The sequence below is a fragment of the Micrococcus sp. iso_229 genome (assembly GCF_058072725.1).
Window position 1 is genome coordinate 1,250,083 of record NZ_CM176514.1, and the last position, 114,043, is coordinate 1,364,125.

Here is a 114,043-nt window from a genome sequence, read left to right on the forward strand (position 1 = left end):
CCGCCGCACCCGGCGCCGCCGGAAGCGGCGGGACAACCCCACCGGCGAGATGCCGCTGCGCGAGCACCTCACGGAGCTGCGCAACCGACTGCTGAAGTCGGCGCTCGCCGTCGCCGTCGGCATGGTGATCGGGTTCCTCGTCTACCAGCCGGTCATGGCCGAGCTGTACCGGCCGATCAAGGAGCTGTCCGAGCAGGGCTACACCGCGGCGATCGCGTACGACACCGTCGCCTCGCCGTTCGACATCATGCTGAAGATCAGCATGTTCGTCGGCCTCATCCTGTCCAGCCCGGTGTGGCTCTACCAGATCTGGGCGTTCATCGTGCCCGGACTGAAGAAGTCCGAGAAGAAGTACGCCCTCGGCTTCATCGCGGCGGCCGTGCCGCTGTTCGTGTTCGGCCTCGCGCTCGGCTGGCTCGTGATGCCGCAGGCCGTCCAGTTCTTCGGCGGATTCACCCCCGAGGGCGGCGGCATCCTCCCGACGGCGTCGGTGTACATCAGCTTCGTCACGCGTCTCTACCTCGCGTTCGGCGTGGCCATGGTCCTGCCGGTGCTGCTGGTGGGACTGAACATGCTCGGCATCCTGCCGGGCCGCACGATCGTCCACCACTGGCGCATCACCGTCTTCGTGATCATGCTGATCGCCGCGATCGCCGCCCCCGGTGCGGACGCCATCTCCATGTTCTACATGGCCATCCCGCTCGTCGTCCTCTTCGGCGTGGCCATCGCCCTGTGCCTGTGGGGGGACCGTCGTCGCGCCCGCCGCTCGGGGCAGCGCGAGGTGGACGTCGAGGCGGAGCTCGCCGCAGGCCCGAAGCCGCTCGATCAGATCTGAGCGGCGTCCGCCGCGGCCCGCCCGCCCGGATGCACGACCACGACGGTGTCCGGACCCGCCAGTAGGGTGGGGCCATGGCCCACCACCCCGCGTCCGCGACCCCGCACGACGAGCCCGAGCTGAGCCCGGCGGAGCGCTACGCCCGTGCCCGGGCGGCCCGGCACCATGCCGGCTCCGAGCTCGGCCGGTTCGCCGCCCGCGTGGGCTTCCCCCTCGACGACTTCCAACGCCGCGCGTGCGCCGAGGTCGAGGACGGCCACGGCGTCCTCGTCGCGGCGCCCACCGGCGCCGGCAAGACGGTGGTCGGCGAGTTCGCCGTCCACCTGGCCCTGGCCCGCGGCACGAAGGCGTTCTACACCACCCCCATCAAGGCCCTCAGCAACCAGAAGCACGCGGACCTCGCCCGCGTGCACGGCGCGGAGAACGTCGGCCTGCTCACGGGGGACACCTCGGTCAATCCGGACGCGCCCGTCGTCGTGATGACCACCGAGGTGCTGCGCAACATGCTGTACGCGCAGTCGGACACCCTCATCGACCTCGGCTTCGTCGTCATGGACGAGGTCCACTACCTCGCCGACCGGTTCCGGGGCCCGGTGTGGGAGGAGGTCATCATCCACCTGCCCGAGCACGTGCAGCTGATCTCCCTGTCCGCCACGGTGTCCAACGCCGAGGAGTTCGGCGCCTGGCTCGACACGGTCCGGGGCGCCACCACCGTGATCGTCTCCGAACACCGGCCGGTGCCGCTGTGGCAGCACGTCATGGCCGGGGGCCGGCTCTACGACCTGTTCGCCGAGGACATCGCCTTCGAGGACACTGCGGACCGGGACGGGGAGGCCCTGCTCAACCCCGAGCTCAAGCGCCTGGGGGAGGAGGCCGAGCGCCGGTTCCAGCGCGCCGACTGGGGGCGCCCCGGGCGGCAGCAGCACCGCGACGGGCGCGGGGGCGGCACGAAGGGGCGGGCCAGGGGCGGCCGGCACACGGGTCGCGACGGCGGTCGGGGCCGGACCGGCTCGTCCGCACTGGACCGGGAGCGGCCGGTCTCCGGTCGGCCGGGCGGTCACGACGGCGGCCCACGGCGCGGACCGCGGCTGTCCACGTCGCGTCCGGAGATGATCCGGGCCCTGGACCGCGACGGGCTGCTGCCGTGCATCACCTTCATCTTCTCGCGGACCGGCTGCGACGCCGCCGTGGAGCAGTGCCTGCGGGCCGGGCTCGACCTCACCACGGCGCGGGAGAAGGCGCTCGTGGCCGAGCGGGTCGAGGAGGCGGCGCGCCTGCTGCCCGTCGAGGACCTGGAGATCCTCGGGTTCTGGGCGTGGCGGGACGGTCTGTCCCGGGGCTTCGCGGCCCACCACGCCGGCATGCTGCCCCCGTTCAAGGAGGCCGTCGAGGATCTGTTCGCCGCCGGCGCGCTCAAGGCCGTGTTCGCCACGGAGACCCTCGCCCTCGGCATCAACATGCCGGCCCGCTCCGTGGTGATCGAGAAGCTGGTCAAGTTCAACGGCGAGAACCACGTCGACATCACGCCGGGGGAGTACACCCAGCTGACGGGCCGGGCGGGCCGCCGCGGCATCGACGTCGAGGGCCACGCCGTGGTGATGTGGCGTCCCGGACTGGACCCGGCCGCCGTCGCGGGCCTGGCCTCGCGCCGCACGTACCCGCTGCGCTCCTCGTTCCGACCCACCTACAACATGTCCGCGAATCTGCTGGCGCAGGTCGGCGCGGAGCGGGCGCGGGGCATCCTCGAGTCCTCGTTCGCCCAGTTCCAGGCGGACCGCTCCGTGGTGGGCCTGGCCCGCGAGGTCCGTTCGAAGCAGGCGAGCCTCGAGAAGTACGAGGAGGCCATGCAGTGTCACCTCGGCGACTTCGCCGAGTACCTCACCCTGCGCAAGGAGCTCGCGGCCGCGGAGAAGTCCGGCTCGCAGGGACGCCGTCGAGCCCACCTGGCCGCCGTGAAGGACTCGCTCGCGAACCTCGCGGTCGGGGACGTCGTCGAGCTCGACGCCGGCCGCTCGCTCGGCCGGGCCGTCGTCGTGTTCCCCGCCGGCAACCCCCAGAATCCGCGCGTCGGCGTCGTCACGGACAAGGCGCAGCTGCGCCGCATCACGGTGGACGACGTCGCCGGGCCGGTCGAGCCGGTGGCGGGCGCCGCCCTGCCCCAGGTGGTGCAGGTGAAGACGCCCGCGCAGCGCAAGGACGTCGCCGCGCTCATGCGCGAGGCCGTGCGCACGGGCCGCCCGCCCGCCGGTGGCCGCCGCACGGCGGGCTTCCGTCTGCGGGAGGACCCGGCCGCGCCCCGGGTCGAGGAGCTGCGCCGGGCACTGCGCCGCCACCCGTGCCACGGCTGCCAGGACCGCGAGGACCACGCCCGTTGGGGCGACCGCTGGTGGGCCATGCGGCGGGAGGTCTCCGTCCTGCGGGAGCGCATCGCGGGCCGCACCAACACCATCGCCCGCACGTTCGACCGCGTGGTCGGTCTGCTGCGCGCCTACGGCTACGTCCAGGAGGATGCGTCCTCGCCCCGTGCGGCGCTGACGGAGCGCGGCCAGGCCCTGCGCCGGATCTACGGCGAGCGGGACCTGTTCACCTCGCTGGTGCTGCAGGATCCGGCCACGGACGGCCTGACACCGGAGGAGTGGGCCGCCGTCGCCGCGCTGCTCGTGTACCAGGGCAAGGGGGAGACCGAGCCCGGACTGGTCCCGATGCCGACCCCCCGGCTCGCGCGCGTCGCGGAGGCCGCCGAGCGCATCGAGGAGCGCCTGCGCACGGACGAGGCCCAGGCACGGCTCGAGCCCACGCCTCGGACGGACCCCGGGCTGGTGGCGCCCATGCACCGCTGGGTGCGGGGGGCCACCCTGCGCCGCACCCTCGAGGGCGCGGACCTCGCCGCGGGGGACTTCGTCCGCTGGGCGCGACAGGTCATCGACGTGCTGGACCAGCTGGCCAACGTCCCCGGGGACACCCGTCGCAGCCGTGCCTGCCGCCGGGCCGCGGACCTCGTCTCCCGCGGCGTCGTGGCCACCTCGCTGCCGGCGGCCTCGGCGCCGCGCGCGGACGAGGACTGACACGGGCTAGGGTGGGCGGGTGAGCGCACACCTGTTGACCCGCGGCATCATCCACTCGACGACGGACCCGTACGCACAGGCGCTGCTGGTCCGGGACGGGATGATCGCCTGGCTCGGCGCGGACGACTCCGCGGACCGCGTGGCCGACCCGGGTGACGAACGGCGGGACCTCGACGACGCCGTCGTCGTGCCCGTGTTCGTCGAGCCCCTGGCCCGGCCCGCGGACGCGCGTGACGCGCTGAGTCGCGGCACCGCCGTCGTGACGGTCCTGGCCGGGCCCGAGGACACGGGCGCCGCGCCCGCCGACGAGGACGTCCAGACGGTCGTCTACCGGCACGCCGACCGCGTGGACGCCGAGGCGGCCGGGGTGTGGCTGCCCGTCGGGACCGACACCGACCCCGCCACGCTCACCGGCCTCCTGACGGCCTCGACCCAGGCGGGGGAGCAGGCCTACCTCGTCCCCGACGGCGGTGCGGACGCCGGACCCGCCGCCCAGGACGTGGCCCTGGCCGCCCTGCGCTCGGTCGCGGAGGAAGTCGGCACCGCCGCCCTGGGCCGCGTGCGCCATCGGCTCGTGGTCACCCACCCGGTCACCGCCGAGGACCGCGCCTTCCTGGCCGCCGCCGGGGTCAGCGCCACCGTCGTCCCCGACGCGGACGGCGTGCTGCACGCGCCCGTGGCGAGCCTGCTGGCCGACGCCGTCTCCGTGTGCCTGGGCGCCGGCCCGGCCGGGGACCCGTGGGCCGCCGTCCGGTCGGCGCTGTCCCACCCCGACCCGGACGAGCGCATCTCCGCCCGCTCCGCCTTCGCCGCCGCGACCCGCACCCCGCTGCGCGCGCTGCCCGACGCTCCGGCGGCAGGCCTGTCCGTCGCCCCGCGCCTGACCGTGTCGGCCCCGGCCGTGTTCGGCGTCTGGGACGCGGACGCGGTGGCCGTGCAGTCGCCGGACGGCCGGGTGGCGGCGTGGAGCACGGACACCCGGGCCGGCACGCCGCTGCTGCCGGCCCTCGACGCCGAGACCGCCCTGCCCCGCTGGCGGGCCACCTGGGTGGACGGCCGGATCGCCGCGGAGGACGTGGCCCGCGACGCGCGCGACGCCGCGACGCCGGCCTGAGGCCTCTGCTTCCTATACTCGAACGGATGCGATGGCCCGTCCGACCGGCGGGCCGCCCCCACGACCCCGGCCGGAAGGCGAGAACCGCACATGCGCGTGCTGACCATCATCCCCACGTACAACGAGATCGAGTCGCTGCCGCTGACCCTCGGCCGACTCCGTGACGCCGTCCCGGAGTCCGACGTTCTCGTGGTGGACGACGCCTCCCCGGACGGCACCGGCGACTGGGCCGACGCCCGCGCCGCCGAGGACCCCTCGGTGCACGTGCTGCACCGCACCACCAAGGACGGCCTGGGCGGCGCCTACATCGCCGGGTTCCGCTGGGGCCTGGAGCGCGGCTACGACGTCCTGGTCGAGATGGACGCGGACGGCTCGCACCAGCCGGAGCAGCTGCCGCGCCTGCTGGAGGCCGTCCGCACCGCGGACCTGGTGATCGGCTCGCGCCGCGTGCCGGGCGGCAAGATGGTGAACTGGCCGACCTCCCGCAAGATGATCTCGTGGGCCGGCTCCCTGTACCCGCGGATCATGCTCGGCCTCAACCTGACGGACATCACGGCGGGCTACCGCGCCTACCGGGCCGACACGCTCCGTGCGATCGACCTCGACGCGATCGAGTCCAAGGGCTACGGGTTCCAGGTGGACATGACCTTCCGCACGGCGCGCCTCGGCAAGCGGATCGTCGAGGTCCCGATCACGTTCGTGGAGCGTGAGCTCGGCGAGTCCAAGATGAGCGGCGGCATCATCGGCGAGGCCGTGGTCAACGTGACCCGGTGGGGCCTGGCCGCGCGCTGGGAGGGCCTGCGCGCCCGCCTCGGCCTCTGAGGCGCACAGCCCCCGAACGACGACGGGGCCGGATCCATGGCGGATCCGGCCCCGTCGTGCATGGGGGAGCGGCGGTTCAGGCGTCGACCTCCTCGCCGCGGCTGGCGCGCAGCTTGTTGAGCTGGATCTTGTAGGTCTCCTCCAGCTCCTCGAGGCTGCGGCGCTCGCGCAGCATGTCCCAGTGGGTGCGCACGGGCTTGCCCTCGGTCTCAGCCGGCTTCTCGCCGCTGACGAGGAACGCCTCCTTGCCGGTCTTCGAGGTCCAGGTGGCCGGCACGTCCGCCTCCACGGAGAAGGTCACGAACACCTGCTCGCCGTCCTCCGTGCGGTACTCCACCCGCTGCCGGGCGGCGGGCTCGACGCCGGCCTCGGACTCCAGGGACTGCGCGCCCAGGCGCATGCCCCGCAGGCTGCGATCGCTCACGTTTCCTCCTCGTCAGGCCGCGCCGAGGCCCGCGCGGGGGCGCGGGCCGATCGAGGCGCGGCGGGTCGTCCTCACTGATGGAACCATTCAGTGTCCCACAGCATTCCCGTCGGCCTCGCCCGCCGGGCGGGTGCCGGGGGTGCGGCCGGCCGACGGGTCGGGCTCGATCTCCTGCGGCGTGGCCAGGGCCTCGTCGAGCGAGGTCTGCGGCATGTCCTCCGCCGTCACCGCGCCGGCGGTCATCGCGTCCATGACGCCGCTGGCGCGCAGGGCGTCCGCGGTGGTGGGACGGGACCCACGCGGCCGACGCGCGCGCTCCGGGGTGACGCCGACGTGCTCGGCTCCCGGCTCGCCCGCGCGGTCCCCGGAGTCCCGACGCCGGGGTGCGTGCTCCGGGGTGGGGCGGCCGCCGTCGCCGGGGGCGAACGCCTCACCGAGGCCCTGCAGGGCGCGGGTGAGCTCGGCGGGGACCACGAACATGGTGTTGGCCTGGCCGTCGGCGATCTTGGGCAGGGACTGCAGGTACTGGTAGGCCAGGACCTCGGAGTCGGCACCGCCGGAGTGGATGGCGTCGAAGACCACCTCGATCGCCTCGGCCTCGGCGTTGGCGCGCAGCACGCGGGCCTGAGCCTCGCCCTCGGCGGAGAGGATCTGGGACTGACGCTCGCCCTCGGCCGTGAGGATGGCGGCCTGCTTCGTGCCCTCGGCGGTGAGGATGGCGGCGCGGCGGTCGCGCTCGGCGCGCATCTGCTTCTCCATCGAGTCCTGGATGGACATGGGCGGGTCGATGGCCTTGAGCTCCACCCGCGAGACCCGCAGGCCCCAGCGCGTGGTGGCGTCGTCCAGCACGCCGCGCAGCTGGGAGTTGATGGAGTCGCGGGAGGTCAGCGCCTCCTCGAGGTTCATGCCGCCCACGACGTTGCGCAGGGTGGTGGTGGTGAGCTGCTCCACCGCGTGGATGTAGTTGGCGATCTCATAGGTCGCGGCCTTGGCGTCCGTGACCTGGAAGTAGACGACCGTGTCGATGGAGACGACGAGGTTGTCCTCGGTGATCACCGGCTGGGGCGGGAAGGAGACGACCTGCTCGCGCATGTCCACCATCGGGAGCATGCGGTCCACGAACGGGATGATCAGGGTCAGCCCGGCGCCGGCCGTGCGGTTGTACTTGCCGAGGCGTTCGATGTTGGCCGTCCGCGCCTGCGGGATGATCTTGACCGAGGAGGCCACGATCACCGCCGCGAGGACGGCGAGGACGACGAGGACGATGAGGGTTTCCATCGGGGTCCCTTCTTCTGGGGTCGGTGCGGTCGGTGCGGTTGGAACGAGGACGTGGGGCGGCTCAGGCGCCGTCCGCCTCCCAGTCGATGCGGGGGAGCGGGCGGACCACCAGGGTGGCCCCATCGATGCGCAGGACGGTCACCTCGTCGCCGGGGGCGACCTCGGGCGCCCCAGGCTCGACGCGGGCGGACCAGGTGTCGCCGTCGACGGCGAGCGTGCCGGCGTCGCCGGTGATCGCTCCCTGGGCCGCGACGCGGCGCCCCGGGAGCGTGTCCAGGTAGGAGGCGCCGGCGCCGGTGTCCTTGCGCAGGTGGCGCAGCGCGACGGGGCGCACGGCGGCGAGCATCAGCAGGGCGACGGCGGCGAACGCCGCGAGCTGGAGCGCGGGCGGGCCGCCCACGAGCGCGACCACCCCCGCCGCGCCGGCCCCGGCGGCGATCATCAGGAAGACGAGGTCGAGGGTCAGCAGCTCGACGCCGGCCAGGCCGGCGGCCAGCACCAGCCACAGCCAACCCGCGTTCGCCTCGATCCACTCCATGCGTGCGCTCCCCTCCGTGTCGGGTGCGCGGACGGGTCTGCCGCGCGTCGACGTGTGATCCCCATCCTGCCCTACACAGTGGCGCCGGACACAGCGTGTCCCCAGGCGGTCCTGGAAGGAGGGGGCTACCGCCCGGTAATGTGAGCTGCATGACACCTGCACCCGTCGCGGTCTCGCCCCTGCTCCAGCCGATCACTCTGGGCCCCCTCACGCTGCCCAACCGGGTGGTCATGGCCTCGATGCACGTGGGACTGGAGGATCGCCACGACGACCTGCCGCAGCTGGCGGCGTTCTACGCGGAGCGGGCACGCGGCGGCGTCGGACTCATCGTCACCGGCGGCCTGGGCGTCGTCCCGGAGGGCGCGGTGACGCTGGGCGGGGGGATGCTCGCCAGCGCGGAGGACGCGCGCGCCCATCGTGTCGTCACGGACGCCGTCCACGCAGCCGGGGGCAGGATCCTCGCCCAGCTGCTGCACGCCGGACGCTACGCCCCGAGCCCCGACCTGGTCTCGGCCTCCGCGGTGCGAGCCCCGATCTCGCGGCACACGCCCCGGAAGATGACGACCGCGGACATCGAGCGGACCGTGAGCGCGTTCGCACGCGCGGCCACGTTGGCCCTGGAGGCCGGATACGACGGCGTGGAGATCATGGCCTCGGAGGGCTACCTCCTCAACCAGTTCCTCGCCCCGGCGACGAACCGACGCGCGGACGAGTACGGGGGCGACGCCGAGCGCCGACGCCGGTTCCCGGCGGCGGTGGTCGCGGCCGTGCGCGAGGCGCTGGGGGAGCGCGGCGTGCTCTCGGTGCGCACCTCGGCGGCGGACCTCGTCCCCGACGGGCAGACGCGCGCGGAGATCGCGGACACCGCCCGAGCCTTCGAGGCCGCCGGAGCGGACGTCCTGATGACCGGCATCGGGTGGCACGAGTCGCGTGTGCCGACCATCGTGACCTCCGTGCCGCGCGCCGCGTTCCTCGCCGCGTCGGCTGACCTGACCGCCGCCGTCGACATCCCCGTGATCGCCTCCAACCGGCTGACCACCCCCGCCGAGGCGGAGGAGGCGCTGACGTCCGGGAACGCCGCTCTCGTCGGGCTGGCCCGGCCCCTGCTGGCGGACCCCGACTGGATGGCCGCGATCAGCGACCCGCGCGCTCGGACCCTCACCCCGTGCATCGCCTGCAACCAGGCGTGCCTCGACCACGTGTTCACCGGGGCCAAGGTCTCGTGCCTGATGAACCCCCGCGCCGGGCGGGAGACGGAGCCGGAGTACGCCGCGCCCGTCCCGGTGGCCCTCGGCCGCCGGCGCCGGATCGCCGTGGTCGGTGCCGGGCCGGCGGGCCTGACGGCCGCGGAGCGTGCGGCCCGGTTCGGGCACGAGGTCACCCTGTTCGACCGGCACGCCGAGCCCGGTGGGCAGTTCCGGCTCGCCCGCCGCATTCCCGGCAAGGAGGAGTTCGGTCCCGCGCTGGAGCACCTGGCGGCCCGCGCGGCGGCAGCCGGGGTGACGCTCGTGACCGGGGAGGAGGTCTCTGCACAGGCACTCCTGACGGACGACGGGCAGCCGGGTTACGACGAGGTGCTCCTCACCACCGGTGTGCGGCCCCGGCCGGTCGCTCTGCCCGGGACGGGGGAGCCGGGTGCGCCCGCCGTCCACGCGTACGACGACGTGGTCCTGGGGCACGTCGACGTCGGCCCGCGCGTCGCGGTGATCGGCGCCGGCGGCGTGGGCGTGGATGTCGCCGAGGCCCTGGCGGCCGGCACGGAACGGCCGGACGGGACACCCGAGACGCAGGAGCACTGGCGGGCCCGCTGGGGCGTGGCCCTGACCTCGGAGACACCGGGCCAGCTGGCGAAGCCGGCCGCGGAACGCCCCGGACGAGAGGTCCACCTGCTCCAGCGCAGCCCCGGACCGATCGGCGCCCGACTGCGCCCCACCACCGGCTGGGTGCACCGCGCCGAGCTGCGGCAGCACGGGGTCCACCTGCACTCCGGTGTGACCTACGAGGGCGTCGGCCCCGACGGCCTGCGCGTGACCGCGCCGTCGCCGGAGGACCCCGAGGCCCGCGTGGCGGTGACCCTGGACGTGACGGACGTCGTCGTGTGCGCCGGACAGGTGTCCGAGACGGATCTCGTCGAGGACCTCGTGGCCGCGGGCTACGCGCCGGAGGCGGTGCGCCTGATCGGCGGCGCGGCCGAAGCCCGCGAGCTCGACGCCTACCGGGCCATGGACCACGCCGTGCGGGCCGTGCAGGGCTGAGCCGCCCCGCCGGCCGGCGGGCCCTCGCGGGCGGGCGACGTCGGGGCTACGGTCGAGGCATGGCTCTCATCTACACCGCACGCCTGGACCCGGACAAGCCCGAATGGATCCGCCGCCGCCTCGTGGCGCACGGACTGCCGGCGGACGTGACCGCGGAGAAGGTCGGCTCGTACCGGTTCGACGATCCCGCCGGTGAGATCGGCGTCGAGTCGATGGTCGTGCGCGTGGGGGACCGGCTCTATCAGACCGCGTTCGCCTACCGAGGCGAGGCACCCGCCGAGGGGGACGTCGTGGCCGAGGCGGAGCACTCCGTCCTGGGACACCGCTGGATCGTGGACGCCGCCACCGACCCGGACGCGCGCCGCATCGTCGCGGCCGCCGTGCGCGGCGAGATCCCGCAGGCCCGACTCGAGATGCACGACGAGTCCGGGACCTACCTCGAGACGCGCGCCCCGGATCTCACCCTCCGCGTGATCGGCGCAGATGCGACGGGGGAGCTCGAGGTGCCGGTCGAGCTGCTGGAGACGGGCGAGACGGACGTCGACGGTCCACGGTGCCTGGTCGCCGAGGGAGACGGTGTGCGGGCCGTCGTCGCGCGCCTTTCCTGAGGGGCGGTCCGCGCGGTCAGAGGCCGCGCGGACCCCAGGGCCGCAGCCGGCGATGGCTGGTGAGTGACATGTACAGCGCGATGCACCAGCCGAGGACGGTCCACCCGGTGAGCAGGTTCACCCAGAACACCGCCCACACGTTGGAACGGCCACGGACCGCGGCGACGGCCCACGGGGCCAGGTAGCCCGCCGTGGCGATGGCCAGGACGACGGCGATCGTCGCGTGCAGGGGGCGGTCGCGCTGGTCAGTCATGATCGTCATGGGTCCAGGCTACGCGCGACACCCGCCGTGCAGGGCGCCCCTGTCCGTCGTTCTGCGGTGCACCGATAATGTACATTATGTCAACTAGCCTGTTCTTCACCTCCCCTTCGAGCGCCGCCCTGCCTGGCTCGCGCTGCGTCGTGCGCGGGGCAAGGTGGCCGCGCCGGGCGGCACCGACACCGCATGCCGGGGTTCACTCCCCCGGGTCTGCGGACAGCCGCTCCAGCAACGGCAGGACAGCCGCCACCGCCGTCCGGCTCTCGTGCCAGAGCCCGTGCCGCAACCGGGAATGGACGGCCTGCTGACTGATCCCGAGCTCCGCCGCCGCCTCTCGCTGACTGGCGCCGGCTTCGACCAGCCGCCCCGCCGTATGCTGGTCACCGGACCGGCGCCGTTCCACCGTGGCGACCAGCTGCAGGGTGGCCTCTGCACAACGCAGATCAGCCTCTCGGCCGGTCTCTGAGGCGCCGCCAGGGCGACGCCCGTGGGGCAGCACCAGCCGTCCCGGTGCCCGCCGGGCGCGCCGCCGCTCGGCTGGAGTCACGTACGACAACGGTGAGCTTTTGTCTGAGATGCCATCGGGGTCCAACAGCACCGCCCAGGACCCGGTCCGCACGGCCCACAGCGCCAGGCCCACGGCCGCCGCCATGCCGTCGACGACGACGGCCAGGTCGCCGTCGTGTGGCGCCGCATCGGCGCCTGGGGTGGATTCGTCGACACGCCACGCCGCCGAGATCACAGCCGCGTCGGGGCGGGGATCGTCGAGCAGCGCCGCTGCCACACGTCGGGCGTCGTCGGCCGTGGCGGCGGTCGGCCGGATGGGCACCAAATGCACGGACACCATACAGAGAGTCTACCTCTGACAACGGTGGTGGCTTGTCGTAGGACGTGTCCGCCGTGCCGCGCCTGGCCGGGCGCTCCGTCCGGTCGTCTCGGTGGGCCAGACTGGATGCATGACGTCCTCCCCCACCGCCCGTCGTGCCGTGCCCGCCGAGCACCGTGACCCGCGCGGCGCCCTGCCGGCGCTTGCCGTCGACCTCCTGCTCACCCTCCTCTTCGTGGCTCTGGGCCAGGGGCAGCACGCGACGGAGCGCGGGCCGCTGGGGCTGCTGGTCACGGCGGCGCCGTTCCTCGCGGGCCTCCTGCTCATGACCGGGCTGACCTCCGGACGCCGGACCTGGGCCCGCGTGTGGCCCCACGGCGTGATCGTGTGGCTGGGGACCGTCGCCGTCGGCATGATGCTGCGCGTGGCCTTCGGCCTCGGTGGCGCCCCCGTGTCCTTCGTGCTCGTGGCGCTCGGGGTGCTGGGCGTCCTGCTCCTGGGTCGCCGGGCCGTGACCGCCTGGCTGGTGCGCCGCACCCGGAGGTGAGGGGTCGGCGCGCGGCTAGGATCATCGCGGACACCGGACCCGCAGCATCGAGGAAATGAGGACCGCCCGTGGTCACCGCCATCGTCTTGATCAAGACCGACAAATCCAGCATCCCGGAGACCGCCGAGACCCTCGCCGCGCTCGAGGGGGTCGGGTCGGTCTACTCCGTGACCGGCGCGTGGGACCTGGTGGCGATGGTCAAGGTGCGCCGCTACGAGGACCTCGCCGACGTGATCGCCGACCATCTCTCCAAGGTCGACGGGATCCAGGACACCGAGACCATGCTGGCCTTCCGGACCTACTCGTCCGAGGACCTCGGCGAGGGATGGGCGCTCGGCTTTGACTCCTGAGCGTCCTCTCGACGACGGGCCCCACCTCGCCGGTGAGGGCCCGTCGTCGCACCATCAGGACCGGGAGAAGGCGACCCAGCGGTCCAGGACGTCACGCGCGGCGCCGGAGTCGATCGACTCGGCGGCCCGCGTCATGTTGGCCGCCAGTCGCTCCATCAGCGGAGCGTCCGCGTCGCGGTCCCAGGCCGTCAGGCCCGCGGCCGCGTTGAGGAGGACGGCGTCGCGGATCGGGCCCTTCTCCCCCGCCAGCAGAGCGCGGACGAGGGTCGCGTTGTAGGCGCCGTCCCGCCCGGCCAGAGCCTGGACGGGGGCCAGGTCGATGCCCAGCTCCCGGGGATCGAGCTCGTGGGTGCGCACACCGTCCCGGACCTCCATGACGGTCGACGGCCCCGACGTCGTGATCTTGTCCCGGCCGTCCGCCCCGCGGAAGACGAAGCCGCGCACCCCCCGGTCCGCGAGCACCTGGGCGAGCAACGGGACCATGGCCTCGCTCGAGCAGCCCAGGGCCTGGGCGGTGACCTGGGCCGGATTGCTCAGGGGGCCGAGGAAGTTGAACACGGTGGGCACGCCGAGCTGCTTGCGCACCGGTGCCACGTACTTCATGGACGGGTGGTAGTTCTGGGCGAAGAGGAACGTGATGCCCACGGCCTCGGCGCACTCCTCGGCCTTCCGGGCCGGCATGGACAGGTCCACGCCGAGGGCCTCGATCACGTCGGCCGCGCCGGCGGTGGACGAGGCGCCTCGGTTCCCGTGCTTGACGATCCGCGCGCCCGCACCGGCGGCCACGAGCGAGGACATCGTGGAGAGGTTCACGGTGCCCAGGCGGTCGCCGCCCGTGCCCACGATGTCCAGGGTCTCCCCCGGCACGTGCACCGGGTTCGCCGCCTGCACCATCGCCTCGGTCAGGCCACGCAGCTCCGGCACCGTCACCCCCTTGGCGGCCAGGGCGAGGAGGAATCCGCCCACCTGCCCCTCGGTGGCATCGCCGGCCATCATCTCCCCCATGGCCCACGCGGCGACGTGGTCGCGGAGGTCCTCGCCGACGGTGAGGGCGCGGAAGACCTCCGGCCAGGAGGTCCCCAGGACTGCTGCGGTGTTCTCGGGGGTGCTCACGCACTGAGCCTAGCGGCCCGGCCGCACCCGGGACCGCGCCATGTCATGCACCGATCGCTTGGAACCTGGACATCACCTGGACGCCAGCCACCGACTGTCACTGAAACCCCCCGACGGTGCTGACGACCTGTCCTGCGACACGGTAGGTTCGATTTACCGCCCGGGCGGTGTTTGGGGCCATAATGGCTGGGTGACCACAGCTAACCCCACTCTCCATCAGCCCACCACGGGGCTCCCGAGCCGGCCGAACATGGTGCAGGTCGGGACCATGGTGTGGCTCGCCAGCGAGCTCATGTTCTTCGGTGGGCTCTTCGCCATGTACTTCACCCTGCGCTCCACGTCTCCGGAGCTCTGGGCCGAGCACACCGCGATCCTCAACGTCCCGCTCGCCGCGGTGAACACGACGATCCTGGTCCTCTCCTCCGTCACCGCCCAGTTCGGCGTCCTCGCCGCCGAGCGCCTTCAGCCCCGCCGCACCGGCGGCCTCCTGCAGTTCGGCAAGTGGGGCATGGTCGAGTGGTTCATCCTGACCTTCATCATGGGCTCGATCTTCGTGGCGGTGCAGTCCTATGAGTACGCGGTCCTCGTCTCCGAGGGTGTGACCGTCGCGGCGAACGCGTACGGCTCGGCGTTCTACATCACCACCGGCTTCCACGCCCTCCACGTGACCGGCGGCCTGATCGCGTTCCTCTTCATCATCGGCCGCGCCTACATGGCCCGCCGCTTCGGCCACCACGAGGCCACGTCGGCGATCGTCGTGTCCTATTACTGGCACTTCGTGGACGTCGTCTGGATCGCCCTGTTCTTCATCGTCTACTTCCTGAAGTAAGACGACCCCCACTCACCGCACCGACTTCAGGCCCGGGCCGGCAGCATGAGCGGCCCGCCCCGGAAGAGAACGATAGGAAACCCCCGTGAAGGCACTTTCGCAGAACCGACGCCATCCCCTGATGGGGCTGGCGCTCCTCCTGCTGGGACTCCTGGTGACCGGCGGACTGTACTCCGTCGCGAGCACCGTGAACCAGGCGCAGGCGGCCACGCAGGTCACCGCGGCCGCCTCGGCTGATGACATCTCCGAGGGCGAGAAGCTCTTCAACGCGAACTGCGCCTCGTGCCACGGCACGGGTGCCGCGGGGGGTCCCTCCGGCCCGTCTCTGATCGGTGTCGGCGCCGCCTCCGTCGACTTCCAGGTGGGCACCGGCCGCATGCCGATGCAGATGAACGGCCCGCAGGCCCAGGTCAAGCCGAACCAGTTCAACGACGAGCAGACGGCGCAGCTCGCCGCGTACGTCGCCTCGCTGGGTGCCGGCCCCGCCGTCCCCGAGGACGAGTACCTGGATGTGAACCACGAGGACGTGGACATCACCCGCGGCGGCGACCTGTTCCGCATCAACTGCGCCATGTGCCACAACGCGGCTGCGGCCGGCGGTGCGCTGACCCGCGGCAAGTACGCCCCGTCTCTGCAGGGCGTGGAGGAGAAGCACATCTACGAGGCCATGGAGACCGGCCCGCAGAACATGCCGGTGTTCTCCGACTCGAACATCAAGCCCGAGGACAAGCGCGACATCATCGCGTACCTCAAGACCATCGAGAACCAGGGCTCCCCCGGCGGCCTCGCCCTCGGCTCGCTCGGCCCCGTCTCCGAGGGCCTGTTCATCTGGACCGCGGGCCTGGCGCTGATCATCGGCTTCATGGTCTGGCTCACCAGCCGGTCCTCCTGATCTCGTCGGCGCAGGCGCGCCGACCACCCGTCATCGACATTCATCACTCGAGTAAAGGAAACAGGACATATGGGCGAGAAAGGCCTTGAAGGGACCGAGCACCGCTCGGGTTCCCTCGAGCACGCCGGCGAGGACGCGCCCCGGTACGCGATCGACAACCCGGGCCTGCCTCCGCACCGTCCGCGTCTGGCCGATGAGGATCCGAAGGCTGCGAAGCGCGCCGAGCGTCAGGTCTCGGTCATGTTCCTCATCTCCATCGTGGGCACGGTGCTCTTCTTCATCGGCTACTTCGGCGTGGGGCAGATCGGCAACGGTGAGGCGTTCAGCAAGATCTACCTGCAGAACCTGCTGCTCGGCCTGGGCACCGCCCTGGCCATGTTCGGCATCGGCATCGGCGTGGTGCACTGGGCCAAGACCCTGATGCCGGACCACGAGACCGTCGAGGACCGTCATGAGATCCGCTCGGAGGCCGACCGCGTGGCCGCCACCGGGATGATCTCCGAGATCCTGGACGAGTCGCAGATCAAGCGCCGCCCCCTGCTGCGCAACACCCTGATCGGCGCCGCCCTGCTGGCCCCCCTGCCGTTCATCGCCGTGTTCCGCGACCTGGACGACTCGGACAATTTCTCGGACCAGGAAGCCCAGAACTTCGGTCCGGAGCGTCTGCGCCACTCCATGTGGGCCGAGGGCGTGCGCCTCGTGCGCGACCCCACCGGCTCCCCCATCAAGGCCTCGGACGTCACGCTCGGCTCCGCCGTGCACGTCATCCCCGACGGCCTGAACGACCTGGGCCACGACAAGCTCAACCAGAAGGCCAAGGCCGTCGTCCTGCTCATGCGTCTCGATCCCGCCAAGGTGAAGATCACCCCGGGCCGCGAGGACTGGAACGTGGACGGGATCTTCGCCTACTCCAAGGTCTGCACGCACGTGGGTTGCCCGATCGCCCTGTACGAGCAGCACACCCACCACCTGCTCTGCCCCTGCCACCAGTCGACCTTCGACCTGACGCAGGAGTGCAAGGTCATCTTCGGCCCGGCCAGCCACGCGCTGCCGCAGCTGCCGATCACCGTGGACGACGAGGGCTTCCTCGTGGCCCAGAGCGATTTCCATGAGCCCGTCGGGCCTGTCTACTGGGAGCGTGGCTGACACCTATGAGCACCACCGTGAATGAGTTCCAGCCGGCGACCACGACCGGCCGCATCGCCAACTTCGTCGACACCCGGATGGGCATGTCGCCGATCGTGAAGTTCTTCGGCCGCAAGATCTTCCCGGACCACTGGACGTTCATGTTCGGCGAGGTCGCCCTGTACAGCTTCGTCATCCTGCTGCTGTCCGGCGCATTCCTCACCCTCTTCTTCGATCCCTCCATGTCAGAGGTCGTCTACGACGGGGCCTACGCCCCGCTGCGCGGCATCGAGATGTCCGCGGCCTACGCATCGACCCTCGACATCTCGTTCGACGTGCGCGGCGGTCTGTTCATGCGCCAGCTGCACCACTGGGCCGCGCTGCTGTTCGTGGCGGCCATGTCCGTGCACATGCTGCGCGTGTTCTTCACCGGCGCGTTCCGTCGCCCGCGTGAGCTGAACTGGCTGGTCGGCTGCTTCCTGCTGATGGCCGGCTGGGCTGCCGGCTTCACCGGCTACTCCCTGCCCGACGAGGTGCTCTCCGGCAACGGCCTGCGCATCATCGACGGCATCCTGAAGTCGCTGCCGCTGGTCGGCTCGTACCTCTCCGCCTTCTTCTTCGGCGGCGAGTTCCCCGGCCACTCGGTCATCGGTCGCCTGTATGCCCTGCACATCATGATCGTGCCGGCCGCCATCCTGCTGCTGATCGGCATCCACCTGTTCATGGTCGTCGTGCACAAGCACACCCAGTACCCGGGCCCGGGCCGCACCGAGGACAACGTGGTCGGCTATCCGGTGGGCCCCGTGTACGCGGCCAAGGCCGGCGGCTTCTTCTTCATCGTGTTCGGTGTGCTCGCGCTCATCGCCTCCACGGTGACGATCAACGCCAACTGGAACTACGGCCCGTATGATCCGTCCCCGGTGCAGGCCGGCACCCAGCCCGACTGGTACATCGGCGTGTTCGACGGTGCCCTGCGCCTCATGCCGGGCATGATCGGCGACTACTCCTTCCTCTGGAACATCCCGATGCCGTGGGGCTCCTCGGTGTCCCTGCCCATGGGCGTGCTCGTGCCGCTGATCCCGGTCGGCGCCCTGATCGTCGGCATGTGCGCCTGGCCCTGGATCGAGCGGTGGATCACCAAGGACGACACCGAGCACCACCTGCTCGACCGTCCCCGCAACGCCCCGGCCCGCACGGGCATCGGCGTGGCCGCCGTCGTCTGGTACTGCGTCATGTGGGCGGCCGCGTCCTCGGACCTCATCGCCACCCACTTCCACCTCTCCCTGAACGACGTGCTGTACGTGCTGCGCGCGCTGTTCTTCCTCGGCCCGGTGATCGCCTTCATCGTGACCCGCCGCATCTGCCTGTCCCTGCAGCGCAAGGACCGTGAGCTGGTGCTCCACGGCCACGAGGCCGGCGTCATCGAGATGTCCCCCGAGGGCGGCTTCCATGAGCGCCACCGCCAGCTCACCGACTACGAGCTGTACCGCCTGGTGTCCTTCGAGGACCGTCGCCCGGTGCCGGCCATCCCCGGCCGCAACGGCAAGGTGGGCACGCTGGAGAAGGCCCGTGCCGCCCTGAACCGCATGTTCTACCAGAACCGCGTCGCCCCGGTCTCCCGGGAGGAGCTGGTGGAGGCCCGCACCCACGGCCAGCACGGCCACGAGGAGCACCCCGTCGAGCTCGGACACGGCTCGGACGCTCCTCACCTGGAGCGCTGACCCCGGTCGGCTGATCCCCTGACGAAGGGCCCCGCGCACCACGGTGCGCGGGGCCCTTCGGCGTCCCTGGGCGGGCCGCCGCGGCCGCCGCGGGAGGGCCCGCCCAAGGCCGTAGCGGGCGCCATGAGGTGGTCCAGCGCCCCGCCCCCGGCCGCCCGGATCGGCGACCTACGCTGCGGGGGGCACCTTCGGCGGCCGCCCCGGGTGGGCATGAGTTGTGACGCTCCTCGCCCGTCGCGGCACACCGACTCGGGCATGGTCAGGCGTGCGTCCGGTCCGTGACAACGGATGCTGGGCGGACGCAGGTGGCCTCCCTCGGGGGTGTCCCAGGAGACGGCAGGAGACGGACACCGTCGATGCTCGGGGTCCTCAAGTGGCTGTCCTCCCACGCGCGCTCAGAGGGGATGAGCCGGCGCCCCGCCACGAATGGGCGCTGCGACATCCGCTCATCCTCGGAGAGGAGTCCGCGCATGGGCCTCGCCCCCGCACACCACCGCCCCCTGTGCTGTCCGCCGCGCCCGACCACCACCGGCTGCGCCCGGGCATGGTCGGACGTGGCGACACCGGGCCGGAATCCTCCGTCTGCGAACTCAGAACGGCGGGAGAAGACCGCCGCCAGACGCCTCTGTGATTCACCGCCGCAGGCCGAGACGCACGGTGCACCCGTAGCTGGAGGACACAGGCCGCCGTGCCCCTGACGGTGGCACGGGGAGCTCTGACGGCCTCACGGTGACGCCGGACCGGTCGTCGCGTGTGACAGCGGTGCAGGGTGGGGTGGGCGGACCTGCAACTCAGCGACCGGCCGGCACACCCCCCTGTCCCGGACCGAGTCGTGGGAGGACGAACCGGCCTGTCCCCGCGAGGGTGGTGGTCTCGCTCGGGCGTGCACCTGCGAGGCCCAGCGACGCGAGGTGTCGGCGATGGGGGCGGGACACGACGATCACCGTCGGCCCCTACCCCGGTGGTGACGCCCCCTGGCCGTGCAGGGGTGAGGACGTCGCCGCCCGACCCCTTCAGGAGGGTGGCTGCCGACGTCGGGCGCCCTGCCCGGCGCCGCAGCGTGGCGCGTGCGCAGATCGTGCACGGCTCCCACCTCCCCCGACGCGGCGAGGCGAGGCAGGTCGCGGGGATCTGCCGCTGCAATCGCACCTCGTGCGTGAGGGGCCGCCCGTACTCAGCGCACAGGGAAACGCCGCAGGCCGGACCCCGAGGGGATCCGGCCTGCGGTGGTGGAACGACGGACGGGTCAGTGGGCGTACTTGCCCCGAGAGAACTCGTAGACCCACCCGAAGGTGAAGTAGGCGGCGGCGACGATGCCGATGATGAAGACCCACCAGCCGACGGCCAGGCCGGTCACGATGATCGCGCAGCCCAGGCCGAGGCCCAGGGGCCACCAGCTCCAGGGAGCGAAGGTGCCGTAGGTGCCGGCGTACTCGACGATCTGACCGTCCTCGTCATCTGCAGGGCCGACGCCGTATTTGTGCTCGGCGGCCCGCAGGTACCAGGCGATCATCCAGGACATCCCGCCCACGGCGTAGATGGCCGGGATGCCTGCCCACTCGGTCCACTCGACCCAGAACCCGTAGAGGGTGGCGGCTGCGATGAAGAACAGGCCGATGATCCAGAAGATGTTGGCTGCGACCTTCACTGGGCGACCTTCTCTCCGAAGGCCTCAGACGTGTTCTGAGGCGAGTGCGGGAAGAGCTCCGGGTGGTGCAGATCCAGCGCCGGACGCTCGGAGCGGATGCGCGGCAGGGAGTGGAAGTTGTGCCGCGGCGGCGGGCACGAGGTGGCCCACTCGAGCGAGCCGCCGAAGCCCCACGGGTCGTCCACGGTGACCTTCTTGCCGTAGCGCGAGGTGATGTAGACGTTCCAGAAGAACGGGATCAGCGACGCGCCGAGAACGAAGGAGAACACCGAGGAGAACGCGTTCATCGCCTGGAAGCCGTCCTCCACCATGTAGTCCGCGTAGCGACGGGGCATGCCGATGACACCGAGCCAGTGCTGGATCAGGAACGTGCCGTGGAAGCCCACGAACAGCATCCAGAACTGGATCTTGCCGAGACGCTCGTTCAGCATCTTGCCGGTGAACTTCGGCCACCAGAAGAAGAAGCCGGCGAACATCGCGAACACCACGGTGCCGAAGACGACGTAGTGGAAGTGCGCCACGACGAAGTACGTGTCGGACACCTGGAAGTCCAGGGGCGGCGACGCCAGGATGACGCCGGTCAGGCCACCGAACAGGAAGGTGACCATGAAGCCGAGCGTCCACAGCATCGGGGTCTCGAAGGTGATCGAACCGCGCCACATGGTGCCGATCCAGTTCACGAACTTCACGCCGGTCGGGACCGCGATGAGCATGGTCATCACGGAGAAGAACGGCAGGAGCACGGCGCCGGTCACGTACATGTGGTGCGCCCACACCGTCACGGAGAGCGCGGCGATCGCCGTCGTCGCGAACACGATGGACTTGTAGCCGAAGATCGGCTTGCGGGAGAACACCGGGATGATCTCCGACACGACGCCGAAGAACGGCAGGGCGATGATGTACACCTCGGGGTGGCCGAAGAACCAGAAGAGGTGCTGCCACAGGATGGCGCCGCCGTTCTCCGGGTTGAAGATGTGGCCGCCGAAGCGACGGTCCAGGCCCAGCGCGAAGAGCGCGGAGGCGAACGGCGGGAACGCCACCATGATCAGGATGCCGGTGATGAGCGTGTTCCAGGTGAAGATCGGCATGCGCCACATCGTCATGCCCGGGGCACGCATCGTCAGGATCGTGGTGATGAAGTTGACGCCGCCCATGATCGTGCCGAAGCCCTGGAGGACCAGACCGAACACCCAGAGGTCACCGCCGACGCCCGGCGAGTACGTGGTGTTGGAGAGCGGGGCGTAGGCGAACCAGCCGAACGAGGCCGCACCCTGCGGGGTGAGGAAGCCGGCGGTCGCGATGAGCGAGCCGAACAGGAAGAACCAGAACGCCAGGGCGTTCAGACGCGGGAAGGACACGTCCGGAGCACCGATCTGCAGCGGCACCAGCACGTTGGCGAAGCCCGTGAAGAGCGGGGTCGCGAACATGAGCAGCATGAGCGTGCCGTGCATGGTGAACAGCTGGTTGTACTGCTCCTTCGTCTGCAGGATCTGCATGCCGGGCTCGAAGAGCTCCGCGCGGATCATGAGGGCCATGACGCCGCCGATGCAGAAGAAGACGAAGGACGTGATCAGGTACATGTACCCGAGCACCTTGTGGTCGGTCGTCGTCAGCCAGCTGACGACGATCTTGCCCAGCGAACGGGGCACCACACGAGGCTGCGCCTGTGAGCGCACCTCATCCGTTGCGTACTCGTAAGTGGTCATCAGTGGCTACCTCCACCGCGGGGGGTCTGGAGGTCGCGCTCCATCGTCCCGGCGCCGTCAGGGTTGTTGTTGGGATTGCGGCTGTACTCTTCGCCCACCTGACCCGGCTCCATCTCCTCGAGGCGCTGGACGAACTCCGTCTCGTCGACGACCTCCACGTTGAAGAGCATCTCGGAGTGGAACTCGCCGCACAGCTCGGCGCACTTGCCGTCGTAGCTGCCCAGCTCCTGGGGGGTCAGGTACAGGTGGTTGGTCTTGCCGGGCACCATGTCACGCTTCTGGAGGAACTGCGGGATCCAGAAGGAGTGGGCCACGTCACGGGACTTCAGCTCGAAGTGCACCGGCACGTCATTCGGCAGGTACAGGACCGGAAGGGTGTCACGCACGCCCTCGGTGCCGTCCAGCTGGGCCTGGATGCCGGAGTAGTGGGCCTCGATGACCTCGCCGTTCTCCTGCTCGTAGGAGTAGTTGAAGTCCCAGGACCACTGCTTGCCGTACACGGTGACGGTCAGCGGCGAGTCGTCCACGGGGCGGTCGACCTCGGTCTGGACGCGGTCGGTGAAGCCCCAGAGGGTGAAGACCATCAGGATCGGGATGGCCGTGAACATGGTCTCGAGCGGCACGTTGTAGGCCGTCTGCTTCGGGAAGCCCTGGTCGTTCTTGCGGCGGCGGTACGCCACCATGCACCAGATCATGGCGCCCCAGGCCAGCAGGCCGACGACCATGGCCGCGATCCAGGAGTTCACCCACAGGTCGGTGAGCTGGGCGTTGTGGTTGGTGGTGTCCCGGGTGCCGGGGTACCAGCCGCGCTGGACCTCTGCCGAACACCCGGTCAGCACCAGGAGCGCCGTGGTGCCCACGGCACCGGCGGTCCAGCGGCGGCGAGTCCGACGTCCGGCGTCATTCTGTGCTCTCACAGACGGCCTTCCTCTTCATCTCGTGTGCGAGGGGCGTGCCCGCTCCCCCGGCGATTCGGCGACTTCTCGCAGCGTCCTCGCAGGGAGCACGGGTATGCCCTGATGATTCAGAGCCAGTCTAAGCCGAAACGAGCGGATTCTCCGCACCGTGACACGGGCGGATCGTGTCTGGGAGCCGGGTCCGAGCATCCTGGGCGCGGTGCCCGAGCACGACGACGGCGGGCCGGCCGAGGCCGACCCGCCGGTTCGCGGTCCGAGGCGCTCCGGGCGCCCGCAGATCAGTGGAAGGAGTCGCCGCAGGCGCACGAGCCGCCTGCGTTGGGGTTGTCGATCGTGAAGCCCTGCTTCGAGATGGTGTCCTCGAAGTCGATGGTCGCGCCCATGAGGTAGGGCACGCTCATCTTGTCGACGATCACCTCGACCCCGTCGTAGTCACGGACGGTGTCGCCGTCGAGGACGCGCTCGTCGAAGTAGAGCTGGTAGATCAGGCCCGAGCAGCCGCCCGGCTGCACGGCGACGCGCAGCCGCAGGTCCGTGCGGCCCTCCTGCTCGAGCAGCGAGCGCACCTTGCCGGCCGCCACGTCGGTCAGCTCGACCTCGTGCGGGGGCAGGCCCTCGGCGTCCTGGGTCGCGCCGATCTCGACACCGGTCTCCTCTGCGGACAGAGCCATCGTGACCTCCTCAGATCATGGGGCGCGGACGGGGCCGTCACGCGCGTGTGGTCTTCAGGGCAACACTAGCCGCCCACGGGGCATTCCCGGCCCGCCGCATCGGCGGCGGGCCGGGCGGCACTCACTTGGAGAGCCGCGCGAGCCAGAGCGCCTCGGCCACGACGGCCCGCTTGAAGTCGTCGATGTGCAGCGACTCGTTGGCCGAGTGCGCCCGCGTGTCCGGGTCCTCCACGCCCGTGATGAGGAGGGTGGCCTCCGGGAAGACCTCGGCGAGGTCCGCGGTGAACGGGATGGAGCCGCCCATGCCGATCGCCCGGGGCTCGACGCCCCAGGCGTCCTCCAGGGCGGCCATCATCGCGGCCGCGGCGGGGGCCGCGGTGTCCGTCGTGAACGGCTGACCGAACTCCCCCGCGGTGACCGTGATCTCCGCGCCGAGCACCGCCGCAGACTGCGCCTCCAGGTGGGTGCGCAGCGCCTCGAAGGCCTCCGCGGGGTCCATGCCGGGGCCCAGGCGCAGCGAGAACTTGGCGCGCGCCGCGGGCTGGATCGTGTTCGAGGACTCCGCGACGGAGGGCGCGTCGATCCCGATGATGCTCAGCGCGGGCGCGTTCCACAGCCGGTCTGCGACCGAACCGCGGCCGGCCAGGGTCACCCCGTCCAGCACGCCCGCGTCCGCACGGAAGACGTCCTTGGGGTAGTCCAGCCCCGCGGTCTGACGCGGCTCGAGGCCGGGCACGGCGACCGCACCGTCCGCGTCGTGGAGCGTGGCGATCAGCCGCGAGAGCAGGACGACGGCGTCCAGGACCGGCCCGCCGAACATGCCGGAGTGCACGGCGTGGTCGAGCACCCGGACGGTCACCGTGCCGTCCACCAGCCCGCGCAGGGACGTGGTCAGCGCGGGCTCCCCCACGGCCCAGTTGGACGAGTCCGCGACGACGATCGCGTCGGCGTCGAGGCGCGCCCGGTGCTTCTCCAGGAAGGTGCGGAAGGTGGGCGAGCCGGCCTCCTCCTCGCCCTCGATGAAGACGCGGACGCCGACGCCGGCGTCGGGCAGGACGTCCCGCAGGGCGGCGAGGGCGGCGAGGTGGACCATGATGCCGGCCTTGTCGTCGGCGGCGCCGCGGCCATACAGCCGCCCGCCGCGCTCGGTGGCCACGAGCGGCGGGGTGTCCCAGAGGTCCTCGTCCCCGATCGGCTGCACGTCATGATGGGCATACAACAAGACAGTGGGCTTGTCTGAGGCGCCGGGCTTCTCGCCGATCACCGCCGGCCCGCCGGGCCGGCCGTCGTCGCGGGTCTCGGTCACGATCTCCACATGCTGCAGGCCCGCCTCGCGCAGCAGGCCCGCGACGGCCTCGGCGGACCGCTCGAGCTGGGTGCGGTCCGCGGAGTCCCAGGCGGTGCCCGGGATCGCCACGAGGTCGGTGAGGGTCTGGAGGGTCGTCGGGAAGCGGGCCTCGACGGCCTCACGGACGACCGAGACGAGGGCCGCGTCCTGCGGCGCACGGGAGGTGATGTCAGTCATGACGGCCAGCGTAGACGGCCGCCGGGCCGAAAGCCGCGCCTCCGGGCGGGCCGGATGCGCCCCACCACTAGACTGGACGGGTGTTCAAGCGAGACAAGACCCCCGAGACCGCGCCCACCCCTTCGACTCACGGCTCCTCCGCCGCGCCCGCCGAGGACGCCGCCGTGGCCGAGGCCGGGCCGCGCGACCGCTCGCAGGGCAAGAAGGGCCCGACTCCGCGGCGCCGCGACCAGGAGGCCGCGCGCCGGCGCACCCTGGTCCCCGAAGATCGCAAGGCGGCCCGCAAGGCCGAGCGTCAGGCGATGGCCCAGGAGCGGATGCGCCAGCGCGCCGCGCTGGAGACCGGGGACGAGCGCGGTCTCCCGGCGCGCGACAAGGGACCGCAGAAGCGCTGGGTCCGTGACTACGTGGACGCACGCACCGGCATCGGCGAGTGGCTCATGCCCGTCGTCTTCGCCTACGTCCTGCTCATGTTCATCCCCGGCCGCGAGGCGCAGCTGATCCTGATGATCAGCCTGTACGTGCTCGTGGCCCTCGTGCTCATCGAGAGCTTCCTGGTCAGCCGGCACATCAAGAAGGGCCTCACGGAGCGCTTCGGCACGCCGGAGCCCGGGACCGGCTTCTACGGCATCATGCGCGCGCTGCAGTTCCGCCGCCTGCGTCTGCCCAAGCCCCAGGTCAAGCGGGGCGAGTACCCCGCCTGACACGACACCGCGCGACGGCCCGGACCCCGGTGGGTCCGGGCCGTCGCGTCACCGGCGAGCGGACCGTCAGCCCCGCAGGGGTCGGGCCAGTCCGGCGGTGATCCGGCCTGCCCAGAACGGCCCCTCGTAGAGGAACGCGGTGTAGCCCTGGACGAGGTCCGCGCCCGCGTCGAGCCGGGCCTGGACGTCGTCGGCGTCCGTCACCCCGCCCACGCTGACGACGGCGGCGCCCGCGGGCAGCGCCGCCCGCAGGACGTCCAGCACCCGCCTCGACCGCTCCTGCAGCGGGGCGCCGGACAGGCCGCCCGCGCCCAGGGCGTCCACGTCGGCACGCGGGGTGCGCAGACCCTCGCGGGAGACGGTCGTGTTGGTCGCGATGACGCCGTCGAGCCCGAGGCGCTCGGCGAGCGCCCCGACGGCGCGCACGTCGTCGTCCGACAGGTCCGGGGCGATCTTCACGGTCAGTGGCACCCGCCGGCCCGGGACTGCACGGTCGGCCTCCTCGCGCACGGCCGTGAGGATCGGCTCCAGCGCGTCGATCTCCTGCAGCTGGCGCAGCCCCGGGGTGTTCGGGGAGGACACGTTGACCGTCAGGTAGTCGGCGTGGGGCGCGAGCAGGCGGGTCGAGGCCCGGTAGTCGTCCGCCGCGTCCTCGAGCGGGACCACCTTGGTCTTGCCGATGTTGACGCCCAAAACCGGCCGGGCCGGACCGAATCGGCGCTCCAGGGTCTGCCGGGTCCGCGCCAGGCGGGGGGCGACGGCCGCCGCGCCGTCGTTGTTGAAGCCCATGCGGTTGACCAGCGCCCGGTCGTCCACGAGACGGAACAGTCGGGGCTGCGGGTTGCCGGGCTGCGGCTGCGCCGTGATCGTGCCGACCTCGATGTGGCCGAACCCGAGGTCGGCCAGGGCGGCGGTCCCCCGGCCGTCCTTGTCGAACCCCGCGGCCAGGCCGAAGGGCGTCGGGAACCGCAGGCCCATGACCGTGCGCGCGAGCATCGGGTCCGGACGGAAGGCGGCGCGCAGGGCGGCGGACGCCCCGGTCCGCTCGGCCAGCCGAATCGCGTCGAAGCCCCGATGGTGCGCCTGCTCCGCGTCCATGCCACCGAACACGGCACGGAAGAAGGGCGGGTACAGGCGAGGCGCACGGGAGGTCAGGAGGCCGTCGACGGCGGACTTGGGATCAGGCAGCTGCATGCCCCCATCCTCGCACGGGCCTCCCGCCCGCCCGGGGTCCTCCTAGAGTGGTCGGATGGCCCGTGACCCGATCCAGCCGCCACCCCCGGACCGACCCGCCCCGCACGGCGCACCCGCCGGCGGACCGACGGAGGAGGGCACCCGCCCGTTCCTCGACGATCCGCCGGGCCTGGGCTGGGTCCCGGACGGGCTGCCGGGCTTCGAACGATGCACGCTCGGCCTCGACACCGATGAACAAGGACAGAACCTTGTCACAGTGGTGCGTCCGCGCACCGACGCCGCCCGTGACCCGGCCCGGCGGCCCATCCTCTCAGTGCACGGCTGGAGCGACTACTTCTACAACGCCCCGCTGGCCCACGCGTTCGAGACCGCCGGCTACGCGTTCCACGCCGTCGACCTGCGCCACTACGGCCGCTCGCTGCGCGCGGGGCAGACGCCCGGCTGGACGGACGACCTGGCCCGCTACGACGCGGACCTCGAGGCCGCGTTCGAGACCATCGCCCGGGACCACCCGCTGCCGCCCATCCTCATGGGGCACTCCACCGGCGGGCTGATCGCCGCGCTGTGGGCGGACCGGAATCCCGGCCGCCTCGCCGCGCTCGTGCTCAACAGCCCGTGGCTGGAGATGCAGGGCAGCGCGGGGGTGCGCCTGCTGGCGAAGTCCATCGTGGGGCCCGTCTCCGCCATGAAGCCCTACGCCATGCTCACGCTGCCGCGCATCGACCACTACTGGCGCACCCTCTCGGACCAGGCCGAGGGCGAATGGGACCTGCACCCGCTCTGGCGCCCCCCGCACGCGTTCGAGGTGCCGGCCGCCTGGCTGAGCGCGGTCCTCTCGGGGCACCGGGCCGTGGCCGGGCGGCTCGACGTCTCCGTGCCGATCCTCGTGCTCGTCTCCGCGCGTGGGCATCGGGGCACGTCCTACGGCGAGGCGATGCTGACCTCGGACATCGTCCTGGACCCCGACGCCATGGCCCGCCGCTCCCTGCGGCTCGGCGACCGGGTGACCGTCCACCGGCTCCCCGACGCGCTGCACGACGTGTTCGCCTCCCCCGCGTCGGTGCGCGAGGCGGCCGGTGCCGCGACGCTCACGTGGCTGGGAGCCTACGCGCCGCCGTCGGCGTCCGAGGCCGAGTCCGGCGCGCCGGACGACGGCGCCGGCTGAGGGGTGTCCACGGCGCCGCCGTAGCGGCGGTCCCGTCGGGCGTAGGTCTCGACGGCGGCCCACAGGGTCCGCCGGTCGACGTCCGGCCACAGCACGTCCAGGAACAGCAGCTCCGCGTAGGCGGACTGCCACAGCAGATAGTTGGACAGGCGCTGCTCCCCCGAGGTCCGCAGGAACAGGTCCACGTCCGGGACGACGTCGACGTCCTGACCCGTGCGGAAACCGCGGTCGAGGTAGCGGGTGATGACGTCCTCGCTGATCTCGCCCGGCCGCATCCGGCCGGCCCGGACCTCTTCGGCGATCGCCTGGACGCCGTCCAGGATCTCGGCCCGGCTGCCGTAGTTCACGCACATGTGCAGCGTGGTCCCGGTGTTGTGGCGCGTGAGCTCCTCGGCCTCCTGCAGCTCCCGGATCACGGGGGTCCAGAGGCGCGGGGCCCGCCCGTTCCACCGGATCCGCACGTTCCACGAGTGCAGGGTGTCCCGCTGCCGGCGCAGCACGTCCCGGGAGAAGCCCATGAGGAAGCGCACCTCCTCCGCCGAGCGCCGCCAGTTCTCCGTGGAGAACGCATACGCGGACACGTGGCCGATCCCCAGCTCCACCGCCCCGGCGACGACGTCCAGCAGGGCCGCCTCGCCGGCCCGGTGGCCCTCGGTGCGGGGCAGGCCGCGCTGGTTGGCCCACCGACCGTTGCCGTCCATCACGATCGCCACGTGCCGGGGCACGAAACGCGGATCGATCCGCGGGGCGACCGCACCCGAGGGGTGCGGCGGCGGGGGCTGCGGGGCACGGTCGGCGCTCATGGTCTCCTCTCGACGCGCGGGGCGGGGAGGCCGAGGTCCTGGTCCAGGACGGACAGGGACACCAGGCGCCGCTCGGCGTGGAACTGCAGGTACGCCGCCACGATACCGGCCGCCTCTCGGCGGGCGGGGCCCCCGGAGGCGTCCGCGGTGGCCCAGTCCCCCGCTGCAAGGGCCGAGAGCAGATCGAAGGTCTCCGGGGCCGGGTGCGCGGCACCGGGTGGCCTGCACTCCGGGCAGACGGCCCCGCCGAGGCCCACGTGCAGCGCCGTGTGCGGGCCGGGGGCGCCGCAGCGGGCGCACCGGTCGAAGGTGGGGGCCCAGCCGGCCTGGGCGAGCGCGCGCAGCAGGAACGAGTGCAGGATCAGCCGCGGGTCGTGCGCGCCACGGGCCAGCGCGGCCAGCGCGCCGTGGAACAGGCGGTACTGGGCGCGCCGGCCGTCGTCGTCGACCGCGGGGACCCGCTCGACGGCCTCGGCGAGGGCGCCGGCGACGGTGTAGGCGTCGTAGTCGGCGGCCAGCATCGTCGCGTACGGGTGCAGCAGCTGCGCCTGGCTCACGGTGTGCAGCTCGCCCCGGCCGCGTGCGAGCTGGAGCGTGGAGTGCATGAACGGCTCCACCACCGAGCCCAGCCGGGAGGATGTCTTGCGCACCCCCTTGGCCACGGCCCGGACCAGGCCGTGCTCGGGGGTGAGCGCCTCGACGATGCGATCGGCCTCCCCCAGACGGTGGGTGCGCAGCACGATGGCCTCGGTGCGGAATGAGTTCGCCGCGTAGCCGCCGTGCCGCGCACCCCGCCGGGAGGAGCCGGAGCCGCTCACGCGCGCAGGGCGCGGTTCACCGCGGACACCACGGCCTTCAGCGAGGCGGTGGTGGTGTTGTGGTCCAGGCCGACGCCCCAGAGGACGCGGTCGCCCACGGCCGCCTCCACGTAGGCGGCGGCCATGGCCGCGCCGCCCTCGGACAGTGCGTGCTCCGAGTAGTCGAGCACGCGGACGTCCATGCCCTCCTCACCGAGGATGCGCAGGAACGCGTCGATCGGGCCGTTGCCCTGCGCCGTGCGGGTCTGCGTGACGCCGTCGACCTCGAGCTCGGCCTCCATCCGGAACGCGCCGTCCTCGCCGGAGGCCGAGGAGACCGAGCGGAGCCGGTAGTGGCCCCACTGCGCCTCCGCCGCGTCGGCGGGCAGGTACTCGTCCTGGAACACGCGCCACAGGTCGGCGCCGGAGACCTCGCCGCCCTGGGCGTCGGCCAGATCCTGGATGACGTGGGAGAACTCGATCTGCGCGCGGCGCGGCAGGTCCAGGTTGTGCTCGGACTTGAGCAGGTAGGCGACGCCGCCCTTGCCGGACTGCGAGTTCACGCGGATGACGGCTTCGTACGAGCGGCCGATGTCCTTCGGGTCGATGGGCAGGTACGGCACGGCCCACGGGATGCCGTCCACGTCCGTGCCGGCCGCCTTCGCGTCGACCTCCATGGCCTCGAAGCCCTTCTTGATGGCGTCCTGGTGGGAGCCGGAGAAGGCCGTGAAGACGAGGTCGCCGCCCCACGGCGAGCGCTCGGGCACGGCCAGCTGGTTGCAGTACTCGACCGTGCGCTTGATGTGGTCCATGTCGGAGAAGTCGATCATGGGGTCGACGCCCTGCGAGTACAGGTTCATGCCCAGCGTCACCAGGTCGACGTTGCCGGTGCGCTCGCCGTTGCCGAACAGGCATCCCTCGATGCGGTCCGCCCCGGCCAGGTAGCCCAGCTCGGCGGCGGCCACGCCCGTGCCGCGGTCGTTGTGCGGGTGCAGGGAGAGGATGAGCGAGTCGCGGTGCTCCAGGTTGCGGTGCATCCACTCGATCGAGTCGGCGTACACGTTCGGGGTGGACATCTCCACCGTCGCCGGCAGGTTCAGGATCATCTTGCGGTCGGTGGAGGCCTCCAGGACCGTGGCCACCTCGTCCGAGATGCGCCGGGCGAACTCGAGCTCGGTGCCCGTGTAGGACTCGGGCGAGTACTCGTAGGTGATCTGCGTGCCCTTGAGCTGCTCCTCGAACTTCTTCACCAGGCGCGCGCCGGAGGTCGCGATGTCCACGATCCCGTCCTCGTCCTGCCGGAACACCACGCGGCGCTGCAGCACCGACGTCGAGTTGTACAGGTGCACGATGGCCCGGTCGGCGCCCTCGAGCGCCTCGAAGGTGCGCTCGATCAGGTGCTCACGGGACTGGGTGAGGACCTGGATGGTGACGTCGTCCGGGATGTGGTCGCCCTCGATGAGCTGGCGGACGAAGTCGTAGTCGGTCTGCGAGGCGGACGGGAAGCCGACCTCGATCTCCTTGAAGCCCATGCCGACGAGCAGCTGGAACATGCGCAGCTTGCGCTCGGGGCCCATGGGGTCGATCAGGGCCTGGTTGCCGTCGCGCAGGTCCACGGCGCACCACAGCGGCGCCTTCTCGATGACCTTGTCCGGCCAGGTGCGGTCCGGCAGGGCGACCTCGATCTGGTCCTGGAACGGGACGTACTTGTGGAACTTCATCCCCGACGACTTCTGCAGGTGGGCGCTCATGCGTGTTCTCCCTCGACGTGCGCGCGGCGGGCGCGCGAAAGGTGGATGGTCGGTGGCCGGGCCGGGAGGTCAGAGGCTCCGCACGGGGTGTCCGGTCCGGTGGGAGGCGTCCTGCCTCCGCATGCGCTCAGGCGGCGTGGATCGCGGCCTGGCACGGGGACCCCGTGCGGCCGGGAAGTAGCAGGCGGGCCGTGGCCGGCGCTGTCGTCGCGAGGCGGGGGGACATGCCCCCGACCCTAGCACCGAGGTGGGCCGGGCCACAGGAGGCCGTCCCCGTGTGACGCACGACGACGGCGGCCCGCTCCGGCGCGCGCGCCGGGCCGGGGCCTCGGGCTCAGAAGCCGAGTCGGCCGAGCTGCTTGGGGTCGCGCTGCCACTCCTTGGCGACCTTGACCCGCAGGTCCAGGTGCACCTTGGTGCCGAGCATGCGCTCGATGCCCGCCCGCGCCTGCGCGCCGATCTCGCGCAGCCGGGAGCCGCCCTTGCCGATGATGATGCCCTTCTGGCTGTCCCGCTCGACGAAGACGTTCGCCCACACGTCCATCAGGGGCCGGTCCGCGGGGCGGTCCTCGCGCAGGGACATCTCCTCGACCACCACGGCCACCGAGTGCGGCAGCTCGTCGCGCACGCCCTCCAGGGCCGCCTCCCGGATGAGCTCGGCGACCATGATCGCCTCCGGCTCGTCCGTGAGCTCGCCGTCGGGGTACAGGGGCGGCCCGGCCGGCAGCAGGCCCGCGAAGACGCCCAGGACGTCGTCGACCTGGCGGCCGGCCACCGCCGAGACCGGCACGACGGCCGCGAAGCCCTCCCCGCCGTTCTCCGGCCCGAGGACCTCGTCGCCCAGCGCGGTCACGGCCACGAGCTGCGCCATGAGCTGCTCCGGACCCACCTTGTCCGTCTTGGTGACCACGGCGACCACCGGGGTGCGGTGCAGGTACGAGAGCTGCTGGGCGATGAACCGGTCGCCGGGGCCGATCGCCTCGTCGGCCGGCAGGCACATGCCCACGGCGTCGACCTCGTTGAGCGTCTCCGCCACGAGGTCGTTGAGGCGCTCGCCGAGCAGGGTGCGGGGCCGGTGCAGGCCCGGGGTGTCCACGAGCACGAGCTGGAAGTCCTCGCGGTGGACGATCCCGCGGATGGTGTGGCGCGTGGTCTGGGGTTTGGAGGAGGTGATCGCCACCTTCTCCCCCACCAGCGCGTTGGTGAGCGTGGACTTGCCGGCGTTCGGCCGGCCCACGAGCGAGACGAAGCCGGAACGGAAGCCGTCCGCGGCGCGGGCCGGATCGACGAGATCGGTCATGGGGTCATCCTTGTCAGGCGGGGCGTGGGGTGGGGCGGCCGGCTCAGGCCACGGGGTCGGCGGGCTCGGCGCCGTAGGCCTGCTCCTCACGCCGGCGCAGCCGCACCGGGCGGTCGGGGGTCTCGGAGACGCGCAGGCGCGCGACCCGGTTGCGGCGGGGCTCGAGGGTGTCCGCGACGAGCTCGATCCCCTGGACCACGACGCGCGAACCCTGGATCGGGACGCGGCCGAGCTCCTTGGCGAGGAGGCCGCCGACCGTGTCAACGTCGTCGTCCTCGTCCTCCTCCGGCAGCTCGAACTCCTCCCGGAAGTCGTGGATGCCCATGCGCGCGTCGACGGAGTAGACGCCGGGCGCGACGAACTCCACCTCGGGGCGGTCCGGGTGGTCGTCCTCGTCGTAGATCTCGCCGACGATCTCCTCGATGAGGTCCTCGAGCGTCACGAGCCCCGCCGTGCCGCCGTACTCGTCCACCACCACGGCCACGTGGGTGGACTCGCGCTGCAGCTCCTGCAGGAGGGTCGCCACGGACTTCGACTCGGGGACGAAGCGGACGTCGCGCATGACCTCGGTGACGGGGGTGTCGGTCGCGGCGCCGTCGTGGTGCAGGGCGCGGGTGACGTCCTTGAGGTGCAGCATGCCCCGGATGTCGTCGGCGTCCTCGCCGATCACCGGGATGCGGGAGTTGCCGGAGCGCAGGAACAGGGCCATGGCCTGGCCGAGCGTGTGGTCGGCGTCGATCGTGACGACGTCGGTGCGCGGCACCATGACGGAGCGGACGATGGTGTCGTTCATGGAGAACACCGACTGGATCAGCTCCGCCTCGGAGTCGGCGAGCACGTCCGCGTCGTGGGCGCGGGCGACGAACTCGCGCAGGTGGCGCTCCTGGAAGTCGTCCTCGTCCTCCGGCTCGACCTCGCGACGGCGCCGGTCCCGGTCCAGGCGGGCGGCGAGCGGGCCCAGGGCTCGGCGGAGCACCCACACCAGACCGCCGAGGCGGCGGGCGACGGCGGCCTCGTTGCGGGAGCCGATCGGCCGCGGGCTCCAGACGCCCAGCAGGGCGGCCACGCCCACGAGCACGACCGCGGCGATCGCCACGGCGAGCCACGTGTCGTCCACCACCGCGTCGGCGGCCGCGGTCAGGCAGACGGCCGACAGGGCCTCGGCCACGAACCGCCAGACCCGCAGGGCCCCGAGGTGGCTCTCCCGCTCGCGGGCGATCTCCAGTGCCTTGGAGCCGGGCTGCTCGCGGACGATGTCCTCCGCGTCCCGCCGGGAGAGGTAGGAGAACGCGGACTCGGCCAGGGACAGCGTCCAGGTCAGGCCGAGGAAGACCAGGAAGAGGGCGAAGAGGAGGGCGGGCGTCAGCATGGGCGGTGCCCTCAGTCCTCGACGGTGGGGGCCGGGGCGGGCCGGCCGAGGACCTCGGACACGAGCCGATCCTGGAGGCCGAACATCTCCTCGCGGTCGGCGTCCTCGAGATGGTCGTACCCCAGCAGGTGGAGCATGCCGTGGGTGAGCAGCAGAAGCAGCTCGTCGTCTCGGGAGTGCCCGCCGCGCGCGGCCTGCTCGGCGGCGACCTCGGGGCAGAGCACGACGTCCCCGAGCACGCCCTCGGCCGGCGCCTCGGGCGAGCCGGGGGTCAGCTCGTCCATGGGCAGGCTCATCACGTCGGTGGGCCCGGGCAGGTCCATCCACTCCTCGTGCAGCTCGGCCATGCGTGCGGCGTCCACGACGGTCACGGCCGTCTCGGCGCGCTCGTGGACGTGCAGGCGCGTGTAGACGTGCCGGGCCATGCGCAGCAGCGCGTCCTCGGGGACCTCGATCCCCGACTCGTTCAGGATCTCAACGGCCACGGCGGGCCCCTCCTCGCTTCTGGGACCGCTCCGCGGGTCCGCGGGCGGCGTCGTAGGCGTCCACGATGGCGCTCACCAGCGAGTGCCGGACCACGTCCGAGGAGTCGAAGCGGACCACCTCCAGGCCCTCGATCCCCTCGAGCACCTCGACGGCCTGGGCCAGGCCGGACTGGGTGCCGCGCGGCAGGTCCACCTGCGAGGTGTCACCCGTGACGACCATGCGCGCACCGAAGCCGAGTCGGGTCAGGAACATCTTCATCTGCTCGCCGGTGGTGTTCTGGGCCTCGTCGAGGATCACGAACGCGTCGTTCAGGGTGCGGCCGCGCATGTACGCCAGCGGGGCGACCTCGATGGTCCCGGCCTCCATGAGCCGCGGGATCGACTCGGGCTCGATCATGTCGTGCAGCGCGTCGTACAGGGGACGCAGGTACGGGTCGATCTTCTCGGAGAGCCCACCGGGCAGGAAGCCGAGCCGCTCGCCGGCCTCGACGGCCGGGCGGGTGAGGATGATCCGGTTGACCTCCTTGGCCTGCAGCGCCTGCACGGCCTTGGCCATGGCCAGGTAGGTCTTGCCGGTGCCGGCCGGGCCGACGCCGAAGACGACGGTGGAGCGGTCGATCGCCTCCACGTAGTCCTGCTGGTGCAGGGTCTTCGCGCGGATGCGGCGACCCCGGCCCGAGAGGATCGAGTCCAGGTGCAGCTGACCCGCGCCGCGCCCGGTGGCGGCTCCGCGGACGTGGTGGACGACCTGGCCCATCACCTCGGGGGTGACCGCCTGGTCGCGGCGGGCGATCGAGCGCAGGTCCTCGACGACGCGCCGCACCGTGGCCACGTCGGCCACCGGCCCGGCCAGGTCCAGCCGCTGGTCGCGGACCGTGACGTCCACGGTGGGGAACACGCCGCCGAGGATCCGCAGCAGGGCGTCCTGCGGTCCGAGGGTGCGGACCATGAGGTCGGCGGATTCGAACGCGACGCCCTCGTGCGCAGTGGCGGGCGGGGTCGGGGTCGTGGGGGGCACGGTCACGATGGGGCGGATCACCTCGGGGTCGCGGGGGCGGGACATCGAATCCAGTCTAGGCGTCGGTGCGCGGTCCTGCCGGGGCTCACCAGCGGCCGAGCCGGTGCTGGAGCACGGCGAGGGCGGCGGGGCCGGCCGTGGAGGCGCGCAGCACGTGCGGGCCGAGCCGCACCGGCACGGCCCCCGCGGCCACGCAGGCCTCGAGCTCGGCCGGGCCGATCCCGCCCTCGGGGCCCACGACGACGGCGATCTCGGCGGCCGCGGAGAGTCGTTCCGTCGGCACCGCGGACACCCCGTGCTCCGCGTCCTCGTGCAGCACGAGGACGAGCCGGCCGCCGTCGTCGTCCCGGACCAGCCCGGCGACCGCCGTCCCGGAGACGTGGTCCCGGACCGCGGGCACCCGGGCGCGACGCGCCTGCTTGGCGGCCGCGCGGGCCGTGTCCGCCCACTTCTGGCGGGCCTTGGCGGCCTTGGGGCCCTTCCAGCGGACGATCGAGCGTTCGGCCTCCCAGGGCACCACGGCGTCCACGCCGAGCTCGACGGCGGCCTGGACCGCCATGAGGTCCCGATCGCCCTTGGCGAGGGCCTGGACGAGCACGAGCGCCGGGGTGGGTGCCGGCTCCTCCGCCACCGCGTCCAGCCGCACGGACACCCCGTCCGGGGCGGCCGCGAGCACGGTGCCGTGGCCGAGCGTGCCCGACCCGTCGGCCAGGATCACGGCCTCCCCGGGGGCCAGGCGCATGGCCGCGGCGGCGTGGCGGGCCTCGGGGCCACCGAAGACGACCTCCACGCCGGCGCTCGCGCCGGCCAGGGCGCCCGGCTCGAGGTGGAACAGGGGGGCGGTCACAGGTTCCTCAGGTTCTCCCGCAGCCGGGCGAACATGCCCCTGGCCTGGGGTGCGCCGTGCACGACCTCCTCGCCGCGCACCTCGGCCAGGCGCTCCAGGAGCTGGCGCTGCTCGTCGTCCAGGTCGGTGGGCGTGGTGACCACCACGTCCACCTTGAGGTCACCACGGCCCTGCCCGCGCAGGCGGCCGACGCCCAGGCCCTGGAGGACCTCGACGTGGCCGGACTGCACGCCCGGGTCCAGGCTGACGGACTGCTTGCCGTCCAGGGTGTCCAGCGTGACGGTGGTCCCCAGGGCCGCGGCGGCCATGGGGACGGTCACGGTGGTGGCCAGGTGGTCGCCCTCGCGGCGGAAGGTCTCGTCCGGGCGGACCGCGATCTCCACGTAGAGGTCGCCGTTCGGGCCGCCGCCCGGGCCGGCCTCGCCGCGGCCGGCGAGGTGGATGCGGGTGCCGTCGTCCACGCCCGCGGGGATGCGCAGGGTCAGCGGCGTCCGGGTGCGGACGCGGCCCTGCCCGTCGCACTCGTGGCAGGGCGTCGGGATGACGGTGCCGAACCCCTGGCAGGCGGGGCAGGCCTCGGTGGCCATGACGGTGCCCAGCAGCGATCGCACGGGGCGCTGGATCATGCCGTGGCCGTGGCAGGTCTGGCAGGTCTCCGGCTGGGTGCCGGGCTCGCAGCATGAGCCCTCGCACCGCTCGCAGCGCACGGCCGTGTCCAGCTCAATGGTCTGCTCGCCGCCGAAGACGGCGTCGCGCAGGTCGATCCGCGCGGTCACCAGGGCGTCCTGGCCGCGGCGGGCGCGGCTGGCGGGGCCGCCGCGGCCGCCCTGGCCGGCGGCGTTCATGAAGGTCTCGAAGATGTCGGCGAAGCCCCCGAAGCCGCCCGCCCCGCCGAAGCCGCCCGGGAAGCCGGCCTGGCCGTTCTCATTGCCCGTCGTGTCGTAGGCCCGACGCCGGCCCTCGTCCGAGAGCACCTCGTAGGCGTGGGAGATGCGCTTGAACTGCTCGGCCGCCTCCGGGTCGGGGTTGACGTCCGGGTGGTGGGTGCGCGCGAGCTTGCGGTAGGCGCGGCGGATCTCCTCGGTGCTGGCGTCACGGCTGACGCCGAGCGTCTCGTAGTGGTCGGTCACGGTGGGGATTCCTCTCGGGGCGAGCGGGACGTGGGGCGGTGCGGGACGGGGCCCGCCAGGACGCGCGGAGGCGCGTCAGGTGGTCAGGATGCGGGAGAGATAGCGGGCGATCGCCCGGACGGCGGCCATGGTGCCCGGATAGTCCATCCGGGTCGGGCCGATGACGCCGAGCTTCGCCACGGCGCCGGGGCCGTAGGCGGCCGCGACCACCGAGGTGTCCGCGAGCGATCCGGCGTTCTCGGACCCGATCCGCACGGACACCCCGTGGGCGTCCTGCTCCATCTCCGTGAGCAGGCGCAGCAGCACCACCTGCTCCTCGAGCGCCTCCAGGATCGGCCCGATGGACGCGCCGAAGTCCCCCGGGGAGCGGGCCAGGTTGGCGGTGCCGGCCAGGACGATGCGGTCCTGCCGGCCGGCCTCGAGCAGGTCGTGGACGGCCGCGGCCACGAGGGCGGCGGACTGCCGGTGCTCCGGGCGGACCCGGGTGACGACGTCGTCCACCACGGTGGCCGCCGACACCGGACCGAGCCCCAGCAGGGCGTCCAGCAGGAGGCCGCGGAGCACGGACAGCTCCGCCTCGTCGACCGGCCGGTCCAGCACGGCGTGCCGCTGGTCCACCCGTCCCGTGGACAGGATGAGGACCACGAGCACCCGCGTGGGCGTGAGGGAGACCAGTTCGAGGTGGCGGATCGTGGAGCCGTCCTCGTGGGGGAACTGCGCGACGGCGACCTGCTGGGTCAGCTGGGCCAGGAGGCGCACCGTGGACTCCATCATGTGCTCGGTGTCCGTCTCCGGGTCCAGCAGGGTCCGCACGGCCCGGCGCTCCGCCGGGGACAGCGGCTTCACCTCGGAGAGGCGGTCGACGAACACGCGGTAGCCCTTGTCCGTGGGGACGCGCCCGGCGGAGGTGTGCGGGGCCACGATGAGGCCCTCCTCCTCGAGCGCAGCCATGTCGTTGCGCACGGTCGCGGAGGACACGCCCAGGGCGTGCCGTTCCACGAGCGCCTTGGAGCCCACGGGCTCGCGCAGCGCCACGTAGTCCTCCACGATCGCCTGGAGCACCTGCAGGCGGCGGGGCTGCTCCGACATCTCGGTCCTCCTCTGGTCCGTCGGGATCCGGGGCGACCCCGGAGGTGCCCCTGACTGGCACTCCGGCGGGTCAAGTGCCAATGCTACCGTCCGACCCGGGGGACGGCCCGACCGGTCCGCACGGCTTCGCTCACGGTGATCGCCCGCCCCGTTGCTACCGTGATCTCCCATGGACTGGAGCAGCTGGGGCCCCGCGGGCCACGACGACCTGACGCGCCGCCCCACCCGGACCGTCCCCGATGTGCCCGCCGCCCCCGGCACGGTGGTCGAGGACGTGGCCTCCGGGTTCACCGGGGCCGTGATCGGCATCGAGCGCTCCGGCGGCGTGCACGTGGTGGTCCTGGAGGACCGCCGCGGCGTGCGCCGCGGCTTCCCCCTCGGCGGCGGCTTCTGGATCGACGGCGAGCCCGTGACCCTGGTCCCCCCGGCCGCCGCGGCCCCGGCGGCGCCGGCCCGCACCGCCTCCGGCTCGCGACGGGTCGAGGGGGCGCGCGCCCGCACCGCCCGCGCCTCACGCATCTGGGTGGAGGGCGTGCACGACGCCGAGCTGGTGGAGAAGGTGTGGGGCGAGGATCTGCGTCTCGAGGGCATCGTCGTGGAGCCCCTGCACGGGGTGGACGACCTCGCCGGGGCGATCCGCACGTTCGCCCCCGGCCCGCGGCGCCGGCTCGGGATCCTCATGGACCACCTCGTCACCGGGTCCAAGGAGGAGCGCCTCGCGGCCGAGGCCATGCGCGTGCCAGGGGCCGCGGGCAACGTGCTCATCCTCGGCCACCCCTACGTGGACGTCTGGCAGGTCATCAAGCCCTCCGTCCTCGGCATCCCCGCGTGGCCCGTCGTGCCGAAGGGGCAGGACTGGAAGACGGGGATCCTGCGGGGACTGGGCTGGCCGCACGGGAGCAAGGAGGCCACGGGGCTGGGGTGGAAGCGGCTGCTCTCCCACGTCACCACGTACGCGGACCTCGAGCCGTCCCTGCTGGGCCGCGTGGAGGAGCTCATCGACTTCCTCACCGCCGCACCCGAGCACTGATCTCGGCGCGGCCACCGCCCGCCCGCGCTATGCTGGCCCATGCCCTGCGCCCGGTCCCCGGCGCGCGGGTCCCGCGATCCAGGAGGAGCCCCTCGTGAACACCCGCGCGCAGCCCGACGCCGGCCGCACCGGCCACGACCCGCCCGCCTGGCTCGTCTCGGCCGGCGGCCGCGGCGCCCCGCTCACGGCGAAGCAGGACCGTGACCGCGCGGCGCTGGCCCACCTCAGTCTGGCGTTCGGCGTGCTCGGCCCCCTGGTCGTGTGGCTGCTCTACCGCGACCGCGGCCCGTTCACCTCGCAGGAGTCGCGGGAGGCCCTGAACTTCTCCGGGCCGCCCACGCTCATCACGCTCCTGTTCTTCTTCCTGTCCCTGCTGCCGGTGGTCGGCCCGATCTTCGCGATCCTCGGCGCGCTCACGTGGGCCGCCATGGCGGTCTACGGCGTGATGGGCGCCTCGCACGTGTCCAAGGGCCGTCCGTTCCGGTACCCGTTCAACCTGCGCATCCTGCGCTGACCCGGGGCCGGCCGGTCAGAAGCCGGCCAGAGCCCGGACGATCGCGTCGTTGCGCAGCCGCCCCTCGAGCGTCGGGACGATGCTGCCGTTGACGGCGGCACGCCCGTCCAGCAGGCCCGCGGCGATGAGTTCGGCGATCGCCCCGCGGATCCGTGCGGCCTCCCCCGGCGTCTCCGAGACGAGCTCCGCGGTCGGGAGCCCGTCCACCGTGCGCACCGCGAGCATGATGCGCTCGAGTCGCCGCGCGTCGGCGTCGGGCCGCTCGCGGCCCACGGCGGGGGTGACCCCCGTGGCCAGCCGCTGCGCGTAGGCGGCGGGGTGCTTGGCGTTCCAGAACCGGACGCCGGCGAGGTGCGAGTGCGCGCCCGGGCCGATCCCCCACCAGTCCTGGTCCTCCCAGTACGCCACGTTGTGCCGCGCGCGGTGGACCCCGGACCCCTGCGGGTCCCGCGCCCAGTTGGACACCTCGTACCAGCGGTAGCCGGCGGCGCTGAGCAGCTCCTCGGCGAGCAGGTACTTGTCCGCCTGGTCGTCGGGATCCACGTCCGCCACCTCGCCGCGGGCCACCTGGGCCCCGAGCTTGGTGCCCTCCTCCACGATCAGCGAGTACGCGCTCACGTGGTCCGGGGCCAGGGCGACGGCGGCCTCGAGCGTGGCCCGCCAGTCGGCGAGGGACTCTCCCGCGGTCCCGTAGATCAGGTCCAGGGACACCTCCAGGCCGGCCTCCCGGGCCGCGGCGACGGCGGCGGGGACGGACTCGGGCCGATGGGTGCGCTCGAGCGTGGCGAGCACGTGCGGCACCGCCGACTGCATGCCCAGGGAGAGGCGGGTGAAGCCGCCGGCCGCGAGCTCACGGGCGTACTCCGGGGTGATGGTGTCCGGGTTGGCCTCGGTGGTGACCTCCGCGCCGGGCGCGATCCCGAACCGGTCCACCGCCGCCTGGAGGATGCGCACGAGGTCCGCGGCCGGCAGGAGCGTGGGCGTGCCGCCGCCGAAGAACACCGTGTGCAGCGGGCGGGCTGGCACGTCCGAGGACGCGAGCACGTCCGCGGCGAAGTCCAGCTCCGTGACCGCCGACTCCCAGTAGTCGCCACGACCCGCGCCGGGGCCGAGGTCGACGGCCGTGTACGTGTTGAAGTCGCAGTAGCCGCAGCGCACGGTGCAGAACGGCACGTGGACGTACAGGCTGAAGGTGCGCGCCGCGCCGTCGCCGGCGGCCGCGCGCACCCGCTGCCCGACGTCGGCCGGCAGCCGGCCGTCGTCGGGGACGGGCTCGCCGAGGGGCAGGGCGGGCACTTACTTCTTCGCCGCCTGGTCGGCGCCGGCGCCGTCCGAGGACAGGGCGGCGATGAAGGCCTCCTGCGGGACCTCGACCCGGCCGACCATCTTCATGCGCTTCTTGCCCTCCTTCTGCTTCTCGAGCAGCTTGCGCTTGCGGGAGATGTCGCCGCCGTAGCACTTGGAGAGCACGTCCTTGCGGATCGCGCGGATGTTCTCGCGGGCGATGATGCGCGAGCCGATGGCGGCCTGGATCGGCACCTCGTACTGCTGGCGCGGGATCAGCTCCTTGAGCTTGCCCGTCATCATCACGCCGTACGCATAGGCGTTGTCCTTGTGGGTGATGGAGGAGAACGCGTCCACCTGTTCGCCCTGGAGCAGGATGTCCACCTTGACGAGGTCGGCCGCCTGGTCGCCGTCGGCCTTCCAGTCCAGCGAGGCGTACCCCTTGGTGCGGGACTTGAGCTGGTCGAAGAAGTCGAACACGATCTCGGCCAGCGGGATCCAGTAGCGGATCTCCACCCGTTCCTCGGAGAGGTAGTCCATGCCCTTGAGGTTGCCGCGCTTGGCCTGGCACAGCTCCATGACGGCGCCGATGAACTCGGCCGGCACGATGATCGTGGCCGAGGCCATGGGCTCGCGCACCTCGAGGATCTTGCCCTCGGGGAACTCGGAGGGGTTGGTCACGGTGACGACCTCACGGTCCTCCCGGGTGACCTCGTAGACCACGTTGGGCGCGGTGGAGATGAGGTCGAGGTCGAACTCGCGCTCGAGGCGCTCGCGCACGATCTCCAGATGCAGCAGACCGAGGAAGCCGACGCGGAAGCCGAAGCCCAGCGCGACCGAGGTCTCGGGCTCGTAGACGAGCGCGGCGTCGTTGAGCTTGAGCTTGTCCAGGGCGTCACGCAGCACGGGATAGTCCGAGCCGTCGATGGGGTAGAGGCCTGAGAACACCATGGGCTTGGGGTCCTCGTAGCCACCCAGGGACTGCTCGGCCGGGTGGGCGTGGTTGGTGACCGTGTCGCCCACCTTGGACTGCCGCACGTCCTTCACGCCGGTGATGAGGTAGCCCACCTCGCCCGCGGCCAGGCCCTTCGTGGGCACGGGCTCCGGGGAGGAGACGCCGATCTCGAGGAGCTCGTAGGTGGTGCCCGTGGACATCATGCGGACCTTCTCCCGCGGGGAGAGCCGGCCGTCCACGACGCGCACGTACGTGACGACGCCCCGGTAGGTGTCGTACACGGAGTCGAAGATCATCGCGCGGGCCGGGGCGTCCGCGTCCCCCTCCGGGCCGGGGATGGCGCGGACCACGCGGTCCAGCAGCTCCTCGACGCCGACGCCCGTCTTGCCGGAGACGCGCAGCACGTCCTCGGGCTCGCAGCCGATCAGGGAGGCCAGCTCGGCCGCGTAGCGGTCCGGATCCGCGGCGGGCAGGTCGATCTTGTTGAGCACGGGGATGATCTCCAGCTCGTGCTCCATGGCGAGGTAGAGGTTCGCCAGGGTCTGGGCCTCGATGCCCTGGGCGGCGTCCACCAGCAGGATCGCGCCCTCGCACGCGGCCAGCGAGCGGGAGACCTCATAGGTGAAGTCCACGTGCCCGGGGGTGTCGATCATGTTCAGGGCGTAGTCCACCCCGTCCACGGACCAGGGCATGCGCACGGCCTGGGACTTGATGGTGATGCCGCGCTCACGCTCGATGTCCATGCGGTCCAGGTACTGGGCCTTCATGTCGCGGGGCTGCACGACGCCGGTGGCCTGCAGCATGCGGTCCGCCAGCGTGGACTTGCCGTGGTCGATGTGGGCGATGATGCAGAAGTTGCGGATCACCGAGGGGTCGGTGGCAGCGGGCACCGGGGGGTTCGACGCCAGGGGCGACACGGGCACTTCCTCTACGGGTGACGGGGACGGGACTCTGACCGCCTAGTCTCTCATGTCCCGCCGCCGACCCGACCCGGACGCCGGGCCCGCGCGTCCACTAGATTCACGCCCATGGCCTTCGACCTGCATCGCGCCCTGTCCCTCGGCCGCCGGACGGCACGCCTGATCGGCGCCCTCCGCGACGACGCCCGGCCGCGTCGAGCCGCCTCCGAGGCCGGTCGACGGGCCGGCGACCGGAGCGGCCCGTCACCCTTCCCGGGCCCGCCCGGGCCTCCCGGGCCCGCGTGGGACCCCACGGAGCCCACCGACTCGTGGCCGATGCCCGGGCCCGGGCAGGAGCGCCGGCCCCGGCGACAGGACACCGGCCGCCACGCGTCCCTGCCGGACTTCACCGGGACCGTCCGCGTCGAGTACGCGCCCGTGCCCGGGCCGACGGCCGGGCCGGGAGAGGTCGTGTGGACCTGGGTGCCGTACGAGGAGATGGACGGCCGGGGCAAGGACCGCCCCGTGCTCCTGATCGGCCGGGACGGGGCGCACCTGCTCGGGCTCATGCTGACCAGCCGGGACCGGAACAACGCCCTGGCCCGGGACGAGGACTACGTGGACGTGGGCGCGGGCGCCTGGGACCGGTCCGGCCGCGCCTCGGAGGCGAAGCTGGACCGGGTGGTCCGCGTGGATCCGGCCGCGGTGCGCCGGGAGGGCGGCGTCCTGGACCGGGCGGCCTTCGACCGGGTCACGGCCGCGCTGGCCCGCGCCCGGCGGCGGGGGCGCTGAGTCCGCCGCGCGGATCGCAGGGTCTGGGTGGTAGGATCGTCCGCATTGTGTCCGCCGGTCGACGGGCACCCCCGGAACGGGTCATCATCGGTGTTCCCCACGCCGCTCAGTCCACGGATCCGGGCACCCTCCACGACCCCCTGTTCATGCGGCGCCCGGACCCTCGTCCGCGCCGCCGACGACGAAGGACCCGATTTGGCTAACATCAAGTCCCAGAAGAAGCGCATCCTCACCAACGAGAAGGCGCGCCAGCGCAACGTCGCGGTGAAGTCCGAGCTGAAGACCGCCATCCGCGCCGTGGACAAGGCCGTCGCCGCCGGCGAGGCCGAGGCCGCCGCCGCCGCGCTGCGCACCGCCTCCCGCAAGCTGGACAAGGCCGCTTCGAAGGGCGTCATCCACAAGAACCAGGCCGCGAACCGCAAGTCCGGCATCGCCGCCCGCGTGAAGGCCCTCCTCGGCTGATCCACGCCCCCCGGCTGTGACCGCGGCCCCCGCCCCGAGCGATCGGTGCGGGGGCCGCGTCGTGTCCGGGCTGCCCCCGTGGGATGCCGTCCGGCGGCGCCGTCAGCGGCTGACGGCGGTGGCCACGCGGATGACCGCGCGCTCGACGGCGAACTCCGGGTTGCGAGAGGCGCCCTTGGCCTCGGCGTCGGCCTGGGCGATCCACTCCACGGCCTGCGCGATGCCGGCCGCCGTCCAGTGCCGCGCCGCCTGCTGGATGTAGCGCACCTGGAACGGGGCCACCCCGAGCAGGGACGGCAGCTCGGCGGCGGGCCGGCGGGCGTCGATCATCCGCGCCACCTGCCGCGCCTTGAGGGCGAGCGCCGCGGTGATCATCACCGGGTGGACGCCGGTGGCCATCGCGTGCCGCACGAGGGAGACGGCCCTCGCCGCCTGCCCCTCGAGCGCCGCGTCGGCCACCGCGAAGCTCGTGGCCTCCACGCGGCCGCTGTAGTACGTGTCCACGGTCTCGACGGTGACGACGCCCTCGGTGTCGTCGACGAGCTGGGCGCACGCGGCCGCGAGCTCCGTGAGCGAGGCGCCGGTGGCGCGGATGAGCGCGCGGGCCGCCTCCTCGTCGATGCGCCGACGCCGGTCGCGGAACTCGGCCTGCACGAAGGCCAGCCGCTCCTCGTCCTTCTTCAGCGGCACGCACTCGACCACCGTGCCGGCCTGGGCGACGGCGTCCAGCAGCTTCTTGCCGCGGGTGCCGCCGGTGTGGCGCAGCACGAGCGTGACGTCCTCCGCGCCCGGGCCCTGCTGGACGAGACGCAGGGCGTCCTCGAGGAACGCGTCGTTCATGGCCTCGAGGCCCTCGACCGTGATGAGGGTGGGCTCGGCGAAGAGGGACGGGCTGGCCGCGGTGGCCAGCTGGCCGGGCTGGTACTCCCCCGCGCGGAGCCGGTGGATCTCCAGCTGGCCGTGTCGCTCGCGCAGAGCCTGGGTCACGCGGTCCGTCACCCAGCGGGCGGCATGGTCCTCGGGTCCCTTGAGGAGCATGAGCGGGGCGGGCTCGGCTCGCCGCCAGGCCAGCGGGTCGGTGCGGCCGGCTCGGCCGGAACGGGGGCTGCGGGCGGCGGACATGCGTCCCATCCTAGGGTCCGGTGCGGACGCTCGAGGGCGGGCGGACGGTGTGGGCCGTGATCTCGGGCGCGCCGTCGGGGTCGGGGCCGTCCGCGGCCGTGAGGGCCAGCGTGCCGTGCAGGTCCGTGCGGGCCACCGGCCCGAGGCGGCCGAGCGCGTCCACCGTGGCCCGGTGGGGGTGGCCGTACGGGTTGTCGGCGCCCACGGAGACCACGTGCAGGCGGGCGCCGACGGCGCGCGGCACGGCCGTTCCACCGTTGCGCGCGCCGTGGTGGGCGACCTTGAGCACGTCCACGCGCGGCGGTGCGGCGGCATCGGACCGGCGCCCCGCGATCCATGCCGCGGAGGCGTCCTCCTCCATGTCGCCGGTGATCAGCGTCGTGACCGGACCGGCCTCGCTCTCGACGGTGACCAGCACCTGGGCGGAGGCGTCGTTCTCCTCGGGGGCCCGCGCGTCGGCGAGCAGCACGTGCCACCGCACCGGACCGGCCGTGCCCATCGCGCCGGTGCGGAGCCGTGCCGCGTCGGCGGGCGGGTCGACGCCCTCCGCCTCCCCGCCGCGGTCTCCCCTGCCCTGGGCCGGTGCATCCCGGGTCGCGTAGTGCACCGCCCCGGGGGCGGCGCGGTCCACCACGCCGGCCAGCCCCCCGGCGTGGTCGGCGTGCAGGTGGGTGAGCAGCACGGCGTCCACCCGGTCGACCTCGAGGTCGTCGAGGCAGCGACGAGCGAGCCCCGGCTCGGGCCCGACGTCGACGACGACCCCCGCGCGCGGGCCGGACCGGAACACGGCCATGTCCCCCTGGCCGACGTCGCAGAACGCCACGGCCCAGTCCGGCGGGGCCGCGCCCGAGGACCGCGGCACGAGGACCGCCCCGACCGCCCCCGTGGTGGCCGCGGCCAGGGCGGCGGCGAGCACGACCAAGGCGGGGAGGCGCTCGCGGGTCCGCGGCGCGCTGCGGCCGACACGCCGGACAGGGGCGGTCCGGCGTCGTTCGAGCAGGAGCACGGCGGCGAATCCGAGGAGCGTCGCGGCCACCAGCAGGACGCCCAGCCCGGCGCCGAGGGCCCCGGCCGGCCACGGACGCAGCGCTCCGGGCAGGGAGGCGCTGGTGTGGGCGACCCACCCGATCCAGGCCGCGGGCCACTGGATCACGGCCACGAGGGCGGCGGCGATCCCGGGCGCGGGCAGTGCGAGGGCCGCGGCGAGGGTGCCCAGGACGGTCACGGGCGGCACGGCCGGGGCGGCCAGCAGATTGGCCGGCACCGCGTAGGCCGACACCTCGCCGGTCATGGCCAGGATGATCGGCTGGCAGGCCAGGTGGGCGGCCACGGTCACCGCGAGCGACGCCGAGAGCCACCGCACCACGACGTCGGGCAGCACCCGGCCGAGCCCGGCGTACAGCGCACGGTCGAGGGGCGCGCCGCCCAGGACGATGCCCGCGGTCGCGGCCAGGGAGAGGTGGAAGGCCGGTTCCACGGCGAGGGCCGGCACCGCGACGAGCAGGACCGTGCCGCCCACCGCCAGGAGCCCGAACGCCTGCCGCGCCCGGCCGAAGAACACCGCGAGGGCTCCGAGGGCGCCCATCACGGCCGCCCGGAGCACGGACGGCTCCGGCCCCACGACGACCACGAACACCCCGAGGACCGCCAACCCGGCGCTGAGGACCACCGCCCGGTGCACCCGCGCGCAGCGGAGGGTGATCGCGACCGCGCCGAGGATCATGGCCACGTTGGCCCCGGACACGGCGGACAGGTGCGACAGGCCCGAGGCCTTCATGGCGTCGTCGAGGGCGGCCCCCTGGGCGGAGCGGTCGCCCAGCACCAGCCCCGGGACGAGTTCCGGCGCCGCGCCGACCGTGCCCTCCGCGGACTGACGGAACGCGGCGCGCAACGCCTCCCGCCGCGGCGGGCGCGGGTCGCCGTCGGCGACTCCGCCTGCCATCTGCACCCCGCCGGGGCAGGGTCCCGGCTGCGGGACGGCCGCGGCGGCCAGGAACACGGTGGAACCGGACCTCGACGGCCGGGCCACCACGCAGACCCGCGATCCCGGCCCGCCGCCGGGGGACCCCGTCCCGTCCGACGGCGCGGCGATCGTCTCGGGCGGTGGGCCCCCGCCCGTGAGCCGGGCGGTCACGGCCGCCTCGGGGGTCCGCGGCGGGTGACCGAACGTCTCGACCCGCACGGGAACGCTCCAGCGGGGGCCGAAGGCCGCCTCGCTCCGGGTGGCGGGCCCGTCCAGGGCCAGCTCGAGCCGCAGCGGTGAGCCGGACTGGACCGCACCGGTCCAGCCGCTGCCGGTGGCCGCGGCGGCGGGCCCGGCCGAGTGCTGCAGCATCAGGGCCGCGGCCACGCCGGCCAGCGCCGTCGCGGTCGCCACGCCCCGCCTCCGACCGGTCCAGCGGGCCGCGCCCAGGACGGCGGCCGCGGCGACGGCCAGCCCCGTGAGGGCCGCCGCCGACCGGGCCGGGGCGTCCCAGCCGACGCCGAGGATCCCCAGGGTCAGGCACCCGAGCAGGGCGGGCACCCACCGGGCCTCGAGCGGGCCGGGCACCTCGTGGTGCCGGGCGCGGCGGTCCACGGGATCGCTGGGCGGGCCCGGGGCCGGGTTCACCACGAGACGAGGTCACGCAGCCGGTCGAGCGTGGCCGGGCCGATGCCGGGCACCGCGTCCAGGTCCTGCAGGCCGGTGAACGGGCCGACCGTCTCGCGGTGGGCGATGATCTTCTCCGCCGTGGCGGGGCCGACGCCGGGCAGGGTCTGCAGGTCCGCGGCGTCGGCGGTGTTCAGGTCCACGGTGCCGCCGGGCTCGGGACCGCCCGTTCCGCCTCCGGCATCGGCCCCGCCCGTGGTCGGCGTGGGCTGCGCCTGCGCGGCCCCGGCCACCCGGTCCAGGGCGTCCTGCGGCGTGTGAGCGGAGGGGACGAGGACCTGTTGGCCGTCGTCCAGCGGGGCCGCGAGGTTGATGCGCTCCGCCCGGGCGTGCCGGGTCGGGCCGCCGGCCGCGCGCATGGCGTCGGCCACCCGGGAGCCCGGCGCGAGGCTGACCACACCCGGCCGGGCGACCTCGCCCACCACGTGCACCCGCAGCGGGGTGGACCCGGCGGGCCCGGACGCCTCCCCCGACGGCCCCGCCTCGAGCGTCCGCGCGTCGGTGCCTGCCGCAGTCGGGGCGGCGGAGGTCGCACCGGTCTGCGGGACGCCTGCACCGGCCGCGGCCGCCGGGACCGCCGCGGGTGGCGCCGGGGTGGTCAGCCAGGCCACCGCCCACCAGGCCGCGGCGGCGACGAGCAGCACGGTGACGGCCAGCAGGGCCGGCCGCCACCGGAGCACCGGGCCCCGGGGCGGGGTGCGCTCCCACGCGGACGCGGCGTGCGGGCCGGCCGTGTCGACGTCGGGGACGGCCGCGGGCGCGGGGTCCGGGGCGAAGGCGGGCGGATCGTCGCGGAGGCGGTGGCTGGGGCTCATGCGGGCAGTCTGCGTGCCCGCGTCCGAGCCGGGCGCGTCCCGCACCCGGCCTGGGGATGACCACCGCGGTCCGGGGCGGTGTGCAGGAACGGACGCGCCCGTCTCCTCGGCACGCCTGTACGGGCGGCCTCAGTCCCCCGAGCCCCCCGTGGGCGATTCCAGCGGGCAGATCACCACGCCCAGCGCACCCAGGCCCAGGTGCGCGGCGAGCACGGCGGGCAGCTCGACGACGGGCACGGGGGTGGTGGAGATCGGCTGCAGACGCTCGGCGAGCTGCACGGCCGTCTCGGGGTCGCCGTACTCGTGCACGGCGATCCGCACCGGGTCCCCGCCGGCCCGCTCGACCGCGAGCTCCACGAGCCGGTCGACGGCGCGGGCCGCGGACCGCGGGCGGTCGACCAGGCCGATCGCGCCGTCGTCGACGGCCATGACGGGGCGCACCTGCAGCAGGGTGCCCAGCAGCGAGGCCAGCCCGCTGATCCGTCCGCCCCGGCGCAGCTGCTCGAGGCTGGGCACCGTGAACAGCACGTGGCTGGAGTCCACGGTGGCCTCGAGCCGCTCGCGGATGCGGGCCACGGGCATGCCCACCCCCGCGTCCACGGCGGCGTCCACCACGGCCGTGCCCAGCGCGAAGCCCACGGTGCGCGAGTCCACCACGGTCACCGGACGCTCGGCGTCCGCGGCGGCCAGGCGCGCGGCCTCCACGGTGCCGGAGAGCTCGCCGGACAGGTGGACGGAGAGGATGCGTGCGTAGCCGGCGCGGGCCAGCTCGGCGTAGACCGTCCGGAACGCGCCCGGCGAGGGCCGCGAGGTGCGCACCGGGGTGCCGGCGGCCAGGGCCAGCGGCAGCTCCAGCGCGAGCTCGTCCGTGCCCTCCGTGTGGATCTGCTCGCCCACCATGACGGGCAGCGCCACCTGGCGGATCCCGGCGGCCAGGCCGTGTCCGAGGACGGCGCCGGGCAGGGCGGCGGCCGAGTCCGTGACGACGGCCGTGCGGTCCCGGCGGGGTGGGCGCAGGCCGTAGCGCGCCCGCCCGGCCAGCTGGGAGCGGCGGGAGCGCAGGCGGACGAGCGCGTCGTCGCGCCACTGCTCGATGCTCGCCACGGCCTGCCTCCTCTCCCCCGGCCCGGTCGGGGCCGGTCTCACGCGGTCAGCGGATCACCAGGTTCACGAGTTTGGGCTCGCGCACGATCACCTTGACGATCTCGGCGTCCCCGATGAAGTTCCGCACCTTCTGCGACGCGCGGGCGCGCGCCTCGAGGTCCTCGGCGGTGATGTCCGCGGGCACCTCGAGGGTGTCGCGGACCTTGCCCTTGACCTGGACGACGGCCGTGACGGTGTCCTCGACCAGCAGCGCCTCGTCCACCGGGGGCCAGCCGGCGCGGATCACTGAGGGCTCGTGGCCCAGCAGGACCCACATGTCCTCGGCCGTGTACGGCGCCACGAGGGAGAGCAGCACGGCCACGGCCTCGGCGGCCTCGCGGACGGCGGGGTCGGCCGCGCCGGCGCCGGCGTCGATCTCCTTGCGGGCCGCGTTGACCAGCTCCATCGTCTTGGCGACGACCACGTTGAACTTGCCGTCGTCCAGCAGCTGCTGGGCCTCGTGCACGGTCCGGTGGGTCACCCGGCGCAGGGCCGCGGCCCCGTCCGCCGGGTCCGTGCCGGCCGGGGCGCCTGTCGCGCGGACGTCGCGGGCCAGGCGCCACGCGCGGGCCAGGAACTTGCCGGCGGCGCCCGGGGCGACGTCGGCCCAGTCCACGTCGTCCTCGGGCGGCGAGGCGAACACCATGGTCAGGCGCACGGCGTCGACGCCGAACTCGTCCAGCTGGTCGCCCAGGTTCACGCCGTTGCCCAGCGACTTGGACATGGCCTTGCCGCCGTTGAGGACCTGGCCCTGGTTGAGCAGGGCGCGGAACGGCTCGGTGAAGGGCACCAGGCCGAGGTCGTGCAGGGCCTTGGTGAAGAAGCGGGCGTACAGCAGGTGCAGGATCGCGTGCTCCACGCCGCCCACGTACTGGTCCACGGGCAGCCAGCGACGCAGGGCATCGGGGTCGAAGACACGGGCGTCGTCGTTCGGGGAAGCGTAGCGGAGCATGTACCAGGACGAGTCCACGAACGTGTCCATGGTGTCGGTGTCCCGTCGCGCGGGGCCGCCGCACCGCGGGCAGTCCACCTCGACCCACGAGGTCGCCGCGGCCAGGGGCGACTGGCCCTTCGGGGCGAGCTGCTCGCCCTTGAGGTCGGTCGGCAGGGTGACCGGCAGCTGGTCCTCCGGCACGAGGACCTCGCCGCAGTCCGGGCAGTGTACCACGGGGATCGGGGTGCCCCAGAAGCGCTGACGGGAGAGCAGCCAGTCGCGCAGGCGGTAGGTGGTGGTGCCTCGGCCGGTGCCACGCTCCTCCACGATCTCGATGGCCCGCGCGATGGCGGCGGTCTTGTCCAGGCCGTCGAGCTCGCCGGAGTTCACCAGGGTGCCCTCGCCGGTCGTCGCGACGCCGGAGACGGCCGGGTCCTCCTCGCCGGTGTCCAGCACGGTGCGCACGGGCAGGCCCATGGCGCGGGCGAAGTCGAGGTCGCGCTGGTCGTGGGCCGGCACGGCCATGATGGCGCCCGTGCCGTAGTCGGCCAGCACGTAGTCCGAGGCCCAGATCGGCAGGCGTTCACCGGTCAGCGGGTTCACGGCGTGGCGGCCCAGGAACACGCCGCTCTTCGGGCGGTCCGTGGCCTGGCGGTCGATGTCCGAGACCTTCTTCAGGTCCTCGCGGTACGCCTCGAGTTCGGCCCGCACGTCGCCGCCGGCGAGCTCGGCGGCCAGCGGGGCGTCGGCGGCGACCACCATGAAGGTCGCGCCGTGCAGCGTGTCCGGCCGGGTGGTGAAGACCGTGACGACGGGGCCGTCCTCGACCTGGAAGTCGACGTGGGCGCCCTCGGAGCGGCCGATCCAGTTGCGCTGCATGGCGAGCACGCGCTCGGGCCAGTGGCCGGTGAGCTGGTCCATGTCGTCCAGCAGCGCGTCCGCGTAGTCGGTGATGCGGAAGTACCACTGGTTCAGGGTCCGCTTGGTGACCTCGGTGCCGCAGCGCTCGCAGCGGCCGTCCACGACCTGCTCGTTGGCGAGCACCGTCTGGTCCTGCGGGCACCAGTTGACCGGGGAGTCCTTCCGGTACGCCAGGCCCTTGCGGTACAGCTGCTGGAACAGCCACTGGGTCCACCGGTAGTACTCGGGGTCCGAGGTGTGCAGCTCACGGGACCAGTCCACGGCGATGCCGTACCGCTGGAAGGAGCGCTTCTGCGTCTCGATGTTCGCGTAGGTCCACTCGGCCGGGTGGGCGTCGCGCTTGATGGCGGCGTTCTCGGCCGGCAGGCCGAAGGAGTCCCAGCCGATGGGGTGCAGCACGTCGAAGCCGCGCTGCATCCAGTGACGCGCGACGACGTCGCCCATCGCGAACGCCTCCGCGTGCCCCATGTGCAGGTCGCCCGAGGGGTAGGGGAACATGTCGACCACGGTGCGGGTCTCGGAGCCGTCCTCGCGCGGGGCGAACGTCCCGGCCTGCTCCCAGTACCCGGCCCAGCGGGCCTCCACGTCGCGGAACGAGTACTCCGCGTCGGCGGGGATGCTGGGGGTGGCCGGCACGGCGCTGTCGGGGGTCTGGCTCACGGCGGTTCGAGTCCTCACGCAGTCGGGATGGGGCGCCGGCCCTCGGGCGGCGCGGACGGGGCCGGCGGCACGGCCGGCCACCCCATCCTACGGCGACGGCGCCCCGGCCCGGCCGCAGGGCCGCTCCGAGACGCCGTGCCCGGCCGGGCAGGCGCGTTCAGGCGGAGTGGCTGCCGCCTGCCGGCCGCTCGGGCCCGGCGTCGGGACCGGGACGCACCTCGTCGGAGGTGACCGTGTCGTCCTCCTCCAGCACCTGGGCGACCTCGTCCTCGAGGGCCTCCGTCACCGCGCCCGGGGCCGCCACGGAGTCCCCGACCGCCTCCTGCAGCTGCACGGCGTGCTGGGCCGTGAAGGTCTTCTCCGGATGCTCACGCAGGCGGAGCAGCGCGAGCAGGCGCAGACGCAGCCCCGACTCGGCGGAGATCTGCCGGCGGTGGGTGAGCCACCAGACGAGGAGCACGAGCGCGAGCACGATGCCCAGGTGGCCCAGCGCCGGGTAGACGACGTTCATCAGGTCGCCGAAGCCGACGAAGCTCACCGCGAAGGCCAGCAGCGTGACGCCGGTGAACACGGGGCGGTAGCGGCCCGGGTGCTCGGCCGTGAGGCGGCGTCCCAGCGCGTAGAACATGCCGATCGCGGTGTTGTAGATCATCAGGTAGATCACCACGACCATCGCCCAGCCCAGCCAGGGCGCGATCGAGGCGAACAGCCGCAGCATGGGGACGTCGGCCCGGCCGATCTCGGCGTAGCCGAGGTAGAGCAGCATGGAGGCCATCAGGAGCAGGGCGGTGTACATCAGGCCGCCGGTGAGGCCGCCGAGGAACGCCTCGCGGGGGTGGGTGATGGACCCGCCGATCACGAGGCACATGGACACGGCCATCACGACGACGAGGCCGAAGTAGTTGACCGAGGACAGCCACCACGGGTCCACCGGCGTGGTGGCCTGGACGGCGAGGGACTCGTGGGCGGTGAAGCCGCCGTCGCGGGTGACCAGGACGTGGACGAACCCGGCCACGACCGCGACGATCACCAGGGGCGTGATCAGGGAGATGATCGCGGAGACCTTCTCCACGTCCAGCATGCCCGTCACGACCACGAGCAGGGTCATCAGGGTGGAGCCCGCCCACGTCGGCCAGCCGAACTGCTGGGCGAGCGTGGAGCCCGCCCCGGCGAGCATGACGACGCCGATCGCGAAGAGCGTCACCGTCACCACGACGTCCAGGATGCGGGCCATCACCGGGTGCGAGACGCTGCGGAAGACGATCTTGTGGTCGGCCGCGAGGAACACGCTGCCCAGCTGGAGGATGACGGCGCCGCCGGCGGTGACGAGCAGGCCGGCCAGTCCCGCGCCCACGATGCCGATCCAGCCGAAGCCCACGAAGTACTGGATGACTTCGGCGCCGGTGGCGAAGCCGGCGCCGACGAGCAGGCCGACGAAGGCGAGGGCGATCTTCAGGGATCTGAGGGCGACGGGGTGCTGCACGCAGGGGCCTTTCGTGGGGGACGGGGCGCGCCCGTGCGGGCCCCGGGACCGAGGACGGGCCGCAACACCGTAGGCATCCGCGCGCCATCGTGGCCAGGACCAGGCGTCGCCGGGTTCCGGGCGGCGTGGCCTCAGGTCCAGCAGCAGCGTGCGGGAGGCGTGGGTGACGTCGGTGAGGTTCCCCACCGGCCTGGCTAGGGTGGGGACGTGCCTGCCCCGACGCCGCCCGCCGCCCCGGGCCCGCCCGTCCGCCTGCGCGATCTGCTGCGCCCGCCCGCGGCGCCCGCCGATCCCCGCGTGCTGACGGGCCACGCGGCCCGGACGCCCCGCCGGCGCACCCTGGCCGTTCCGGATCCCGTCAGCGGGACCCCGTCGTCCGTGGCCGTGTGGGAGTACGCCCCCGTTCCGGAGGCCGCGCCGGGATCGCGAGGCGCACCCGAGGGAGACGCGGCCGCTGCCCCGCTGGTGTTCGTCCACGGCTTCCGCGGGGATCACCACGGACTCGCCCTGCTGGCCGACGCGCTCCCGGAGCATCCGATCCGCTCGATCGAGCTGCCCGGCTTCGGGGCCTCGAGGCCCTTCCCCCACGCCGAGCACACCGTGGCCCATCACGCGGACGCGGTGGCCGCCGTCGTCGCCGCCCTGGGTCTGCCGGCCGCTCCCGTGCTGGTCGCGCACTCCTACGGGACGACGGTGGCGGCCGAGCTGGTCGCCCGGGACCCGTCCCGGTGGGGACGGCTGGTCCTGCTCAACCCCATCGCCGAACCCGCGCTGCAGGCGTCCGCGTCCGTGACGAGTCGGGTGCTGGCGGCCGTCGCCGAGGGGTACTACGAGGTCGCCGCTCGCCTGCCCGAGCGCCCGGCGCGGCTGCTGCTGGGCGCGCCGCCGGTGGTGTGGGTGACCACGCTCGCCATGACCCGCACCAGGGACAGGGATGTCCTTGCGTACACCCATGACCAGCACCGGCGCCACTTCTCGGGCTTCGCCTCCGCGCGCATGCTCTCCGAGGCGTACCGCGCCTCGAGCACGGGCTCCGTGGCCGACGTCGCGGCCCGCCTCACCCTGCCGGTGCTGCTGGTCGCGGGGCGAGAGGATCCGCTGGGCTCGGTGCCGGCACAGGAGGCGCTCGCCGCGGCGATCGACGCCGGGGGCGGCACGGCGGAGCTGCACGTCCTCGACGGCGTCGGGCATCTGCTGCACTACGAGCGCCCGGCCGCCTGCGCGGCGCTGATCCGCGACTGGCTCCGCCGCGCCGGCCGCTGACGCCGTCATCGCCGCGCTCCTGTCCGTCGGGCTGCGGGTCGGTCCGGCCGCCCCCCTCAGAGCACCCCGGCCGGGTCGAGCCGCACCCGCACCGGGGTGGTCTCGCGCCGGGCGCTCGCCGCGGACCGGGCGGCGCGCAGGGCGCCGACGGTGGCCTCGGCCGCCGCGTACGGGAAGATCAGCAGGGCGCGGAAGCGGGTCTCGTCGGTGGGGTCCGGCACCGGCCCGATCCAGGGCAGCCGCGCCGGGCCGCCGTCGAGCGGGGCCGAGTGCGGATCCTCGTGGACGTCCTCGTCCGGCCGCTCCCGGCGGGCGGCCTCCACGAGCTCGAGGTACTCCGCGACGGCGGGGGCCTCCCCCGTGACCTCTGCGAGGCGGCCGGCGGGAGGCAGGTGCAGCTCGCGCCGCTCGGCGACCTGGCGCGCGGCGAAGCCGTCGGGGTCCCGGCGGACGAGCGCGTTCACCGCCTCCGACGCGTCCGCGGTGACCACCACGACGCCCCCGTCGGAGGCGGGGCGGACCAGGCAGGCGGCCGCGAGCCAGCGGGCGAGCACTCGGCCCGGCACGTCGAGGCCCTCCCGCTGGAGCTGGCTGTCCCCGTCGAGCAGCAGGGCGGCCGCGTAGCCGTCGGGCGTCACCGGCTCGGCCCCCACGGTCGCCACCACCAGGGAGGGCCCGGGCGGCACCGAGCCGAGCATGTGCTGCGCCGAGGAGGCGTGGACGGGCACGCGCGGAAACGCCCGGCCCAGCTCCTCGGCCGTGCGGTCCACGCCGCGGGCGCCGGCCCGCAGCGTCGTGCCGCCACACTCGGTGCACCGGAAGCCGCGCTCCCGGGTGCCGCACCACCGGCACGCCACCTCCCCGTGCCGGGCGGCCCGCGCGTCGCGGAAGCCCAGCGGCCCCGCGCAGACGCGGCAGCGGGCGGGCGTGCGGCACCGCTCGCACACAAGGGCGGGGATGAAGCCGGCCCGGGCCACCTGCACGAGCACCGGGCCCGGCCGTGGTCCGAGCAGCGCGGCGCGGGCGGCGGCCCAGGCGGCCTGCGGCAGCCGCGCCCGCTGAGCGAACGGGTCGCGCGCCGTCTCCCAGGCGTCGGCGGTGGAGACGACCCGTGGCCCGAGCTCGCGCTGGGCCGCACGGGAGGGGCCCAGGTGCAGCAGCCAGCCCGACTCCACGAGCCGTTGTACCGGGACGGACCGGGACGGCCCGGCGAAGAGCAGCGCCGCGCCGGTCGCGCGGGCCCGCTCCAGCACGGCCTCTCGGGCATGGAAGTAGGGCGCGCGGGGTTCGGCCCACGCGTCGTCGCCGTCGTCCCAGAGCACCACCAGCCGCAGGTCGCGCACGGGCGACCACACGGCGGCCCGGGTGCCGGCCACGATGCGTCGGGTGCCGCGCAGCGCGGCCAGGTGGGCGCGGTACCGGGGCGTGTTGCCGTCCTCGGAGCCGATCCGCGCGTAGGCGTCCTCGCCCACGTGCTCGTCGAGGGCGGCGCAGAGCCGGTCGAGGTCGCGGTGGCCGGGCACCAGCAGCAGGACGCCGCCGCCCGAGGCGGCCACCGTGCGCGCCAGGGCGGCCAGCGCGCCCGCCTCATCCCATTCGAACAGGCGCGAGGGCACGAGGGCGGCCGCCCGCGCGGCGTCCCCGGCCAGCACGGCGGACACGAACGCGGTGCCCCCCTCGAGGGACTCCCACACCGTGGGCACGAGGCCCTCCTCCGCCGCGGGAGGCTCCGGGCGCTCGGCGTCCGTGCCGGTCAGCGTCACCGGGTGGTCCGCCGCGGCCTCCGCGTCCTCCGCCAGGGCGGCCTTCTCGACCTGCGCCACGCGCGGGGGCACCGCGGCCCGCAGCACGTCCGTGACGACGCCTGCCTGGCGGCGGGCCACCGCACGAGCGGTCGCCAGGACCTCCTGGGTCAGCGGCGGGATGGCGGTGAGCACGCCGGTGAGCTCGGTGAGCTGGGCGCCGGTGGCCGGCTCCTGCTCCCGCGAGACGAGCCACCCCGTCATGGCCCGTCCGCCGAAGCGGACGGACACGCGGGAGCCGGGGACCGCCCGGGCGTCCAGGGCCACGGGCACGAGATAGTCGAACTCGCGGTCCAGGTGCGGCACGGGCGAGTCCAGCAGGACGCGTGCGATCGGCCGCTCCGGCCACCCCTCGGCACGCTCCGGCAACCGAGGTGCGTCCTCCGGCTCCGGGAGGGCGAACAGCGCGTCCGTGATGCCCGCCTCCGGGTCAGAGGCCGGCCGCGGCGCGCAGCTGCTCGACGCGGTCCGTGCGCTCCCACGTGAAGTCGGCGTCGTCCCGGCCGAAGTGGCCGTTCGCTGCGGTCCGTCGGTAGATGGGCCGCAGGAGGTTCAGCTCCTTCACGATGGCGGCCGGACGCAGGTCGAACACCGCGTTCACGGCCTCGATGATCTTCTCCTCCGGCACCGTGGCCGTCCCGAAGGTGTCCACGTACAGGCCCACGGGCCGGGCCGAGCCGATCGCGTAGGCCACCTGGAACTCGGCGCGCGAGGCGAGGCCGGCGGCCACCACGTTCTTCGCGACCCAGCGGAGCATGTAGGCGGCGGAGCGGTCCACCTTGGACGGGTCCTTGCCGGAGAAGGCGCCGCCGCCGTGCCGGGCCATGCCGCCGTAGGTGTCCACGATGATCTTGCGACCGGTGAGGCCGGCGTCGCCCACGGGCCCGCCGATGACGAACTTGCCGCCCGGGTTGATGATGATCCGCATGCCGGAGGTGTCGAGGCCGGAGCGCTCAATGACGGGCCGGATCACGTGCTTCTCCACATCCGCCCGCAGCTGCTCCTGCGTGACCCACTCGTGGTGCTGCGTGGAGACCACCACGGCCTCGACCGTGGTGGGCACGTGGCCGGGCGCATAGCCGATGGTGACCTGCGTCTTGCCGTCCGGCAGCAGGTACGGCATGGGCGTGTTCTCCGCCCGGCGCACCGCGGTGAGCCGCTCGGAGAGCCGGTGCGCGAGGTAGATGGGCATGGGCATGTACGCCGGGGTCTCGTCCGTGGCGTAGCCGAACATGATGCCCTGGTCCCCCGCGCCCTGCTCGTCCACCTCGTCCGCCGAGCCGTACTCGCGGGCCTCGAGGGACCGGGAGACGCCGGCGAAGATGTCCGAGGACTGCTGGCCGATGGAGATGTTCACGCCGCACTGGGCGCCGTCGAAGCCGTTGGCCGAGGAGTCGTAGCCGATGTCCAGGATGGTCTCGCGCACGATCTTGGGGATCTCCACGTACGCCGAGGTGTTCACCTCGCCGGCCACCTGCACCAGGCCCGTGGTGGTCAGGGTCTCCACGGCCACCTTCGCCGACGGGTCGGCGGCGAGGATCGCGTCCAGGATGGCGTCGGAGATCTGGTCGCAGATCTTGTCGGGGTGGCCCGCCGTGACGGACTCGGAGGTGAAGAGACGGAGCTCTCCGCCGCCCACCCCCGAATACGGGTCGGCGTGGCGGGCGGGGCTCAGCGAGGCGGCATCGGTCATGCCGCACAGTCTAGGTCAGCGGCCCGACGCGCCGGCGGGGTCGCGACCGACGAGGTCATCCACGATCGCCCGCACGACGGCGGCCGCCGCCTGGTCCTTGGAGCCCGCCGCCTCCACGGCGGGGCGGCCGTCGGCGAACAGGATGGTCACGGCGGTCTCGTCCCGGCCGAACACCTTGTCCGTGCCGACCTCGTTGACCACGAGCATCTCGCAGCCCTTGCGCGCCAGTTTGGCCCGGCCGTACTCGAGCACGGAGGACGTCGCGTCGCCGGTCTCCGCGGCGAAGCCGACGATGAGCGGGGCCATGGGCCCGCCCTCGGAGCGGGTCCGCACGGCCGTGGCGAGCACGTCCGGGGTGCGTTCGAGCACGATGACGGGCGCGCCGTCGTCGTCGCCCTTCTTCATCTTGGCGTCGGAGACCTCGGCCGGCCGGAAGTCCGCGACGGCCGCCGCCATCACGAGGACGTCGGCGTCGGCGGCCTCCGCCAGCACGGCCTCGAGCAGGTCCTGCGTGGACTCCACCTGCACGACGCGCTCGACGCCCTCGGGCGCCGGGACGGACATGGACCCGGCGACGAACCGCACGGTGGCGCCGGCTTCGAGGGCGGCGCGCGCCAGGGCGGCCCCCTGCTTGCCGGAGGAGCGGTTGCCCAGGTAGCGGACCGGGTCCAGGGCCTCGCGGGTGCCCCCGGCCGTGACCACCACGGTGCGACCGGCCAGGGGGCCGGGCGTCGGCTCGGCGTCGGGCCGGGTACAGGAGGCCCGGGGACGGCGCGGGGCGCCCGCGGCCGCGGCGGCCTGCGCACGCTCCCAGATCTCGGCGGGCTCGGGCAGACGTCCGGCGCCGGAGTCGGTCCCGGTGAGGCGGCCCACGGCGGGATCCACGACCGTAACCCCGCGCTCGCGCAGGAGTGCGACGTTGGCGACCGTGGCGGGGTGGTGCCACATCTCGGTGTGCATGGCGGGGGCCAGGACGACGGGGCACGTGGCGGTGAGCAGCACGTTGCCCAGCAGATCGGGCGCCATCCCCGCGGCGGTGCGCGCGAGCAGGTCGGCTGTGGCCGGCGCGACCACCACGAGGTCCGCACGCCGGCCGAGCCGGACGTGGTTCACCTCGTCGACCGCCTCGAACGTGTCCGTGCGGACGGGGCGACCCGAGAGGGCCTCCCACGTCGCCGCGCCCACGAACTCGAGGGCGTTGGCGGTGGGCACCACGGTCACGCCGTGGCCGGCCTCGGTCATCAGGCGCAGCAGCAGCGCCGCCTTGTAGGCCGCGATGCCGCCGCCGACCCCGAGGACGATCTCCATGACGGGCTCAGGCCTCCGGGGCGTCCTCGGAGGTGCCCTCCTCGGCGCGCACCGTCTCGGCGGCCTCCTCGATGGCGGCGGGATCGCCCATCGGCTGGTGGGCGTCGGACGACTCGAGGGTGGCGAACGGGTCGTCCTCGCCCGGCAGGGAGAAGTCGCCGAAGTCCTCGGCGGCCAGCTCGGCCTCCGGGGTGGCCTCGACGGCCTCGTGGGACTCGAGCAGGTCGGTCTCGATCTCGCGCAGGGCGATGGACAGCGGCTTCTCGTTCAGCTGGGTGTCCACGAGCGGGCCGACGTACTCGAACAGCCCCTCGTGCAGCTGCGAGTAGTAGGCGTTGATCTGCCGGGCCCGCTTGGCGGCGAAGAGCACCAGGGCGTACTTCGAGTCGACCCGCTCCAGCAGGGAGTCGATGGGCGGGTTGACGATGCCTTCGTACTGTTCGGTCACGGGGTCTCCAAAGTCTTCATCTCACTGTCACGTCGGCGCCGGGTGCGGCGTCGGTGCGGCCGGTCCTCAGGCCTCGGTCGAACGGCGCTCGGGGTCCAGCCCCATGAGTCTCACCAGTTCCTCGGCGGCCCGCTCCACGCGGTCGTTCACGACGACGGCGTCGAACTCGGGTTCCGCGGCGAGTTCCAGTCTAGCCGTTTCGAGCCGGCGGCGCTGTTCCTCCGGGCTCTCGGTGCCGCGGCCGAGCAGTCGGGACACGAGTTCCTCCCAGCTCGGGGGCGCCAGGAACACGAAGGTGGCCTCCGGCAGGGCACGGCGGACCTGGCGCGCGCCCTGCAGGTCGATCTCCAGCAGGACGTGGCGCCCCTGCGCCACGGCCTCCATCACACGGTCGCGCCGCGTGCCGTAGCGGTGGACGCCGTGGACGACGGCCCATTCCAGCATCTCGTCCGCCTCGACGAGGGAGTCGAACTCCTCAGGCGCGGTGAAGTAGTAGTGCACTCCGTCCTCCTCGCCCGGGCGCGCCGGGCGGGTGGTGGCGGAGACGGACAGCCAGGCCTCGGGGTAGTGCTCGCGGACATAGGCCGAGACGGTGCCCTTGCCGACGGCGGTGGGGCCGGCCAGGACGGTGACGCCCGGGCCCGGGGGGCGTTCCTGGACGGCGGTGCGGGCCACCGGGACGGCGGGGGCGGGTCCGGGGTCGAACGTGTCGGTCACGCATCCTCCTGGTGGGACGGGTCTCGCAGGCCCTTCACCCGGGCCGGCGCCGACCCGCCGGGGTGTGGGGGTCACCGGCCAATATAGGCGATCAACGCCTCGCGCTGACGACGCCCCAGGCCGCCCAGCCGACGCCGCGGCGAGATGCCGCACCCCGCCATCGTCTCCCGGGCCCGGACCTCGCCCACGCCCGGCAGGGCCAACAGCAGGTCCACGGCCCGCAGGCGGGCGACGGCGTCCTCGGCGTCCGCGCGCGCGAACACGTCGGCCAGGCCGACCTCACCGGCGGCGAAGGCCGCCTTGAGCTCCGCCCTCGCCTGGCGGGCCTGGAGGGCCTTCCTCCGGGCCTCCGCCCGCTCCTGCTCACTGAGCTGCCGCAACGCCATGGTCTGACCTCGATGCCTCGTGTTCCTCACCGGCTCCGTCGAGACCCGTCCACGGTCAAGGACAACGAGCACAGCCGATCGACAGGGAAGATACCATCCCGTGCAGAAGGCACGCAGCGCGTCGGGAGGACGCGGGCGTCACCGCAGGGCGGCGCGATTCTCCTCGATCGTGTCCACCAGCGAGGTCACCGAGGGACCCGCGCTCAGGATGCCGCGGGACGAGGTCGCCAAGACCTGCGCCCAGGCCGTGCCGAAGTCGGCCCGCATGCCCGGGGCCGTGGCGCCCTGGGCACCGAACCCGGGGGCCAGCAGGGGCCCGCCGAGGGCCGGCAGGTCCAGGCCGAGGCGGTCCGCCTCCGCGGCCACCGTGGCGCCCAGGACGAGTCCCACCGGCCCCCACGCGTCGTCGCCGCGCAGGGCCGCGTTCTCGGCGGCCGCGGCCGCGGCGATGCGCCGGGCCACCGATCCCTCGGCCGACCCCTCGCCCACGTGCTGGACCTCGCGGCCCTCCGGATTGGAGGTCAGCGCGAGGACGAACACGCCGCGGCCGGCCTCGTGGGCGGCGCGGATGGTCGGCACGAGGGTGCCGAAACCCAGGTACGGGCTGAGCGTCACTGCATCCGCGGCCAGGGGCGAGGCGTCGGAGGTCCACGCGGCGGCGTAGCCGTCCATGGTGGAGCCGATGTCACCGCGCTTGGCGTCCGCGATCGTGAGCACCCCGGCGTCCCGGGCGGCCGCGAGCAGCCGCTCCAGGGCCGCCAGGCCGGCCGAGCCGTGGCGCTCGTACAGCGCCACCTGGGGCTTGATCGCCGCCACGCGGGGCCCCTCGGGACCCACCGCCGCCTCGAGGGCGGTCAGCGAGAACGCCTCGAGGCCCGCCGGGGTGTCGCTCAGGCCCCACTGCCGCAGCAGGGCCGGATGGGGGTCCACGCCGAGGCACAGCGGACCGGCCGTCTCCATGGCGTGGGCCAGCCGCCGCCCGAAGGGGGCGCGGGGCCCCGCGCCGCCCGTCGCCGTCGTGGTCACGCCGCGGCCTCCGGCCCGGCGACGGCCTGCTGCAGGCGCGCGTCGTGCTCCTGCAGTGAGGTCACGGACCACTCGTAGGACCGCATGGCCTCGATGGCCTGCAGGCATGCCCCGAACTCGGCCGTGGTCGTGATCACCGGCACGCCGAGCGAGGTCGCGGCCGCGCGGATCTCGTAGCCGTCCGTGCGTGCGTCGCCGCCGGAGGGCGTGTTCAGCACGAGATCGACGGTGCCGGCGTGCAGCTGCTCCAGCACGGTGCCCGCGCCGTCCTCGTGCCCGGCGTCGGCGATCTTCGCCACGACCTCCGCGGGGATGCCGTTGCGCCGCAGCACCTCGGCGGTGCCGCCGGTGGAGACCACCTGGAAGCCGAGGTCGACGAGGCGCTTGGCCTGGCCCACGAGGGTGCGCTTGTCCCGGTTCGCGACCGACACGAACACGCGCCCCGAGGTGGGCAGCGGGCCGCCGGCGGCGGACTGGGACTTGGCGAACGCGGTGTCGAAGTGCTTGTCGATGCCCATGACCTCGCCCGTCGAGCGCATCTCCGGGCCCAGCAGCGAGTCCACGACGCGGCCCTCCGCGGTGCGGAAGCGGGTGAACGGCAGCACCGCCTCCTTGACCGCCACGGGCGCGCCGATCGGCAGGGTGCCGCCGTCGTACGCCGTGGGCAGCATGCCCGCCGCGCGCAGGTCGGCGATGCTCTCGCCGACGCCGATCCGCGCGGCCGCCTTGGCCAGCTGGACGCCCGTGGCCTTCGAGACAAACGGCACGGTCCGCGAGGCGCGCGGGTTCGCCTCGATCACGTACAGCACGTCCGAGGCGAGCGCGAACTGGATGTTGATCAGGCCGCGCACCCCGACGCCGGCCGCGATGCGCTCGGTGGCGCGGTGCACGCGCTCGAGCACGTCCGGGCCCAGGGTGACGGGGGGCAGCACGCACGCGGAGTCACCTGAGTGGATGCCCGCCTCCTCGATGTGCTCCATGACACCGCCGAGGTACAGCTCGGTGCCGTCGTAGAGGGCGTCGACGTCGATCTCGATCGCGTCCTCGAGGAAGCGGTCCACGAGCATCGGCTGGTCGGGGGTGATCTCCGTGGCGTGCTCCACGTAGTGGGCCAGCGCCTCCTCGGAGTACACGATCTCCATGCCGCGGCCGCCGAGCACGTAGGAGGGGCGCACGAGCACGGGGTAGCCGATCTCGTCCGCCACGCGCTTGGCGTCGTCGAAGGAGACCGCCGTGCCGTTCTTCGGCGCCACCAGGCCCGCGCGCTCGAGCACGCGCGCGAACTCGCCGCGGTGCTCGGCCAGGTCGATGGCCGCGGGCGAGGTGCCCAGGATCGGCACGCCGGCGTCGGCGAGCTGCTGGGCCAGCTTGAGCGGGGTCTGGCCGCCGAGCTGCACGAAGACGCCGCGCACGCCGCCGGAGGCCTCCTCGGCCGCGATGACCTCCAGGACGTCCTCGAGCGTGAGCGGCTCGAAGTAGAGGCGGTCGGAGATGTCGTAGTCCGTGGACACGGTCTCCGGGTTGCAGTTGACCATCACGGTCTCGTAGCCGGCCTCGCGCAGCGCCATGGTGGCGTGCACGCACGAGTAGTCGAACTCGATGCCCTGGCCGATCCGGTTCGGGCCCGAGCCGAGGATGATCACCGACTCGCCCTCGTGCGGGGCTACCTCGGTCTCGAGGTCGTAGCTGGAGTACCGGTACGGGGTGAAGGCCTCGAACTCGGCGGCACAGGTGTCCACGGTCTTGTAGACGGGGCGCACGCCCAGGGCGTGACGCACGCCGCGCACCACCGCCGCGTCCATGTGCCGCAGCGAGCCGATCTGGGCGTCGGAGAACCCGTGCCGCTTGGCGCGGCGCAGCAGGGCCTCGTCGAGGACCTCGGCGTCGCGGATCTCGTCCGCGACCTCGTTGATGAGCACGAACTGGTCCAGGAACCACGGGTCGATCGCGGTGGCGTCGAAGGCCTCCTCGATCGTGGCGCCGGCGTAGAGCGCCTGCTGGGTCTGGGAGAGCCGGTCCGTGGTGGCCGTGCGCGCCGCCGCGAGCAGGGCCTGCGAGTCGGCGTCCTGCGGGAACGCGAGCTCCGAGCCCTTCTGCTCGAGCGAGCGCAGCGCCTTCTGCAGGGCCTCCGTGAAGTTGCGGCCGATGGCCATGGCCTCGCCGACCGACTTCATGGTGGTGGTCAGCGTGGGGTCCGCCGCCGGGAACTTCTCGAACGCGAAGCGCGGGACCTTCACGACCACGTAGTCCAGGACCGGCTCGAAGGACGCCGGGGTCTTCTGGGTGATGTCGTTGGGGATCTCGTCCATCGTGTAGCCCAGGGCCAGCTTGGTGGCGATCTTGGCGATCGCGAAGCCGGTGGCCTTCGAGGCCAGCGCCGAGGAGCGGGACACCCGCGGGTTCATCTCGATCACGACGACCCGGCCGTCCACGGGGTTCACCGCGAACTGGATGTTGCAGCCGCCGGTGTCCACGCCGACCTCGCGGATGACGTTGATCGAGATGTCCCGCAGCTTCTGGTACTCGCGGTCCGTCAGCGTCATGGCCGGGGCCACGGTGATGGAGTCTCCGGTGTGCACGCCCACGGGGTCCACGTTCTCGATGGAGCAGACGACGACGACGTTGTCGTTCTTGTCCCGCATCATCTCCAGCTCGTACTCCTTCCAGCCGAGGATGGACTCCTCGAGCAGGACCTCGGAGGTCGGGCTGTACTGCAGGCCGGCGCCGCAGATGCGGTACAGGTCGGCCTCGTCGTAGGCCATGCCGGAGCCGAGGCCGCCCATCGTGAACGAGGGGCGCACCACCACGGGGTACTTCAGGTCCTCGACGGCGGCCAGGGCCTCCTCCATCGTGTGCACGATGTGGGACCGGGCGGACTCGCCGCCGGCGCGCTCCACGACGCCCTTGAACAGCTCGCGGTTCTCGCCGAGCTCGATGGCCTCGATGTTCGCGCCGATCAGCTCGACGCCGAAGCGCTCGAGCACCCCGTCCTTGTCGAGGGCGATGGCGGTGTTCAGCGCCGTCTGGCCGCCCAGGGTGGGCAGCAGGGCGTCCGGGCGCTCCTTCTCGATGATCTTGGCGACCACGGCCGGGGTGATGGGCTCGACGTAGGTGGCGTCGGCCAGCTCCGGGTCGGTCATGATCGTGGCCGGGTTGGAGTTGACGAGGACGACGCGGACGCCCTCCTCCTTGAGGACGCGGATGGCCTGGGTGCCGGAGTAGTCGAACTCGGCCGCCTGACCGATCACGATGGGGCCGGAGCCGATGACCAGGACGGACTTCAGGTCGGTGCGCTTGGGCATGGATCAGGCTCCTTCGGTGGCGGGGGTGGTGGCGGTGCGGTGCTCGGTGAGGAGCTGCACGAAGCGGTCGAACAGGTCGAGGGTGTCGTTGGGGCCGGCCGCGGACTCCGGGTGGAACTGCACGGAGAAGGCGGGCCGGTCGAGCAGGCGCAGGCCCTCGACCACCTGGTCGTTCAGGGACCAGTGGGAGACCTCGACGCGGCCGAAGCGCGACTCCGGCGCCTCGATCGGCTCGCCGAGGGGGGCGTCCACGGCGAAGCCGTGGTTCTGGGAGGTGATGGCCACGCGGCCCGTGGCCTTGTCCAGCACCGGCTGGTTCGGGCCGCGGTGGCCGAACTTCAGCTTGTAGGTGTCGAAGCCGAGCGCGCGGCCGAAGATCTGGTTGCCGAAGCAGATGCCGAAGAACGGCAGGCCGGCGTCGAGGACCTCGCGCAGCAGCTCCACCTGGGCGTCCGCGGTGGCCGGGTCGCCGGGTCCGTTGGACAGGAAGACGCCGTCCGGGTCCACGGCGCGGATGCCGGCCAGGTCCGTGGCGGCGGGCAGCACGTGCACGCGGATGCCGCGGGAGGCCAGGTGCCGCGGCGTGGCGGCCTTGATGCCGAGGTCGAGGGCGGCGATCTCGGCGATCGGCTCGCCCTCCCAGCCGTGCGCGGCCGGCTCGATGACGTACGGCTCCTCCGTGGTGACGGACTCGGCGAGGCGGGCGCCGGCCATCGACGCCTGGGCGCGCACCTCCGCCAGCAGCTCGGCCTCCGGGCGGGCGGCGTGCCCGCCGGAGAACACGCCGGCGCGCATCGAGCCCTCGGTGCGCAGGCGACGGGTGATGGCCCGGGTGTCGACCTCCCGGATCCCGACGACGCCGAACGCCTCGAGCTCCTCGTCGAGGCTGCGCTCGGCGCGCCAGTTGGACGGACGCCGGGCCGCGTCGCGGACCACGTAGCCGGCGGCGAAGATCGCCCGCGACTCGCGGTCGGCGTCGTTGACCCCGGTGTTGCCGATGTGCGGGGAGGTCTGCACGATGATCTGCCCCGCGTAGGACGGGTCGGTGAGGGTCTCCTGGTAGCCGGTCATGCCCGTGGTGAACACGGCCTCGCCCAGGGTGCGGCCGCGGGCGCCGTAGGCCCGGCCACGGTGGACGGTGCCGTCCTCGAGGACGAGCAGGGCCAGGTCGTCGGTGGGGGTGCTCATCGGGGGTCTCCTTCTCCTGCGCGGCCGGCCGGGTCGGCCGGGGCGGGGTCGATGATGGTCTGCAGGGCGGCGAGGAGCCGGTCGCGGTCCTCGGGACGGTCGGGGCGGAAGGCGGAGGTGAGTTCGACGTCGCCGAGGCGCCAGCCCCAGGCGACGAGCCCGCCCGGCTCGACGAACTTGCCTGCGATCCCGGCGGACAGGCCGGTCTCGACGAGGTCGTCCGCGGGGATGAACAGGTTGGCGGCCCCGGGGCGGAGCACGAGCAGGCCGCGGTGGGCGCCGGCGTCGTGGACCTCGAGGACCGCGCGCGAGCGCAGGCCCAGGCCGTGCACCGCCACGCGGTCCAGCCGGTCCTCGCCGCGCACCGTGCCCACGTGCATGCCCTCCGCGGACAGCGTCGGCTCGGCGTCGTAGAGGGCCGTCGGCACGGGGGCCGGGGCCGGGATCCCGGCCTGCGCCCGGCGGCGTGCCCGCCACCCGAGGGCCAGCAGGCCGAGCAGCACGAGGACGACGGCCAGGGTGCCCAGGGTCACCGGCAGCCACACGTCCGCGTAGTCCTTCGTCGGGGTCCGCGGCGGGACGGGGCGGGCCGCCAGGGCGGCGGCCAGAGGGGTGATGCTCACGCGCGCTCCCCCGTCTCCGTCAGGGCCGGGTGGCGGTACGGCCGGGCGGGGGCGCCGTCGGCGACGACGCGGGCACCGCGATAGACCGTGTGGCGCACCGCGCCCGGCAGCTCCATGCCCCGGTAGGGGCTGTTGCGGGACTTGGTCACGTGCTGCTCGGGGTCCACCGTGCGGCGGGCCTGCGGGTCCACGAGCACGAGGTTGGCCACGGCGCCGACGCGTGGGACGCCGCGCTCGTCGGCCTGGCCCTGATCGGTCAGGCCGGCGATCCGGGCCGGCGCCGTGGACATCACGCGGGCGACGCCGGCCCAGTCCATCAGGCCGGTGTCCACCATCGCCTGCTGCACCACGGACAGGGCGGTCTCGAGGCCCGTCATGCCCATCGCCGCGACCGTCCACTCGCACTGCTTGGTCTCGGCGGTGTGCGGGGCGTGGTCGGTGCCCACGGTGTCGATGGTGCCGTCGGCCAGGCCGGCGCGCAGGGCCAGGACGTCGGACTCGCGGCGCAGCGGCGGGTTGACCTTGAACACGGGGTCGTAGGAGCGGACGAGCTCCTCGGTGAGCAGCAGGTGGTGCGGGGTGACCTCGGCGGTCACGGCCACGCCCTGGGCCTTGGCCCAGCGGATCAGCTCGACGGAGCCGGCCGTGGAGACGTGGCACACGTGCAGGCGGGAGTCCACATGCTGGGCCAGCAGCACGTCACGGGCGATGATGGCCTCCTCCGCCACGGCGGGCCAGCCGGCCAGGCCGAGGACGCCGGAGAGCTCGGACTCGTTCATCTGGGCGCCGGCGGTGAGGTTCGGCTCCTGCGCGTGCTGGGCCACGAAGCCGCCGAAGGACTTCACGTACTCGAGCGCCCGGCGCATCAGCACGGCGTCGTGGACGCACATGCCGTCGTCCGAGAACATGCGCACGCGGGCCTGCGAGTCGGCCATCGCGCCGAGGTCGGCCAGGGCCTCGCCGGCCAGGCCCACGGTCACCGCCCCCACGGGGTGCACATCGCACCAGCCCGCGTCCCGGCCCAGCCGCCACACCTGCTCCACCACGCCCGCGGTGTCCGCCGTCGGCGTCGAGTTGGCCATCGCGTGGACGGAGGTGAAGCCGCCCATCGCGGCGGCGCGGGTGCCGGTCTCGACCGTCTCCGCATCCTCCTTGCCGGGCTGACGCAGATGGGTGTGCAGGTCGATGAGCCCGGGCAGCAGCACCAGGCCGGCGCAGTCGACCTCCTCGGGGCTCGGCTCGAGGCCGGCGGCGTGGGCCGGGGCGTCCGGGCCGAGGGCGGCGATCCGGCCCTCGGCGACGAGCACGTCGGCGGTCTCGCCCGTGGTCAGGCGCGCGCTGCGCAGCAGCAGGGGGGCGGGGCTGGGGGCGCTCACGGGCGGACCTCCTGGTCGTGGTTGAGGACGAGGTGCAGGACCGCCATGCGGACGGACACGCCGTTGGCGACCTGCTCGAGGGCGGTGTTGCGGGGCGAGTCCGCCGCCGCCGGGCTGATCTCCAGGCCGCGGTTCATCGGGCCGGGGTGCATGACCACGGGCTCGTCGAGCAGGGCGCCGCGGCCGGCGGTGAGGCGGGCGAAGCGGTCATCGGTCAGCCCCCAGGTCCGGGTGTACTCCCCCGCGGACGGGAAGAAGGCGCCGCCCATCCGCTCGGCCTGGACGCGGAGCATCATGACGGCGTCGGGGCCGGCGTCGAGGGCCTCGTCGAGCGAGTAGGTGACCTGGCACGGCCACGCGGCCACGCCCACGGGCAGCAGGGTGGGCGGGGCGGCCAGGGTGACCTGTGCGCCCAGCGTGCTGAGCAGCCACACGTTGGACCGGGCCACGCGCGAGTGCAGGATGTCGCCCACGATCACCACGCGCATGCCGGTCAGGTCCCGGCCGACCAGGTCCTCTCCCGTCGCCGCGGCGAGGCGCCGGCGCAGGGTGAAGGCGTCCAGGAGGGCCTGGGTGGGGTGCTCGTGGGTGCCGTCGCCGGCGTTCACGACGGCGGAGCGCACCCACCCGGAGTCGGCCAGCTGGCGGGCCGCGCCGGAGGACCAGTGGCGCATCACGATGGCGTCCGCGCCGATGGCCTCGAGCGTCTGGACGGTGTCCTTGAGCGACTCCCCCTTGGAGACGGACGAGCCCTTCGCGGAGAAGTTGATCACGTCCGCGGAGAGCCGCTTGGCGGCGGCCTCGAAGGAGATGCGGGTGCGGGTGGAGTCCTCGAGGAAGAGGTTCACCACGGTGCGGCCGCGCAGGGCGGGCAGCTTCTTGACCTCGCGCTGGTTGACGGCGGCCATCTCCTCGGCGGTGTCGAGGACGGCGAGGGCGTCGGCGCGGGAGAGGTCGGCGGTGGACAGCAGGTGGCGCACGGCTCAGCCCTCCCGGGTCGCGACACGGTCGACGATGCTCACGGCGTCCTCGGTGACCTCGCCGGTGCCCTCGGGGCCGTCGACCTCCAGGAGCCGGACCTGGACGCGCTCGGCGGTGGAGGTCGGCAGGTTCTTGCCCACGAAGTCGGCGCGGACGGGGAGCTCCCGGTGCCCGCGGTCCACGAGGACGGCCAGGCGCACGGCGGCGGGGCGGCCCAGGTCGGCGATCGCGTCCAGCGCGGCCCGCACGGTGCGGCCGGAGAAGAGGACGTCGTCCACGAGCACCACGACGGCGCCGTCGAGGGGGACCTCGGGCAGGCGGGTGGGCATCGGGGTGCGGGCCGTGCCGCGGCGGAGGTCGTCCCGGTAGAGCGTCACGTCCACCTCGCCGACGGCGGCGGTGGGGTCGAAGGCCGGTTCGATGCGGGCCAGCAGGTCGCCGAGCCGCCGGGCCAAGGGGGCTCCGCGGCGCGGGATCCCCATCAGGACGAGGCCCTCGGTGCCCTTGTTGGACTCGAGGATCTCGTGGGCGATCCGGGTCAGCGCCCGGTCGATCTCGGACGCGGACAGCACGGTCCGGGCAGCACGAGGTGCGGCGGGATCAATTCCCATGCCGGCGCCTCCTTCCCCGCCTCACAGGACGGCTCTTAAAGGATGCGTGGTTCGCCCCCCCGGGCCCCTCTCGGCGCCCGTGCGGGACGTCGTCGACTCTACCAGCGAGGCCCGCCCCCACGGCGCGGATGACGCGGTGTGGGACGGGCCTCATGACGGAGCTCTTGGCGGCTCAGGCGAGCAGTGTCGGCTTGACCTGCTGCAGGCGGCCGAGCAGACCGTTGACGAACTCGGGCGAGTCGTCCGTGGACAGCTGGGCGGCCAGGGCGACGGCCTCGGAGATGGCGACGGCGTCCGGCACGTCGTCCTGGAACAGCAGCTCCCAGGCCCCCACGCGCAGGATCGCCCGGTCGACGGCCGGCATGCGGTCCAGGGACCAGCCTCGGGAGTAGGAGCTCAGGGCCTCGTCGAGCCGCTCCTGGTCCGCGATGACGCCCTCCACGAGCCGCTGGGTGTAGGCGTTGACCTGCAGGTCGGTGCTCTCGCGGCGGGTGCGGATGCCCTCCAGCACGGTGGAGCCGCGCTGCTCGGCCTCGAACAGGATCTCCACCGCACGCTGCCGGGAGCGGCTGCGCGCCGTGGTCCCCCGCTTGGCAGCGGAGCCGGCGGAGGCCCGCTCAGTCATTGACGCGGCCGAGGTAGTCGCCGGTGCGGGTGTCGACCTTGACGCGGGTGCCCTGCTCCACGAAGAGCGGCACCTGGATCTCGGCGCCGGTCTCCACGGTGGCGGGCTTGGTGCCGGCGGACGAGCGGTCCCCCTGCAGGCCCGGCTCGGTGTAGGTGATCTCCAGGACCACGGACGCCGGCATCTCGAGGTACAGCGGGGTGCCGTCGTGCAGGGCGATGACGACCTGGGTGTTCTCCAGCATGTACTTCGCGGCGTCACCGACCACGGTCCCGGGCACGGTGATCTGGTCGTAGTCCTTGACGTCCATGAACACGTAGTCCGCGCCGTCCTGGTAGAGGTACTGGTAGTCGGAGCGGTCCACGGTGGCGAACTCGACCTTGGCGCCGGCGTTGAAGGTCTTGTCCACGACCTTGCCCGTGGTGATGTTCTTCATCTTGGTGCGGACGAACGCGCCGCCCTTGCCCGGCTTGACGTGCTGGAACTCGATGACGTTCCAGAGCTGGCCCTCCAGCTTCAGGACGGCACCGTTCTTGATGTCGTTGCTCGTTGCCACGTGTGTGTGCTCCCGATCGGTCTCGCGGACCGTCACGGGTCCGCCTGCAGTGGGTGGGGTCTTGGATGTGCGCGGGCCAGTCTACGGGAGGCCCTGCGCGGGGCCGGGGTCAGCGGCGGCTCACTCCGCGATCTCCTGGTACGCCGCGAAGAGCAGGGACGCGTCCGGGATGTCCACGGTGGCGGGCTGCGCGAGCCCGTCCAGCAGGACGAAGCGCAGCTGGTCGCCGCGGTTCTTCTTGTCCCGGCGGATGCCCTCGAGCAGGGTCTGCCACCGGTCCCCGCGGTAGGAGACGGGCAGGCCCAGGGCCGTCAGCACCGACCAGTGCCGGTCCGCGGTGGCGTCGTCGAGCCGGCCGAGGGATCGGGCCAGCTCGGCCGCGAAGACCAGACCCACGGACACCGCGGCGCCGTGGCGCCACTGGTAGCGCTCGGCGAGCTCGATCGCGTGCCCCATCGTGTGGCCGTAGTTCAGGGCCTCGCGGGCGCCCGACTCGCGGGGGTCGCGGGAGACGATGTCCGCCTTCACCCGGATCGAGCGCTCGATCAGCTCGCGCAGCCGCGCGGAGTGCGGGTTCTGGGCCTGGGCCGGGTCCTCCTCGATGAGGTCGAGGATCGCGGGGTCGGCGATGAAGCCGCACTTCACGACCTCGGCCAGGCCGGAGATCAGCTCGTTGGCCGGCAGGGTGAGCAGCGTGTCCAGGTCGGCCAGCACGCCGGCCGGATTGTGGAACGCTCCCACCAGGTTCTTGCCCTCGGCGGTGTTGATGCCGGTCTTGCCGCCCACCGCCGCGTCCACCATGCCCAGCAGGGTGGTGGGCATGTGCACGACGCGGATGCCGCGCAGCCACGTGGCCGCCACGAAGCCGGCCAGGTCGGACACGGCGCCGCCGCCCACGGAGACGATCGCGTCCGACCGGGTGAAGTCGTTCTGGCCGAGCACCTGCCAGCAGAACCCGGCCACCTGCAGGTGTTTGCCCTCCTCGGCGTCCGGGATCTCGGCGGTCAGTGCGGTCAGGCCCACGGCCTCGAGGTCGTTCTTGACGACGTCGCCGGTCGCCCGAAGCGCGCGCGGATGGATGACCAGCACGCGTCGGACGGTCGGGCCGAGCATGTCCGGTAGGCGCGCGAGCAGGCCCCGGCCCACCACCACGTCATAGCCGCCGTGCACGGCCGCCTCGTGGCCGCCCGCCACGGGGATGACCGTCACGTCCTCGGGTGCGGCCGGAGCGGCCGCGGGCGCCGCCCCCGGGGTCTCCTGCTCGGTGATGTCCGGCTGACGGTCGGTCATGGGTGTGACTCACTCCTTCGGGGGCGGTGGGCGTCCCCCACGATACGCCAGGCCGCCTCGGCGGCCGTCAGGCCTGTGGTGTCGAGCACGAGGTCGGCGACCTCCCGGTACAGCCCCTCGCGTTCGGCGAGGATGCGCCGCCAGGTCCCGGCGGGATCGCCGGCCAGGACGGGACGGCCCGTGCCGCCGCCCACGCGACGCAGCGCCTCCTCCTCTCCGACGGCGAGGTAGACGACGTCGGAGTCCGGCCCGGCCATCGCGCGGCGGGTGCCCGGATGCAGGACGGCGCCGCCGCCGCACGAGAGGACGCACGGGGTGGGACGACCGAGAACATGGCCGATGACGCGCGCCTCCTCCGCCCGGAACGCGGCCTCGCCGTGTTCGGTGAAGAACGCGGGGATCGGGCCGTGGACCTGGGTGAACAGCTCGTCGGAGTCGACGAAGGGCAGCCCGGTCACGGCGGTCAGGGCCCGGCCGACCGTCGTCTTCCCGGCACCCATCGGGCCGACGAGGACTACGCGCCGGGCCAGGCGCGCGTCCGGGTCCTCGTCGGCCGCGGCGGCCACCGAGGCCGCGGCCGTCAGGCGCGCCTCGAGGGCGCCGGTCATGGCCTCCCACGGACACACGGTGACGGGCCCGGGGACGGGACGCGTGCTCGGGTCCGGTCCCGGGGCCGGCGCGGTCCCGGGGGTGTCGGTCACGGCAGGGGGTCGCCCATCGGTCCGTCCGTCACGACGTCGGCGCCGGGCTCCGGCAGGGCGGGGACCGCGGCCTGGAACGCCTCGAGGTTGCGGCGCGTCTCGGCCACGGAGTCGCCGCCGAACTTCTCGAGCATCGCGTCGGCCAGGACGAGGGCGACCATGGCCTCGGCGACGATGCCCGCCGCGGGCACGGCCGCGACGTCGGAGCGCTGATGGTGGGCCGTGGTCTCCGCGCCCGTGGCGACGTCGACCGTGGGCAGCGCGCGCGGCACCGTGGCGATCGGCTTCATCGCGGCGCTCACGCGCAGCAGCTCGCCCGTCGACATGCCGGCCTCGATGCCGCCGGCCCGGTCGCTCGTGCGCCGGGGGCGGCCGTCCGCGCCGCGGGCGATCCCGTCGTGGGCGGCGGAGCCGCGTCGGGCTGCCGTGGCGAACCCGTCGCCGACCTGCACGCCCTTGATGGCCTGGATGCCCATGAGCGCCCCGGCCAGCCGCGCGTCGAGGCGGCGGTCCCAGTGCACGTGGGAGCCCAGGCCGATCGGCACGCCGTACGCCAGCACCTCCACGACGCCGCCGAGGGTCTCCCCGGCGCGGTGGGCGTCGTCGACCTCGGCGACCATCGCCGCCGAGGTCTGCGGGTCGATGCAGCGGACCGGGTCGGCGTCGAGGCGGGCCTCGTCCTCGGGGACGGGGAACGGGTGGCCCGCCGGCAGGGCCGCCTCCCCGAAGGCCACGGTGTGGGAGACGATCCGCACGCCGAGCTCACCGAGGAAGGCGCGGGCGACGGTGCCCAGGGCCACGCGTGCGGCGGTCTCGCGGGCGGAGGCGCGCTCGAGGAGGGGGCGGGCCTCGTCGAAGCCGTACTTCTGCATGCCGGTCAGGTCGGCGTGGCCGGGCCGCGGGCGGGTGAGCGCCGCGTTGCGGGCCAGACCGTCGAGCTCCTCCGCGGGGACGGGATCGGCGGCCATCACCTTCTCCCACTTGGGCCATTCCGTGTTGCCCACCTGGATCGCCACGGGCGAGCCGAGGGTGCGGCCATGGCGGACACCGCCGAGGATCGTCACCGCGTCCTGCTCGAACTTCATGCGCGCGCCGCGGCCGTACCCCAGGCGGCGGCGCGCGAGCGCGTCCTGCACGTCCTGCGTCGTGACCGGGATCCCGGCCGGCAGTCCCTCAACGATTCCTGTGAGCGCGGGGCCGTGAGACTCCCCCGCTGTCAACCAGCGCACCATGGCGTGCAGTCTCTCACGCGCGGGGCACCGCGCCGCCACGTGTGACCGGACGGGACGCGCCGGATCCGCCGTCCGGCGCTCAGCCGGCGGCCGGCCCCAGGGCGTCCGCCGCGGCGCGCGTCACCGCCGCCCAGTCCGGCTCGGGCATCCCGGCCGCGGCGCGGGGCCGGGCCGTGAACAGCCGGATCTGCTCGACGCCCTGGTGCAGCAGCATGGACAGCCCCGACGCCACCGGACCGCCCTTCCGGGACCAGGCCGCCGCCAGCACGGAGGGCCACGGGTCGTAGGCCGCGTCCAGCAGGGGCGGCAGGGCGGCCTCGGCCGGCACGTGTGCGGCCAGGGCGTCCGCGGCGCGCGGCGGCAGGGTGGCGACGACGGCACGCAGCCCCGGCGCCCGCCGGAGCAGATCCGCCTGGGTCAGGGTCGCCCAGCGCAGCCCGAGCGCGTCGGCCAGGGCCGTCACCTCGGCGGCGCGGGCGGCGTCGCGGACGCCGAAGAGCACCGCGTCCGCGCCGAGCGTGGCGGCGGCGAGGACGGCCGCCGTCGCGGTCCCCCCGTTCCCGAGGACGCCGACGGTCCCGCCCCGGGCGGCACGGTCGAGGCCGGCCGCGGCGAGGGCGCCGAGGATGCCGTCCACGTCCGTGTTCTCGGCGTGGACGACCCCGGGGGCGGCGGGATGGTCGCGCACGAGGGTGTTCGCGGTGCCCAGGAGCCGGACGCGGTCGCTGACGTGCCCGGCGGCGGCGACGGCCGCCCGCTTCAGCGGCATGGTGACGGAGCAGCCGAGCCAGTCCTGCCCGCGGGCCGCGGCCGCGCCGCCGTCGGCCGCGCCCGGGGCGCCGAGGTGCTCGGCCGCGAAGGCGAGCACCTCGCCCTCGCCCAGGTCCCGGCGGCCGTAGTCGACGTCGAGGCCCAGGACCCGGTAGGCGGCCGCGTGCAGCACCGGGGAGAGCGAGTGGGCGATCGGCCGGCCCAGGACCGCCGCGTGCAGCACGGTGCGCATCAGCACACCCCCGGATTGGACGCGCAGTAGCGCTGCAGGGTGCGCACGTGCTGCTGGTGCTCCTCATAGGTGCGGGAGAACTCGGTGTGGCCGGTGCCGATGTCCGTGGTCACCCAGTAGTAGGCGTCCGTCTCGGCCGGGTCGAGGGCGGCCTCGACGGCCGCGTCGGAGGGCATGCCGATCGGGCCCGGCGGCAGGCCCGGGTGCACGTACGTGTTGTAGGGGTTCGAGGCGTCCTGGCGCTGGCCCGAGGTGAAGCTGAGGCTGCGCACGCCGAGGCCGTACGTGACGGTCGCGTCGATCTGCAGGAGCCCGTGCGTCTCGGTGTTGTCCGGGGCGAGGCGGTTCTCGATGGCGCCGGCCACCTGCCGGTAGTCCTGGGGCAGGGCCTCCGCCTCGAGGATGGAGGCGATCGTGAGCACGCGCCGCTGCTCGGCCGGGTCGCGGACGTCGAGAGACTCGAGCTCGGCGAGGGTGGGCCGGATCAGGGCGTCGAGCACCTGGTCGGCGGTGGCGTCGACGGGGATGCGGTACTCCCCCGCGTCGAGCCAGCCCTCGAGCGTGCCCGCCTCCGCGGGGACGCCGTAGCGGGTCAGGTCCTGGGCGGCGGCCTCGAGCTCCTCGCGGGGCAGCCCCGTGGCCTCGGCGACGGCGTCCAGCACCTCGGTGAGTCGCCGGCCGCGCTCCACGAGCACGTAGTGGACGGCGCCGTCCGTGGCGCCCTGGAGCACCGCGAGGGCGTCGGCCGCGGGCATCCTCTCGCGCAGCACGAAGTCACCCGAACGCACGAGACCGCTGTGCGTGTCCCGGGCCGCGCGCTCGAACGCACGGGCGGAGCCGACGATGCCGGCCCGGTCCAGGCGGGCCGCCACGGAGCCCAGGTCCTCGCCCGGCTCCACTGAGAACGTCACCTCGTCACCCTCGACGGCCGTGTGGTCGGAGCCGCTCAGGAAGCCGCGCACGATCAGCCCGACCACGACGGCGAACGCCACGAGGACGGTGCCCAGCACCAGCGCGGTCCGCCGCCGACCGGCGCCGCGGTCGACCCGCGGGGCCGGGTGGGACCCGGAGCCCCGGCGACGCAGGAACGTGCGAGGCCGGCGTGGGCCGGCCGCGTCGACCGGCTGGGACGGGGCGCCGAGATCGGCCTCGTCCGCCTCGTCGTGGACGAAGCCGAACACGTCGAGGTCGTCGTGGACGTCGGCCTCGTCGCCGAGCAGATCGTCCCAGTGGTCCTCACCACGAGCGTGCTGGTGCTCGCCGGTCACCGGATCTGCTCCCGGTCCTGGCCGGCCCAGCGTCCGGTGCGGCGCTGCTCGTCCACGGCGGCCTGCAGGATCGCGACAGCGGCCGCCTGGTCGATCACGCCGCGGCTGTCCTTGACCGACCGGCCCGCGGCCCGCAGTCCGGCCTGCGCGGAGACCGTGCTGAGCCGCTCGTCGACGAGCCGGACCGGCACGGGGTGGCTCACCTCGACGAGGGCGGCGGCGACGGCGTCCGCGTAGTCGAGGGCGTCCTGCGTGGACGGCGTGTGCTCGCCCCGCAGATTCACCGGCAGGCCGACGTACACGGCGACGACGTCGAGCTCGCGTGCGTGGGCGACGAGCTCGTCCACGTCACGACGTCGACGCGCATCCCGCCGCAGGGTGGCCACGGGGGTGGCGATCAGGCCGTCGGGGTCGGCCGAGGCGACGCCCACGCGGGCACGGCCGACGTCGACGCCGAGGGTGCGCCCCCGGCGCACGGCGTCGCTCGCCACGGCGGCCCCGTCCTGACCTGCGCTCACGTCCGCCTCAGGCCGCGCGCACCGCGGCGACGACGGCGTCGAGCGCATCCCCGACGCGCGTGACGTCCTGGCCGCCGCCCTGGGCGACGTCGTCCTTGCCTCCGCCCCCGCCGCCGAGCACGCCGGTGGCGATCTTGACCATGGCGCCCGCCTTGAGGCCGGCCGCGCGGGCGGCCTCGTTGGTCGCCACGATCACGAGGGGCCGGCCCTTGGCCTCGGCCGTGAGGGCCACGAGCACGGGGGTGCCCGCCGCGTTGCCGCCGGCCGACTCGATCCGGGCGCGCAGGTCCAGCGCGAGGGAACGCAGCTGGTCCCCGGCCACGTCGCCGGCGTGGTGCGCCAGCACCCGCACCGCCGTCCCGGCGGAGGTCGTGACGTCCTGGGCCTGCCCGGCGAGCTGGCCGGCCTGGGCCTGCAGCGCCTGGGCCCGCAGCTCCGCGACCTGCTTCTCGGCCGCCTTGAGCCGGTCCAGGGTGGCGCCGATGCGGTCCTTGAGCTCCTCGGCCGGGGCCTTGAACATCTCCGAGAGCTCGGAGACGAGGGTGCGCTCCGCGGCGAGGTGGCGGAACGAGTCCAGGCCGACGAGCGCCTCGACGCGGCGGTTGCCCGAGCCCACGGACTGCTCGCCGAGCAGGGTCAGCGAGCCGATCTGCGCGGTGCGGCCCACGTGGGTGCCGCCGCACAGCTCGCGGGACCAGGCGCCGTCGATCTCCACGACGCGCACCCGGTCGCCGTACTTCTCGCCGAACAGGCTCATCGCGCCGAGTGCGCGCGCCTCCTCGAGGCTCATCTCCTGAGTGAGCACGGTGTGGTCGTCGCGGATGGCGATGTTCACCACGTCCTCGACCTCGGAGCGGGCCCCGGCCGAGAGCGACTCGGCCCAGCGGAAGTCGAAGCGCAGGTAGCCCTCCTTGTTGAAGGAGCCGGACTGCGTGGCCTCGGGGCCGAGGACCTGGTGCAGCGCGGCGTGCACCAGGTGGGTGCCGGAGTGGGCCTTCTCGCCGTCGAGGCGGCGCTGCAGGTCGATGGCGCCGAGGGCCTGCGCGCCGGCGGCGACCTCGCCATCGAGGACCTTGACCTTGTGCACGGACAGCCCCTTCACGGGGGCCTGCACGTCGAGCACCTCGAGGCGGAAGCCGTCGCCGGTGATCAGGCCGGTGTCCGCGGCCTGGCCGCCGGACTCCGCGTAGAACGGCGTGGCGTCCAGGACGAGCTCGAGCTCCGTGCCGGCGCCCGCGGACGCGACCTCCTCGCCGTTCTGCAGCAGGCCGCGCACCACGGACTCGGTGGTGTGCTCGGTGTAGCCGGTGAAGTGGGTCTGGCCCTCGGCGCGCAGGCGCTGGTACACGGCGGTGTCCGTGTGGCCGGACTTCTTGGCCTTGGCGTCCGCGCGGGCGCGGTCGCGCTGCTCGGCCATGAGGGCGCGGAACCCGGCCTCGTCCACGGCGACGCCGGCCTCCTCCGCGATCTCCAGCGTCAGCTCGATCGGGAAGCCGTAGGTGTCGTGCAGCTCGAACGCGTCCGGGCCCGCGATGCCGCCGCCCGCCGAGCGGGCCTGGCCCACCGCGGCGTCGAGGCGGGCCGTGCCCGCGGCGATGGTCCGCAGGAACGCCTTCTCCTCGGCGTAGGCGATCCGGGAGATGCGCTCGAACTCGTCCGCCACCACCGGGTAGGTGCCCTTCATCGCGTCCCGGGAGACCGGCAGCAGCTCGGGGAACACGGGCTCGGTGACGCCCATCAGGCGCAGGGCGCGGACGACGCGGCGGATGAGGCGGCGCAGCACGTAGCCGCGGCCCTCGTTGCCGGGACGCACGCCGTCGCTGATCAGCATCAGGGCCGAGCGCACGTGGTCGGCCACCATGCGCAGGCGGACGTCGTCGTCGTAGTGCGGATCGGCCGGGTCCTCGGTGGAGGTGTAGGAGCGACCGGCCAGCTGCGCGGCGCGGTCGAGCACGGGGCGGACCTGGTCCGTCTCGTACATGTTCTCCACACCCTGGAGGATCATGGCGAGCCGCTCGAGGCCGAGACCGGTGTCGATGTTCTTGTGCTCGAGCTCGCCGGCGATGTCGAAGTCGTCCTTCGAGCGGACCGCGGAGAGGCGGTACTGCATGAACACGAGGTTCCAGATCTCGATGTAGCGGGTGTCGTCCGCGGCCGGGCCGCCGTCGACGCCGTACGCGGGGCCGCGGTCGTAGAAGATCTCCGAGCAGGGGCCGCCCGGGCCGGGCTGGCCGGTGTTCCAGTAGTTGTCGTCCTTGCCCATGCGCTGGATGCGCTCGGGACGGACGCCCACGTCCTCGCGCCAGATGCGCTCGGCCTCGTCGTCCTCGCGGTACACGGTGACCCAGAGGCGCTCGGGGTCCAGGCCGAAGCCACCGTCCTCGACCGAGGACGTCAGCAGCTCCCAGGCCATCGGGATGGCCGTCTCCTTGAAGTAGTCGCCGAAGGAGAAGTTGCCGCACATCTGGAAGAAGGTGCCGTGGCGGACGGTCTTGCCGACCTCCTCGATGTCCGCGGTGCGGATGCACTTCTGCACCGAGACGACGCGCGGGCTCGGCGGGGTCTGCTCCCCCAGGAAGTACGGGATGAACGGGACCATGCCGGCCACCGTGAACAGCAGCGACGGATCCGGCGAGACGAGCGACGCCGACGGCACCACGCGGTGCCCCCTGGACTCGAAGAAGGCGGTCCAGCGGCGGGCGATCTCCTGGGACTTCATGCGGGGGTGTCCTTCTGCGTGGTGGTGGTCTGGGGGCGGGCGGCGCCGTGCGACGGCGGCTCCACGGTCTCCCCGGAGATGATCGGCCCCGTGTGGGGCAGGTAGGGGGCGGCCCAGGGGGCCTGGGCGCGCACGCGGTCGGCCAGGCGCCGGGCACCGTCCTGCAGGGCGGCCGTGGCGGCGTCGGCGGCGGCCTCACCGGCCTGGCGGGCCAGACGCTCCGGGTCCAGGCGGGCGGAGAACCCCGCGCGCCCCCCAGCGGAGCCGGGGCCCGACGTCGGCGCGTCGGTCCCGTCGGTGGCCGGGTGGGCACGGTCTCCGAGGGCGCGGTGTGCGAACCAGCCGGATGCGGCGCCGGCGCCGACGAGCAGCAGCGAGCGGAGCATGGCGGGGGCCTCCTTCGGACGGCGGGGATTCCGGCCCCACCTTACCGGGCGCGGCGCCGATCCCCGGCGGCGGGCCCGGGGGACGCCGCAGGCCCGGCCACCTCCGAGAGGTGACCGGGCCTGCGGGACGCGCGGGGCGCCGTCGTCCGGGACGGACCCGGACGGGGCGGATCAGCGCGCGTAGTACTCGACCACGAGCTGCTCCTCGCAGGTCACGGGGACCTCGGAGCGCTTCGGGCGACGGGTGAGGGTGGCGCGCAGCTTGTCGATCTCCACGGTCAGGTAGCCCGGGGTGGCGGGCAGGACCTGCTGGTGGGCGCCGGCGGCGGCCAGCTGGAAGGGGACCATCTTCTCCGAGCGCTCGTGCACGTGGATCATCTGGCCCTCCTTCACGCGGAACGAGGGGATGTCCACGCGCTTGCCGTCCACCAGGATGTGGCGGTGCACGACGAGCTGGCGGGCCTGCTGGATGGTGCGGGCGAAGCCGGCGCGCAGCACGAGGGCGTCGAGGCGCTGCTCGAGGAGCTCGACCAGGTTCTCACCGGTCAGGCCGGCGGTGCGCTTGGCCTCCTCGAAGTAGCGGCGCATCTGGGCCTCGCGGATGTTGTACTGGGCGCGCAGACGCTGCTTCTCCTTGAGGCGCACCGCGTAGTCCGAGTCCTGCTTGCGACGGGCGCGGCCGTGCTGGCCGGGGCCGTACGGACGACGCTCCATGTACTTCTCGGCCTTGGGGGTCAGCGCGATGCCCAGGGCGCGGGAGTGCCGCACGGTGCGGCGGGTGCGAAGGTTGCCACTCATGGTGGACCTGCCTTTCCTTGACGTGCGGCACGGTTCGGGTTTGTCTCGAGGTCTCGTCCGGGCGCCGGGGCGCACGGGTCAAGGGGACTCGAACCTGGCCTCCCCGCGATCCTGAGGAGAGCTGAGGGGCGTGCCGCCGCCCGTCATCCACTGATGCGCTGCGCGTCCCTCGCCCGGGCACGCGGGTGTCCCGTGGACCGTTCGAGGGGGATGCGTCCGGGGCACAGCGCCTGCCAGACAGCGGACCACTCTACCAGAGCCGGGGCGGCGCCCACACTCTGGCGGGCGGGAGGGCGCCCGCCGTCATTCATCGCGGATGATCCGGCGCAGCGCGGCCACCTGCTCACCGAGCCGCTTCTCGTGGCCGATGGCCTTGGGCCGGTAGTAGTCCTTCCCCACCAGAGGGTCCGGGGCGTACTGCTGACGCGCCACGGCGTGCGGCTCGTCGTGGCTGTAGACGTAGCCCTGGCCGTGGCCGAGGGCCGCCGCGCCGGGGTAGTGCGCGTCCCGCAGGTGCGCCGGCACCGCGCCCGTGTGGCCGGCCCGCACGTCCGCGATCGCCTCGTTCACGGCGGTGTAGCTCGCATTGGACTTCGGCGCGGTGGCCAGATGCGTCACGGCATGCGCCAGGATGATGCGTCCCTCCGGCATGCCGATCAGCTGCACGGCCTGGGCGGCGGCCACGGCGGTCTGCAGCGCGGTCGGGTCGGCCATGCCCACGTCCTCGGACGCGGAGATGATCAGCCGCCGGGCGATGAACCGGGGGTCCTCCCCCGCCTCCAGCATCCGGGCGAGGTAGTGCATCGACGCGTCCACGTCCGAGCCGCGGATGGACTTGATGAAGGCGCTGATCACGTCGTAGTGCTGGTCGCCGTCCTTGTCGTAGCGCTGGACGTGGTGGTCCATCGCCTGCGCGGCGTCCTCCTCCGTGACCGCGACGGCGCCCTCCCCCGCCCGGCCGACCTCCCGCGCCTTGTCCAGGGCGACGCCGGCCGCGGCCTCCAGCACCGTGAGCGCCCGCCGCGCGTCGCCGCCGGCCATCCGCACCAGGTAGTCCCGCGCGTCGTCCTCGAGCACCACGGCCCCGTTGAGCCCGCGCTCCTGGGTCACGGCACGGTCCAGCAGCCCGACGATGTCGTCGTCCGTGAGCGGACGCAGCGTGAGCAGCAGCGACCGGGAGAGCAGGGGTGCGATCACCGAGAAGGACGGGTTCTCCGTGGTCGCCGCCACGAGCACGACCCAGCGGTTCTCGACGCCCGGCAGCAGCGCGTCCTGCTGCGCCTTGGAGAAGCGGTGGATCTCGTCGAGGAACAGGACGGTGGTGCGGCCGTAGAGGTCGCGTTCGCGCTGGGCCTGCTCCATCACCTGCCGCACGTCCTTCACGCCGGCCGTGATGGCGGACAGCTCCGTGAACGTGCGCCCGGGGACGCGCGCGATCACGTGGGCCAGCGTCGTCTTCCCGATGCCCGGCGGCCCGTACAGGATGACCGAGCTCGGTCCCGCGGCGGAGTCCGGATCGGGCTCGGCGAGCTTGCGCAGCGGGGAGCCCGGCCGCATGAGGTGCCGCTGGCCCAGCACGTCATCCAGCGTGCGCGGGCGCATGCGCACGGCCAGCGGCGCGCCGGGGTGCGGGGCGGCCACGGTGCCGGCCGGGCCGTCGTCGTCGGCCCCGGTGTGCGCGGCGCTGAAGAGGTCGTCCATCGGGTCCAGGGTAGTCCTCGGCCGGCGGGCGCGAGGGTGGCATCATGGCCGCATGAGGCCCGCCGCCCCGCGCACCGACCACACCCACGTCCTGCTGCTGCGCGGGATCAACGTGGGCCGGAGCAACCGCGTCGGCAAGGACACGCTGATCCGCTGGGCCCAGGCCGCCGGCGGGGAGGCGGTCACCACCCACCTGGCCAGCGGCAACGTCCTGTTCCGGGCCTCCTCCGACGCGGCCGCGGAGGGCGTGCGGGAGGGGTTCGCACGACGGGCGCGTGAGGAGGGCGGCCTCGATGTTCCCGTGGTCCTCGTGGGCGTGGGCACGCTCCGACGCGCCCTGGAGCTGCACGACGCGCTCCCCTGGGCCGGCGGCGCGCCGCAGCGCACCCAGCTCACCGTGCTCGAGGACGACCCCGCACCCGAGGCGGCCACCGCCCTGGCCGCGCTCGACCACGGGGACGACCGACCCGCGGGGCCCGATCGCACGGCCCTCGAGGGACGGCTGCTGTGGACGCGCTGCGCCACGGGGGTCGCCGACTCCCCGCTCACTCCGGCCCGCCTCGACCGGGCGCTCGGGGTGCGCGGCACGGCCCGGAACCTCACGACGGTGCGGGTGCTCGCGGGGCTGCCGGCTGGGGACTGACCTCGGCGGACAGCACGCGGGGCGTCCGGCGACGTCGACACCCGCGGGACACCGCGCGCTGGCCGGGACGTCACGGACCGTTCACATCCGTGCGATGGGGTGACCCCGTCCTCCGCCTCCCTGCCCTGACTGGAGCATCCATGCCTCGCCTCGCACACCTCGCCACGGCCGTCACCGCCGCGACCCTGTCCACGGCCTTCCTCGCCCCGGCCTCCCTCAGCGCGCCCGCCCCGCACTCGGCCACGGCCCAGCGCGCCGCCATCGCCGCCAACCCGTCCGGCAAGAGCGTCGAGCTCACCCGCGCCGGCACCCACGAGACCGGCGTGTTCGGCGAGTCCGCCGCCGAGATCCCGGCCTTCGACGCGGTCTCCGGCCGCCTGTTCGTGGTGAACGCGCAGCGCGGCGCCGTCGACGTCATGCGCCTGGGCGCCGACGCCGCCCCCGTGGCCGAGCGGACCCTCTCCGCCGAGGGCCTGCACACCGCAGACGGCTCCGTCACGGACAAGGGCGCCACGGTGAACTCCGTGGCCGTCTCCGGCGGCGTGATGGCCGTCGCCGTGGAGGCCGCCGAGAAGACCGACCACGGCTGGGTCGTGTTCTTCGACACCACCACCCTGCGCTACCTCGGCGGGGTGCGAGTGGGCGCCCTGCCGGACTCGCTGGCCTTCTCCCCGAACGGGGCGTACGTGGTGGTCGCCAACGAGGGCGAACCGGCCGACGACTTCTCCGTCGACCCGGAGGGCACGATCTCCGTGGTCTCCGTGCCGAAGAACGCCCAGCAGTTCTCCCGCCTGACCCAGGACGCGGTGCGCACCGTGGACTTCCGCGCCTATGACGCCGGCACCGCCCTGCCCGCCGGCGTGCGCGTCTCCGGCCCCGATGTGGCCGTGCCCACCGGTCACGAGCCCGCCGGTCGGGTGGCTCGCAACCTCGAGCCGGAGTACGTCACCATCGACCCGACCGGACGCACCGCCTACGTGTCCGTGCAGGAGGCCAACGCCGTCGCCGTCGTGGACCTGAAGTCCGCCACGCTGGAGGACCTCTGGGCGCTGACGCCCACCGATTGGTCCACCGAGGGCATGCTGGACGCCTCGGACAAGGACGGCGGCATCGAGCTGGGCCACTGGCCGGTCTACGGCCTGCCCATGCCCGACGGCATCGACACGTACCGCTGGCGCGGTCAGAACCTGGTCGTCACCGCCAACGAGGGTGACGGGCGGGAGTGGGGCGACTTCAACGACTCCGAGCGCGTCAGCGACCTGGACCTGTGCGCCGCCGAGTTCCCGGGGGCCAAGGCCCTGCAGAAGAAGGATGCCCTGGGCCGCCTGAAGGTGCTCACCGACCTCGGCTACGACTCTGAGCGCGAGTGCCACTCCTCCTTGACCACACTGGGCGGCCGGTCCTTCTCCATCTACACCGCGGACGGCACCCGCCTGTTCGACTCCGCCGGCATGATCGAGGAGCAGATCGCCCGGCTCGTGGCCGCCGGCGAGCTGCCGGAGCACGCGTTCAACGCGGACAACGACGAGACCCCGTCCGGGGACTCCCGTTCGGATGACAAGGGGCCCGAGCCCGAGTCCGTGGTGGTGGGCACGATCCAGGGCCGCACCTACGCGTTCGTGGGCCTCGAGCGCATCGGCGGCGTGATGGTCTTCGACATCACCGACCCGCGGAACGCCACCTACGTGGACTACGTCAACGACCGTGACTGGGATGCCGCGGGCGACGACGCCGCAGCCGGCCTGGGTGACATGGGCGCCGAGGGCCTGGCCTTCGTGCCGGCCCACGAGTCCCCCTCCGGCTCGGCCCTGCTGATCGTGGCCAACGAGGTCTCCGGTTCGACCACCGTGTACGAGGTGAACCCCGGCCGCGGCCGCTGAGCCCCGGGGGCACCCGAGCGCGCCGATGGCAGGATGGCTGCATGCGTGCCGTCTGCCAGAGAGCCCAGTCCGCGTCCGTGACCGTCGACGGAGAGGTCGTCGGCTCCTTCGCGGGTGAAGGACTGGTGATCCTGCTCGGAGTGTCGGTCACGGACACGGCGGCTGTGGCAGAGCAGGTGGCCCGCAAGGTGGCCGGGCTCCGCATGCTCGACGGCGAGCGGTCCCTCACCGACGCCGGCGCCCCGGCGCTCGTGGTCAGCCAGTTCACCCTCTACGGGGACGTCCGCAAGGGACGTCGCCCGTCGTGGACCCGCTCCGCCAAGGGCGAGCAGGCGCAGCCGCTGTACGAGCGGTTCATGGCCGAGCTGGAGTCCTCGGGCGTGCGCGTGGAGCGCGGGGTGTTCGGCGCGATGATGGACGTCTCCCTCACCAACTCCGGGCCGTTCACGCTGATCGTGGACTCGGACGAGCTGGCCGGCCCGCGGCACGGCTGAGGCCGGGCCGCAGCACGACCTCTGCCACCGATCTGTTGCGGAAACGACCCTTCCGGCGCCTTGGGTGAGGCCCGGAAGGGTCGTCTGCGCAGATGATCCCCCGTGCCCGCTCCGACGGCGGGCCCGCCGCGGGCCCGGATCAGGCCTCCGGCTCGGCCTCGGCCTTCGTCGGCTCCGGCTGCGCGTCGACGCCGGCTTCCTTGCGCTGCTGGGCGGTGATGGGCGCCGGGGCGGCGGTCAGCGGATCATAGCCGTTGCCGGTCTTCGGGAAGGCGATGACCTCGCGGATCGACTCGGTGCCGGCCAGCAGGGCGACCACGCGGTCCCAGCCGAACGCGATGCCGCCGTGCGGCGGGGCGCCGTACTTGAAGCCCTCGAGCAGGAAGCCGAACTTCTCGTTCGCCTCCTCCGAGGACAGGCCCATGACCTCGAACACACGCTCCTGCACGTCCTGACGGTGGATGCGGATGGAGCCGCCGCCGATCTCGTTGCCGTTGCACACGATGTCGTACGCGTAGGCCAGGGCCGAGCCCGGGTCGGTGTCGAAGGTGTCCGCGAACTCCGGCTTGGGCGAGGTGAACGCGTGGTGCACGGCGGTCCAGGCGCCCGCGCCCACGGCGACGTCGCCCGAGGCCACGGCGTCGGCCGCCGGCTCGAACATCGGCGCGTCCACGACCCACACGAACGCCCAGTCGGCGTCCTTCGCGGCCACGCCGTCACCGGCGTCGGTGAACAGCCCGCAGCGACGGCCGATCTCCACGCGGGCCGCACCCAGCAGCGCGCGGGACTCCTTCGGCTTGCCGGCGGCGAAGAACACGCAGTCGCCCGGGTTCGCACCCACGGCGGCGGCCAGGCCGGCCTTCTCCTCCTCGGAGATGTTCTTGGACACCGGGCCGGTCAGCTCGCCGTCCTCCTGGATGAGCACGTAGGCCAGGCCCTTGGCGCCGCGCTGCTTGGCCCACTCCTGCCACGCGTCGAGGGTGCGGCGGGCCTGGGAGGCGCCGCCCGGCATCACGACGGCGCCCACGTACTCGTTCTGGAACACGCGGAACGGGGTGTCCTTGAAGTACTCGGTCAGGTCCGTCAGCTCGAGGCCGAAGCGCAGGTCCGGCTTGTCCGAGCCGTAGTTCTCCATCGCCTCGGCGTAGGTCATGCGGCGGATCGGCGTCGGCACGTCCACGCCGACGAGCGCCCACACGGCCTTGACGATCTTCTCGCCGAGGGCGATCACGTCGTCCTGCTCCACGAAGGAGGCCTCGATGTCCAACTGGGTGAACTCGGGCTGACGGTCAGCCCGGAAGTCCTCGTCGCGGTAGCAGCGGGCGATCTGGTAGTACTTCTCGATCCCACCCACCTGCAGCAGCTGCTTGAACAGCTGCGGTGACTGCGGCAGGGCGTACCAGGAGCCGGGAGCCAGGCGGGCCGGGACGAGGAAGTCGCGGGCGCCCTCCGGCGTCGAGCGCGTGAGTGTCGGGGTCTCGACCTCCACGAAGCCCTCGCCGTGCAGCAGCTCGCGCGCCGTCCGGTTGACCTCGGAGCGCAGGCGCATGATGCGCGAGGGCTGCGGGCGGCGCAGGTCCAGGTAGCGGTGGCGCAGCCGGGCCTCCTCGCCGACCTCCACGTGCTCGTCCACCTGGAACGGCAGCGCGGCGGCGGTGTTGAGCACCGTCACGGTCTCCGCGATCAGCTCGATCTCACCGGAGGGCAGGTTCGGGTTCTCATTGCCCTCGGGGCGGCGCTCGACCGTGCCGGTGACCTGCAGGACCCACTCGTTGCGCAGCGGGTCGAAGTCCGCCTCGTCCCGCACCACGACCTGGGCGAAGCCGGAGGCATCGCGCAGGTCCACGAAGGCCACGCCGCCGTGGTCGCGCCGCCGCGCCACCCAGCCGGTGACGGTGACGGTCTGGCCGATGAGCGAGGCGTTGAGCTCGCCGAGGGAGTGGGTGCGCAGCACGAGGATCCTCTCCGTCCGGTCGCCGGACGATGTGCGGGGTTCATGTGATGGTCGACGCCGTGTGATACGCCTGCGGGGCGGGCGCGCGCCGTTCCCGTCAGTCTAGTGCCCCGCCCGCATTGCCCCAGCCCAGGAGGACCCCGTCATGACCGCCGCCCTGCAGCGCCGCCTGACCCTGCTCCACGCCGTCGCGATCGGCCTCGGCTCGATGATCGGCGCGGGCGTGTTCACCGCGATCGGCCTGGCGGCCGCGCTCACCGGCGGCCACCCGGGCCTGCTGTACGCGGCCCTGGCGGTCGCGGCCGTCGCGGCCCTGTGCAACGCCCTGTCCACGGCGCAGCTGGCCACCGTCCACCCCGAGTCCGGCGGCGCCTACGTCTACGGCCGGCGGCAGCTGCACCCGTGGGCCGGCTTCGTCGCCGGCTGGGGCTTCGTCACGGGCAAGACCGCGTCGGTGGCCGCGATGGCGGCCACCCTCGGCCTGTACCTCTTCCCCGACGACGCCGCCGCGGCCCGGTGGACGGGCGTGGCCGCCGTCGTCGTGCTCACCGGCGTCGCGATGGCGGGCGTGACGCGGACCGCGCAGGCGACGACGGCGATCCTCGTGCCCGTGCTCGCCGTGCTCGTGCTGGCCATCGGCGCGGGCCTGACGCGCGAGGCCCCCGGGGGCTCGGCCGCGGCGCTCGGCGTCGACTCCCCCGTGCAGGGAGTGCTCATGGGCGCGGGCGTCCTGTTCTTCGCGTTCGCCGGCTACGCGCGCGTGGCCACCATGGGTGAGGAGGTCATCGACCCCGCACGCACGATCCCGCGCGCCATCCTGATCGCCCTCGCCGTGACCGTGGCGCTGTACCTGCTGCTCGCCACGGCGCTGATCTCGGGCCTCGGGACCTCCGGGCTGGCCCGGTCCCCGGCGCCCGTGCGCGACCTGCTCGAGACCGCCCTGGGCTCCGGCTGGGGCTGGGTGGCCGTGGCCGGCGCCGCCCTCGCCGCGGCCGGGGCCATGCTCAACCTGCTGACGGGCATCTCCCGCACCGCCCTGGCCATGGCCCGCGAGTCCGACCTGCCCCGCCCCCTGGCACGGGTCCATGCGGGGACCGGCACGCCGTGGACGGCTCAGCTGACGGTGGCCGTGGCCGTGATCCTGCTCCTGCTCACCACGGACATCCTCACCGTGGTGGGCTTCAGCTCGTTCGGCGTGCTCGTCTACTACGCGGTGGCGAACCTGTCCGCCCTGACCCTGCGCGGGGACGACGGCCGCCGCCCGGCCCGGCCGCGCCCGCTGCGCGTCCCGCGCGCCGTCAACGTGCTCGGCCTGGCCCTGTGCCTGCTGCTCGCCTTCAGCCTGCCGCCGATGTCCGTGGCCGCGATGGCGGGCGTGTTCCTGATCGGGGTGGGCGGGCGCGCGTTCGTGCGGGCCGGGCGCCGCCGCCGGTGACCCGACGCGCGGACGGGTGTCGGCGTCGCACGCCGGGGCCGACGCACCGGCCCGCCCGCTCAGTCCTGCGCGCGGGCGACCTGCGGCAGCAGGTCCTCGGCCGGCGGGGTCCAGTCGGCCGGGTCCGCGGCGTGCTGCTCGCCGGAGCGGATGTCCTTCACCTCGTGGACCCGCGCGCCGGCGTCGTCCCGGCCCATGAACCAGACGAACGGGATGCCGCGGCGATCCGCGTACTTGATCTGCTTGCCGAACTTCTCCGCGGACACCGCGACCTCCGCGGGGATGCCGCGCTCCCGCAGCAGGGCCGCGACGTCCTGGGCCTCGGACCAGTCCTCGTCCGCCGTCAGCGCCACGTACACCGCGGTCGGCACGGAGCGGGAGGCCACGGCCATCTGCTGGGACAGCATGCGCATCACCAGCCGCGTCACGCCGATGGACAGTCCGACACCGGGGAACACGCGGTTCCCCTTGGACGCGAGCGCGTCGTAGCGGCCGCCCGAGCAGATCGAGCCGAGCTGCTCGTGGCCCACCAGGACGGTCTCGTAGACGGTGCCCGTGTAGTAGTCCAGGCCGCGCGCGATGGACAGGTCCGCCACGGCGCGCCCGGGGGCGCGGCGGTGCAGGGTGGCGACGACGTCGGCCAGCTCGGTCAGCCCCTCCTCGAGCAGCTCGTGGGTCACCCCCAGGGCGCGGACCCGCTCGACGAACGAGGCGTCCGGCGTACGGATGTCCGCCAGGGCCAGCGCCTGCGCAGCCTGCTCGGGGCTCGCGCCGACCTCCTCCTGGAGCAGCCGCGCGACCTCCTCCGGGCCGACCTTCTCCAGCTTGTCGATGCTGCGCAGCACGCCGGCGGTGTCCTCCAGGCCGATGCCCCGGTAGAAGCCCTCGGCGAGCTTGCGGTTGTTCACGCGGATGAGGAAGTCGCCGATCGGCAGGGCGCCGAGCGCCTCGGCCATCACCAGTGCGACGTCGGCGTCGTACCGGGGCGAGAGGGCGCCGTCGCCGACGACGTCGATGTCCGCCTGGGTGAACTCGCGGGCGCGGCCCTCCTGGGGGCGCTCCCCGCGCCAGACCTTCTGCATCTGGTAGCGACGGAAGGGGAAGGCGAGGTGGCCGGCGTTCTCCACGACGTAGCGGGCGAACGGCACGGTGAGGTCGAAGTGCAGGGCCAGGCGCTTGGGGTCGGCCGGGTCCCTGGGATCGCGCCGGCCCGCGGCGACCTCCTCGTCCTCGGCCAGGCGCGAGACCGCGTAGACCTCCTTGTCCACCTCGCCCTTGCGCAGCAGCTGGCCCAGGGTCTCCACGGCACGGGTCTCGATGCCGGCGAACCCGTGCAGCTCGAAGGTCCGCCGCAGCGTGTCGAGCACGTGCTGCTCCACGAGTCGCTCGGCGGGCAGCCACTCGTGGAAACCGGACAGGGAGGCCTTGCGGGACATGGCGATCCTTCGAGACGACGACGGCGGGGACGCACGACGGTCCCCCGCCGGCGCACCGGCCCATTCTAGGCGCGGGCGCTGTCCGGCCCGGTACGCTGGCCCTGTTCGTGTCCATCCCGACCGGCCGCATCCCTCGACGACTGCGCGCCGGCGCAGTCAGGGAGAGTTCCAGCGGTGACCAATCACATGCAGCCCGACGACCAGCAGTCCCCCACCACCGAGGCCACCCCCGCGCCGGCCGAGGCCGCCGAGGCGCGGCCCGTCCCCGACGCGCCGGCGCACGGTGATTCCGCCCAGCCCGCCGAGGCGCCCGCCGCGCCCTCCCCGGCCGCCATGAAGAAGGCCAGCCCGGCCGCCGTGCGCCCCGCGACGCCCGCCGCCCCGGCCCCCGTCGTGGCCCCGACCGTGCCCCCCACCCCGGTAGAGGAGGCCGCCGCGTTCGCCCGGGTGAGCGAGGACGGCCACGTCACGCTGCTGGACGGGCAGGAGGAGCACGCGGTCGGCCAGGTGCCGGACGCGAGCACCGAGGACGCGCTGGCGTACTTCGTGCGCAAGTACGACGACGTGCGCGCCCAGATGGCCCTGTTCGAGCAGCGCATCGCCGCCGGCGCCCCCTCGAGTGAGCTGGGCCGGGCGCTGGGCCAGATGACGACCGCGGTGAACGAGCGCCACATGGTCGGCGACATGGACGCCCTCCGCACCCGCCTGGCGGCCCTGGAGACCCTCCTGGGCGACTACCGCGCCGCGGAACAGGAGGCCCGGCAGGCCGCCCAGGCCGAGCAGCTGGCCACCCGCGAGGCCATCGTCGCCGAGGCCGAGACCTTCGCCCAGACCCCGGCCGAGCGGATGCCCTGGAAGACCGCGTCCCAGCGCATGACGGAGCTGTTCGAGGAGTGGAAGGCCGCCCAGAAGGCCGGCCCGCGTCTGGCCAAGTCGGTCGAGGACGACCTGTGGAAGCGCTTCCGCGGCGCCCGCACCACGTTCGACAAGACCCGCCGCGCCCACTTCTCCCGGCTGGACGCCGCCTCGGCCGAGGCCAAGCAGGTCAAGGAGCGCCTCATCGCCCGCGCCGAGGAGCTGTCCACCTCCACCGACTGGGGCGTGACCGCCGGCAAGTACCGCGACCTGATGGACGAGTGGAAGCGCGCCCCCCGGGCCTCCCGCAAGGAGGACGACGCCCTCTGGGCCCGCTTCCGCGCCGCCCAGGATGTCTTCTTCGCCGCCCGCAAGGCCGCGAACCAGGAGATCGACCGCGAGTACGGGGCCAACCTGAAGGTGAAGGAGCAGATCCTCGCCGACGGCCAGAAGCTGCTCCCCTTCACGGACGTCAAGGCCGGGCGGCGCGCGCTCAACGAGCTGCGCGGGCGGTGGGAGGATGCCGGCCGCGTGCCCCGCGGGGACGTCCGTCGCATGGAGGAGGGCTTCCGCAAGCTCGAGGACGCCCTCAAGCAGGCGGAGAACGAGCACTGGCGCCGCACCGACCCGGAGACCAAGGCCCGCACGAACTCCGCCCTCACGCAGCTCGAGGAGACCATCGCCGGGCTCGAGGCGGATCTCGCCCGGGCCCAGGCCCAGGGCGACCAGCGCGCCGTCACGAAGGCCCAGGAGGCGCTCGACGCGCGCCTGCAGTGGAAGCAGGCCCTCGAGGCCTCGGCCTCCGAGCTTCGCTGAGCCCCACGCGTCTCGAGCACGCCCCCGCGGCCCGCCTGTCCACAGGCGGCCGCGGGGGCGTCCTCGTCTCTGGCAGGCTCCGGGCATGACGACCGTGACGATCGAGGAGACCGCCCCGACCGGGGCGCTCGTGCTGGCGGGCGACCCCTTCACGGAGCCGGAGCTGCAGGCGCTCGGCGCGCGGGGCGCCGTGCGGCCGCTGCTGCCCGGAGTGTGGGCGCGGCCGGACGCGGCGGACGACCCCGCGGTCCGGGCCGCTGCCCTGTGGACCCTCGGCGGCCCGCTCCTGGCCGCCGGTTGGACCGCGATCGGCCCGTCGGCGGCCTGGATCCTGGCCGGCGGCGCGGCGCCCGGGCGGCTGCACGCCGCCGTGCCGCACTTCCACCGGCGCCCCGCCGGCGGGGGCCTGCTGCCCTGGACGCTCACCGAGTCGGACGTCGCCGCCGATGCCACGGGCGTCGCCCCCGCCGAGCAGGACGTGCTCCGGTTCGGCCCCGTGCGGGTCACCACGCCCGCCCGGACGGTCGAAGACCTGCTGCTCAGCGCGGACCCGGATGCGTCGCGGCGCGCCGCCGCCGTGATCGGCGCCCACGGCGCCGCCGGGCTGCGGGAGCGGCTGGCCCGCCGGACCCGCCGTGCCGGCGTCGTGGCGGCCAGGCGCCGGCTGGGCGCCCTGCTGGCGGCGCTGGACGTCCCCGACTGAGGCCGTCAGGCTCAGGTGCGGTGCACGTCGAAGACGCCGTCGATGCGGCGCACCGCGTCGATCACGTGGCCGAGGAACCGGGGGTCGCCCATCTCGAAGACGAACCGGCTCATCGCCACGCGGTCGCGGGTGGTGTTCACGGAGGCCGAGAGGATGTTCACGTGGTTCTCGGAGAGGACCCGTGTGACGTCGGAGAGCAGCGACTTGCGGTCCAGCGCCTCGATCTGGATCTCGACCAGGTAGACGGTGTCCCGCGACGGCGCCCAGCTGACCGGGGTGCGGCGCTCCGGCTCCTGCGCGAGCAGGGTCGCCAGGTTCGGACAGTCGACCCGGTGCACGGAGACCCCGGAGCCGCGGGTGACGAATCCGTCGATGGCATCCGGCGGCACCGGGTTGCAGCACCGGGCCAGCTTGGCCATGACACCGCCGTCGCCGTCCACGAGCACGCCGGCGTCGTTGGTGGCCCGCGCGGGGGCGCGCCGCGCCTGAGCGGGGACCAGCTCCTGCAGGTCCACCTCGCCGACGGTCAGTTCGCCCTCCGGCTCGGCCTGCGTCGGCGTCGGCGGAGCGAGGCGCTCCGCGACGCGTTCCTGCACGGACTGCGCGGACACGTGACCGTCGCCGAGGGCTACGAACAGCCCGTCGAGGTCCGCGTAGCCGAGATCCGTGGCCACCTGCACCAGCTCCTCGCCGCCGAGCACGTGCTGCACGGCCATGCCGGCCTTGCGCAGCTGACGGGTCAGCGACTCGCGTCCCCGGTCGGCCTGCTCGCCGCGACGCTGCGTGGCGAAGTGGTGACGGATCTTGGACCGGGCCCGTGGCGAGACCACGAAGCCCAGCCAGTCCCGGCTCGGGCCCGCGTCCTCGGCGCGCGAGGTGAAGACCTCCACGGTGTCGCCGTGGCTCAGCGGCGTGGACAGCGGGACGAGCTTGCCGTTGACCCGGGCACCGATGGTGCGGTGGCCGACGTCGGTGTGGATGGCGTAGGCGAAGTCCACGGGCGTGGATCCGGCCGGCAGGGTGCGGATCTCCCCCTTCGGCGTGAAGACGTACACCTCGTCCGCCCCGATCTGGGTGCGCAGCGAGGCGAGGAACTCGTCCGGGTCCCGGGTGTCCGCCTGCCAGTCCATCACCGAGCGCAGCCAGGCCGGCGTGGCCTGCACCGGCCCCTGGCCGGCGGCCTGGGCCTTGTACCGCCAGTGCGCGGCGACGCCGTACTCGGCCTGGCGGTGCATCTCCTGCGTGCGGATCTGGATCTCCACCGGCTTGCCGCCCGGCACCATCACCGTGGTGTGCAGGGAGCGGTACATGTTCAGCTTCGGGACCGCGATGTAGTCCTTGAACCGGCCCGGGACCGGGTTCCAGCGGGCGTGGATCACGCCGAGCACGGCGTAGCAGTCACGCACGGAGTCCACGAGCACCCGGATGCCCGTCAGGTCGTGGATGTCGTCGAAGTCCTTCCCGCGCGTCACCATCTTCTGGTAGATCGAGTAGTAGTGCTTCGGCCGTCCGGTGACGGTCGCCCGGATCCGGTGCTCGCGCAGATGCTCCTCGATCACGGTGCGCAGCGCCGCGATGTGCTTCTCCCGCTCCGGGTTCCGCTCCCCCACGAGGCGCACGATCTCCGCGTACATCTTGGGCTTGAGGGCGGCGAAGGAGAGGTCCTCGAGCTCCCACTTGACGGTGTTCATGCCGAGCCGGTGGGCCAGCGGGGCGTAGATGTCCAGGGTCTCCTGGGCCTTGCGCGCGCTGGACTCCGGGGAGACGTACCGCCACGTCCGCGCGTTGTGCAGCCGGTCGGCGAGCTTGATGAGCAGGACGTTCACGTCCTGGGCCATTGCGATGACCATCTTGCGCACGGTCTCGGCCTGCGCCGCGGCGCCGTAGGTCACCTTGTCCAGCTTGGTCACGCCGTCCACGAGGAGGGCGACGTCGGAGCCGAAGTCGGCGCGCAGGCGCTCCAGGGAGTAGTCCGTGTCCTCGACGGTGTCGTGCAGCAGGGCCGCCAGGAGCGTCGGGCCGGTCACGCCGATCTCGGCGAGGATCGTGGCGACCGCGACGGGGTGGGTGATGTACGGGTCCCCGGAGCGCCGCATCTGCCCCTCGTGTGCCGCGCGGGCGACCTCGAAGGCGCGGACGATGTCGGCCAGCTCGGTCTTGGTGGCTCGCTGCCGCACCGTGCGCATCAGCGGCTCGAGCAGGGGCGAGTACTCGGTGGCGTGCCGGCCGGTCAGGCGTGCGATCCGGCTGCGGGGCCGGACCGGGACGGGAGTGGGGTCCTGTTCGCTCATGGGCCACGCCTCCTGACTCGTGCGGCCCCGACCGCTCCGGCCGGGATGATCGGCGAGTCTACCCGCGCCCGTCCCGCCCCGCCCCAGAAAGACCGCCGGGCCCGGTGGCAGGTGCACCGGGGCCGCAGCGGCTCCGTCAGAGTCGCGCGCCGTCGTCCCAGGGGGCGACGTCGGGATCGGTGACCGTGTCGGAGCCACGCTCCCGGGCGGCGCGGGCCGCGGCGCGGGCGTCGTGGTCGCGCACGTCCGCGTCGTTGCGGCGCAGCAGGGCGTACAGCGGCGCCTGGAGGAACAGGGTGGACAGGGTGCCCACGATGATGCCCACGAACAGCGCGAGCGCGATGTCCCGCAGCGTGCCGGCACCGAGCAGCCCCGCGCCGATGAACAGGATCGAGCCGACCGGCAGGATGCCGACGACGGAGGTGGTGATGGACCGGACGAGCGTCTGGTTCACCGCGAGGTTCACGTTCTCGACGAAGGAGCGCTCCGGGTCCTCCTCGGCCCCGATCGTGTTCTCGCGGATCTTGTCGAAGACCACCACGGTGTCGTAGAGCGCGTAGGACAGGATCGTGAGGAAGCCGATGATGGCCGACGGCGTGATCTCGAAGCCGGTGGCGCCGTAGATGCCGGCGGTCAGCGCGACCACGTAGAGCATGCCGAGCACGGCGGCCAGGGACATCTTCCAGGTGCGGAAGTACACGGCCATGAACAGGGTCACGAGCACCACGAAGATCACCAGGCCGATCAGGGCCTGCTGCGACACGGCGTCGCCCCAGGTCGGTCCCACGAAGGTCGAGGTCACCTGGTCCTGGCCCACGCCGTAGGCCTCCTGCAGGTTCGCGGCCACGGCTCGGGTCTGGGCGTCGTCGAGCTGCTCGGTCTGGACGCGCACGGTGCCCGGGGCGACGTTCGTGACGGTGGCGTGGCCGTCGGCCAGCACGTCGGTCACGGCGCGCTCGCCCGCGGCCACGTCGGTGGAGGCCGTCTGCGAGACGGTGAACTCGGAGCCGCCCCGGAACTCGATGCCGAGGTTGAAGCCGCCGCGCAGGGCGGTCAGGCCGCCGGCGAGGACGAGCAGCAGGGCGGCGAGGGCGAACCACCGCCGCCAGCGCTGGATGAACGGGTAGGAGATGCGGCCCGAGTAGAGGGCGTTGCCCCAGTCGGCGAAACGGTTCACTGGTCCTCCTCCTGGCGGCGGCGCTCGGCGCGGCGTCGCTCGGCGATCGTCATGGGCGGCGCGGTGCGCGAGCGGCGGCCGCCCCGGGCGGACGAGCCCGCGCGGGGGGCGCCCGTCGCGGCGAGCGGCCGCGGGGCGACGGCGGCCGCCGCGTCGTCGGCGTCGGCCGGCTCGTCGGAGTCCTCCGCCGGAACCCCGGTGCGGGGGGCGGGGGCGGGCTCGCGGACGCGGCCGGCGCCCTGATACAGGGACGGCCCGCCCAGCAGCGACGGGTCCAGCCCGGACATCGGGTGTCCCTCGCCCACGAAGCGGGTCTGGGCCAGCAGCACCATGAGCGGGTGGGTGAACATGAACACCACGATCAGGTCGGCGATCGCGGTGAGGCCGAGGGTGAACGCGAAGCCGCGCACGTTGCCGACGGCCACGAAGTACAGCACGACGGCGGCCAGCAGGTTCACGGCCTTGGACGCGGTGATCGTCCGCTGGGCGCGCTTCCAGCCCTCGTGCACGGCGACGGGCACGGTGTGGCCCGCGCGCAGCTCGTCCTTGATGCGTTCGAAGTAGACGATGAACGAGTCCGCCGTCAGACCGATCGCCACGATGAGCCCGGCGATGCCCGCGAGGGACAGGCGGTAGTTGTCCGTCCAGCCCAGGATCGCGATGGCCAGCCACGTCAGCACGCCCGCCACGATGATCGAGGCGAAGGTCAGCAGGCCCAGGGCCCGGTACTGGAAGAACTGGTACACGGCCACGAGGCCGAGGCCGATCAGACCGGCGATCAGGCCCCAGAAGAGCTGGTCTCGGCCGAGCGTGGCGGAGATCTGCTGCTCGGACTCGATCGAGAAGGAGATCGGCAGGGAGCCGTAGTTGAGCTGCTCGGCCAGCTGCGCCGTCGTCTGCTCGTTCAGGGTGGGGCCGCTGATCTGCGCGCTGCCGTTGGTGATGACCACGTTGGACTGCGGCGCGGAGATCACGTCCCCGTCCAGCAGGATCGCGAACTGCTTGCGCGGGTCGCCCTCGGGGTACGGGGTGAGCTTCTGGGTGACCTCCGTGAAGGTCTTGGCGCCCTCCTCGTCGAAGTCGATGTTGACGACCCACTGGTTGGTGGAGACGCCGCTCTGGGCCTGGGCCATGCCGTTGGACGCGCCCTTGATCTGGGTGCCCGGGATGACCACGGGGCCCAGGATGTACTTCTGGGCCGGCGTGACGACGCCGTCGGCGAGCTCCTCGGGGGGCTGGCAGGCGACGATCGCCCGGTCGGACGGCGGCGGGGGCGCGGCCGGGTCCCGCGGGGCGGTGCAGTCCTTGGCCTGGAACTCGGCCAGCAGGGCCGGGGTGACCCAGTTCGGGTCGTAGGCGTCCGCCGGCTCCCCGTCGGGCTTCGGCAGCTGGTCTTCGGGCAGGCGCTGGTCCTCGGGGGTGGCCTCCCCCGGGCCGGACTGCAGCACGGGGCGGAACTGCATGTCCGCGGACGCCTGGATCAGGCGGCGGGTCTCCTCGTCCGGGACCCCGGGCAGGGAGACGACCACGTTCTGGGAGCCCTGCGTGGCGACCTCCGCCTCGGCCACGCCGGAGCCGTCCACACGCTGGCGGATGATCTCCACGGCCTGGTCCAGCTGCTCGGGGGTGACGGACTCGCCCGTCGAGGTCTCGGGGGCCAGCACCATCTGCGTGCCGCCCTCGAGGTCGAGGGCGAGCTTGGGAGCCCAGGAGGCCGCGCCGGAGGCCACGCCGCCGCCGAGGATCGCGGCCAGGACCACGAGGAGGGCGGCCAGCCAGGCCAGGGTGCGCCCGGCGGAGCCGGTGGGTGTTCTCTTCGCCATTGCTCAGGTGCTTCCGTCACATCCGAGCGGCCCCGCCAGGCGGGGCCGCGTGTGCTGGGGTGGGTGGGCCTCAGGCCAGGTCGTCGCGGCGCGGACGCGGGTCGGCGGCGTCGTCGGCGCGGTACTCGGTGCCGGGGGCGTCATCCAGACGCGACGGGTCCGCGGTGGGCGCGGCGGCGGGGTCGACGCCGGCCGGGGCCTCCGACGCGGCGGCCGTCTCGGGCTCCACGACGGTGGTGATGCCCTGCAGGTGCACGTCCATGCGGGTGCCCGGGGCGGTCTCCAGCGTCACCCGCTGGCCCTCGGTGTCCACGGCCACGACGGTGCCGAAGATGCCGGCGCCGGTCATGACCTCGACGCCCGGGGCAAGGGTGCTGCGCATCTGCGCCTGCTGCTGCTGCATCTTCTTGCCCTTGCGGAAGGAGAGGAAGAGCATCACCGCGAGCAGGGCGAAGGCGATGAGCATGAGCAGGCTGCCGCCACCCCCCTGGGCCTGCTGGGCGATCACGGGCAGGGTCGCGGCGGTGGCGACGGGCATGGGGGACTCCTGATGCTCGGGGTGGGCGGGCCTGTCCAGTGTAGGGCCCGCCCTGGGCGTCACGGTCCCGGCGTGGCCTCCGGGGCGGCGATGCCCAGGTGCTCCCAGGCCCCCGGCAGTGCGACGCGGCCACGGGGGGTGCGGGCCACCATGCCCTCGCGGATGAGGAAGGGCTCGGCCACGGTCTCCACGGTCTCGGCCTCCTCCCCCACGGCGGTGGCCAGCGTGCTGAGACCCACGGGCCCGCCGCCGAACGTGGTGCACAGGGCGGTGAGCACGGACCGGTCGAGCCGGTCCAGGCCGCGCCCGTCGACGTCGTACATGTCCAGGGCGGCGGCGGCGTCGTGCGCGCCGACCTCGGCCAGCCCCTTCACGAGCGCCCAGTCCCGCACACGGCGCAGCAAGCGGTTGGCGATGCGCGGGGTGCCGCGCGAGCGCCGGGCGATCTGCCGGTATCCCTCCGTGGCCAGCCGCATGTCCAGCAGCAGGGCGGAGCGGCGCAGGACGCGCTCGAGCTCCTCCTCGGTGTAGAAGTCCAGATGGCCCGTGAAGCCGAAGCGGTCGCGCAGCGGCCCCGGCAGGAGGCCGGCCCGCGTGGTGGCGCCGACGAGCGTGAAGGGCGGCAGCTCGAGCGGGATCGAGGTGGCGCCGGCGCCCTTGCCCACCACGATGTCCACCCGGAAGTCCTCCATGGCCATGTACAGCATCTCCTCCGCCGGGCGGGACATCCGGTGGATCTCGTCGAGGAAGAGCACCTCGCCCTCGGTGAGCGAGGACAGGATGGCCGCGAGGTCGCCCGCGTGCTGGATCGCGGGGCCGGAGGACAGCCGCAGGGGGGCGTTCATCTCCGCGGCCACGATCATCGCCAGCGTGGTCTTGCCGAGCCCGGGCGGACCGGAGAGCAGGACGTGGTCCGCGGCGCGGTCGCGCAGCCGGGCGGAGGCGAGCATGAGGTCCAGCTGCTCGCGCACGCGCATCTGGCCCACGAACTCGTCCAGGTGCTTGGGGCGCAGCGCGGCCTCGAGCCGACGCTCCTCCGGGTCGACGGCCGCCGCGGACAGCGGCGAGGACTCCGCGCTCATCGTCCGCCTCGCACAGAGCCGGCCATGCCGACGTCGCGCAGGGTGGCGCGCAGCAGCGCGGCGACGTCCCGGCCCTCGTCCAGCTCCGGGCGGGCCGCCACGGTGGCCTCGACGGCCTTGAGCGCCTCCTTCTCGGACCAGCCCAGGCCGGCCATCGCCTGCACGACGTCGGCGTGCCAGACCGTCTCGACGGCCGGCTCGTCGCTCACCTGGGCCTCCTCCTCGGGCACCGGCTCCCCGGTGGGCGCGAGGCGGCCGGAGAGCTCGACGATGATCTTGCGCGCCATCTTCGGCCCGATGCCGGGCACGCGGGTGAGGGTCTTCTCGTCCTCCTCGGTGACCGCCCGGCGCACGGTCTCGGGGTGGTGGACGGAGAGGATCGCCAGGGCGAGGCGGGGACCCACGCCGTTGGCCGTGATGAGCACCTCGAACACCTCGCGCTCGTCACGGTCCGCGAAGCCGTAGAGGGTCAGGGCGTCCTCCTTGACCACGAGGTGGGTCTGCACGGCCCCCGGCCGGCCCTCGTGCAGGGTGGCCAGCGTCTGCGGGGTGGCGGAGAACTGCACGCCCAGGCCGCCGACGGCGATGACCGCCCGGTCGAGGGCCACGTGCTCCACGGTGCCGCTGAGCGAGGCGATCATGAGGGGCCCTCCTGTCGGGACGGACGGACGCCGGTCGGCGCGGATTCGAACATATCATCGAACGCCGACGTGGCAGCGGCCTACCGGCGTCGCCCGCCGCCCGCCGAGCGCTCGGCGTCGAGCCAGGCCCGCTGCGCGGCGGTGAGCTGGCCCCGCGGGCGGGCGCGCGCGGGCGTTTTGGCGGCGAACTGCGAGCGCCCCGCACGGGAGGCGAGGTCCGCGGTGTCCAGGCCGGTCTGGCCGGCGGCGGCGCCGAGGGCGGTGCCGCGCCAGCCGTGGGCGATGGCCAGGGCGAGGGCGTCGGCGGCGTCGGCCGGGCGCGGCGGGGCGTCGAGGCGGAGGATCCGGGTGACCATCGTGGTGACCTGCTCCTTGCCCGCGTCGCCGTGTCCGGTGACGGCGGCCTTGACCTCGGAGGGGGTGTGCAGGCCCACGGGGACGCCGGCGCGCGCGGCCGCGGCGATCGCCACGCCCGCGGCCTGGGCCGTGCCCAGCACGGTCGGCGTGTTCGTGTTCGCGAACATGCGCTCGACGGCGGCGCGGTCGGGCCGGTGCGCGACGAGGACCGCGGAGACGGCCTCGTCGATGCGCAGGAGACGCTGATCCAGGGAGGCGGTGGGCGGGGTGCCCGCGACCTCGACATGGACGAGCGCGGCCCGCCGTCGCGCGTCCACGTCCACCACGGCGATCCCGCAGCGGGTGAGCCCCGGGTCCACCCCGAGGATCCGGACGACGTCGGCGGGCCGGCGCGCGCTCAGCGCGATCAGTCCTCGTCGAGCTCGGCGAGGACCTCGGGGGCGATGTCCACGTTCGAGAAGACGTTCTGGACGTCGTCGAGGTCCTCGAGGGCATCGGTCAGCCGGAGGAAGGTCCGGGCGCCCGACGCGTCCAGGTCCACCTTCATGGTGGGGACGAACTCGAGCTCGTCGGACTCGTACTCCACGCCCGCCTCGTCCAGGGCCTTGGCCACGGACTGCAGGTCGGAGGGGTCCGAGAGGATCTCGAAGGATTCGCCGGAGAGGACGACCTCCTCGGCGTCGGCGCCGCCCTCGAGCACGGCCTCGAGCAGGCCGTCCTCGGTGTTGCCCTCGGCGGGCAGGCGCACGAGGCCCTTGCGCTCGAAGAGGAAGGAGACGGAGCCGGAGTCCGCCATGGTGCCGCCGTTGCGGGTGACGGCCGCGCGCACCTCCGCGGCGGCGCGGTTCTTGTTGTCGGTCAGGCACTCGACCAGCAGCGCCGAGCCCTGGGGGCCGCGGACCTCGTACATGATCTCGGCGTAGTCGACGACCTCGCCGGTCAGGCCGGCGCCGCGCTTGACGGCGCGGTCGATGTTGTCGTTGGGCACCGAGGCCTTCTTGGCCTTGGACACGGCCAGGTCGAGCGCGGGGTTGCCGGCGACGTCGGGGCCGCCGGCCCGCGCCGCGACCTCGATGTTCTTGATGTACTTCGCGAACGCCTTGGCGCGTCGCGCGTCGATGACGGCCTTCTTGTGCTTGGTGGTCGCCCACTTGGAATGTCCTGACATCACGCCTCCTCAGGTCTGGATCTCGTCTGCTGGCTCGACCGCCCAGTCTAGCGACGCCCGGTGGGGTGGTGCGGATCACGGCTGACTACACTCGCGCCCATGACCCACACCTCCGCGTCCTCCGTCCTGCCCGCCGACCACCCGCTGGCGACCCCCTCCGACCTGCCCTACGGGCTGCCCGACTTCTCCGCCGTCTCCGACGCGCAGCTGGCCGAGGCCGTGCGCGCGGGCATGGCGACCCAGCGGGCCGAGGTCGACCAGATCCTCGGGGCGGCCACGGCGCCGACCTTCGAGAACACCGTCCGTGCGCTCGAGCTGTCCGGCCAGCTGCTGCGCCGCTCCGCCGCGATGTTCTTCACGCTCGTGGGCTCGGACGGCACGGACGCGCGGCAGGCCCTGGCCGAGGAGCTCTCCCCCGAGCTCGCGGCCCACGAGGACGCGATCCTGCTGGACCCGCGGCTGGCGGCGCGCGTCGCGGCGATCGACGACGGCGGCCTCACCGGCGAGGACGCCCGCCTGCTGGAGACGCTGCGCCTGCGCCTCTCCCTGGCGGGGGCGGACCTGGACGAGGCCGCGCGCGAGGAGCTGCGCGGGATCAACACGGAGCTGGCGTCCCTCTCGGCCGCCTACACGCGCCGCCTCGTCGCGGACACCGCCGCCCGCGCCGTGCTCGTCACGGACCGCGAGCGCCTGGCCGGCCTGAGCGAGGACGACCTGGCCGCGGCGGCGGGGGCGGCCGCGGAGGCGGGGCACGGGGACGGGGACGCGGCGGCGGGCCCGTGGCTGCTGACGCTGTCCCTGTTCACGTCGCAGCCGTGGCTGGCGTCCCTGCAGGACGAGGGCATGCGGCGCGAGGTGTTCGAGGCGTCGACGGGCCGGGGCGGGTCCGGGGAGCACGAGACGCTGACGACGGCGATGGCGATGGTGCGGCTGCGGCTGCGCAAGGCGCGGCTGCTGGGGGCGGAGAGCTGGGCCGAGCAGGCGCTGAAGGACCGGGCGGCGCCGTCGACGGCGGCCGTGGAGGATCTGCTGGCCGCGATGGCGCCGCGGGCGATGGCCAACGCGCGGGCGGACGCGGCGACGGCGGCGGCGCACGCGGGCCGGGCGGGCGCCGAGGTGGCCCCGTGGGACTGGCCGGCGCTGTCCGCGGCGTACGCGCGGGAGGAGTTCGCGGTGGACGCGGACGCCCTGCGCCCGTACTTCGAGCTGGACCGGGTGCTGACGGAGGGCGTGTTCGCGGCGGCGACGGCGCTGTACGGGCTCACGTTCGCCGAGCGCCCGGAGCTGGCGCGGCACCTGTACCGCCCCGGGATCCGGGTGTTCGAGGTGACGGGTGAGGACGGTGCCGGGGTGGGTCTGTTCGTCGCGGACCTGTTCGCGCGGCCGACCAAGTCCGGCGGTGCCTGGATGCACACGGTGCGGGACAGGGCGGACGCCCTGGGCGAGCGCCCGGTGGTGTTCACCACGATGAATGTGCCGGCCCCGGCGGCGGGGCGTCCGGCCCTGCTGACGCTGGATGAGACCACGACGCTGTTCCACGAGTTCGGCCACGCCCTGCACGGACTGCTGGCCCGGGGCGAGTACGCCTCGCTCACCGGGACGAACGTGCCGCGCGACGTCGTGGAGTTCCCGTCGCAGGTCAACGAGGTGTGGCTGCGTGAGCCGTCCCTGCTGGCCGCGTACGCGCGGCACGTGGAGTCGGGCGAGCCGCTGCCGGCCGGGACGCTGGAGCGGCTCGAGGCGGCGGACCTGTGGGGCGAGGGGCACCGCACGGTCGAGTACCTGGGCGCGGCCCTCGTGGACTGGGCCTGGCACTCGCTGACGGAGGAGACGGTGGACGCCGCCACGGCGGACCCGGCCGCGTTCGAGCGCCGGGTGCTGATCGAGGCGGGCATCGACCCGGACCTGGTGCCCCCGCGCTACGGCACCGGCTACTTCAAGCACATCTTCGGCGGCGGCTATGCGGCCGGGTACTACTCCTACGTGTGGGCCGAGGTGCTGGACGCGGACGCCGTGGAGTGGTTCCGCGAGCACGGCGGCATGACGCGGGAGAACGGCCGCCGGTTCGCGGACGAGCTGCTCTCGCGGGGCGACACGCGTGACCTGCTGGAGTCCTACCGCGCGTTCCGCGGCCGGGACGCCGAGCTCGAGCCGCTGCTGCGCCGTCGGGGGCTGGCGGACGCCGCGGCCTGAGCGCGGTCAGCGCCTCCTGTCGCCGGGGCGGGGGGCGCTGAGCACGGCGCGCAGCCAGCCGCGCACGGCGGTGTCCCACTTGCGCGGGTCCACGTTCTGCTCCCGGGTGTGGCGGGCCTGGTGGAAGCGGACGAACCGCACCAGGTCCGGGTTGCGCTCGGCCAGGTCCTGCGAGGGGCCGACGGGCACGTACTCGTCGTCCTCGGAGTGCAGGATCAGCGTGGGCACGCGCACGTGGTCGGCGCGGGTCACCCAGTCCAGGGCCTTGAGGTCCACGGGGGCGGCCAGGCCCGTGATGAACCGGCCGGCCCGGTTGGCGAGCAGCCACTGGCCGAGCAGGCCCACGGCTTCGGGGATCCGGTTGAGCCGGGCCTGGTGGCGCAGCACGTCCACCCAGTCCACGACGGGGCCCGTCAGGACCACGCCGCGCACGCGCGGGGCCAGCGTGGAGCGGTCCACGGTCTGCAGCGCCACGGCCCCGCCCATGGACCAGCCGAAGAGGACGACGTCCCGGGCGCCATGGTCCAGGGCGTAGCGGATCGCGGCCTCGACGTCCTCCCACTCGGTGGTGCCGAGCCCGTAGCGGGCGTCGGCCGCGTCCGGGGCGTCGCCGTCGTTGCGGTAGGAGATCAGCAGCGACGTCATGCCCAGGCGGCGGGCGGTCGGGACGGCGCGGATGCCCTCGTTGCGGCGCGCGCCGCGGCCGTGGACCATCACCGCCCACAGCCCCTCCGCGGGACGGGGTTGGCCGTCCTCGCTGGGGCCCGGCGCGATGCGCCATGCGCGGGCATGGCCGCCGGGCACCGGCACCTGCACGTCCTCGGCGTCGAGCCCGGCGTCGGCGGGGGTCGGGTAGACGAAGCCGGTGAACCGGCCCCGGGTCGCCGTCGTCAGATCCCCGGAGAAGACCTCCTCGACCCCGCGCTGCACCGTGCCGTCCCGGGGGTCGAAGGAGGTGATCTCCCCGATCCGGGCGCACCCGGCGCCGTCGTCGAACGTGAGGGAGTACTGGCCGGGCACGGTGGTGTACTCGTCGGCCTGCAGGATCACGTCCTGCCCGGCGGGCGTGTCGACGACGGCGAGGATCGGCGTGGACTCGGCGTGCCGGCGCACGGGGGTCACCACGGTCCGCGCGAACACGCCCGCGAGCGCCGAGCTCGCCCCGGCCAGCACGAAGGCGGAGGCCGCGGCGACGCTGAGCACGGGCGGGGCCCAGCGGGCCGCGGGGGAGGCCACGGCCACGCCGCCGCGCACCGACCCGGTGACCCCGCGGCGGACCAGGCGGCCCGCTCGGCGGACGCGGGAGTCGCGGCCCCCGCCCCGCCGGGATGCCACGACGACGGCGGCGGCCAGCGCGGGCGGCAGGTCGGCGGGGCGGGGACGGGAACGGGGACGGGAACGGGGACGGCGGGGTGGTGCGGCCATGCGCGCCATTGTCCTCCACGGGCGGGCGCGCCCGCCAATGCGGCGCCGGCCGGGAACACGACGGCGCTGCGGACCGTTGCACCCGGCATGACCGAGACTCACCACACCCTCCATGACGGTCCCACCCCCGACCCCGCGCGGGACGCCCCGGCTCCCGAGCAGACCCTGGCCGCCCCGGGCGGCGCCCGCCTGACGGACGAGGAGTGGGCCCGACGGCTCACGCCCGAGGAGTTCCAGGTGCTGCGCCGGGCCGGCACGGAGCGGCCCTTCACGGGCGAGTACTGGGACTCGCACGTGAAGGGCGTGTACGCGTGCCGGGCGTGCGGGTCCGAGCTGTTCCGCTCGGACGAGAAGTTCGACGCGCACTGCGGCTGGCCCTCGTTCTTCGCGCCGCTCGCGGAGGACCGGGTGGAGTACCTGAAGGACACCACCCTGGGCATGGAGCGGATCGAGGTGCGGTGCGCGGCGTGCGGCTCCCACATGGGTCACGTCTTCGCGGGCGAGGGCTATGACACCCCCACGGACCTGCGCTACTGCATCAACTCGGTCTCGCTGCGCCTGGCCCCCGCCGACGACGCGGCGGCCCCGGACGGGGCGCGCTGAGCCGGTGCGGGAGCGCCGTGGCGTCCACGGCGCGCCCCCGCGGCCCGGTGGGCCCCGCGGCCTAGGCTGACGGGCATGAGCGTGATCGGGCCCCGTCGCCTCTCCGCCGCCCCCGGGGCGGTCGAGGCGCCCGTGCCGCCGGGGGTGTTCCGGCGTGCCCTGGCGGACCTGCGCGATGCGCGGCCGCGGACCGAGGTGCGGCTGCGGGAGATCCCGGCGCCCGAGGGGCAGGCGCCCTTCGCCGTCGCCCTCGCCGCCGACGTGTGCGGCGGGCCGGGCGCGACCGGCGGCGTGCTGGCCACGGGGCGGTTCGTCCTCCTGCACGACCCGGCCCCGGACGCCCGGTGGCCGGGCGGGTTCCGGGCGGTGACCTGGATCCGTGCGAGCCTGGAACCGGACGTCGCGCTGGACCAGCTGGCCGGCGCCGTCGCGTGGACGTGGCTCGTGGAGGCGCTCGAGCGCCGCCACGCCGAGCACTCCCACGCCGGCGGCACCGCGACGCGCAGCATCGCGGAGGGCTTCGGGACGCTCAGTGCGGCCCCGGACACCACCGACATCGAGCTGCGCGCCTCGTGGACCCCGGCCCCGCGGGACCTCGGCTCGCATCTGGAGGCGTGGTCGGACATGATCTGCGCGTTCGCCGGCCTGCCGCCGGAGCACGCCGCGGACGTCTCCACGGCCGGCCCCTGACCCCGCGCCTCCGGCGCACCGGGCCCCGGCCCGTCCCCGACCTCCCCGAACAGGAGCAGCATGACCGACGCCCCCGAGACGGCCGTCCCGGACGCGCCCCCGCGGCTGATCGCCACACCGGCCGGCGGAGTCCCCCGGCTCACCGACACCCGCGCGGGCCTGGAGGCCTGCGCCGCGGCGCTGGCCGCGGGGACCGGGCCCGTCGCCGTCGACGCGGAGCGCGCCTCCGGGATCCGGTACGGCCAGCGGGCCATGCTCGTCCAGCTCAAGCGCGAGGGCGCCGGCATCTGGCTCGTCGACCCCGAGGCCCTCGACGGGCTGGCCCCGCTGCAGGAGGCCCTCGCGGGCGTCGAGTGGATCCTGCACGCGGCCAGCCAGGACCTGCCCTGCCTGGCCGAGCAGGGACTGCGCCCCGACCGGCTGTTCGACACCGAGCTCGCGGCCCGGGTGGCAGGCCTGCCACGCGTCGGCCTGGCCGCGGTCCTGGAGGAGCTGCTGGGGGTCACCCTCGCCAAGGAGCACTCGGCCGCCGACTGGTCGGTGCGTCCGCTGCCCGAGGCGATGCTCGCCTACGCGGCGCTCGACGTCGAGCTGCTCGTCCCGCTGCGCGAGGCCCTGATCGCGCGCCTCGAGGCCGACGGCAAGCTCGCGTGGGCCGAGCAGGAGTTCGAGCACGTGCGCACGGCCGCGCCGCCCGCGCCGAAGAAGGACCCCTGGCGCGGCACCTCGGGCTCCCAGACGCTGCGCCGCCCCGTGCAGCGCGCGGTCCTCAAGCGCCTGTGGGAGGCCCGCGAGGACCTCGCCCGCCACCGCGACGTCGCCCCCGGCCGGCTCATCCCGGACCGGTCGATCGTCGCCGCCGCGGCCGCCCAGCCGCGCACCGTCTCCGCCCTGCGCCAGACCTCCGGCTTCCACGGCCGCGCCGCGAGCCGCGAGGCCCCGCGCTGGATCGCCGCGATCCGGGCCGGCGTCGAGGACGCCGAGCGGGGCGACGCCCCCGCGGCGCAGATCCGCACCGGGGACGGCCCGCCCCCACCCCGGGCCTGGAAGGACCGGGACCCGGTGGCGGACCGCCGCCTGCGCACGGCCAAGGCCCGCGTCGCCCGACGGGCCGAACAGTTGGGGATGCCCACCGAGAACCTCCTCACCCCGGACACGCTCCGGCGGATCTGCTGGACCCCGCCCGCCCCGATCACCCCCGAGACCGTGGACGCGTTCCTGACGGAGCGGGGCGCGCGCCCGTGGCAGGTGGAGAACGTCGGCGCGATCGTCACGGTCGCGCTGCTGGACCCCGATCCCGCCGACGCCTGAGCCCCCGTCGCGGCCCGCCGGATCGGCCCGTCGCGCCGCGTCGACGCGGAGGCTACCCGCCGGTAGTGTGACCCGCATGACATCCGTTTCTCTTGCTTCCTTCGACCACCTGCCCGCCCTGGCCCCGGATGAGGTCGTCACCACCGTCACCGTGACCGACCACGCCCTGCCCGAGGGCGCAGGCACGCTCGCGCTGCTCACGCTGGACAACGGACAGGGACCCCGCCGGCCCGCGACCCTGGGCCCGGCCACGCTCCTCGGCCTCGGCCGGGTCCTCGACGAGCAGGCCGCCCGGGCCGCGGCGGGCGAGATCCAGGCCCTGGCCGTGACCGGTGTGGAGGGGACCTTCGCGGCCGGGGCGGACCTGTCCCTGATCGCGGGCATCACCGGCGACGTCGGCCGCGACCTGGCCCTGCTCGGCCACGCCGTCTACGACCGGCTCGCGGCCCTCGAGATCCCCACGGTCGCGCTCGTGAACGGCCTCGCCCTCGGCGGCGGCCTCGAGCTGGCCCTGGCCGCCGGACACCGCGTGGTGGCCGCCGACGCGAAGGGCTTCGGCCTGCCCGAGGTCCGGCTGGGCCTGATCCCCGGCTGGTCCGGCGTGTGGCGCGTGCCCCACCTGATCGGCCCGGAGGCCGCCGTCGACGTCGTGCTGAAGAACCCCCTCGACGACAACCGCATGCTCGACGCCCGCACCGCGCACGGGCTCGGCCTGATGGACCGGATCGTCGAGGGGGACCTCCTCGACGCGGGCCTGGAGCTCGCCGCCGCCCTGGTCACCGGGGATGAGTCCGTGGCGGCCGAACTGGCCGCCCACCGCGACCGCGACGTGTCCGACGCCGCCTGGGACCGCGCCCTGGAGGCGCTGGAGCGCCTCCAGGCCGCTCGCCCCGGACGCCACCTGCCGGCGCGCCGCCACCTGGAGGCCCTGTTCACCGGGGCCCGCACTCGCACCCGCGCCGAGTCCGCCCAGGCCGAGGCGGACGCCCTCGGGACGCTGCTGCACTCCCCCGAGTTCCGCCGCACCGTGTACGCGTTCCTCGGCCTCGTCCAGGGCCGCGCCAAGCGCCCCGCCGGGGACCCGGGCCGCGAGCTCGCCCGCGAGGTCCGCAAGGTCGGCATCGTCGGTGCGGGCCTGATGGCCGGCCAGCTCGCCCTCGTCTTCGCCCGGCACCTGCGGGTGCCCGTCGTGATGACGGACGTCGACGCCGAGCGTGTCGAGCGCGGCCTGGCGGGCGTGCGCGCGCAGGTCGAGAAGATGGTCTCCCGTGGACGGCTCTCCGCCGAGGACGGCCAGGCCCTGGCCGGGTTGATCACCGCGGACACGGACAAGGCCGTGTACGCGGACGCCGACGTCGTCATCGAGGCCGTCTTCGAGGAGCTCGAGGTGAAGCGCACCGTCTTCCGCGAGCTCGAGGGCATCGTGCGTGAGGACGCCATCCTGATGACCAACACCTCGAGCCTGTCCGTGGCCGCCATGGCCGAGGTCCTCAAGCGTCCCGAGCGCCTCGTGGGCTTCCACTTCTTCAACCCGGTGGCGGTCATGCCGCTCGTGGAGATCGTGCGGACCGAGGCGACGACGGACGAGGTCGTGGCCACCGCGTTCGAGCTGACCCGCCGGCTGCGCAAGACCGGCGTGCTCGTCCACGACGCCACCGCGTTCGTGGTCAACCGTGTCCTGCTGCGCATGATGGGCGAGGTGCAGAACTCCTTCGACGAGGGCACCGACGCGCACGAGGCCGACCACGCGCTGGACCCGCTGGCCCTGCCGATGACGCCGTTCACCCTGCTGGCCATGGTCGGCCTCCCCGTGGCCCAGCACGTGTCCGAGTCTCTCTCCGCGTCCTTCGGCGCGGAGCGCTTCCCGGTCTCGGCGAACCTGCAGCGCCTGATCGACGCCGGCAAGACCGCGATCTGGGCCAAGGACGTCCGCCCGGACCGGCGCGACGAGGAGGCCGCCGGCGCGACCGGCGAGCAGATCCCGGAGGCGACCGCGGCCCTGCTGGAGCAGGGCTCGACCCCGCAGGCCCCCGAGGAGCTGCTGCGCCGGGTCGAGGACGCGCTGGCCGAGGAGATCGGCCTGCTCCTGGACGAGGGCGTCGTCGCGGCCCCCGAGGACGTGGACCTGTGCATGATCCTCGGTGCCGGCTGGCCTCTTCACCTGGGCGGCATCACGCCGTACCTGGACGACTGCGGGGCCGCCGAGCGGGTGAACGGGCGGCGCTTCCACCCGGCCGCGCAGGCCTGACCGGCCCGGGCCGGGCCGTCCACGACGGCCCGGCCCACGGCTCAGGCGATCGGCAGCCCGGCGAACGTCGCCACGTGCGCGTCGAGCCCGGCGGTCGCCGCGGCCCGGTCGGCCACGGGGGTCGAGGCGGTGCCCCCGCCCCAGTCGGAGGCGACCACGGCGCCCTCGCGCACGAGGTGCGCCCCCAGCTCCACGCCGTCCGCGACGACGGCCACCCGCACGTCCGACCCGCCCGCATCCGCCGGGCGCAGCTCGGCGCGGGGCACGCGCAGCCCGCCCTGCAGGGGCGAGGCCTCCTCGAGCCGGTCCACGGCGAGCGGGCCCTCGGCGGTCACCCGGGCGAGGAGGAGGTACTCCGCGTACGAGGGCAGCACCGCGGCGTCGATGCCGGCCCGCTCGCGGTCGATGCGCACCCGCTGGGCGCCGGCGGAGTCCTCGTGGGTCGTCCAGGCCCAGCCGTCGCCGTCGGGCGTGAAGCCGACCTGCGTCTGGGCGAGGTAGCGCTCGGGCAGTCCACCGCGGGCGGCGCGCTGGGCGGGCGTGGGGGCGAAGCCCATGCGGGTGGTCAGCACGCCGTCCTCCAGCACCCGGTGCAGGAAGCCGACGTGCACGTCGTCGAGGGTCACGGCCTCCCACCGCTCGAAGGGGGTGAGGTCGAAGCGGGCGGCGCCGGTGGGGCGCGGGGCGGGGTCGGTCACGGCGGTGCTCCTGGGGCTCGGGGGTCCGTCCCCCCGATCCTCGCACCCGTCGGGCCCGGTCGCATCCGCCCTCGCCACGGGCGATAATGGGTCGATGACCACGCAGGACTCCCCCCTCACCCCGAACTCCTCCCGGCCCGGCTGCTGCGGCGGCCACGCCCGCCCGGACACCTCCCGCCGCACCGTCCTGGGCCGCGGCGCCGCCGTCGCCGCCGCGGGTGCCGGCGCACTCGCGCTGGCCGGCTGCACGGACCGGCTGCGCGAGGAGGACACCGCGCAGGACCACTACACCGGCTCCGACGCCGTCGACGCGCTGCCCGCCGCCGAGCTGCCCGTGGGCGCGTCGCGCGAGGTCCAGGTGCAGGGCCGGACCCTGATGATGCATCGCGTGGACGAGACCACGGTGACCGCCTTCACCAACGTGTGCACGCACCAGGGCTGCCTGCTCCAGGTCGTGGACCGGCAGGAGGGCCCGGCCTACGCGTGCCCCTGCCACGGCTCGCACTTCGACGTCACCTCGGGGAAGCCGTTCGGCGGCCCGGCCCGCAAGGCCCTCATGGACTACGACGCGGCCGTCGTCGACGACCGCATCGTCGTCAAGCTCTGAGCCCGGCTCAGTCCTCCGGCGCGCCGTAGCGCCGCCGCGGGGGCACCACGACGGCGGAGCGGTCGTTGGGGTCCCACGCCGGCTGCTCGCGCCGCCGGGCCGGGTAGTAGCGGTGCCGCCACCAGAACCAGATGAGCGCCCCCAGCACCGGCAGCAGCAGCATGACGCCCACCCACGGCAGGCGCGCCCGCGCGTCCAGGGGGCTGCGGCCCAGCGAGACGAAGCCGGCCACCCACAGTGCGCCGGCCACGACGGACACGGTCCAGCCCAGGGCGGCCTCCCCCGGCGTCGGCACGAGCGGGGTGGCGGCCGCCGCGGCGGCCGCGCCGCTCAGCGCGGCGACCATCAGAAGAGCGCGACCTTCTCCGGGCCCGGGAACAGGGCGTCCAGCTCGGCCAGGTCCTCCGCCGTGGCGAGCCAGTCGGCCGCCGCCGCGTTCTCCACGACCTGCGCGGCACGGGTGGCGCCGGCGATCACGGAGGACACCGGTCCCTGCGCCGCCAGCCACCCGATCGCGGCCTGGACCTCGGTGATCCCCCGCTCCCGGGCGAACCGGCCGAACGCGGCCAGCTGCTCCAGGTCCGCGTCGGCCACCATGTTCTGGCGCACGTGGGACAGGCGCGAGCCCTCGGGGGCGTCGCCCTGCGAATACTTGCCCGTGAGCAGCCCGTTGGCCAGCGGGAAGTACGGCAGGACGCCAAGCCCGAACTCCGCCGCCGCCGGGACCACCTCGAGCTCGGCCCGGCGGTCCAGCAGGTTGTAGTGGTTCTGCGCGGACACGAAGCGCTCCACGCCCAGCTCGCGGGCTACGTACTCGGCCTGGGCGATCTGCCACCCGGCCCGGTTCGAGTGGCCCACGTAGCGGACCTTGCCGGCGCGCACGAGGTCGTCGAGCGCACGGAGGGTCTCCTCGATGGGCGTGGCCGGGTCCGGGGTGTGGAACTGGTAGAGGTCGATCCAGTCGGTGCCGAGACGGCGCAGGGAGTCCTCGACGGCGCGCACGATGTACCGGCGCGAGCCCCGCGCGCCGCCGTCGTCGCCGGCGACACCGCCCATGTCCATGCCGAACT

100 protein-coding genes (2 of these 100 running past the window's edge) are annotated in these 114,043 nt (G+C 73.9%); 31 read left to right on the top strand and 69 right to left on the bottom strand.

The window, feature by feature from the left end:
• The 4 genes from tatC to AC3RKA_RS05860 form a co-directional block, all read left to right on the top strand.
• On the top strand, positions 1-835 hold the 3' portion of the coding sequence (gene tatC / locus AC3RKA_RS05845) for a twin-arginine translocase subunit TatC (protein ID WP_098471709.1). Its footprint begins 23 nt before the window's first position; the window shows 835 of its 858 coding nt (coding positions 24-858); its start codon lies beyond the left edge, outside the window; its stop codon occupies positions 833-835.
• A 74-nt stretch (positions 836-909) separates the two neighbouring features.
• The gene (locus AC3RKA_RS05850; protein ID WP_206399696.1) at positions 910-3,900 is read left to right on the top strand and encodes a DEAD/DEAH box helicase; all 2,991 of its coding nucleotides are present in this window, start codon (positions 910-912) and stop codon (positions 3,898-3,900) included.
• A 19-nt stretch (positions 3,901-3,919) separates the two neighbouring features.
• Positions 3,920-5,014: a hypothetical protein gene (locus AC3RKA_RS05855; RefSeq protein WP_216879339.1), complete on the top strand. Its 1,095-nt coding sequence runs from the start codon at positions 3,920-3,922 to the stop codon at positions 5,012-5,014.
• A 90-nt stretch (positions 5,015-5,104) separates the two neighbouring features.
• Complete coding sequence (locus tag AC3RKA_RS05860; RefSeq protein ID WP_036315073.1) at positions 5,105-5,836, top strand: polyprenol monophosphomannose synthase; 732 nt, start codon at positions 5,105-5,107, stop codon at positions 5,834-5,836.
• Between the two features lie 76 nt (positions 5,837-5,912).
• Here AC3RKA_RS05860 and AC3RKA_RS05865 read toward each other — a convergent pair whose 3' ends face one another.
• From AC3RKA_RS05865 to AC3RKA_RS05875, 3 genes are all read right to left on the bottom strand, one after another.
• Positions 5,913-6,260: an RNA polymerase-binding protein RbpA gene (locus AC3RKA_RS05865; protein ID WP_060774975.1), complete on the bottom strand. Its 348-nt coding sequence runs from the start codon at positions 6,258-6,260 to the stop codon at positions 5,913-5,915.
• 87 nt (positions 6,261-6,347) lie between these two features.
• Positions 6,348-7,538 (bottom strand): SPFH domain-containing protein, encoded by a 1,191-nt coding sequence (locus AC3RKA_RS05870; RefSeq protein ID WP_098471713.1) that lies wholly within the window; start codon positions 7,536-7,538, stop codon positions 6,348-6,350.
• 61 nt (positions 7,539-7,599) lie between these two features.
• Positions 7,600-8,076, bottom strand: a complete 477-nt coding sequence (locus AC3RKA_RS05875; RefSeq protein WP_123243835.1) for an NfeD family protein — start codon at positions 8,074-8,076, stop codon at positions 7,600-7,602.
• 149 nt (positions 8,077-8,225) lie between these two features.
• Here AC3RKA_RS05875 and AC3RKA_RS05880 point away from each other — a divergent pair, with 149 nt between their 5' ends.
• Both AC3RKA_RS05880 and AC3RKA_RS05885 read left to right on the top strand, forming a co-directional pair.
• On the top strand, positions 8,226-10,331 hold the full coding sequence (locus tag AC3RKA_RS05880; RefSeq protein ID WP_489726979.1) for a 2,4-dienoyl-CoA reductase FMN-binding domain-containing protein: 2,106 nt from the start codon (positions 8,226-8,228) through the stop codon (positions 10,329-10,331).
• Positions 10,332-10,390: 59 nt separating this feature from the next.
• Positions 10,391-10,939: a maltokinase N-terminal cap-like domain-containing protein gene (locus AC3RKA_RS05885; protein WP_098471715.1), complete on the top strand. Its 549-nt coding sequence runs from the start codon at positions 10,391-10,393 to the stop codon at positions 10,937-10,939.
• Positions 10,940-10,955: 16 nt separating this feature from the next.
• On the opposite strand, the gene AC3RKA_RS05890 is transcribed toward AC3RKA_RS05885, so the two are convergent.
• Entirely contained in the window at positions 10,956-11,201 is a 246-nt protein-coding gene (locus AC3RKA_RS05890; protein ID WP_098471716.1) for a superinfection immunity protein, read from the bottom strand.
• A gap of 193 nt (positions 11,202-11,394) precedes the next feature.
• Positions 11,395-12,045 carry a hypothetical protein gene (locus AC3RKA_RS05895; protein ID WP_126859831.1) on the bottom strand — a complete coding sequence of 217 codons (651 nt, stop codon included), beginning with the start codon at positions 12,043-12,045 and terminating at the stop codon, positions 11,395-11,397.
• 109 nt (positions 12,046-12,154) lie between these two features.
• Between AC3RKA_RS05895 and AC3RKA_RS05900 the strand changes: the two genes are divergently transcribed.
• Both AC3RKA_RS05900 and AC3RKA_RS05905 read left to right on the top strand, forming a co-directional pair.
• The gene (locus AC3RKA_RS05900; RefSeq protein ID WP_126859830.1) at positions 12,155-12,571 is read left to right on the top strand and encodes a DUF3054 domain-containing protein; all 417 of its coding nucleotides are present in this window, start codon (positions 12,155-12,157) and stop codon (positions 12,569-12,571) included.
• A 68-nt stretch (positions 12,572-12,639) separates the two neighbouring features.
• On the top strand, positions 12,640-12,921 hold the full coding sequence (locus tag AC3RKA_RS05905) for an Lrp/AsnC family transcriptional regulator (protein ID WP_002854527.1): 282 nt from the start codon (positions 12,640-12,642) through the stop codon (positions 12,919-12,921).
• Positions 12,922-12,975: 54 nt separating this feature from the next.
• Here AC3RKA_RS05905 and trpD read toward each other — a convergent pair whose 3' ends face one another.
• Positions 12,976-14,034, bottom strand: a complete 1,059-nt coding sequence (trpD, locus tag AC3RKA_RS05910; protein WP_126859829.1) for an anthranilate phosphoribosyltransferase — start codon at positions 14,032-14,034, stop codon at positions 12,976-12,978.
• A 190-nt stretch (positions 14,035-14,224) separates the two neighbouring features.
• Between trpD and ctaE the strand changes: the two genes are divergently transcribed.
• The 4 genes from ctaE to qcrB all read left to right on the top strand — a co-directional run bounded on the left by ctaE (position 14,225) and on the right by qcrB (position 18,601).
• Complete coding sequence (ctaE, locus tag AC3RKA_RS05915; protein WP_434089720.1) at positions 14,225-14,863, top strand: aa3-type cytochrome oxidase subunit III; 639 nt, start codon at positions 14,225-14,227, stop codon at positions 14,861-14,863.
• Between the two features lie 85 nt (positions 14,864-14,948).
• Positions 14,949-15,755, top strand: coding sequence for a cytochrome bc1 complex diheme cytochrome c subunit (gene qcrC, locus AC3RKA_RS05920; RefSeq protein ID WP_036315101.1), 807 nt, complete (start codon positions 14,949-14,951; stop codon positions 15,753-15,755).
• Between the two features lie 69 nt (positions 15,756-15,824).
• Entirely contained in the window at positions 15,825-16,901 is a 1,077-nt protein-coding gene (gene qcrA, locus AC3RKA_RS05925; protein ID WP_489726980.1) for a cytochrome bc1 complex Rieske iron-sulfur subunit, read from the top strand.
• 5 nt (positions 16,902-16,906) lie between these two features.
• A complete protein-coding gene (gene qcrB, locus AC3RKA_RS05930; RefSeq protein ID WP_060774982.1) occupies positions 16,907-18,601 on the top strand; it encodes a cytochrome bc1 complex cytochrome b subunit in 1,695 nt (564 codons plus the stop codon).
• A gap of 1,246 nt (positions 18,602-19,847) precedes the next feature.
• Here the strand turns inward: qcrB and AC3RKA_RS05935 are convergent.
• From AC3RKA_RS05935 to AC3RKA_RS05955, 5 genes are all read right to left on the bottom strand, one after another.
• A complete protein-coding gene (locus AC3RKA_RS05935) occupies positions 19,848-20,249 on the bottom strand; it encodes a cytochrome c oxidase subunit 4 (protein WP_002854636.1) in 402 nt (133 codons plus the stop codon).
• On the bottom strand, positions 20,246-21,955 hold the full coding sequence (gene ctaD / locus AC3RKA_RS05940; RefSeq protein WP_489726981.1) for an aa3-type cytochrome oxidase subunit I: 1,710 nt from the start codon (positions 21,953-21,955) through the stop codon (positions 20,246-20,248). Before ctaD ends, AC3RKA_RS05935 begins: the two co-directional genes overlap by 4 nt.
• Positions 21,955-22,872, bottom strand: coding sequence for an aa3-type cytochrome oxidase subunit II (ctaC, locus tag AC3RKA_RS05945; RefSeq protein WP_489726982.1), 918 nt, complete (start codon positions 22,870-22,872; stop codon positions 21,955-21,957). Before ctaC ends, ctaD begins: the two co-directional genes overlap by 1 nt.
• A gap of 278 nt (positions 22,873-23,150) precedes the next feature.
• Entirely contained in the window at positions 23,151-23,543 is a 393-nt protein-coding gene (gene erpA, locus AC3RKA_RS05950; RefSeq protein WP_002854644.1) for an iron-sulfur cluster insertion protein ErpA, read from the bottom strand.
• Between the two features lie 121 nt (positions 23,544-23,664).
• Complete coding sequence (locus AC3RKA_RS05955; RefSeq protein WP_489726983.1) at positions 23,665-25,068, bottom strand: dipeptidase; 1,404 nt, start codon at positions 25,066-25,068, stop codon at positions 23,665-23,667.
• Between the two features lie 80 nt (positions 25,069-25,148).
• Here AC3RKA_RS05955 and AC3RKA_RS05960 point away from each other — a divergent pair, with 80 nt between their 5' ends.
• Positions 25,149-25,772 (top strand): DUF3043 domain-containing protein, encoded by a 624-nt coding sequence (locus AC3RKA_RS05960; protein ID WP_145031650.1) that lies wholly within the window; start codon positions 25,149-25,151, stop codon positions 25,770-25,772.
• A gap of 66 nt (positions 25,773-25,838) precedes the next feature.
• Here AC3RKA_RS05960 and AC3RKA_RS05965 read toward each other — a convergent pair whose 3' ends face one another.
• Entirely contained in the window at positions 25,839-26,966 is a 1,128-nt protein-coding gene (locus AC3RKA_RS05965; RefSeq protein ID WP_144823990.1) for a quinone-dependent dihydroorotate dehydrogenase, read from the bottom strand.
• Between the two features lie 55 nt (positions 26,967-27,021).
• Here AC3RKA_RS05965 and AC3RKA_RS05970 point away from each other — a divergent pair, with 55 nt between their 5' ends.
• Positions 27,022-28,131 carry an alpha/beta hydrolase gene (locus tag AC3RKA_RS05970; RefSeq protein ID WP_144786539.1) on the top strand — a complete coding sequence of 370 codons (1,110 nt, stop codon included), beginning with the start codon at positions 27,022-27,024 and terminating at the stop codon, positions 28,129-28,131.
• On the opposite strand, the gene AC3RKA_RS05975 is transcribed toward AC3RKA_RS05970, so the two are convergent.
• The 10 genes from AC3RKA_RS05975 to hrcA all read right to left on the bottom strand — a co-directional run bounded on the left by AC3RKA_RS05975 (position 28,071) and on the right by hrcA (position 38,720).
• Complete coding sequence (locus tag AC3RKA_RS05975) at positions 28,071-28,934, bottom strand: isoprenyl transferase (protein ID WP_049161858.1); 864 nt, start codon at positions 28,932-28,934, stop codon at positions 28,071-28,073. The genes AC3RKA_RS05970 and AC3RKA_RS05975 overlap by 61 nt on opposite strands.
• Positions 28,931-29,752, bottom strand: a complete 822-nt coding sequence (recO, locus tag AC3RKA_RS05980; RefSeq protein WP_065573094.1) for a DNA repair protein RecO — start codon at positions 29,750-29,752, stop codon at positions 28,931-28,933. The genes AC3RKA_RS05975 and recO overlap by 4 nt, the downstream gene beginning before the upstream one ends.
• A complete protein-coding gene (gene leuA / locus AC3RKA_RS05985) occupies positions 29,749-31,482 on the bottom strand; it encodes a 2-isopropylmalate synthase (protein WP_144823988.1) in 1,734 nt (577 codons plus the stop codon). Before leuA ends, recO begins: the two co-directional genes overlap by 4 nt.
• Before the next feature lie 334 nt (positions 31,483-31,816).
• Positions 31,817-32,782, bottom strand: a complete 966-nt coding sequence (era, locus tag AC3RKA_RS05990; RefSeq protein ID WP_036384707.1) for a GTPase Era — start codon at positions 32,780-32,782, stop codon at positions 31,817-31,819.
• A gap of 43 nt (positions 32,783-32,825) precedes the next feature.
• On the bottom strand, positions 32,826-34,151 hold the full coding sequence (locus AC3RKA_RS05995; RefSeq protein ID WP_144823986.1) for a hemolysin family protein: 1,326 nt from the start codon (positions 34,149-34,151) through the stop codon (positions 32,826-32,828).
• Positions 34,152-34,162: 11 nt separating this feature from the next.
• Positions 34,163-34,636, bottom strand: a complete 474-nt coding sequence (ybeY, locus tag AC3RKA_RS06000; protein WP_002853639.1) for an rRNA maturation RNase YbeY — start codon at positions 34,634-34,636, stop codon at positions 34,163-34,165.
• Positions 34,626-35,699, bottom strand: coding sequence for a PhoH family protein (locus AC3RKA_RS06005; RefSeq protein ID WP_060774993.1), 1,074 nt, complete (start codon positions 35,697-35,699; stop codon positions 34,626-34,628). Before AC3RKA_RS06005 ends, ybeY begins: the two co-directional genes overlap by 11 nt.
• Before the next feature lie 40 nt (positions 35,700-35,739).
• Positions 35,740-36,501, bottom strand: a complete 762-nt coding sequence (locus AC3RKA_RS06010; protein ID WP_489726984.1) for a 16S rRNA (uracil(1498)-N(3))-methyltransferase — start codon at positions 36,499-36,501, stop codon at positions 35,740-35,742.
• Positions 36,498-37,631, bottom strand: coding sequence for a molecular chaperone DnaJ (gene dnaJ / locus AC3RKA_RS06015; protein ID WP_002854676.1), 1,134 nt, complete (start codon positions 37,629-37,631; stop codon positions 36,498-36,500). Before dnaJ ends, AC3RKA_RS06010 begins: the two co-directional genes overlap by 4 nt.
• Before the next feature lie 75 nt (positions 37,632-37,706).
• Positions 37,707-38,720, bottom strand: a complete 1,014-nt coding sequence (gene hrcA, locus AC3RKA_RS06020; protein ID WP_489726985.1) for a heat-inducible transcriptional repressor HrcA — start codon at positions 38,718-38,720, stop codon at positions 37,707-37,709.
• A gap of 169 nt (positions 38,721-38,889) precedes the next feature.
• Between hrcA and AC3RKA_RS06025 the strand changes: the two genes are divergently transcribed.
• Entirely contained in the window at positions 38,890-39,750 is an 861-nt protein-coding gene (locus tag AC3RKA_RS06025; RefSeq protein WP_363737659.1) for a DUF3097 family protein, read from the top strand.
• A gap of 94 nt (positions 39,751-39,844) precedes the next feature.
• Positions 39,845-40,264 carry a DUF4870 domain-containing protein gene (locus tag AC3RKA_RS06030; protein WP_489726986.1) on the top strand — a complete coding sequence of 140 codons (420 nt, stop codon included), beginning with the start codon at positions 39,845-39,847 and terminating at the stop codon, positions 40,262-40,264.
• 15 nt (positions 40,265-40,279) lie between these two features.
• Here the strand turns inward: AC3RKA_RS06030 and hemW are convergent, their stop codons facing one another.
• Both hemW and lepA read right to left on the bottom strand, forming a co-directional pair.
• Entirely contained in the window at positions 40,280-41,560 is a 1,281-nt protein-coding gene (gene hemW, locus AC3RKA_RS06035) for a radical SAM family heme chaperone HemW (protein WP_002854684.1), read from the bottom strand.
• Positions 41,561-43,420: a translation elongation factor 4 gene (gene lepA, locus AC3RKA_RS06040; protein ID WP_002854693.1), complete on the bottom strand. Its 1,860-nt coding sequence runs from the start codon at positions 43,418-43,420 to the stop codon at positions 41,561-41,563.
• A gap of 111 nt (positions 43,421-43,531) precedes the next feature.
• Here lepA and AC3RKA_RS06045 point away from each other — a divergent pair, with 111 nt between their 5' ends.
• Positions 43,532-44,194 carry a type II toxin-antitoxin system PemK/MazF family toxin gene (locus AC3RKA_RS06045; RefSeq protein ID WP_002854695.1) on the top strand — a complete coding sequence of 221 codons (663 nt, stop codon included), beginning with the start codon at positions 43,532-43,534 and terminating at the stop codon, positions 44,192-44,194.
• Positions 44,195-44,389: 195 nt separating this feature from the next.
• Positions 44,390-44,656, top strand: a complete 267-nt coding sequence (gene rpsT / locus AC3RKA_RS06050; RefSeq protein ID WP_002854699.1) for a 30S ribosomal protein S20 — start codon at positions 44,390-44,392, stop codon at positions 44,654-44,656.
• Between the two features lie 102 nt (positions 44,657-44,758).
• Here the strand turns inward: rpsT and holA are convergent, their stop codons facing one another.
• The 6 genes from holA to AC3RKA_RS06080 all read right to left on the bottom strand — a co-directional run bounded on the left by holA (position 44,759) and on the right by AC3RKA_RS06080 (position 54,384).
• Positions 44,759-45,778, bottom strand: coding sequence for a DNA polymerase III subunit delta (holA, locus tag AC3RKA_RS06055; protein ID WP_002854701.1), 1,020 nt, complete (start codon positions 45,776-45,778; stop codon positions 44,759-44,761).
• A gap of 10 nt (positions 45,779-45,788) precedes the next feature.
• Entirely contained in the window at positions 45,789-48,392 is a 2,604-nt protein-coding gene (locus AC3RKA_RS06060) for a ComEC/Rec2 family competence protein (RefSeq protein WP_489726987.1), read from the bottom strand.
• Positions 48,386-49,243, bottom strand: coding sequence for a ComEA family DNA-binding protein (locus AC3RKA_RS06065; RefSeq protein WP_489726988.1), 858 nt, complete (start codon positions 49,241-49,243; stop codon positions 48,386-48,388). The genes AC3RKA_RS06060 and AC3RKA_RS06065 overlap by 7 nt, the downstream gene beginning before the upstream one ends.
• A 129-nt stretch (positions 49,244-49,372) precedes the next feature.
• Positions 49,373-50,347 carry a DegV family protein gene (locus AC3RKA_RS06070; protein ID WP_002854707.1) on the bottom strand — a complete coding sequence of 325 codons (975 nt, stop codon included), beginning with the start codon at positions 50,345-50,347 and terminating at the stop codon, positions 49,373-49,375.
• Between the two features lie 46 nt (positions 50,348-50,393).
• The gene (gene leuS, locus AC3RKA_RS06075) at positions 50,394-52,901 is read right to left on the bottom strand and encodes a leucine--tRNA ligase (RefSeq protein ID WP_489726989.1); all 2,508 of its coding nucleotides are present in this window, start codon (positions 52,899-52,901) and stop codon (positions 50,394-50,396) included.
• Between the two features lie 157 nt (positions 52,902-53,058).
• Positions 53,059-54,384 (bottom strand): YkvI family membrane protein, encoded by a 1,326-nt coding sequence (locus AC3RKA_RS06080; RefSeq protein ID WP_489726990.1) that lies wholly within the window; start codon positions 54,382-54,384, stop codon positions 53,059-53,061.
• 207 nt (positions 54,385-54,591) lie between these two features.
• On the opposite strand from AC3RKA_RS06080, the gene AC3RKA_RS06085 reads away from it, so the two are divergent.
• Positions 54,592-55,647, top strand: a complete 1,056-nt coding sequence (locus AC3RKA_RS06085) for an alpha/beta fold hydrolase (protein WP_489726991.1) — start codon at positions 54,592-54,594, stop codon at positions 55,645-55,647.
• A 56-nt stretch (positions 55,648-55,703) separates the two neighbouring features.
• Here AC3RKA_RS06085 and AC3RKA_RS06090 read toward each other — a convergent pair whose 3' ends face one another.
• The 25 genes from AC3RKA_RS06090 to AC3RKA_RS06210 all read right to left on the bottom strand — a co-directional run bounded on the left by AC3RKA_RS06090 (position 55,704) and on the right by AC3RKA_RS06210 (position 83,905).
• Positions 55,704-57,818 carry a primosomal protein N' family DNA-binding protein gene (locus AC3RKA_RS06090; RefSeq protein WP_489726992.1) on the bottom strand — a complete coding sequence of 705 codons (2,115 nt, stop codon included), beginning with the start codon at positions 57,816-57,818 and terminating at the stop codon, positions 55,704-55,706.
• 61 nt (positions 57,819-57,879) lie between these two features.
• On the bottom strand, positions 57,880-59,142 hold the full coding sequence (gene metK / locus AC3RKA_RS06095; RefSeq protein WP_081091314.1) for a methionine adenosyltransferase: 1,263 nt from the start codon (positions 59,140-59,142) through the stop codon (positions 57,880-57,882).
• Positions 59,143-59,157: 15 nt separating this feature from the next.
• Entirely contained in the window at positions 59,158-60,450 is a 1,293-nt protein-coding gene (gene coaBC / locus AC3RKA_RS06100; RefSeq protein ID WP_489726993.1) for a bifunctional phosphopantothenoylcysteine decarboxylase/phosphopantothenate--cysteine ligase CoaBC, read from the bottom strand.
• 7 nt (positions 60,451-60,457) lie between these two features.
• Complete coding sequence (rpoZ, locus tag AC3RKA_RS06105; protein ID WP_049159169.1) at positions 60,458-60,898, bottom strand: DNA-directed RNA polymerase subunit omega; 441 nt, start codon at positions 60,896-60,898, stop codon at positions 60,458-60,460.
• Between the two features lie 66 nt (positions 60,899-60,964).
• Positions 60,965-61,615, bottom strand: coding sequence for a guanylate kinase (gene gmk / locus AC3RKA_RS06110; RefSeq protein ID WP_489726994.1), 651 nt, complete (start codon positions 61,613-61,615; stop codon positions 60,965-60,967).
• 71 nt (positions 61,616-61,686) lie between these two features.
• On the bottom strand, positions 61,687-62,001 hold the full coding sequence (gene mihF, locus AC3RKA_RS06115; RefSeq protein WP_036334906.1) for an integration host factor, actinobacterial type: 315 nt from the start codon (positions 61,999-62,001) through the stop codon (positions 61,687-61,689).
• A gap of 138 nt (positions 62,002-62,139) precedes the next feature.
• A complete protein-coding gene (gene pyrF, locus AC3RKA_RS06120) occupies positions 62,140-63,027 on the bottom strand; it encodes an orotidine-5'-phosphate decarboxylase (RefSeq protein ID WP_489726995.1) in 888 nt (295 codons plus the stop codon).
• A complete protein-coding gene (carB, locus tag AC3RKA_RS06125) occupies positions 63,024-66,329 on the bottom strand; it encodes a carbamoyl-phosphate synthase large subunit (protein WP_144823966.1) in 3,306 nt (1,101 codons plus the stop codon). The genes pyrF and carB overlap by 4 nt, the downstream gene beginning before the upstream one ends.
• A gap of 3 nt (positions 66,330-66,332) precedes the next feature.
• Complete coding sequence (gene carA / locus AC3RKA_RS06130; RefSeq protein ID WP_489726996.1) at positions 66,333-67,517, bottom strand: glutamine-hydrolyzing carbamoyl-phosphate synthase small subunit; 1,185 nt, start codon at positions 67,515-67,517, stop codon at positions 66,333-66,335.
• Entirely contained in the window at positions 67,514-68,140 is a 627-nt protein-coding gene (locus AC3RKA_RS06135; protein ID WP_489726997.1) for a PH-like domain-containing protein, read from the bottom strand. Before AC3RKA_RS06135 ends, carA begins: the two co-directional genes overlap by 4 nt.
• Positions 68,137-69,516 carry a dihydroorotase gene (locus AC3RKA_RS06140; RefSeq protein WP_489726998.1) on the bottom strand — a complete coding sequence of 460 codons (1,380 nt, stop codon included), beginning with the start codon at positions 69,514-69,516 and terminating at the stop codon, positions 68,137-68,139. Before AC3RKA_RS06140 ends, AC3RKA_RS06135 begins: the two co-directional genes overlap by 4 nt.
• Positions 69,513-70,496 (bottom strand): aspartate carbamoyltransferase catalytic subunit, encoded by a 984-nt coding sequence (locus AC3RKA_RS06145; protein ID WP_036313715.1) that lies wholly within the window; start codon positions 70,494-70,496, stop codon positions 69,513-69,515. The genes AC3RKA_RS06140 and AC3RKA_RS06145 overlap by 4 nt, the downstream gene beginning before the upstream one ends.
• Before the next feature lie 3 nt (positions 70,497-70,499).
• Positions 70,500-71,108: a bifunctional pyr operon transcriptional regulator/uracil phosphoribosyltransferase PyrR gene (gene pyrR, locus AC3RKA_RS06150; protein ID WP_489726999.1), complete on the bottom strand. Its 609-nt coding sequence runs from the start codon at positions 71,106-71,108 to the stop codon at positions 70,500-70,502.
• Between the two features lie 172 nt (positions 71,109-71,280).
• Positions 71,281-71,733: a transcription antitermination factor NusB gene (gene nusB, locus AC3RKA_RS06155; RefSeq protein ID WP_049145306.1), complete on the bottom strand. Its 453-nt coding sequence runs from the start codon at positions 71,731-71,733 to the stop codon at positions 71,281-71,283.
• Complete coding sequence (efp, locus tag AC3RKA_RS06160) at positions 71,726-72,289, bottom strand: elongation factor P (RefSeq protein ID WP_489727000.1); 564 nt, start codon at positions 72,287-72,289, stop codon at positions 71,726-71,728. The genes nusB and efp overlap by 8 nt, the downstream gene beginning before the upstream one ends.
• A gap of 120 nt (positions 72,290-72,409) precedes the next feature.
• A complete protein-coding gene (gene aroB / locus AC3RKA_RS06165; protein WP_489727001.1) occupies positions 72,410-73,579 on the bottom strand; it encodes a 3-dehydroquinate synthase in 1,170 nt (389 codons plus the stop codon).
• Positions 73,576-74,280: a shikimate kinase gene (locus AC3RKA_RS06170; protein WP_489727002.1), complete on the bottom strand. Its 705-nt coding sequence runs from the start codon at positions 74,278-74,280 to the stop codon at positions 73,576-73,578. The genes aroB and AC3RKA_RS06170 overlap by 4 nt, the downstream gene beginning before the upstream one ends.
• Positions 74,277-75,512, bottom strand: coding sequence for a chorismate synthase (gene aroC / locus AC3RKA_RS06175; RefSeq protein ID WP_002857035.1), 1,236 nt, complete (start codon positions 75,510-75,512; stop codon positions 74,277-74,279). The genes AC3RKA_RS06170 and aroC overlap by 4 nt, the downstream gene beginning before the upstream one ends.
• A gap of 79 nt (positions 75,513-75,591) precedes the next feature.
• Positions 75,592-76,515, bottom strand: coding sequence for a shikimate dehydrogenase family protein (locus tag AC3RKA_RS06180; RefSeq protein WP_489727003.1), 924 nt, complete (start codon positions 76,513-76,515; stop codon positions 75,592-75,594).
• A complete protein-coding gene (mltG, locus tag AC3RKA_RS06185; RefSeq protein WP_206396374.1) occupies positions 76,515-77,783 on the bottom strand; it encodes an endolytic transglycosylase MltG in 1,269 nt (422 codons plus the stop codon). The genes AC3RKA_RS06180 and mltG overlap by 1 nt, the downstream gene beginning before the upstream one ends.
• Positions 77,780-78,349, bottom strand: coding sequence for a Holliday junction resolvase RuvX (gene ruvX / locus AC3RKA_RS06190; RefSeq protein ID WP_060775677.1), 570 nt, complete (start codon positions 78,347-78,349; stop codon positions 77,780-77,782). Before ruvX ends, mltG begins: the two co-directional genes overlap by 4 nt.
• Positions 78,309-81,020: an alanine--tRNA ligase gene (gene alaS / locus AC3RKA_RS06195; RefSeq protein ID WP_489727004.1), complete on the bottom strand. Its 2,712-nt coding sequence runs from the start codon at positions 81,018-81,020 to the stop codon at positions 78,309-78,311. The genes ruvX and alaS overlap by 41 nt, the downstream gene beginning before the upstream one ends.
• Positions 81,017-81,406 carry a hypothetical protein gene (locus tag AC3RKA_RS06200; protein WP_206397366.1) on the bottom strand — a complete coding sequence of 130 codons (390 nt, stop codon included), beginning with the start codon at positions 81,404-81,406 and terminating at the stop codon, positions 81,017-81,019. The genes alaS and AC3RKA_RS06200 overlap by 4 nt, the downstream gene beginning before the upstream one ends.
• A 171-nt stretch (positions 81,407-81,577) precedes the next feature.
• Positions 81,578-82,204 carry a 30S ribosomal protein S4 gene (gene rpsD / locus AC3RKA_RS06205; protein WP_002857042.1) on the bottom strand — a complete coding sequence of 209 codons (627 nt, stop codon included), beginning with the start codon at positions 82,202-82,204 and terminating at the stop codon, positions 81,578-81,580.
• 303 nt (positions 82,205-82,507) lie between these two features.
• On the bottom strand, positions 82,508-83,905 hold the full coding sequence (locus AC3RKA_RS06210) for a replication-associated recombination protein A (RefSeq protein ID WP_489727005.1): 1,398 nt from the start codon (positions 83,903-83,905) through the stop codon (positions 82,508-82,510).
• Positions 83,906-83,957: 52 nt separating this feature from the next.
• Here AC3RKA_RS06210 and AC3RKA_RS06215 point away from each other — a divergent pair, with 52 nt between their 5' ends.
• From AC3RKA_RS06215 to dtd, 3 genes are all read left to right on the top strand, one after another.
• Entirely contained in the window at positions 83,958-84,548 is a 591-nt protein-coding gene (locus tag AC3RKA_RS06215; RefSeq protein ID WP_049159145.1) for a DUF1697 domain-containing protein, read from the top strand.
• 140 nt (positions 84,549-84,688) lie between these two features.
• Positions 84,689-86,428, top strand: a complete 1,740-nt coding sequence (locus AC3RKA_RS06220; RefSeq protein WP_049159142.1) for a choice-of-anchor I family protein — start codon at positions 84,689-84,691, stop codon at positions 86,426-86,428.
• Positions 86,429-86,469: 41 nt separating this feature from the next.
• On the top strand, positions 86,470-86,922 hold the full coding sequence (gene dtd, locus AC3RKA_RS06225; protein WP_002857049.1) for a D-aminoacyl-tRNA deacylase: 453 nt from the start codon (positions 86,470-86,472) through the stop codon (positions 86,920-86,922).
• 139 nt (positions 86,923-87,061) lie between these two features.
• On the opposite strand, the gene aspS is transcribed toward dtd, so the two are convergent.
• Positions 87,062-88,876 (bottom strand): aspartate--tRNA ligase, encoded by a 1,815-nt coding sequence (gene aspS, locus AC3RKA_RS06230; protein WP_049159140.1) that lies wholly within the window; start codon positions 88,874-88,876, stop codon positions 87,062-87,064.
• 145 nt (positions 88,877-89,021) lie between these two features.
• On the opposite strand from aspS, the gene AC3RKA_RS06235 reads away from it, so the two are divergent.
• A complete protein-coding gene (locus AC3RKA_RS06235; RefSeq protein ID WP_049159138.1) occupies positions 89,022-90,311 on the top strand; it encodes an APC family permease in 1,290 nt (429 codons plus the stop codon).
• 59 nt (positions 90,312-90,370) lie between these two features.
• Here AC3RKA_RS06235 and hisS read toward each other — a convergent pair whose 3' ends face one another.
• Positions 90,371-91,747 carry a histidine--tRNA ligase gene (hisS, locus tag AC3RKA_RS06240; protein WP_489727006.1) on the bottom strand — a complete coding sequence of 459 codons (1,377 nt, stop codon included), beginning with the start codon at positions 91,745-91,747 and terminating at the stop codon, positions 90,371-90,373.
• Positions 91,748-91,921: 174 nt separating this feature from the next.
• On the opposite strand from hisS, the gene AC3RKA_RS06245 reads away from it, so the two are divergent.
• Complete coding sequence (locus AC3RKA_RS06245) at positions 91,922-93,418, top strand: DUF349 domain-containing protein (protein ID WP_002857058.1); 1,497 nt, start codon at positions 91,922-91,924, stop codon at positions 93,416-93,418.
• Between the two features lie 85 nt (positions 93,419-93,503).
• Positions 93,504-94,121 (top strand): hypothetical protein, encoded by a 618-nt coding sequence (locus AC3RKA_RS06250; RefSeq protein ID WP_065573124.1) that lies wholly within the window; start codon positions 93,504-93,506, stop codon positions 94,119-94,121.
• Positions 94,122-94,132: 11 nt separating this feature from the next.
• Here AC3RKA_RS06250 and AC3RKA_RS06255 read toward each other — a convergent pair whose 3' ends face one another.
• The 8 genes from AC3RKA_RS06255 to AC3RKA_RS06290 form a co-directional block, all read right to left on the bottom strand.
• Positions 94,133-96,412 carry a RelA/SpoT family protein gene (locus AC3RKA_RS06255; protein ID WP_002857061.1) on the bottom strand — a complete coding sequence of 760 codons (2,280 nt, stop codon included), beginning with the start codon at positions 96,410-96,412 and terminating at the stop codon, positions 94,133-94,135.
• Between the two features lie 136 nt (positions 96,413-96,548).
• A complete protein-coding gene (secF, locus tag AC3RKA_RS06260) occupies positions 96,549-97,589 on the bottom strand; it encodes a protein translocase subunit SecF (protein WP_002857063.1) in 1,041 nt (346 codons plus the stop codon).
• The gene (gene secD, locus AC3RKA_RS06265) at positions 97,586-99,412 is read right to left on the bottom strand and encodes a protein translocase subunit SecD (RefSeq protein WP_002857065.1); all 1,827 of its coding nucleotides are present in this window, start codon (positions 99,410-99,412) and stop codon (positions 97,586-97,588) included. The genes secF and secD overlap by 4 nt, the downstream gene beginning before the upstream one ends.
• Before the next feature lie 70 nt (positions 99,413-99,482).
• Positions 99,483-99,950 carry a preprotein translocase subunit YajC gene (gene yajC, locus AC3RKA_RS06270; RefSeq protein WP_002857067.1) on the bottom strand — a complete coding sequence of 156 codons (468 nt, stop codon included), beginning with the start codon at positions 99,948-99,950 and terminating at the stop codon, positions 99,483-99,485.
• Between the two features lie 59 nt (positions 99,951-100,009).
• The gene (ruvB, locus tag AC3RKA_RS06275; RefSeq protein ID WP_049159124.1) at positions 100,010-101,032 is read right to left on the bottom strand and encodes a Holliday junction branch migration DNA helicase RuvB; all 1,023 of its coding nucleotides are present in this window, start codon (positions 101,030-101,032) and stop codon (positions 100,010-100,012) included.
• Entirely contained in the window at positions 101,029-101,673 is a 645-nt protein-coding gene (ruvA, locus tag AC3RKA_RS06280; protein WP_136940494.1) for a Holliday junction branch migration protein RuvA, read from the bottom strand. The genes ruvB and ruvA overlap by 4 nt, the downstream gene beginning before the upstream one ends.
• An 80-nt stretch (positions 101,674-101,753) precedes the next feature.
• A complete protein-coding gene (gene ruvC / locus AC3RKA_RS06285) occupies positions 101,754-102,389 on the bottom strand; it encodes a crossover junction endodeoxyribonuclease RuvC (protein WP_136940493.1) in 636 nt (211 codons plus the stop codon).
• Positions 102,390-102,436: 47 nt separating this feature from the next.
• Complete coding sequence (locus AC3RKA_RS06290) at positions 102,437-103,198, bottom strand: YebC/PmpR family DNA-binding transcriptional regulator (protein WP_489727007.1); 762 nt, start codon at positions 103,196-103,198, stop codon at positions 102,437-102,439.
• Positions 103,199-103,297: 99 nt separating this feature from the next.
• Between AC3RKA_RS06290 and AC3RKA_RS06295 the strand changes: the two genes are divergently transcribed.
• The gene (locus AC3RKA_RS06295) at positions 103,298-105,391 is read left to right on the top strand and encodes a M3 family metallopeptidase (RefSeq protein ID WP_489727008.1); all 2,094 of its coding nucleotides are present in this window, start codon (positions 103,298-103,300) and stop codon (positions 105,389-105,391) included.
• A gap of 6 nt (positions 105,392-105,397) precedes the next feature.
• Here AC3RKA_RS06295 and AC3RKA_RS06300 read toward each other — a convergent pair whose 3' ends face one another.
• On the bottom strand, positions 105,398-106,816 hold the full coding sequence (locus AC3RKA_RS06300; RefSeq protein WP_489727009.1) for an alpha/beta hydrolase family protein: 1,419 nt from the start codon (positions 106,814-106,816) through the stop codon (positions 105,398-105,400).
• Between the two features lie 87 nt (positions 106,817-106,903).
• On the opposite strand from AC3RKA_RS06300, the gene msrB reads away from it, so the two are divergent.
• The 4 genes from msrB (at position 106,904) to AC3RKA_RS06320 (ending at position 111,668) form a co-directional block, all read left to right on the top strand.
• Positions 106,904-107,419, top strand: a complete 516-nt coding sequence (gene msrB, locus AC3RKA_RS06305) for a peptide-methionine (R)-S-oxide reductase MsrB (RefSeq protein WP_002857079.1) — start codon at positions 106,904-106,906, stop codon at positions 107,417-107,419.
• A 75-nt stretch (positions 107,420-107,494) separates the two neighbouring features.
• On the top strand, positions 107,495-108,109 hold the full coding sequence (locus tag AC3RKA_RS06310) for a DUF3000 domain-containing protein (protein ID WP_098471753.1): 615 nt from the start codon (positions 107,495-107,497) through the stop codon (positions 108,107-108,109).
• Positions 108,110-108,169: 60 nt separating this feature from the next.
• Positions 108,170-109,420 (top strand): ribonuclease D, encoded by a 1,251-nt coding sequence (locus AC3RKA_RS06315; protein WP_136940491.1) that lies wholly within the window; start codon positions 108,170-108,172, stop codon positions 109,418-109,420.
• A 76-nt stretch (positions 109,421-109,496) separates the two neighbouring features.
• Positions 109,497-111,668 carry a 3-hydroxyacyl-CoA dehydrogenase NAD-binding domain-containing protein gene (locus tag AC3RKA_RS06320; protein ID WP_060774497.1) on the top strand — a complete coding sequence of 724 codons (2,172 nt, stop codon included), beginning with the start codon at positions 109,497-109,499 and terminating at the stop codon, positions 111,666-111,668.
• 41 nt (positions 111,669-111,709) lie between these two features.
• Here the strand turns inward: AC3RKA_RS06320 and AC3RKA_RS06325 are convergent, their stop codons facing one another.
• On the bottom strand, positions 111,710-112,366 hold the full coding sequence (locus AC3RKA_RS06325; protein ID WP_489727010.1) for a hypothetical protein: 657 nt from the start codon (positions 112,364-112,366) through the stop codon (positions 111,710-111,712).
• A gap of 94 nt (positions 112,367-112,460) precedes the next feature.
• Here AC3RKA_RS06325 and AC3RKA_RS06330 point away from each other — a divergent pair, with 94 nt between their 5' ends.
• Entirely contained in the window at positions 112,461-112,973 is a 513-nt protein-coding gene (locus tag AC3RKA_RS06330) for a Rieske (2Fe-2S) protein (protein WP_049160898.1), read from the top strand.
• 7 nt (positions 112,974-112,980) lie between these two features.
• Here the strand turns inward: AC3RKA_RS06330 and AC3RKA_RS06335 are convergent, their stop codons facing one another.
• Positions 112,981-113,319, bottom strand: coding sequence for a PLD nuclease N-terminal domain-containing protein (locus AC3RKA_RS06335; protein ID WP_136940490.1), 339 nt, complete (start codon positions 113,317-113,319; stop codon positions 112,981-112,983).
• A protein-coding gene (locus tag AC3RKA_RS06340) for an aldo/keto reductase (protein ID WP_136940489.1) crosses the window boundary here: on the bottom strand, positions 113,319-114,043 show its 3' portion. 250 nt of this gene lie beyond the right edge of the window; 725 of the gene's 975 nt are visible here — the last part of the coding sequence; its start codon lies beyond the right edge, outside the window; it ends in the stop codon at positions 113,319-113,321. The genes AC3RKA_RS06335 and AC3RKA_RS06340 overlap by 1 nt, the downstream gene beginning before the upstream one ends.

Excerpts from the sequence above, each read along its gene's own strand:
- AC3RKA_RS05850 (WP_206399696.1), top strand. The coding sequence starts at position 910 with ATGGCCCACCACCCCGCGTCCGCGACCCCGCACGACGAGCCCGAGCTG.
- AC3RKA_RS05860 (WP_036315073.1), top strand. The coding sequence starts at position 5,105 with ATGCGCGTGCTGACCATCATCCCCACGTACAACGAGATCGAGTCGCTG.
- AC3RKA_RS05870 (WP_098471713.1), bottom strand. The coding sequence starts at position 7,538 with ATGGAAACCCTCATCGTCCTCGTCGTCCTCGCCGTCCTCGCGGCGGTG.
- AC3RKA_RS05875 (WP_123243835.1), bottom strand. The coding sequence starts at position 8,076 with ATGGAGTGGATCGAGGCGAACGCGGGTTGGCTGTGGCTGGTGCTGGCC.
- AC3RKA_RS05880 (WP_489726979.1), top strand. The coding sequence starts at position 8,226 with ATGACACCTGCACCCGTCGCGGTCTCGCCCCTGCTCCAGCCGATCACT.
- AC3RKA_RS05885 (WP_098471715.1), top strand. The coding sequence starts at position 10,391 with ATGGCTCTCATCTACACCGCACGCCTGGACCCGGACAAGCCCGAATGG.
- AC3RKA_RS05890 (WP_098471716.1), bottom strand. The coding sequence starts at position 11,201 with ATGACGATCATGACTGACCAGCGCGACCGCCCCCTGCACGCGACGATC.
- AC3RKA_RS05895 (WP_126859831.1), bottom strand. The coding sequence starts at position 12,045 with ATGGTGTCCGTGCATTTGGTGCCCATCCGGCCGACCGCCGCCACGGCC.
- AC3RKA_RS05900 (WP_126859830.1), top strand. The coding sequence starts at position 12,155 with ATGACGTCCTCCCCCACCGCCCGTCGTGCCGTGCCCGCCGAGCACCGT.
- qcrA (WP_489726980.1), top strand. The coding sequence starts at position 15,825 with ATGGGCGAGAAAGGCCTTGAAGGGACCGAGCACCGCTCGGGTTCCCTC.
- qcrB (WP_060774982.1), top strand. The coding sequence starts at position 16,907 with ATGAGCACCACCGTGAATGAGTTCCAGCCGGCGACCACGACCGGCCGC.
- ctaD (WP_489726981.1), bottom strand. The coding sequence starts at position 21,955 with ATGACCACTTACGAGTACGCAACGGATGAGGTGCGCTCACAGGCGCAG.
- erpA (WP_002854644.1), bottom strand. The coding sequence starts at position 23,543 with ATGGCTCTGTCCGCAGAGGAGACCGGTGTCGAGATCGGCGCGACCCAG.
- AC3RKA_RS05955 (WP_489726983.1), bottom strand. The coding sequence starts at position 25,068 with ATGACTGACATCACCTCCCGTGCGCCGCAGGACGCGGCCCTCGTCTCG.
- AC3RKA_RS05965 (WP_144823990.1), bottom strand. The coding sequence starts at position 26,966 with ATGCAGCTGCCTGATCCCAAGTCCGCCGTCGACGGCCTCCTGACCTCC.
- AC3RKA_RS05970 (WP_144786539.1), top strand. The coding sequence starts at position 27,022 with ATGGCCCGTGACCCGATCCAGCCGCCACCCCCGGACCGACCCGCCCCG.
- AC3RKA_RS05975 (WP_049161858.1), bottom strand. The coding sequence starts at position 28,934 with ATGAGCGCCGACCGTGCCCCGCAGCCCCCGCCGCCGCACCCCTCGGGT.
- leuA (WP_144823988.1), bottom strand. The coding sequence starts at position 31,482 with ATGAGCGCCCACCTGCAGAAGTCGTCGGGGATGAAGTTCCACAAGTAC.
- era (WP_036384707.1), bottom strand. The coding sequence starts at position 32,782 with ATGACCGATCTCGTCGATCCGGCCCGCGCCGCGGACGGCTTCCGTTCC.
- AC3RKA_RS05995 (WP_144823986.1), bottom strand. The coding sequence starts at position 34,151 with ATGCTGACGCCCGCCCTCCTCTTCGCCCTCTTCCTGGTCTTCCTCGGC.
- AC3RKA_RS06005 (WP_060774993.1), bottom strand. The coding sequence starts at position 35,699 with ATGTCCCGCCCCCGCGACCCCGAGGTGATCCGCCCCATCGTGACCGTG.
- hrcA (WP_489726985.1), bottom strand. The coding sequence starts at position 38,720 with ATGTCGGAGCAGCCCCGCCGCCTGCAGGTGCTCCAGGCGATCGTGGAG.
- AC3RKA_RS06025 (WP_363737659.1), top strand. The coding sequence starts at position 38,890 with ATGGACTGGAGCAGCTGGGGCCCCGCGGGCCACGACGACCTGACGCGC.
- AC3RKA_RS06045 (WP_002854695.1), top strand. The coding sequence starts at position 43,532 with ATGGCCTTCGACCTGCATCGCGCCCTGTCCCTCGGCCGCCGGACGGCA.
- holA (WP_002854701.1), bottom strand. The coding sequence starts at position 45,778 with ATGTCCGCCGCCCGCAGCCCCCGTTCCGGCCGAGCCGGCCGCACCGAC.
- AC3RKA_RS06065 (WP_489726988.1), bottom strand. The coding sequence starts at position 49,243 with ATGAGCCCCAGCCACCGCCTCCGCGACGATCCGCCCGCCTTCGCCCCG.
- metK (WP_081091314.1), bottom strand. The coding sequence starts at position 59,142 with ATGACCGATGCCGCCTCGCTGAGCCCCGCCCGCCACGCCGACCCGTAT.
- coaBC (WP_489726993.1), bottom strand. The coding sequence starts at position 60,450 with ATGGAGATCGTCCTCGGGGTCGGCGGCGGCATCGCGGCCTACAAGGCG.
- mihF (WP_036334906.1), bottom strand. The coding sequence starts at position 62,001 with ATGGCGTTGCGGCAGCTCAGTGAGCAGGAGCGGGCGGAGGCCCGGAGG.
- carB (WP_144823966.1), bottom strand. The coding sequence starts at position 66,329 with ATGCCCAAGCGCACCGACCTGAAGTCCGTCCTGGTCATCGGCTCCGGC.
- carA (WP_489726996.1), bottom strand. The coding sequence starts at position 67,517 with ATGAGCACCCCCACCGACGACCTGGCCCTGCTCGTCCTCGAGGACGGC.
- pyrR (WP_489726999.1), bottom strand. The coding sequence starts at position 71,108 with ATGGGAATTGATCCCGCCGCACCTCGTGCTGCCCGGACCGTGCTGTCC.
- nusB (WP_049145306.1), bottom strand. The coding sequence starts at position 71,733 with ATGACTGAGCGGGCCTCCGCCGGCTCCGCTGCCAAGCGGGGGACCACG.
- aroB (WP_489727001.1), bottom strand. The coding sequence starts at position 73,579 with ATGACCGACCGTCAGCCGGACATCACCGAGCAGGAGACCCCGGGGGCG.
- aroC (WP_002857035.1), bottom strand. The coding sequence starts at position 75,512 with ATGGTGCGCTGGTTGACAGCGGGGGAGTCTCACGGCCCCGCGCTCACA.
- AC3RKA_RS06180 (WP_489727003.1), bottom strand. The coding sequence starts at position 76,515 with ATGCGCACCGTGCTGCACGCGGCGGTCCTGGGCCGGCCGATCGCCCAC.
- ruvX (WP_060775677.1), bottom strand. The coding sequence starts at position 78,349 with ATGCGCTCGACGCCGTCGTCGCCGCGGTGCGCGCGGCCTGAGGCGGAC.
- alaS (WP_489727004.1), bottom strand. The coding sequence starts at position 81,020 with ATGAAGTCCCAGGAGATCGCCCGCCGCTGGACCGCCTTCTTCGAGTCC.
- AC3RKA_RS06200 (WP_206397366.1), bottom strand. The coding sequence starts at position 81,406 with ATGCTCCGCTCGCTGCTGCTCGTCGGCGCCGGCGCCGCATCCGGCTGG.
- rpsD (WP_002857042.1), bottom strand. The coding sequence starts at position 82,204 with ATGAGTGGCAACCTTCGCACCCGCCGCACCGTGCGGCACTCCCGCGCC.
- AC3RKA_RS06210 (WP_489727005.1), bottom strand. The coding sequence starts at position 83,905 with ATGGACGACCTCTTCAGCGCCGCGCACACCGGGGCCGACGACGACGGC.
- AC3RKA_RS06215 (WP_049159145.1), top strand. The coding sequence starts at position 83,958 with ATGAGGCCCGCCGCCCCGCGCACCGACCACACCCACGTCCTGCTGCTG.
- AC3RKA_RS06220 (WP_049159142.1), top strand. The coding sequence starts at position 84,689 with ATGCCTCGCCTCGCACACCTCGCCACGGCCGTCACCGCCGCGACCCTG.
- dtd (WP_002857049.1), top strand. The coding sequence starts at position 86,470 with ATGCGTGCCGTCTGCCAGAGAGCCCAGTCCGCGTCCGTGACCGTCGAC.
- AC3RKA_RS06235 (WP_049159138.1), top strand. The coding sequence starts at position 89,022 with ATGACCGCCGCCCTGCAGCGCCGCCTGACCCTGCTCCACGCCGTCGCG.
- hisS (WP_489727006.1), bottom strand. The coding sequence starts at position 91,747 with ATGTCCCGCAAGGCCTCCCTGTCCGGTTTCCACGAGTGGCTGCCCGCC.
- AC3RKA_RS06250 (WP_065573124.1), top strand. The coding sequence starts at position 93,504 with ATGACGACCGTGACGATCGAGGAGACCGCCCCGACCGGGGCGCTCGTG.
- AC3RKA_RS06255 (WP_002857061.1), bottom strand. The coding sequence starts at position 96,412 with ATGAGCGAACAGGACCCCACTCCCGTCCCGGTCCGGCCCCGCAGCCGG.
- secD (WP_002857065.1), bottom strand. The coding sequence starts at position 99,412 with ATGGCGAAGAGAACACCCACCGGCTCCGCCGGGCGCACCCTGGCCTGG.
- yajC (WP_002857067.1), bottom strand. The coding sequence starts at position 99,950 with ATGCCCGTCGCCACCGCCGCGACCCTGCCCGTGATCGCCCAGCAGGCC.
- ruvB (WP_049159124.1), bottom strand. The coding sequence starts at position 101,032 with ATGAGCGCGGAGTCCTCGCCGCTGTCCGCGGCGGCCGTCGACCCGGAG.
- ruvA (WP_136940494.1), bottom strand. The coding sequence starts at position 101,673 with ATGATCGCCTCGCTCAGCGGCACCGTGGAGCACGTGGCCCTCGACCGG.
- AC3RKA_RS06290 (WP_489727007.1), bottom strand. The coding sequence starts at position 103,198 with ATGTCAGGACATTCCAAGTGGGCGACCACCAAGCACAAGAAGGCCGTC.
- AC3RKA_RS06295 (WP_489727008.1), top strand. The coding sequence starts at position 103,298 with ATGACCCACACCTCCGCGTCCTCCGTCCTGCCCGCCGACCACCCGCTG.
- AC3RKA_RS06300 (WP_489727009.1), bottom strand. The coding sequence starts at position 106,816 with ATGGCCGCACCACCCCGCCGTCCCCGTTCCCGTCCCCGTTCCCGTCCC.
- msrB (WP_002857079.1), top strand. The coding sequence starts at position 106,904 with ATGACCGAGACTCACCACACCCTCCATGACGGTCCCACCCCCGACCCC.
- AC3RKA_RS06310 (WP_098471753.1), top strand. The coding sequence starts at position 107,495 with ATGAGCGTGATCGGGCCCCGTCGCCTCTCCGCCGCCCCCGGGGCGGTC.
- AC3RKA_RS06315 (WP_136940491.1), top strand. The coding sequence starts at position 108,170 with ATGACCGACGCCCCCGAGACGGCCGTCCCGGACGCGCCCCCGCGGCTG.
- AC3RKA_RS06320 (WP_060774497.1), top strand. The coding sequence starts at position 109,497 with ATGACATCCGTTTCTCTTGCTTCCTTCGACCACCTGCCCGCCCTGGCC.
- AC3RKA_RS06330 (WP_049160898.1), top strand. The coding sequence starts at position 112,461 with ATGACCACGCAGGACTCCCCCCTCACCCCGAACTCCTCCCGGCCCGGC.
- AC3RKA_RS06335 (WP_136940490.1), bottom strand. The coding sequence starts at position 113,319 with ATGGTCGCCGCGCTGAGCGGCGCGGCCGCCGCGGCGGCCGCCACCCCG.